Genomic DNA, 113911 nt, shown 5'->3' with positions numbered 1-113911 from the left:
CGTCCCCTGGGCAACTCGGGCGAGGATAACAACATGCTGGCTGAAGCGGCCTTGGGCCTGGGCCTCGCCGGTAGTGCCGGGATTACCGGGAGCCTGGCCTCGAGCCTGGGAATCGATGATTTCCAGCTCGACACCGAAGGTTCGGGCAACAAGACCAACGTGGTGGCCAGCGGCAACCTGACCGAACGCCTCAGCCTGCGTTATGGGGTCGGTGTGTTCGAGCCAGCCAACACCATTGCCTTGCGCTACAAACTGAGCAAGAAGGTCTATCTGGAGGCCGCCAGCGGGCTGGCGAGCTCGCTGGACATCTTCTACAAACGCGACTTCTGATCTGATCGGCGGACAGTGGCGGCTTCGATGAACTCGTTGCCGTCTGCGCCTCGCGCCGGGGCGGGTGTGGGCGGTGTGCGCACAGGCAGGATCAGGTTGGTGTACTCCTCGATCAGCCGGTTGATCGCCTCGGGCGGCTCGCAGGCCTGGAACTGCATGCGGATCTGTACTTCGTCGGGGTCGCGTCCTTCGCCGCGGCGCGCCTGGGCGCCCACGGTGACCTTGAAGTGCGAGCACGAGGTGGCTTCGTTGGCCTGCTGCAGCACGTCCTGTCGGGCTTGAGCGTTCTTCACGTGAACCGACAGGTCGACCTGCATGCGCTCCAGGGCCAGGCCCTTGGTGGACACCAAGGCAATCAACGGGATGCGCAAGGTGTGCGTGTCGTCCATCGCCACTTCGACCATCTTGGCGCGCATCGGCATGCCGGGCTGCTCGGCGTCCACATCGAAGAATTGATCGAAAAGTCTGAGGTACTGCTGGGCAATCAGGGTATTGGTTGCCGCGGCGGCTTCCTGGAGCCCGCGCGTGATGTCGCGCAGGTCGGTGGATGTCATGGGAGTCGGTTGAGCGTGTTCGCAGGGCTGATCCAATCAAGGGCCTCCAGTGCGCAGGCCGCAGGTGCCCCGGAGGGGACCTGCGGCAGGTGTGGGCGAGGTAGGGCATTGCGTCTCAAGACGTTGCAGCGGGTTTCTCAGCGCCGGCCAGAGTGTCTTCGCTGGAGATGCTGTCGGTACTGCGTAGCTCTGAGCTGGCGAGCACGGTAGGTTTGGTTGCGGCATCGGTGAGGAATTCCATCACGCGCATGAGGGCTTCCGGTGGTTGCTGACGGCGCACGGTAGTGTTGAAGGCGTAGCGCGCGCGGGTATCGGTCTTGCGAGTCTGCTCCGACTTGTGGCTTACACTGCCTTTCACATTCAGTTTGAAAGGTCCCCAGCCGAGCGAGGCCTCCATGCTGCCTTCCGCCTCCTTGGAGGATCGGTCCTCGGCCATCTGGTTGATGGTCATCTCGAACTCGATCTTGCCTTCGTCGATGGCAATGTTCGGGTGGGTGATGGCCGCCAGCAGTGGCACCTTCATGCTCTTGGCGACGATGCCTTTGTACTCGCCATCCTCACCGACGATGGTTTCGTCGTAGTCGAACTGGATGGCGACTGCCTTGCCATCCTGGATGCAGACATTCATGAGGAAGTCGGCGTACGACTTGCTCGCGGTGACCTGCGCCTGAACCATGGCCTGCAAGGGGCCGGCAATCATGCGGTCCATGGGTAAAGAGTTGATGACGGAACCGATCAGGCTGTTGTCAATGGACATGGGTGATACTCCTGCGGGGGCGGTGAATGTTCAGGTCCGGTTTTCAGTGGGGGTGGTTGTCCTGGCGCCTGATGTTGCCGATCTGACGCAGGCTCAGTCCGTACTTGTCCGCGAGCAGGCTGCGCGACAGCCCGCTGGCACTTTCTTTCTGAATTTGCAGGTTGCGCAACTGGCGCTGGAAGTGGTCGGCCTTGGGAATCTCCAGGGCAATGCCGGCATAGCGCTTGATCAGTGCGTCCAGCGCGTCGGCTGGCAGCAGATCGGCCAGCCGTGTGCGGTCACGGTGTTTGGGGATGTACTTGGGGCGGCCGCCGTAGGCGCAGGTCAGCCGGTACGCATTTTCAAGGCCGATGCACTCGATCAGCGATTGCAGTGAATGAGGTAGCTGGGCGACATCGATTGCAGTCAGATCTGGCAGTTCCATATTCGATTTCCCTGTGTCTTAGAGGCCAGCACGATGGGTGCCCAGGGATTCTCAGCCACCTCTCCCGATCATTCCTAGGCGCCAAGTGGCCCATGCTCTGTAGTTCCTGTAGAGCGTTTGTTGCAGGCAGAGGAGAGCTCTTGCGTAGGAAGTTGAGCCGTGATTTTGCAGTAGGTCTTGTTCTTCCTCGGTCGACTTTTTAGGTGTGTTCCAAGGGTGTAGGTACCCATTTCAATCGCAGGGGTAGGCTTTGCGCAGGCTTGCCAAGCCCAGGTAGCTTTGAGGGGCGGAAACCGCTGCGGCGGGCAATGCGCGCCAGTCCACGTCCACGCATAGTGCTTCGAGCGCTTGGCTACCGCGATAGCCGATGACTTGCGGGCTGAATACCCGGCGGTAGCGCGCGTGGGTAATGGCGAAGGGTTCCACATGCTGCGCCTGTGCGAGGGTCAATCTGACCATGGCCGGCAGTTCCGAGGGGGGAGGGACGAAGCGCAGCTGGCCTGGCTGGGCCTGCAACAAGCCGTTGCCACGAACCTGTTGCCACAACTGCTGCCATTGGTTGCTGCCGCTGGAGGCTTCGAGGCGTGTGCCGAGCTCGAGCAGTTGTTCGCGGGGCAGGGTGCTGGTATCGATGGCGTGGGCGCAGGTGAGCGGGAGAAACAGCAAGGCGCAAAGCAGGAGGGGTTTTGGCATGGTCGCTCCGGGGCACGAGTCGGGCGTCCATGTTTTCAATCTTGAGCGGCGAAGCTCAGCAGGAAATGCATCGCGTGTGGATCTGGCCATGTATCATGTGGCCGGCTCGTGACGAGCCTCTTTTGTCCCTGATGCTCCAAGGAATTGCCGATGACACACATGCAGCGCTTCAAATATTCGATCCTCATCATCGTGGTGATGATGGGTGTGATGTTCGGCCTGAGCTACCTGCAGAAACAGGGCACGATCAGCGAGCAGACCTTCCAGTACCTGGCCATTGGTATCGCCGTGGTCGTCGTGGTGATCAACGGCATCCTGCGGCGCAAGGTCAAGTCCTGACGCAGGCCAGCCGGCCTTCCTGGCCGGCCGGGTAATCAGCGCAAGGCGTTCTGCTCCAGCACGGCGCGGGCTGCAGGCTGAAGGCTGTAGCACTTGTCATCGCCCAGGCTGATGACGCCCTCGGTGCAGAGTCGCTTGAGCACTTCGCGCACGCTCAGGAATGACAGCGGGATATCCAGTTGCTCCAGCTGCGCATGCACGCCGCGTACGCCGATGCTGCGGCCACTGCGATCGGCCGAATGCAGCGCATCGATGACTTTCAGGCGAATCAGGCTGGTGCGCAGACCGTAGGCGCGCAACAGTTCGCGGATCTGTTCGTTGCCGATCCGTTCCTGCGCGCCAGTGCTGTCTTGCGGCGATGTGCGCTCAGCGATGCGCTGGCGCTGCGGCTGCAGTTGCGGGTTGTACATGTGAATGCTCCTTTTCGTGGACTGTCCCGAAATCATGAGTGCCTAACTATTAGGACGAATGAGCGCGGGAAAACTGCAGTTCTGACTGAAAAAAAACTGCCACGTCCTTTTCAAGACGTTCCCGCGTAGCGCAATACGTAAAATTTTCATCCGGCCGCTCGTCTGATCGGGATGACCTCTCATTCCCCAGGAGTGCCCGTGATCCCACTATCGCGACCCTTATCCTGCCTTGGCCTGGCCATTGTGCTTGCCACCGCTGCTGCCGGCGCGCAGGCGCGGGAAGTTGCCGGCGATGCTTCGGCGCAGATTCGCCGCACCAGCTTCGGTGTGCCGCACATCCTGGCCAGCGATGAGCGCGGCCTGGGCTATGGCATCGGTTACGCCTATGCCCAGGACAACCTGTGCCTGCTGGCTGACGAAGTGCTCACGGTCAATGGTGAGCGATCGAAATATTTCGGTGCCGAAGGCAAGACGGTCGAGCAGCGCGACAACCTCGACAGCGATCTGTTCTTCAGCTGGCTGAACGACAATGCGGCAGTCAACGGATTCCTCCAGGCGCAGTCGGCGCCCATTCGCCATCGCCTGGAGGGCTACGCTGCCGGCTACAACCGAGCGCTTGCCGAACGCAAGGCCCAGGGGCTGCCGGTGGAGTGCGGGGCGGGCGACTGGGTCAGGCCAATCACCAGCCTGGACCTGGTGAAGCTGACCCGCCGACTGCTGGCTGAAGGGGGTATCGGCCAGTTCGCCGAAGCGGTGGTTGCGGCGACGCCGCCGGGGCTGGCCGTGCACAGGCCGAAGGCCGACTACAGCGTGGCCCTGGCACGCCAGCAGGCGTTCGCCAGCGAGCGTGGCAGCAACGCTGTGGCCGTCGGTGCGCAGCGCTCGGCCAATGGGCGTGGCTTGTTGCTCGCCAACCCGCACTTCCCCTGGATCGGCGGCCTGCGGTTCTATCAGATGCAGTTGACCATTCCCGGGCAACTGGATGTGATGGGGGCGGCGCTGCCGGGGTTGCCAGTGATCAATATCGGTTTCAACCGTGATCTGGCCTGGACCCATACCGTCGACACCTCCAAGCACTTCACCCTGTACCGTCTGCAGCTCGATCCGAAGGATCCCACCCGTTACCTGCTGGATGGCCAGTCGCTGCCGCTCCAACAGCAGGCAATCACTGTTGCGGTGAAGGGGGCGGACGGAACGCTCAGCCAGGTGCAGCGCCAGATCCACGTCTCCAGGTTCGGTCCTGTGGTGCAGTGGCCGGGGCGCCTGGACTGGGATGGCAAATATGCCTATAGCCTGCGCGATGCCAATCTCGACAACACGCGAGTGCTTGAGCAGTGGTACGGGATCAATCGCGCCAAGGACATCGATGCTCTCAAGACCTCGGTGGCCAAGCTTCAGGGCATTCCTTGGGTCAACACCCTGGCGGTGGATGCCGGTGGCCGCGCGCTGTACCTGAATCAGTCGGTGGTGCCGTATGTCGACCAGGCCATGCTTGCCCAGTGCAGCGACCCGTCGCTGGCCGGGCCGTTGGTCGTACTGGACGGTTCGCGCAGCGCCTGCCAGTGGAAGGTTGACCCCGACGCTGCGCAACCTGGAATTTTCCCGGCGCGCCTGCAGCCAAGCCTTGAGCGCGCGGACTTCGTGCAGAACTCCAATGACTCGGCCTGGCAGGTCAACCCGGCCCAGCCGCTGACAGGCTTCTCGCCGCTGATCAGCCGTGAAGACCAACCCTTGGGGATGCGTACCCGCTTTGCCTTGCAGCGCCTGCAAGGTCGCGCCAAGCTCGGCGTGGCGGAGCTGCAGCACATGGTGCTGGACGACGAGGTGTATCTGGCCAGCCAATTGCTGCCAGAGCTGCTGGATTGGTGCAAAGGCGCCGAACCCGATCTGCAGGCTGTTTGCGCCAGCCTCAAGGCCTGGAACGGCAAGGCCGGCACCGACAGCGGCATGGGGCTTGTGCATTTTGCCAACATCATGGAAGCGCTGGGCGACCAGCCGCAAATCTGGCGTGTGGCGTTCGATCCGGCCGATCCGCAGTACACGCCGCGTGGTCTTGCAGTAGAGCAAGCAGCAGTGCGCGCGCTGCTGCGTGAGGCGGCGCTGGCTTCGTTGGCGCAGGTGCAGGAAGGCGGCATGGCGCAAGAACAGCAGTGGGGGCAGGTACAGCAAGCGCTGGACGGCACGCCGGTGCCGGGTGGCCCGCAGGAGTTGGGGGTCTACAACGCCATGGTCAGTGTGCCCAATGGGGCAGGGAAGCGTCTGGTGGTCAGCGGTACCAGCTACCTGCAGTTGGTCAGCTTCACCGAGCAGGGGCCTCAGGCCAAGGGGTTGCTGGCGTTTTCACTATCCAGCGAGTCGGCCTCGGTACACGCATTTGACCAGACGCGTGCCTTTGCGGTCGGACAATTGGCGCCCATTCCGTTTACCGAAGCGCAGATCACCTCCGATCCTCAGTATCGCCAGTATGTGGTGAGCGAGCGGGATGAGCAGGCACTGGTCAGCGCGGGGAAATAGTCGAAATCAGTGGCCCTGTGGTGGCACGAGCCACCTCAGGGCCTGCGCGTCAGGAAAATTCGAACGGCGCCAGGTGCATGCCCTGGTCGTCCACCTGCAGCGCCCAGCCTCGGCGATCCCAGTCCCCCAGTACGATGCGCCGAGCCGGCTGGCCCTCGACCACCAGCTTGTGCAGGGCAGGGCGGTGAGTATGGCCATGGATCAGCGTGCGCACACTGTGCTCGCTCATCACCTTGGGCACTTCGTCGGGGGTGACATCGACGATTTCAGTGTTCTTCATCCGCACCTGCGCCTGGCTTTCACTGCGCAGCTTGCGCGCCAGTTTCTGGCGCGTGGATCGCGGCAAGTGACGCAGAATCCAGAGGCTCAGCGGGTTGCGCAGGTAGCGGCGCAGCTTCATGTAGGCCACGTCGCGGGTGCACAGGGTGTCGCCATGCATCAGCAGTACCGGCTCACCACCCAGCTCAACCACGCTAGGGTCGGTCAGCAGGGTGCAGCCAGCGGCCTTGCAGAAGTCCTGGCCGATGAGAAAGTCGCGGTTGCCGTGCATCAGGTAGATCGCCGTGCCGCTGTCGGACAGCGTGCGCAGCGCCTGGCAGATCGATTGCTGGAAGGGCGTCATGGCATCGTCGCCGATCCAGGCATCGAAGAAGTCGCCAAGAATGTACAGCGCCTTGGCGTGTCGCGCCCGCCCATCGAGCAGATCAAGAAACGCCCGGGTAATGTCCGGGCGTTCTTCTTGCAGGTGCAGATCGGAGATCAGCAGGATCACTCAATGATCTCGGCTTTCTCGATGATCACGTCGTCCTTCGGCACGTCCTGGTGGCCAGCCTTGGAACCGGTGGCGACTTTCTCGATGGCATCGACCACTTCACGGCCTTCGGTCACTTCGCCGAACACTGCGTAGCCCCAGCCCTGCACGTTCTTGCTGCTGTGGTTGAGGAAGTCGTTGTCGGAAGCGTTGATGAAGAACTGCGCCGAGGCCGAGTGCGGCTCCATGGTGCGGGCCATGGCGATGCTGTACTTGGTGTTCTTCAGGCCGTTGTCGGCTTCGTTCTGGATCGGCGAACGGGTCGGCTTCTGCTTCATGCCGGCCTCGAAACCACCGCCCTGGATCATGAAGCCCTTGATCACACGGTGGAAGACGGTGCCATCGAAGTGGCCGTCCTTGACGTATTGAACGAAGTTCTCCACGGTTTGCGGGGCTTTTTCGGCGTTCAGTTGCAGAACGATGTCGCCGTGGTTGGTGCTCAGTTTGACTTTGGACATGCTGAAATTCGCTCTTTCAAGGCATTCGGGAATAGGGTGCACAGGTCGCGTACTGTACCTGACGCAGGATCTGGCGGCGGCGACACAAGGCGCGCGGCGGCCATTTTGCCAGCTGGCGACAAAACGCTGCGAGAAATCGCGCCAGTTTGTCGGTGCCCGGCTGTCAGCAGCTTGACTGCTTCGGCTATGATAGGCCCTTTGATTCAATCGGCCTACCCGGACCGGACATCTGCATTCAAGGATTCTATGAGCAAGCCCACCGACAACGCGACCAACGCCGCTGCCAAAGGCGCCCCCGCCGTCCCTGCGAACTTCCTGCGACCCATCGTCCAGGCTGACCTGGACTCGGGCAAGCACAGCAGTATCGTCACCCGCTTCCCGCCGGAACCGAACGGTTATCTGCACATCGGCCACGCCAAGTCGATCTGCGTCAACTTCGGTCTGGCCCAGGAGTTCGGTGGCGCCTGCCACTTGCGTTTCGACGACACCAACCCGGCCAAGGAGGACCAGGAGTACATCGACGCCATCCAGCGTGATGTCAAGTGGCTGGGCTTCGAGTGGACCGGTCCGGTGCGCTTTGCTTCCGACTATTTCGACCAGTTGCACGACTGGGCGGTCGAGCTGATCAAGCGCGGCAAGGCCTACGTCTGCGACCTGACCCCCGAGCAGGCCAAGGAATATCGCGGCACCCTGACCCAGCCCGGCAAGAACAGCCCGTTCCGCGAGCGCAGCGTCGAGGAGAACCTCGACCTGTTCGCGCGCATGAAGGCTGGCGAGTTCAAGGACGGTGAGCGTGTGCTGCGTGCCAAGATCGACATGGCTTCGCCCAACATGAACCTGCGCGACCCCATTCTTTACCGCATCCGCCATGCCCACCACCACCAGACCGGTGACAAGTGGTGCATCTACCCCAACTACGACTTCACCCACGGCCAGTCGGACGCCATCGAGGGCATTACCCACTCGATCTGCACCCTGGAGTTCGAGGGCCATCGTCCACTGTACGACTGGTTCCTCGACAACCTGCCCGTCCCGGCGCATCCGCGCCAATACGAGTTCAGCCGCCTGAACCTGAACTACACCATCACCTCCAAGCGCAAGCTCAAGCAGTTGGTGGACGAGCAGCACGTCGAGGGTTGGGACGATCCGCGCATGTCCACGCTCTCGGGCTACCGCCGTCGTGGCTACACCCCGGCCTCGATCCGCAACTTCTGCGACATGGTCGGCACCAACCGCTCCGATGGCGTGGTCGACATGTCGATGCTCGAGTTCAGCATTCGTGACGACCTCGACCGTACCGCGCCGCGCGCCATGTGCGTACTGCGTCCGCTGAAGGTGGTGATCACCAACTACCCTGAAGGCCAGGTCGAGCAGCTCGAACTGCCGCGCCACCCGAAGGAAGACATGGGCGTGCGCGTCCTGCCGTTCGCCCGTGAGCTGTACATCGACCGCGATGACTTCATGGAAGAGCCGCCCAAGGGATACAAGCGCCTGGAGCCAGCCGGTGAAGTGCGCCTGCGCGGCAGCTATGTAATTCGTGCCGACGAGGCGATCAAGGATGCCGAGGGCAATATCGTCGAGCTGCGCTGCTCGTACGATCCGGACACCCTGGGCAAGAACCCCGAGGGTCGCAAGGTCAAGGGCGTGATCCACTGGGTGCCGGCCGCCGCCAGCATCGAGTGCGAGGTGCGCCTGTACGACCGCCTGTTCCGCTCGCCCAATCCGGAGAAAACCGATGAGGGCGGCAGCTTCCTTGAAAATATCAATCCGCAATCGCTGCAGGTGCTGACGGGTTGTCGTGCCGAACCTTCGCTGGGCCAGGCCCAGCCAGAAGATCGCTTCCAGTTCGAGCGTGAAGGCTACTTCTGCGCCGACCTGAAAGACAGCCAGCCGGGTCGCCCGGTGTTCAACCGCACCGTGACCCTGCGCGATTCGTGGGGCAGCTAAGGAATCCTCGTGCTTAACATCTACAACACCCTGAGCAAGACCAAGGAAGTCTTCAAACCCCTGGATGGCAACAACGTGCGCATGTACGTCTGCGGCATGACCGTGTACGACTACTGCCACCTGGGCCATGGTCGCAGCATGGTGGCGTTCGACCTGATCACCCGTTGGTTGCGCAAGAGTGGCTACGCGCTCACGTACGTGCGCAACATCACCGACATCGACGACAAGATCATCAACCGCGCCAACGAAAACGGCGAGCGCTTCGATGAGCTGACTGCGCGCATGATCGATGCCATGCATGAGGATGAGCGTCGTCTCAACATCCTCAAGCCGGACCTGGAGCCGCGTGCCACCGATCACATCCCCGGCATGCACGCGATGATCCAGACCCTGATCGACAAGGGCTATGCCTACGCGCCGGGCAATGGCGACGTGTACTACCGCGTCGGCAAGTTCGTCGGCTACGGCAAGCTGTCGCGACGCAAGATCGAAGACCTGCGTATCGGCGCGCGGATCGAGGTCGACGAGGCCAAGCAGGATCCGCTGGACTTCGTCCTGTGGAAGGGCGCCAAGCCGGGCGAGCCGAGCTGGGATTCGCCCTGGGGCCCGGGCCGTCCGGGCTGGCACATCGAGTGCTCGGTGATGTCCACCTGCTGCCTGGGCGAGAGCTTCGACATCCACGGTGGTGGCAGCGACCTCGAGTTCCCGCACCACGAGAACGAGATCGCCCAGAGCGAGGCGGCCACCGGCAAGCCTTATGCGGCGGCCTGGATGCACTGCGGCATGATTCGCATCAATGGCGAGAAGATGTCGAAGTCGCTGAACAACTTCTTCACCATTCGCGACGTGCTCGAGAAGTACCACCCGGAGGTGGTGCGTTATCTGCTGGTGGCCAGCCACTACCGCAGCGCCATCAATTACTCCGAAGACAGCTTGCGCGATGCCAAGGGCGCCCTGGAGCGTTTCTATCACGCACTGCGTGGCCTGCCGCGCGTCGCCGCCAAGGGTGGCGAGGCGTTCGTCGAGCGGTTCAGCGTGGCGATGAACGATGACTTCGGCACCCCTGAAGCCTGCGCCGTGCTGTTCGACCTGGTCCGCGAGATCAACCGCCTGCGCGACAGCGACGTTGACGCAGCGGCAGGCCTTGCCGGTCGCCTGCGTGAGCTGGGTGATGTGCTGGGTGTGCTGCAGCTTGATGCCGACGACTTTTTGCGTGCCGGTGCTGAAGGCAAGGTCGATGCTGCCGAGGTCGAGGCCTTGATCCAGGCGCGTTTGCAGGCGCGTACGGACAAGAACTGGGCAGAGTCCGATCGCATTCGCGATCAACTGGCTGCCATGGGTGTGGTGCTTGAAGACAGCAAAGGCACCACCACCTGGCGTCTGGCTGACTGATACGACTCGAGGGCTGCCCAGCAGCCCTGTTGCGGGACAAGTCGGGGCACCGAACCGACTTGTCCCGTGATGCTTTTCAGGCCGTCGAGCAGTGCAGCACCAGCTTCGCTCCACCCAGCTCGCTACTGCCCACTTCCAGTCTGAACCCATGCAGGTCGACGATCGCTGCGACGATCGACAAGCCTAGCCCGAACCCTGGGTGACGATGTCCTTCCTCGCTGCGATAGAAACGCTTGAGCACCGCAGCACGCTCCTGTTCAGGAATCCCCGGTCCGCTGTCCTCGATGGCGATATGCACGCCATCGTCGTCGTGCAGTGCCTGGATCCGTACCTGCCCACCCTCCGGGGTGAACTTGATGCCGTTGCCGACCAGGTTGGCCAAAGCCTCGAACAGCAGTTCGCGGTCGCCGTGCAGCGCGGGCAGCTGCGCAGGCTGCTCCAGTTGCAGGCGAATGCTGCCATCCTCTGCGAGCGGCAGGTAGAAGTCGTGCAACTCCACCAGCAAATTGTGCGGATCAAGCTCGACGAACCCTGCGCGGCGTTGGCGGTCTTCCAGCTCGCTGATGCGCAGCAGGCCGCGGAAACGTGCCATCAGGGTGTCGGTCTCGCTAATGGCTTGATCCAGCGCTTCGGCTTCCGGCGAGTTCGCTCCGCTCTGCTGGCGAATGCGGTAGAGCTGGGCGCGCAGGCGGGTCAGCGGTGTACGCAGGTCGTGGGCAATGTTGTCGCAGACACCCTTGACCTCGTGCATCAGCCGTTCGATGCGGTCGAGCATGGCGTTGACGATCGCGGCCAGCATGTCCAGCTCGTCTCGTCGTGCCGACAGCGGCAAGCGGTGGGTGAGATCGCCGGCCACGATCAGCTCGGCGCTCGCCTGTACGGCGCGGATACGCTTGAGCGGGCGCCTGCGTAGCAGGTACCAGCCGGCGAAACCGGGAATCAGCGTCAGCGAAATGCCCCAGAGCAGCGCGTGCAGAATGATCCGGGTCACCACGAACAGCGAGCCGTTGTCGCGCACCAGCACCAGCCAGCGGCCATCGGGGATGCGGATCGCCACCGCATCGCAGCTGTCGCGCGGCAGGTGCGGATCGTCGGCATCCAGGCAACGCTTGAGTTCGTGAACCTTGCCGTCCAGGCCCAACTCCGACGGAATCGAGCGGATACGACCGCCGATGGGGTTGAGCTGCGGGTCGAACAGGCCGTAGGCGTCGAAGCTGCGTTCCTCGAAGGCCTGGCTGGCGATCAACGCATCGTCCAGCTGCTTGCCGGTCATGTGCGCGAAGAGGTGCTGGCGTTGCAGCATGGAGTGGCGGGTCAGCTTGTTGAGGTAGCTGGTGACCTCGAAGTACAGCACCCCCATGAGGATGCTGCTCCAGGCCACGAACAGGAAGCTGTACAGCGCCAGCAGGCGGCTGGTCGAGGAGCTCCAGCCCTTAGATGGGTTCAGCAATGGCATAACCGGAGCCCCGTACGGTTCGGATCAGCGGTGTCTGGCCGGGTGGGTCGATCTTCTTGCGCAGACGACCGATATGGACGTCGATCAGGTTGGTGCCGGGATCGAAGTGATAACCCCACACTTCCTCGAAGATCATCATGCGAGTGATGACCTGCCCGGAGTGACGCATCAGGTATTCGAGCAGTTTGTATTCGGTTGGCAGCAGGTTCAGGCTGCTCTCGCCGCGTCGGGCCTCATGGCTGATCAAGTCCAGCTCCAGGTCGGCGACCTGGAGGCGGGTCTGGGTCATGGGCACGCTGTTGCGCCGCAGCAGCACCTCGACGCGGGCCGCCATCTCGTCGGAGGCGAAGGGCTTGGTCAGGTAGTCGTCGCCGCCTGCGCGCAGGCCGCGCACGCGCTCGTCGACATCCGACAGGGCGCTGATCATCAGGATGGGCGTGGCGATCTTGAGGCTGCGCAGGGTGGTGACGATGGTCAGTCCGTCGACTTCCGGGAGCATCCGGTCCACGGTGATCAGGTCGTAGCCGCCGGCAATGGCCTTGGCCAGGCCTTCGCGGCCATTGTCTGCCCAGTCGACCTCCAGCCCGTGGCTGGAAAGTTCGGCGACGATTTCCTGGGCGGTGACGGCGTCGTCTTCGATAGTCAGTACGCGGGGCATGCTAATACCTGGGCGGCGATTGGATGGCTGATTGTGCCAAAGAATAGACAAACGGCGATTTAAGAAAAATTCATCTATCAGGGGCATGGTGCCAGTATCGGTGTTTTCACGCGTTTGGCGTTCAGCGCGACTCCGTTGGGGAGCAGGCTCGCCTGCAAAGAAACCGGCCCTGACAGCAATGAAAACGGGGCGTGCCATTGCTGGCACGCCCCGTTTTCATTGCAAGGCGATGCCTCAGGCGACCTTGATGATCCAGCCCGCCGGTGCTTCGACGTCACCGCTCTGGATGCCGGTCAGCTCGTTGTAGAGCTTCTGGGTGACCGGGCCGACCTTTTCCAGGTCGTGGAACACGTGCAGTTTGCCGTTGTACTCGATACCGCCGATCGGGGTGATCACTGCGGCGGTACCGCAAGCGCCCGCTTCGATGAAGCGGTCGAGCTTGCTGATTTCGACGTCGCCTTCGATCACGGTCAGGCCCAGGCGCGATTGCGCCAGTTCCATCAGCGACAGGCGAGTGATACCGGGCAGGACCGAGGCCGATTTCGGCGTGACGAACTCGTTGTTGGCGGTAATGCCGAAGAAGTTGGCCGACCCGACTTCCTCGATCTTGGTGTGAGTCAGCGGATCCAGGTAGATGGCGTCGGCGAAGTTGGCTTTCTTCGCTTCGGAACCCGGTTGCAGGCTGGCGGCATAGTTGCCCCCGACCTTGGCTGCACCAGTGCCCTGCGGGGCGGCGCGGTCGAAGCTGGAGATCTGGAAGTTGTGCGGCTTCATGCCGCCCTTGAAGTACGAGCCAACCGGGATGGCGAACACCGAGAAGATGAACTCCGGCGCGGTGCGCACGCCGATGTTGTCACCGGTGCCGATCACGAACGGACGCAGGTACAGGGCACCCTTGCCATGCGGCGGGACGAACTTCTCGTTGGCCTTGACCACCTGCTTGCACGCCTCGATGAACACATCGGTCGGCACGTGTGGCATCAGCAGGCGGGCGCAGCTGCGCTGCATGCGTGCGGCGTTCTGGTCCGGGCGGAACAGGTTGATCGAGCCGTCCTTGCAGCGGTAGGCCTTCAGGCCCTCGAAGCATTGCTGGCCGTAGTGCAGGGCAGTCGAGCCTTCGCTGATGTGCAGCACGTTGTCGTCGGTCAGGGTGCCTTTGTCCCACTCGCCGTTGCGCCACACGGACAGGTAGCGCTTGTCGGTCTTGATGTAGTCGAAGCCCAGCTTGTCCCAGTTGATCTCGTTGCTCATGACACCCTCTATTGTCTTGCAGAGGCCCGATCGCTCGGGCTGCTTTTAAATGCGCACCTCGCCACGATAATACATCCGCAGAGGATGGGGAACGGCCAGTCATGAATTGCCCTGGACGCTTCGTCGTTCAGCCCAGGTCGAGGCATCCATCAAGGTGCAGGCATTCAAGGAATACGCTGTCGTGGGAGGCGACCAGCAGGGCGCCAGAGAACTGCTCCAGCATGGTTTCCAGTGCCTGCAGCGAAGGCAGGTCCAAGTGGTTGGTGGGTTCGTCGAGCAGCAACAGGTCCACCGGCTGTTCGCGGTACAGCACTGCTGCCATCGCACCCTTGATGCGCTCCCCGCCACTGAGCAGTGTGCTGGGCAGCTCGATTCGGGCGGCGTCCAGGCCCAGTTGGGCAAGACGGGTTCGCATCTGTGCCTGTGAAAGGGCGGCGTTGCCCTGGCGCAGGTGCTCGAGCAGCGACAGCCCAGGCGTCAACTGACTGCAATGCTGGTCGAGCAGGACAACGTCGCCGCTGATTTGCAGGGTGCCTGCTGTGGCCTGTAGCTCTCCGGCCAGCAGCCTCAATAACGTGGACTTTCCGCTGCCATTGGCCCCAAGTAGTCCCAGACGCTCACCAAGTGACAGGCTCAGGCTCAGTGGGGTGGCTGTGCCCCGTGGCAGGCACAGCGCTTCGAATCGCAGTACTCCGCGCCCTCGATGACGTGCGGGTGTCGGCGCGTGCAGGGTGATCGCCGTGTGCCGTTCGACCTGTCGCGCAGCCTCCCGGACCTGTTCGTGCAGCGCTTGATGTGTAGCCTTCTGGTCGCGCCGTTGCTTGCCGGCGCTCACCTGGCTACGTTGCTGCTGGCGATCAATGAGGATCTTCGCCTGGTTGGCATGCTTGGCTTGATGCTCCACTTGCGCCTGATGCCGTACGAGATTCTCGTGCTGGCGTTGCAGTTCGCGGGCCTGGCGTTGCTGCTTCTGTTTGGCACGCGCAAGCGCCTGCTCGGCCCGGGCGTGGGCGTGCATTTTCTGCTCGGCGTAGAACGCGTAGTTGCCGCCGAATGCCTGCAGCCCGAGCGATGAAAGCTCCACGATACGTTCCATGGAGGCCAGTAGTGTGCGGTCATGGCTGATCACCAGCAGGCCTTTGTCCCAGGCTTGGATCATTTCCAGGAGATTGGCGCGAGCGCAGCGGTCCAGGTGGTTGCTGGGCTCGTCAAGGATCAGGAAGTCGGCATCACTGGCCCACGCACCGAGCAGTGCGATGCCCATCGCCTGGCCGCCGCTGAGCGTGTCGGGTGCTTGCTGCAGGTCGACGCTGGCAAAGCCCTGTCGGTCGAGCAATGCCCGAAAGCGTTCGCGAACATCCCAGCGATCCGCGACCAGGTCGAAGTCGTTGGGGGCGGTGCTGCCTGCCTCAATGCGTTCGAGGGCGTGGACTATCGGGGCGATCTGGGCCAACTCGGCAACCGTCGCGCTGCGGTGGATGCTTTGCTGGTCCAGATGGTGGACGCGGCCGATGCGTCGACAGCGCCCTGAAGTGGGCGCGTGCAGGCCGGCAAGGATATGCCCCAGCAGGCTCTTGCCCACGCCATTGCGTCCGACCAACCCGGTACGCCGCTGGTCGAAGGATTCATTGAGTTCGGAAAACAGCAGCCTGCCATCGGGCAAGGCCAGGGAAACGCTCTCGAGCGTCAGGATCGACGTATTCGTCATGGGTAACTCCACGCATGCCACAACATCCCCACCTGTAAGCAGGGGCTGAAGACTGGCCGTCGAAGGGGACGGCGGCATTAGTGGCGCATTGGACGAACACCTCGTGAGTGAGTAGCGGTGCCAAGGGTAATGGTCAGGAGAGCCCAGGTAAAGGGCTCCACCCGGATCGCCGCTCTGCGTGCTGTTCAGTGGTCCCCTATCTGCTGACAAAACCGCAATAAATTGCCGAACGGATCACGGATCTGCATTTGCAGCCCCCAGTCCACCCGCTCGGCTTCGGGGCGTGAATAACCGTACTTTTTGGCCTGCAGTTCGCTTTCGAGCGCCTTCAGATCTTCGACCCGGGCAAACACGGTAGAGCCTGGCGTGGCGTCGCCATAGTGCTCGGACAGGTGCAGGATCAGCCCGTCGCGGTGAATCTGCGCATACAGCGGCAGGTCCGGGGCGAAGCGGTGTTCCCAGTCGAGGCTGAAGCCCAGGAAGTCGAGGTAGAACTCCTTGGCCTTGTCGACCGAGAAGATGCGCAGCACGGGAATGGCGGGGGCGAATTGCATGGAGGCATCCTTACCGGGTGAGAGGTCGCCACTCTAGCGCATCGCGGTGGGCCATGGCGATTGGCTCACAGCCCCACGCTGGCGCGCACCATGGCATATGCCTGGCGCACCAGCGGGTTGACCGTGTTGGCCCGCACCCACAGGTGGTAGGTGACGTCCGGCAGTGGCGGCAGGCCGTCGCTCTGGCCGAGCACGCGCATGTCCGGGCCGACCATCTCCTGGCTGCGCGCGGTGATGCCCAATCCTGCGCGGACTGCAGCCTTGATGCCGATCAGGTTGGACGCCAGGTAGGCCTGGCGCCACGGGATGCCGGCCTGTTCCAGGGCGTCCAGGGCCAGTCGGCGGTACAGGCTGGGTTCGTCCACCAGCACCAACGGTAGCGGTTCGCCGGGGATGTGCTGGTATTGCGCTGCACAGATCCACCACACCGGCGAGGTGCGCAAGGCGAAACCCTCCACGCCGGGGGCGGTGACGGTGGAAATGACCATGTCGACCTTGCCACGCTGCAGGTCGTCCATCAGGAACGGGCTGCGGCCGACGTTTATCTCCAGGCGCAGGTTCGGCGCCGAACGGGCGATATGGCCGAGCAGAGGTGGCAGGATGGTGTCGGCGATGTCATGCGGCGAACCGATCCGCAGCACGCCGCTCAGTCCGTCCTGACGCAGGCCGGCGAGGGCTTCGTCGTTGAGCGCGAGCATCTGCCGGGCATGGCGCAACAACTGGCGGCCGGCATCGGTGAGGGCTTTGTGTCGGCCCTGCTTGCGCAGCAGCGCCACGCCCACCTGCTGTTCCAGCCGTTGCATGTGCTGGGTGACCGAGGCCTGGGTGCGGGCCAGGTGGCGACCGGCTTCGGCGAAGCTTGTGTGATCGACGATGGCGACGAAGGTGCGTAGCAGATCGAGGTCCAGGGCGGGTGCGGTCATGGGCGGGCCTGCGGTTGGAGTGGGGGAGGCGGATCGCCCGTTTTTATATTACTGTCAGTCAATAAACGATAAAGAATCATTATGTTTTGTTGTCCTGAATTTGCAACGCCTTGATGCAAAACCCTTCGTTTACGCTGCTTATGCCAAATCAAGCTCCTACTCATTCGATCCAAGTTATAACGATAGTCAATATTTGCATTTCCCCTGATCCCACCAAGTTTCTAGGATGCGCCCTCATTGGCCGGGTGTTCCGGCTGCCGGGATGAGGAGCCCCACCATGTCGCTGTCTACCGTTGCCCGTCGCGGCCTGTTTGCCGCGTTGCTCGCCACCACCGGCCTTGCCGCCAGCGGCATTGCCCAGGCCGATGCCACGCTGGACAAGATCCAGCAGCGCCACAAGCTGGCGGTGGGGGTGGTGCTTTCCGGCGGTCCCTTCGGTGCCATCGACCCGAACACCCGCGAGCCGATCGGTTTCAGCGTCGATCTGGCCCGCGACCTGGCGCGCCAGTTGGGTGTCGAGGTCGACCTGGTCGCGGTACAGCCGGCCAACCGCGTGCAGTTTTTGCAGCAAGGCAAGGTCGATCTGCTGATTGCCAACATGGAATGGACACCTGAGCGCGACAAGCTGCTGGGCCATGTGCCCACACCGTTCTACCGGGTTGGCGGCACCGCCGCGCTGGCCAAGGACAGCCCGGTCAAGAGCTGGGCCGACCTCAAGGGCCAGCCGGTGTGCACCTCCCAGGGCAGCAGCTACACCCAGGCACTGATCGACCTGGGCGCCGACCTCAAGGCCTTCAAGACCTCCGCCGAATCCCTGCTGGCCCTGCGCGGTAACAACTGCGTGGCCGCCGTGCATGACGCCACGCTGATCAATCCGCTGTTGGCCAAGGGGGGAGAGTGGAGCGGCTATCGTGCCCTGACCCCGGAGCTGAACCCGGCGCCCTCGGTGATCTGGACCCGCCTGGGCGAAACCGACACCCAGCAGCGCCTGGACCCCTTCGTCAAGCAATGGCACCGCAGTGGCTGGCTGATCGAACGTGAGCAGGCCAACCACATCACCCCGGCCTCGCCGGCGCTGGTGGAGTTGCGTGCCAAGCTGCAGGGCGAAGGCGCCTGATGAGCGACAGCCTGCACTGGCTGGTGGGGCAGCTTGCCCATCTCGGCCTGAACTATGCGTTCCTGCTCGACGCCTACGCCAGCGGCAAGCTGCTCGACGGTGCGCTGACCACGCTCGGTCTGTGCGTGTTCAGCATCCTCGGCAGCTTGCTGGTGGGTGTGCTGCTGGCTGCTGCGGTCACGTCCGGGCAGCGCTGGCTGGCTTGGCCGGCGCGGGCCTTCATCGAGGTGACGCGTAACACGCCGACCCTGGTGCAGCTGTACTGCGCCTTCCTGGTGTTGAACATGCTGATCAACCAGAGCCTGGGCAGTGCCAACCCCATGACCCCCTTCGCCTGGGTGGTGCTGGTGATCTCCCTGCACAAGGGCGCCTTTCATGCCGAAGCCCTGCGCGCAGGGATCGAGGCGGTGCCGGCAGTGACCCTCGAAGCGGCCAGCTCGCTGGCCTTCAGCCGTCGCCAGCAACTGCTGCAGGTGCAGTTGCCACTGGCCGTGCGCTTCGCCTTGCCGGCGCTGGTCAACAATCTGATCGACCTGGTGAAGATGACCGCCGTAGCCTCGGCCATCGCCGTCAACGACATCACCTATGCGTCGATCATGATCTGGACCCAGGGCGACAACGTCATCGAATTGATGCTGCTGATCCTGGCCTTTTTCGGACTGCTCAGCTTTGCAGTCAACTGTATCGGCCGCGCCCTGGAAGCGCGCCTGAGGATGCCCGGTTATGGCCATTGAGCATTTCGCCACGCTCTGGCAGTGGTCGCCCACCCTGGGCGCGGGCCTGTTGCAGAACATCCAGATCAGCGTCGGAGCCATCGCCCTGGGTACGCTGCTGGGCCTGTTGGTGGGGATTCTGCTGCTGTCGCCGCTGCGCCCCCTGCGCGGCGTGGCGCGGTTGTGGGTGCAGGTGTTTCGCAATGCGCCCTGGTTGGTGCTGATCTACTTTACCTCCTATGTCTTCCCGTTCGATGTGCAGATTGCCGGTACCTGGGTGGCCTTTCCCGACTGGCTCAAAGTCACTGTGGGCCTTGCACTGCCAGCCAGCGCCAACGTTGCCGAGATCTTCCGCGGCGCGGTCGCTTCGATTCCGGCCACTCAGTGGGAGGCTGCGCGTTCGCTGGCCTTCAGCCGTGGTCAGATTTTCTCCTCGATCATTCTGCCGCAGTGCCTGCGGCGCATGTTGCCGCCGTGGATGAACCTGTACGCGGTGGTGACCATGGGCACCGCACTGGCTTCGCTGGTGGGCGTGCACGACCTGATCGACAGCGCGCAGATCGCTGCCAACACCGTCAACCGCAGCGGTTTCACGGTGCTGGTGTATTTCAGTGTGCTGGCGCTGTTCTTCGTCTACTGCTACCCGATTGCCCGCCTGACCCAACGCCTGGAGCGTCGCTATGCCTTCTGAACCTTTGATCCAGCTTCGCGATGTGCACCTGGCCTTTGGCGACAATCCGGTGCTGCGCGGTATCGACCTGGACGTGCAGGCCGGGCAGGCGGTGTCGATCATCGGCCCGTCCGGCTCAGGCAAATCGACCATCCTGCGTTGCATGACCGGGCTGTTGCGCCCGCAGCGCGGCAGCATCCGCATAGGCGATACCGCGGTGGAGCAACTGCAGGGCGAAGCCGGGCTGATCGCCCTGCGCAAGCAGGTCGGTTTCGTCTTCCAGCAGTACAACCTGTTTCCCCACCTGAGTGTGCTCGACAACCTGCTGATCGCCCCGACCAAGGTGCTCGGTCGCCCGCGTCAGGAGGTACGTGACGAGGCCCTGGCACTGCTCGACAAGGTTCGCCTGGGCCACAAGGCCACGGCATTTCCCGGTGAACTCTCCGGCGGTCAGCAGCAGCGCGTGGCGATTGCCCGTGCCCTGGCCATGCGGCCCAAGCTGATCCTGTTCGATGAGGTGACCTCGGCGCTCGACCCTGAGATGGTCGGCGAGGTGCTGGCGGTGATCCGCGAGCTGACCGAGGAGGGCATGACCTGCGTGCTGGTCACCCACGAGATGCGCTTTGCCGAAGAGATCAGCGACCAGGTGTACTTCACCGAGCATGGCCGCATCGTCGAGCACGGCAGCGCCGAGCAGGTGTTTCGTGCCCCGACCCATGCGCGCACCCAGGCCTTCCTCCAGCACGCGCTGGGCGAGGGCAGTCAGCGCCCGAGCCGCCCGGCGCCCGATGTATTGACCAACCTGGGGCGTTACAGCCTCAGCGTGTGATTTCAGCCTCCAGCCAAGAGAGACCGACCATGTCCCGTGATTCCGTGATCCAGCCGTTCCTTGCGCAAGTGCGCGCCATCCATGCGCGCGGCGTCGACCGTGCAGCCCTGCAGCAGATCGTCAATCTCCTCGAGGGCCTGGCCGAGCGCCGCGAATTGTTCAACTTCGAGCGTTTTCCGGCCCCGGATGCCGCGACCGGCGAAACCCAGTTTCGCTATCGCCTGAACGACGACGGCGAGTCGCCGACCCTGTACGTCAATTCGCTGTTGCCGGGCAAGGCGACCCTGCCGCACAACCATGAGACCTGGGCGATCATCGTCGCCGTCGAGGGCCAGGAGCTCAACCGCGTGTACCGCCGCGAAGACGACGGCAGCGATCCGGCCCGTGCCACCCTGGCGCTGGAGCGCGAGATCGTGGTGCAGCCGGGAACCTCGGTGGCCTTCCTGGGCGAGGATCTGCATGGCATCCGCGTCGAGGGCGACAGCCCGACGCTGCACTTCCACCTCTATGGCCGCCCGCTGGAGTCTCTGGAGCACCGCTACGGCGTCAAGGATGACGGCAGCGTGGTGAACTACAACAAATCACAGATGGCGCCTTCGATCGAGGCTTACGGGCTTTGAGATCGGTGTCGCGCTTTTCGCGGGCAAGCCCGCTCCTGCATCCTGAATGCCCAGTAGGGCACCTGTAGGAGCGGGCTTGCCCGCGAAAAGCGCGACACGATCTGCCAGCCCTGCACCCCACCAACGACCACGGACTGCGTCCCATGATCCCCAGCATCACCCCCGAGCTCCTGCACACCTGGCTGTTCGACGGCCAGGAAATCGCCCTGTTCGACCTGCGCGAGCACGGTCAATACGGCGAGGCCCACCTGTTCTACGCCGTCAATCTGCCCTACAGCCGCCTTGAGCTCGAAGCGCAGCGCCTGGCGCCCAATCCCGCGGTACGCGTGGTGGTCTACGACGAGGACGGCGGTGCGTTGGCCCAACGCGGGGCCCAGCGTCTGCTAGCGTTGGGCTACACCTGCGTGCAGTGCCTGGAGGGCGGCAGCCTGGGCTGGCAGCGCGCCGGTTTCGAGCTGTTCGCCGGTGTGCACTTGCCCTCGAAGGCTTTCGGCGAGCTGGTCGAGCATGCCTGCCACACCCCGCGCATCAGTGCCCAGGAGCTGGCCGAGTGGCAGCGCCAAGGCAAGCCGTTGGTGCTGCTCGATGGTCGCCCGCTGGAGGAGTTCGCCAAGATGAGCATCCCCGGCGCCACCTGCTGTCCGAATGGCGAGCTGGGCTATCGCCTGGAAGACCTGGTGAGCGACCCGCACACCCCCGTGGTGATCAATTGCGCCGGCCGCACCCGCAGCATCATCGGTGCGCAGACGCTGATCAACCTGGGCATAGACAACCCGGTCTATGCCTTGGAGAACGGCACCCAAGGCTGGTACCTGGTGGACCTGCCGCTGGATCACGGCAGCCAGCGCGGGTATCCCGAACACAGCGGCGCCGCACTGGCCAGACAGCGTGCGCGAGCGCGGCAGCTGGCCCAGCAGGCGGGGGTTGCCTGGGTGGACGCACAGCAGGTCCGGCAGTGGACCGCCGACGCCGGGCGCAGCCTGTTTCTCTGCGACGTGCGCACCCCTGAAGAATTCGCCGCCGGCAGCCTGCCGGGCGCACAGCATTGCCCAGGCGGCCAGCTGATCCAGGGCACCGACCTGTATATCGGTGTGCGCAAGGCCCGCGTGGTGCTGTTCGACACCGATGGCGTACGTGCGCCGGTGGTCGCCAGTTGGCTGCGCCAGATGGGCCACGAGGCCCATGTGCTCGAAGGCGGCCTGGACAGCGGCCTGGCTCTGGACGTCGCTGCGCCATTGCCGGTGACCCTCGCCGAAGCCCGCGCCGATGAGCTTGCAGAGGCGTTGCTGATCGACCTGCGCTCCAGCACCGCCTACCGCAAGCGCCACCTGCAAGGCGCCCGGTGGTCGATCCGTCCGCAGTTGGCGCAGCAGGTGGGCGGGGCAGGGCAGCGCCTGGTGTTCATCGCCGATGATCCGCGCGTGGCACAGTTGGCGCTTGCCGAGCTGACACCTGCCCAGCAACAGGCCGCGCGGCTGTTCCCCTGGGCATCGCTGGACGACTGGCCGCAGGTGGAGAACGACCTGTCGTTGCCGGATGCGGCCTGTATCGATTTCCTGTTCTTCGTCCATGACCGGCACAGCGGCAACAAGGACGCGGCGCGCCAGTACCTGGCCTGGGAAACCGGCCTGATTGCCCAGATGAACGAGGCCGAAACCCGCAGCTTCAGCCCGTTGACCTCTATCGACCCGGTGGCCACGCGCCTGGTGCACGGCGGGCGAGGCGAGCAGGGCGTGGGTGCCCATGGCGTCAATCCGCCGGTCAGTCGCCTGAGCACGGTGTTGTTCGACAGCGTCGCCGACATGCGCCAGGCCCGCAGCCGTCGCGACGAGGAGCGTGTGCTGAGCTATGGTGCCCGTGGCAACCCCACGGCCTTTGCCCTGGAAGACCTGGTCAGCGAGCTGGAAGGGGGGTATCGCACCCGGCTGTTTGCCACCGGCCTGCAGGCAATCGCCCAGACGTTCCTGGCCTACTTGCGTCCGGGAGATCATCTGCTGATCAGCGATGGTGTCTACGATCCGGTGCGGCGCCTGGCGCGTGAGCTGCTCGAACCCTTCGGTGTGCAGGTGCAGTACTTCGCCGCCAACGGTCGTGACCTGGAGCAGGCGCTGCGCGCCGAAACACGCATGGTCTACAGCGAAAGCCCCAGCTCGTTGCTCTACGAGCTCAACGACCTGCCGGCCATGGCTGCCCTGTGCAAGGCCCGCGGCGTGCTGCTGGCTGTCGATAACACCTGGGGCTCGGGCTACCTGCACCGGCCGCTGACCTTGGGCGCCGACATTTCGGTCATGGCCTTGACCAAGTACCTGGGCGGACACAGCGACGTGATGATGGGCAGTGTCTGCACCACCCGCGAAGCCTTTGCCGCGCTCTCGCGCATGAGCGACAACTGCGGCTGCACCGTAAGCCCCGACGATGCCTGGCTGGTGTTGCGTGGTGCGCGCAGTCTGGCCAGCCGCATGGCCGTGCACGAGCGTCAGGGGTTGGACATCGCGCGCTGGTTGCAACAGCGCGAGGAAGTGGCGCAGGTGTTCCATCCAGCCTTGCCGGAGCACCCTGGGCACGCCTTGTGGCAGCGCGATTTCAGCGGTAGCAATGGCTTGCTCAGTTTTACCCTGGCGAACCCATCGCTGGCGAGCGCCGAGTCCTTTGTCAATGGCCTGCGCCTGTTCGGGATCGGTGCATCCTGGGGCGGCTACGAAAGCCTGGTGACCTTGGCCGGGACACGCGAGCGCCAGTTTGCGCCGACCCTGGGCGGGCCCCTGGTGCGCCTGCATGTGGGGCTGGAGGACGTGCGTTCGTTGCAACGCGATCTGGACCAGGCCCTGCGCCAGGTGTATTGAGTCAGAGCGTCGGCGGTCCCTCACGCCGACGCTGCGCCCACAGGCATGCCGCAGCACACAACCCGCCGCCGCAGGCGGCGGTGACCATCAGCGCGATGAACATGCTGCCGGGCATGCCTGTTCCCAGCAGGTAGCCGCACAGTACCGGGCTCAGTGCGCCGCCGACTGCCGCCAGGTTCTGGAATCCGTAGTAACTGCCCTTGAGGTGTTCAGGGGCAATGCTGTCGATGAACAGGAATTCGCTGGGCAGCAGGATCATCTCGCCCAGGGTGAAGACGAACATTGCCAGGCACCAGCTGATCAGGTTGTCGGCATACAGGAACCCCGCCAGCCCGCCGATGAACAGCACCGCACCGATGCTCATCCAGCGCCCCAGGTTGTCACGGCTGAGCAAACGGCCGAACTGGAATTGCAGGACGATCACCACCAGGGCGTTGCAGGCCAGCAGCGCCGAGAGGGTGGTCATGGCTTGCGCGGGTGGGTATTTCACCAGCAGGTACTGCGACAGGTAGATGGTGAAGCGGCCGTGCACCAGTGCGTTGAGCAAGCTGCCCGCGGTAAACAGCAACAGGATGCGGTCGGTGCGCACAGCCGCCAGTACCGCCATGAAGCGGGTTGGCGGCTGCGCGGACGGGGCGCTGCTCGCCGTGCTCGCGGGAACCGCGCTCATCACCCACAGGCTCAGCAGTGCCACCGCACTGGCGGTCCAGAAGGGCGCCAGCGGGTGCAGCCCGACCAGCACCACGCCGAGCATCGGGCCGGTCGCATAGCCGATATTGGTAAGGGTGTAGCGCAATGAGAAGGCCTTGGCGCGCTGCTCGACGGCCAGGTACTCGCCGAGCATGGCCTTGGAACCGATGACGAACAGCGCCGAGGCCGATTCGGTCAGCACCAGGGTCAGCACGGCCTGCCAGGCGTCCTGGGCGAAGGTCAGCAGGAGGAAACCGATCGCGGTCGAAAGCATCGCCAGGCCCAGCAGGCGACGCTTGTCGAAGCGGTCGATCACGTAGCCGCCGTAGAGGCCGAACACCGTGCCCGACAGTGCGGCGACACTGATCAGCAAGCCGACGTCATGCTGGGCCATGCCCAGTTGTGTCGTGAGGAACAAGGCCAACAGGGGGCTGGTGAGCGAGCGGCTGATCACCAGGGTCAGCGAGCTCAGCATCAGGCGGCGGATGACGGGGGAGTAGGTGGCCACAGTCCATTCTCGGGCATTGGGAAATGTCGGTATGGGCCTTTTCGCGGTTTCACCCGCGAAAAGTACGCCGCAATTTCAACCGGTCGAATCACTTCCCGCCGTTGATCGTGATCGGGTTCAGCACGCCATCGGCTGCGCCCCATTTCTCCAGGATCTTGCGGTAGCTGCCATCGTCGACCATCGCCTGCAGTTCGCTGCGAATCGCAGCCGACAGCGCAGCGTTATCCTTGGCCACGCCCAGCCCGGTGAGCTGGGTGGTCAGCGGCGTGCCAAGGCTCTTGAAGGTACCTTTCTCCAGGTCCTGGATATACGGCAGCGTTTCGCTGCCTTGCACGGCGGCATCAAGGCGCCCTTGGCGCAGTTGCGCACGCGCGTCGGCACTGCCTTCGGAGCCGAGCACGATCACTGCCGGCTTGCCGTTGGCCTCGCAGTTGGCCTTGCTCCAGGTCGCGACATCGTTGGGCCAGGTGGTGCGGCGGCTGGTGCCGACTTTCTTGCCGCACAGGTCGGTCATCTCGTTGATCTCGCCGCGGCTTTGCAGGGTGTAGAACTGTGGGCCGCTGGTGAAGTAGTCGACGAAGGTCACCACTTGCTGGCGTTCCTTGGTGTCGGTCATGCCCGAAAGGATGATGTCGACGCGCTTGGTGACCAGGGCGCTGATCATCTGCTCGAAGGCGGTCTCCTGCCACTTGATCTTCACCCCCACGCGTTCGGCCAGGGCGTTGCCCAGGTCGACATCGACGCCGGTCAGCTGGTTGGTGGCCGGGTCCTTGAAATCCATCGGTGGGTAGTTGGGGACGATTGCGGCGACGATTTCGCCCTTGGCCTTGATCGAGGCCGGAAGTTCCGTGGCGGCCTGGGCGTTGAAGGCCAGGGCGGTCAGTACGCTGCACGCAAGAAGGGTTTTTTTCATGCCTAGGGTTCTCTTTATGGTTGTGGGCGGCAGTCAGGTACGAACCGCGGAAATGAAGTTCTGGGTCCGCGGGTTCTGGGGGGCCAGGAGCACCTCTTCGGGGCTTCCTGCTTCTACGATCTGTCCGGCGTCCATGAATACCACTCGATTGGACACCTCGCGGGCAAAGCCCAGCTCATGGGTGACCACGACCATGGTCATGCCGGACTTGGCCAGGTCACGCATCACCGACAGCACCTCGCCGACCAGCTCGGGGTCCAGCGCGGAGGTGGGTTCGTCGAACAGCATCAGTTTCGGACGCATGGCCAGGGCGCGGGCGATGGCCACACGCTGTTGCTGGCCACCGGAAAGCTGGATCGGGTAATGGTCGCGCTTGTCGCTCAGGCCGACCCGGGCCAGCAGTTCGAGGGCATCCTCGGTGGCTTCCTTGGGCGAGCGGCGTAGCACCTGGCAGGGGCCTTCGATGATGTTCTGCAGCACCGTCAGGTGCGGGAACAGGTTGAAGCGCTGGAACACCATGCCGGTGGCCAGGCGCTGGCGGGCGATCTGCGACTCGGTCAGTTCGTGCAGCTTGTTGCCGGCCATGCGGTAGCCGACCAGCTCGCCGTCAACCCACAGGCCGCCGCCATCGACTTTTTCCAGCTGGTTGATGCAGCGCAGGAAGGTGCTCTTGCCGGAGCCCGAAGGGCCGATCACGCAGAGCACTTCGCCTTGCTCGATTTCCAGGTTGATATCGTTCAGCGCGTGGTAGTCGCCGTAGTATTTCTGCAGGCCGACGGCCTTGACGATGCTTCTCATGGGCATGTTCTCTCTATGGCCGATCAGGAGCGCTTGCCAGCGCCCTTGGCGAAGTGACGTTCCAGGCGGCTCTGGCCGAACGACAGCAGGGTGACCACTGCCAGGTACCAGATGCCGGCGACGATCAGCAGCTCCATCACTCGGGCGTTGGCGTAGTAGATGTTCTGCGCGTTGTGCAGCAGCTCCGAATACTGGATGACGCTGGCCAGGCTGGTCATCTTGACCATGCCGATGAACTCGTTGCCCACCGGCGGGATGATGATGCGCATGGCCTGGGGCAGGATGATCCGGCGCAGCGCCTGCAGGCGCGGCATGCCGATCGACTTGGCCGCTTCGTACTGGCCAGTGTCCACCGACAGCAAACCGGCACGCACCACTTCGGCGGTATAGGCGCCCTGGTTGATGCTCAGGCCCAGCAGCGCGGCAACGAAGGGGGTCATCAGCGTCACGGTGTCGAACTGGAACAGGCCAGGAATGCCGATGGTGGGGAAGATCAGCGCCAGGTTGAACCACAGCAACAGTTGCAGGATCAGCGGCGTACCCCGGAACAGCCAGGTGTAGGCCAGCGCCACGTACTGTAGGATCGGGTTCTGCGACATGCGCATCACCGCCGTGATGACGCCGAAGACAATGCCCAGGGCCATGGCGATCACCGACATGACGATGGTATTGCCCAAGCCCCAGAGGATCGCCTCGGAGGTCAGGAACTGGCCGACGAAGGCCCATTCGATCTTGCCATTGGCAAAGGCATTGGCCAGCCCCAGCAACAGCACGACGATCAGCGTGGCGAAGAACATGCGCCCGTAATAACGGCGCGGGACATGCTCGTAGCGGCTGATGTCGAACTCGTTTTCCTGTTGCCTGCGCTCATCGGCGAGGCGTTTGGCGTGTATCTGACTCATGGTGTGGCTCCGCAGTCGGCGCAGGGCGCCTGGGCGTGTCGATCGGTGGCGGGCAGCAGGTCCTTGCGAAACCGCAGCCCACAGGTCTTCAGGTGCGCGGCCCTTGATAATGGGCAGCCCAGGCCTGCTGTGCTTCAAGGGCGACTTTCAGGCGCGCGATCTGCTCGCGCACGCGTTGTGGGGCGGTACCTCCGTGGCCGCTGCGCATGGCGATGGCAGCTTCCAGGGTGAGGCTCTCGCGCACCTCGGGTGTCAGGCGCGGGTCGATGTCGGCGAGCATCGCCGGGCTCGCCTGCCACAGCTCCATGTCCTGGGCTTCACACGCGCGCACCAAAGCCCCGGTGATCTCGTGAGCTTCCTTGAACGGTACGCCGCGCATGGCCAGCCAGTCGGCGACCTCGGTGGCCAGGGTGAAGCCCAGCGGCGCCTGGCGGCGCAGTTCGTCCACGCGCACCTGCATGGTCCGCACCATGCCGGCCATGGCCGGGAGCACCAGGCCCAGCGTGTCGAGCGTGTCCATCACCTCGCTCTTGTCCTCGGCCAGGTCGCGGTTGTACGACAGCGGCAGGGCCTTGAGGGTGGACAGCAGGCCGGTCAGGTTGCCGATCAGGCGCCCCGCCTTGCCGCGAGTGAGCTCGGCGATGTCCGGGTTCTTCTTCTGCGGCATGATCGAACTGCCGGTGGCATAGGCATCGTCCAGCTCGACCCAGCGGAACTGGCGCGACGACCACAGGCAGAATTCCTCGGACAGGCGCGACAGGTTGATGCCGAGCATGCTGGCGATGAACAGGAACTCGGCGACATGGTCGCGGCTGGCCACGGCGTCGATGGAGTTCTCGCACGGGCCGCTGTAGCCCATCTCCAGCGCCGACTGCTGTGGCTGGCGGGCGATGGCCGAGCCCGCCATGGCCGCGGCGCCCAAGGGCGACAGGGCCGTGCGTGCATCCCAGTCGACCAGGCGTTGCACGTCACGCAGCATTGCTTGCGCATGGGCCAGCAACTGATGGGCGAAGCTGATCGGCTGCGCCTGTTGCAGGTGGGTGAAGCCTGGGCACAGTGTGTCGACGTGCTGTTCGGCCTGGCTCACCAGGGCGTCCTGCAGCGCCAGCACCTGTTCGGCGAGCTTGCGTGCGTGATCGCGCAGGAACAGGCGCAGGTCGTTGGCCGCCTGGTCATTGCGCGAGCGCCCGGCGCGCAGCTTGCCGCCCAGCGCACCAAGACGCTCGGTCAGCACGCGCTCGAGGAAGGTGTGCACGTCCTCGTCGTCCTCGATCGGCTGCACGCGGCCGGCACGAAAGTCGGCGTCGAGGGTGTCGATGGCGGCCAGCATGCGCGTGGTCTCGTCGCTGTCCAGCAGGCCTGCGCGCTGCAGCTCACGGGCATGGGCACGGGAGCCTGCGAGGTCGTACGGTGCCATCTGGAAATAGCGTTGCGGCGAGCGCGACAGGGCGGCGAGGGCGGCTGCAGGGCCTGAGGCGAAGCGGGCGCCCCAGAGGCGATCGGTGGGCTGAGTCATTGTTGTCGTTCCTCGAAGGAGAATCTTCTGTCAGCAGGTTCGGGCCGTCATGAGGTCTGCGAAGGCAGGTTTCACATAGCTTGGGGCAGGGTATAAAAATGAATTAAATCAATCGCTTGCGACTGAAATAGGGATTACGGTGAGTCTTGCAATATGCCGTTGCATAAGGTCATGATGGCGAGGCCGGCTGATTTCTTGTTGTGCTATCCAGCCTGTTGAAAGCCGAGCGCGAGGTAAATACTTACAATGGAAACCTCACTTTCCACTGCGGGAAACCTGCCGGAAAAAACCCGCATTCGTGCGCCACTGGCCTTGAGTGGCCAGGATTTCAAACTGCTCAAGGTGTTCAAGGCAGTGGTCGAGGCAGGAGGCTTCAGCGCGGCGCAGAACGAATTGAACGTGGGCCTGGCAGCCATCAGCAAGCAGATTTCCGATCTGGAAATCCGTATCGGCATGCGGTTGTGCAGCCGCGGGCGCGAAGGTTTCAGCCTGACCGAAGAAGGGCAGGTGGTGTACCAGGCCTCGATCGAGCTGTTCAACTCGGTCGACAACTTTCGCGACCGCATCAGCAGTGCCCAGAACGAGCTGATCGGCGAACTGGGCGTAGGCGCCATCGACAACACCCTGTCCGATCGCGGCTCGCCGCTGATCGCTGCGATCCGGCAAATTTCCAGCGATCACCCGAAGGTGCGTGTCCGCCTGAACGTGGCACAGCTGGACGAGGTGGAGCGCGGCGTCATCGAAGGTCGGTTCATCGCCGGCATTGTCCCGCTGTACCAGCGCCGGGAAGAGTTCGACTACTTCGAGATGTACCAGGAAGCCTCGGCGTTGTATTGCGGCGAAGGCCATCCATTGTTCGCCCGAAGCGATGCGCACATCCCCCTCGACAGCCTGCGCGAACACAACTTCGTGCACCATCGCTATGCCATGCACACGGCCAAATGGCAGTTTTTCGAACAGGAGAACAACCAGACGTCGGCCACCCAGGTCGAGGCGGTGGCCATGCTGCTGCTCACGGGCAACTTCATCGGTTTTCTGCCCTGTCACTTTGCGCAATCGCTGGTCAGCCAGGGCCGCTTGCGTGCGATCCATCCAGAGATGGTGCGTTTTCATACACCGTTCTGCCTGATCCTGCGGCACAACACCCCACGCAGCCCACTGGTGAAAACCTTCGCCCAGGCCATGGGGGTGGACCTGCGTTTGCCCGGCACTTGAGACATAGCTACCACGTACGCGTCTGCACTCGCTGGCTTCATGCGCGTTTTCAATGCGATGGAGCAGTATCATGTCGACCCGACCCCTTCCCGATGAAACGATCGATACACTGATCGCCAGCCGTCTGCCCGATTGGTTGAGCGCAGCCAAGCCCGAACAACTGGATGGACTGCACCGGGCATTGCGCGCCCAGCAACGTACGCAGCATGCGGTGCGCGCCCTGCTTGGGCAGATCCAGCCGCTGGACGAATTCGCCGCGCCCTTGCTCAGCGAAGCGTTGGACAAACGGGTGCAACCCTCGTTGGATGTGCGTCGCAGCATGCTGCGGCGCGAAGTCCAGATCCGCTTCCCGTCAGGCGTCGGCTGGGTCCCGGATGGCATCGTCACTCGCAGTTTCGAAAACAGTCTGCTGGCCTCGGCACTGCATAATTTCGATCGTGCCGAAACATCGAAGGTCGCCTGGCAGGCAGCGTCGGCAGTGGTCGATGCGCAAGGCAACAGGCTTGCCCTACAGCCCCGGGCCTTTGCGGGCCTGTGTCGCTCCCTGGATCTGGGGGGGCTTTACCAGCAGCATCTCAAGGGCGTGCTGTTTGGCAACGATGCCGTACGCCGAAACAATGAAGCCTTGCTCGAGCGGGGCTGGCGAGAGGGGCTGGAGGCTGCAGCATGGCTGGCGCGGCTCAAGGGCGATATCGACGAGCACATGCTGGCGGAGCTGCAAAAGGTCTGCGCTGCGACGCCCCAGTCAGCCACGTTGACGGCACTGGACATGCGCCTGCTTGGCCGCAAGATCCAGGGGGTGGTGGTGTTCCAGATGCCCGCAAAAGAGGGCGCAGATGCTCAGCTTGCGCAGTTGATTGCCTGGATACCGGACGATCCGCAGGGCGTACTGAGTGTCCACCGCTCCTGGTCCGAGCTGTTCAAAGCGTTGGGCAAGCGTTTTCGTAAGGCTGATTACTGGTCGTTCTTCCAGCGCTTCGTCAGCGTAAAGGACCGCGTGCATTTTGCTCAGGTGCTGAAACGGTTGCTGGCCGAAGGCGGCCCGCAGGATACCATCGAGCTGGATGGTCGGTGGCAGTCTGTCGGCGGCGCGCTGTTCGCCCACCTGCGCCAGGTGCAGGTCGATACCCTGCTGGACGATGCAAAGGTGCTGGCCGTGCCGACCAGCCTGGTCGACAGCGCTGAGCGTGATCGTCGCCTGCACTGGCTCAAGGGCCTGGGTCTCGACATTCTGGGCATTGCCAGCTTCTTCGTTCCAGAACTTGGCTTGCCACTGCTGGCGATCACCGCTGAGCAGCTGACCGAAGAAGTGTATGAGGGCTACCGTGACTGGGAGCTCGGTGATCGCGAGGCTGCGCTTGGCCATCTGGTGGCCGTGGCGCAGAACGTTGCGATGCTCGGCCTCACGGTCGGCGCCAGCAAGGTGCTTGAGCGCGTCGCGCAGGTCGACGAGTTGGCACCCATACAGTGTGCCGATGGTGAACTGCGCCTGGCGCGTGCCGATCTTCCGGGTTATGCCACGCAAGAGTTGGCGCTGGCGCCCGGTGAGCGTGCGATCCACGACGGACACGCGTATCAAGGGGTCGAGGAGATGACCTACCGGTTGGGCGACGACCCGGATGTCGCCGCAGTGGCGCATCCGAACCGGCCCGAAGCGCCGACCATCGCGCTTGAGGACAACGGCGCCGGTGGCGTGCGTCATGCCCTGGAGTCTGCCCGACAATGGCAGGGGGAAGGCATGCTGATACGCCGCCTGGGCAGAGGGTTGCGTCAGGTGAGTGACGATATGGCCGGCCCGCTGCTGCGCAGCATTGGCATGGACGAAGCGCAGCTACGGCGCCTGCACCTTGAAAATGCACCTGCGCCAGCGCGCCTGTACGATGCGGCGCAGCGTTATCAGCTGCACGCCAGCTTCCCCAAATTGCGTGGCGCCGCCTTCGAAGCTCACGTCCAGGAGCAGCAGGCTACACCCGTCCCGTCAGCGCAGCCCTTGCACCGTGATTTTCCCTCCCTCACGACGCGTGCCGGGCAGGAGCTGCTCGACCAGGCCAATGCTGACCAGCTCCAGCAACTGCTGGAGCAAGGGCGGGTGCCACTGGGGTTGGCCGAGCGTGCGCGATGGCAGTTGCGTGACGCCCGTCTTGATCGGGCCTGTGCAGGTTTCGAGCAGGCCGCCGCGGTGGTTCAGGATACCGAACAACTGGCGTTGGGACTGTTGCAGGCCTGGTCGCCCTGGGACAGCTCTGTACGTATCGAGGTGCGTGACGGACAGTTCGACGGCCAGGTGCTGGCACAGGTAGGCGATTCGCTTGCCAGCCAGACGCGTCGAATGATCAAGACCGCGAAAGGCTATCTGGCAGTCGATGCGCAAGGGACGCCCATGCCGGGTGCCTACGCCACGGACGATCTGTTCCAGGCCCTGCTGTGGCATCTGGATGCCCCGCAACGCCTGCAGTTGGGCGAGGCGGGCAGTTCTGCCCGGCACCTGGCCAGTGCCCTGGCCGAGCGCGCCTTTGCCCAGCGCGAGCAAGCGGCCCGCCTCATTGGCATGGCGCCCATCGGTACAGGGCTGCGCCCTCCACAACGTTTGGGCGACGGACGCATCGGTTACCCGTTGAGCGGCCGGCCCGAAGGGTCACGTCTTGCGCTGCTGCGGGGCTACCAGCAAGTCTTTCCGACCCTGTCGGACGTCGAGGTGGAAGCCTACCTGGAGACTGTGCGTCAACGCGGCGATGGCCTGTGGGATCACCTGCGCAACCTGCAACAGCTAATGACTCGCCTCAACCAAAGCCTGGGCACCTGGCGTCGCGAGGCAACCCGGGTGCCCATGCTCGAGCGGCGTCGCCTGGTAGCCCGGCGCATCCGCCATTGCTGGCGGCGCAAGCGTGCCGAGCAGGATGGCCAATACCGGCTGATCATCGACAGCGAACGGCTCGACAGCCTGCCCATACTCCCCGAGGGCGTGATGTTCGAGCATGTCACCCAACTGACGTTGCGCCGCTTGAACCTGCAGGCAATCGGCGCAGATTTTCTCTCGCGCTTTGCCAACCTGCGCAGCCTCGATCTGCGTGACAACCTGATCGACAGTATTCCTGACGGGCTGCAGGTGCTGACGCAGCTCACCGAACTGCGCCTGGCCGGCAACCAGATCGTCATCGACGAAGCCGGCATGGCCAGGCTGAGCGTGTTGACGCAGCTGCGTACCCTGGACCTTGCTCACAATCCCATCGGTCGACTGCCGCCGCTTGGCCCCCTGGAGAACCTGCAGCGTCTGTCATTGCGTGGTACTGGTCTGGCCGAGCTGCCTGTCGAGGTGTACATGCATCCGCAGCTCGAGGATATCGACCTGCGCGACAACAATATCAACGACATGAGCCCGTCCCTTGCCCGTTCGCGTCGTCGCCTGGCAGGCCTGAGCCTGCATGACAATCCGTTGCCGGAAGCCACGCAGGCCGCACTGCGTACCACGATGGGAGAGGATGCTGCGGTGGCCTTGCCCCTGCGCCGACATGTCCCGGGAGGGCAGGAGTCGCTCGAACTCTGGCTGGCAGGCTCCACCGATGTGGAGAGAACGGTGCGAGAGCGCCAATGGACTGGACTGGTGCATGAACCGGGCAGCAGTGACCTGATGCGCTTTCTTCATGATCTTGGCCGTTCCCGTGACTACGCACTGCAGGGATTGGACCTGCGGCGCAGGGTCTGGCAGGTGATCGACGCCTGCGTACAGAACAGCGAGGTTCGCGAGGCGATCTTCCAGCAGGCTGCCGGGCCACGAACCTGCTCGGACCAGATGCTGCTGATTCTCAGCCTGCTGGAAGTCCGCGCCCTGGTCGCCACACGCACTGCCGGGCTGGCCCCCGCTGCGGTCGGCCCCGCATTGACGCAATTGGGCCGCGAGCTGTATCGGCTGGACGAGGTCGACAGAATCGCCGCCCAGCACATTCAACAGACGCGTGCCACCAACCCCTATGGTTTGCTCGATGAGGTAGAGGTGCATCTCGCATACCGGGCCGGGCTGGTCAGGCCGCTCGGGCTGCCGGCCCAGTCACGCTACATGTACCACCGGATGTTCTCGGATGTAGGGGACACGCAACTGCGTGCGGCGAGCACGGCGATCCTGCAGGCGGAAACGGATGCCCGCATTGCCGCATCGTTGGTACAGCGCAGCTTCTGGCAGGACTATCTGCGCAACACGCAGCCCGAGGCATTCGAAACGCTCAACCAGCCCTACCATGATCGCCTCGAAACACTGATGGCCGAGGTCGAGTCCGCGCCAGAGCAGAGTGTGCTGGAAAATATCGAGGCGTTGGCCGAGGAGCGCAGTGCTGCCGAGCACGAGTTGGTCCTGGCGTTCACCCTGAGCATGCTGGACGCGCATCCGTGGGTTAAAGGCTAAAGGTTCAATGCGCCATGAGCTGCTCGAGCAGGCGCTGTTTAAGGATCTGAAGGGCGGGATGGGTGCGCTCGCGTGGATGTGCCAGGTCGATAGGCAGGTCTTCGCGAATGCGCCCCGGGTGGGCATCCATCACGATCACTCGGTCACCCAGGTACAGCGCTTCTTCGATGTCATGGGTGACCATCACCACGGTGCAGCGTTCGCGCTCGCGGATGCGCTGCAGCTCCTGCTGCAGGCGTACCCGGGTCAAGGCATCGAGCGCGCCCAGGGGTTCGTCGAGCAGCAGCACCTTGGGCTTGTTCACCAACGCCCGGGCAATCGCCGCACGCTGGGCCATGCCGCCAGACAACTGGTGTGGATAGGCGTGTTCGAAGCCGCGCAGGCCAACCAGCTCGATATGCTCGGCGACCAGGCGCTGCTTTTCCTCGGCAGGCAGCGCGTGGTTCTTCAGGGCCAGGGCGATGTTTTGCTGCAGGGTCATCCAGGGGAACAGGCGGTGGTCCTGGAACACGATGCCGCGCTCAAGGCCCGGGCCGCGTACCGGTTGGCCGTCGAGCACGATCGTGCCCTGGTGATCGGTGTCCAGGCCGACGATCAGCCGCAGCAGGGTCGATTTGCCGCAGCCGCTGGCACCGAGGATGCTGATGAACTCGCCGGGACGAATGTCCAGGTCGATGTCCTGCAGCACCGGCAGGGTCTGGCCCTTGAGCCGATAGGCCTTGCTCAGGCGGCGGATCTGCAGGGCGCCGGCCTGCACGGCAGGCGGGTGGGGATGGGCGATGGCATTCATGGTCGCGGCCTTCAATCAGTGGTGCGCCAGCGCAGCAGGCGCCGGCAGAAACGGGTGCACAGCCAGGTCATCAGGTAGCCGCACAGGCCGATGCACAGTACACAGACGATGATCACTTCCATCCGTGCGCCGGCTTCGGCGTTCATCATCAGGTTGCCAAGGCCGGCGCCAGAGGCGAGGAACAGCTCGCTGCCAACGGCCGTGACCCAGGCGAAGGCCAGGGCCTGCAGCACGCCGGTGGCGATGCTCGGCAAGGCACCGGGCAGCAGGATCAGGCGCAGTTGCTGCCAGCGATCGAGCATCAGCACCTGACCGACCTCACGCTGGCGGATGTCGACCTGGCGCAGGCCTTCGTAGGTGTTGAGCACCATCGGATAGAACGCCGCCACACTCACGATCAGCAACTTGGCCGGCTCGCCATTGCCGAACCACAGGGCGATCAGCGGAATCCAGCCGAGCATCGGGACCTGGCGCAGGGCGTGGAACAGCGGTGCGGTCAGGCGGTTGGCCAGCGGCGACAAGGCCATCAGTGCGCCGAGGGCGATGCCGGCCAGCATGCCCAGGGCGAGGCCGCTGCTGGTGCGCGCCAGGCTCGCCAGCAGGTTGACCGGCAGCTCGCCGTTGCCAAGCAGCTCGAGCAGTGCCGAGCCGACCTTGGACAAGGACACGAAGGCATAGGCGCCGGCTGCATCCTGGCGCGAGGCATACTCCCAGGCCGCGAGCAGCAGCAGCGGCAGCAACAGGCCACGCAAGTGTCGGACAGTCATCATTCACTCCTCAACTGCGCTGCCAGGCGGACAGGTGCCGCTCCACACGTCGCAGCGAACAGTCCAGGGTGAAACCGATCACCCCGGTGATCACCACGCCGACCATCACCACATCGATGCGCAACATCTGGCGCCCCATTTCGATCATCTGCCCCAGGCCGCTGTCGGCGGCGAGCAGTTCGCAGGCCACCAGCACCACCCATGCGCGGGTCAGCGCCACCCGTACGCCGGTGACGATGGCCGGTACGGCGGCGGGCAGGGCGATGCGTGCGACCAGGGTCGGCCAACCCAGGCGATAGACCGCCGCCACCTCGAAATGGCTGCGCGGGATGGCACGGATACCGTCGCCGGTGGCCAGGGCCACGGGGAAGAACGCGGTCTTGGCGACGATGACGATCTTGAAGGTCTCGTCGATACCGAACAGCAACACGAACATCGGGATCAAGGCGATGCTGGGGACCTGGCGCAGGGTATGGAACAGCGGTGCGCAATAGGCCTCGACGGTTTTCGACAGGGCCATGGCCGTACCCAGGGCCAGGCCCGACAGAGCGCCGAAGGCAAAGCCAAGCCCCAGCCGCGAGAGGCTGCCGGCCAGGTGCTCCTGCAGCTCGCCGGTGACCAGCAGCTCCTGGAAGCTGCGCCAGACCTCCAGCGGCGATACCAGCAGGTTGGCCGGAAACAGCCCGGCAGCGGCCACAGAAGCCCACAACGCGAGCAGGGCCAGGGGCGAGATCAACCAGGAGAGAGGAACGAGCAGGGCGCGCATGGAAGGCCTTGAGTGATCGGTGATACGGGGATATCGCAAGACCTGTGCCAGTGTGCCGAGCCCCGTGTTTTCGGGGCTCGGCCATGGGCGCTGATGATGGCGCAGCAGTACGCTGCTGCTGGGGCAGCAGTCGATCAGCAGCGGGGCGCGCGCCGATTCAGAAGTCGTAACTCAGGCTGGTGTAGTAGAACGCCCCCTGTGCGCCCTCGGGGCTGGTGATCGAATACTTCGGCACACCGTACAGCTGCGCGCCTTCGAGCTTGTCCGGGTGGCTGTCGAACAGATTGATCGCACCGACCGACAGGGTCAGCCCCAGGTCAAGGCGGTACGACACGTCCAGGTCGGTCACCCACTGCGGGCTGAACGTCTGGTCCAGCGTCGGGTTGCTGGCGTTCAGGCTCTTCCATTCACCATAGCGACGCTGGGCCAGGGTGATGCTCCAGCCGTCGTACAGCCAGTTGGCGCTCAGGGTCAGCTTGTCCTTGGGCGTGCCGTCTTCGATCAGGCCCTGGGTGTTGCGACCGATGATCTGGTTGCCGGGAATGCCGCCGACACTGTCCAGGCCGGTGATGCGGGTGTTATTGCGCGCATAGCCACCGTTGAGGTTGACCCGGCCCCAGGCACCCAGGTCCAGGTCGTAGTGCCCGGCCAGCTCGATGCCATCGGTGCGGGTGTCGGCGATGTTGCTGTAGAACGCAGCGCTCTGGATATTGGCGTAGGGCGTACCGGCGAAGATCGGCGAGACCACCGAGGCCGGCAACTGGTCCGACAGGGTGATGCGGTTGTCGATGTCGATGCGGTAGGCATCGAGGGTCAGCGAGGCGTTGGGCAGCGGGCGCCAGACCAGCCCCACGGAGAAGTTGGTCGACTCCTCGGGCTTGAGCGCCTTGCCCCCGAGCAGCTGTGCCTCGGGGCTGTCGGCACGCAGGGTGCGTTGCTGCACCTCGACCCAGTTGCCGCTGCCAGGCGGCTGTTCGACGACTTGTACGCTGAACGACGACAGCCCGCTCTGCACCAGGGACGGTGCTCGATAACCGGTGCTGGCGCTGGCCCGCGCGGCGATCTGCGGCGTGAAATCATAGCGTAACGACAGCTTGCCGTTGGTGGTGTCACCGAAGTCCGAATAATGCTCGCTGCGCACGGCCAGTCCGGCCTGGAATTTCTCGGTGATCTGCCCTTCGAGGTCGAAGTAGGCGCCGATCACCCGACGATCCAGCGAAGCGGCATCGACCTGGGTGATCCCCGAGTAGTAGCCCGGCAGGCGGCGGCCGGTGATCGGGTCGAGGGTGTTGAACAGCGGGCCGTTGGACCAGCCGGCGGCGTCGCCTGCAGTGAGCTCGTAGTTCTCCTTGCGCCAGGCCAGGCCTGCAGAGACCGTCAGCGGCTTGAACAGCAGGTCCGTTGCGAAATCGCGGGTCCAGTCCAGGGTCAGGTTGGTCTGGTCGGCTTCACGTCGGCCGGTATAGATGGTCGACGGGCTGGCCGCGCCCCAGCTGGGGTTGATGGCGTCGCGGTCGGTGGAGTCGAGGCGGTTGTTGCCGTAGTTCAAGGCCAGGTCGAAGTTGCCCAGGGTGGCGTCTTCGAAGCGCAGGCCACCGGTGGCCGCGTAGTCCTCCAGGCCGTAGCGAGTGATCGGCAGGCGACCATCGGGGTAGCGGGCCAGGGCTGTGCTGCCGTAGTTGTTGCGCAGGGTGGTGGGCGGGTCGAAGAAGCCCTCGGCATCGGTGTTCTTGTGCGCGTAGCTGGCAAAACCGTAGGCCGTCAACCCGGCGCCGAGGCCGGTCTCGGCGTTGGCCGTGAAATTATACTGATCGGACACATTGCCTGAGCCCCAACGCCAGTTACGGTAGCGGTTGTTCTGCTCGCGCGGGGTGTTGATGCTGGTGTCGCCGGGGTAGAAGATCCGGTTGTCATCGCGGGTGTCGCTGGCCGGGTCCTGGCTGCCGGCATCGAAGGCCAGGGTGAGGAAACCATCGTTGGGCAGGGCAAAGCCTTTCCAGCCGCTGAGCTTGCGCTGCAGGCCGTCGCCCTTGTCGTAACCGCCGAAGCGATAGCCGATGTTGCCGCCGTCGTCGCGTTCCTTGAGCACGATGTTGATCACCCCGGCGATGGCGTCCGAGCCGTACTGGGCGGCGGCGCCATCGCGCAGGATCTCGACCCGCTCGATAGCGCTCAGCGGGATCAGGCTCAGGTCCACGGCGGCGGCGCCACGGCCATTGACCAGGCCCTGGCGGGTGACGTTGGCGCTGGTATGGCGGCGTTTGCCGTTGACCAGCACCAGCACCTGGTCGGAGGCCAGCCCGCGCAGCGAGGCGCCTTGGGCGATGGAGCCGGCGAAGGCACCCTGTGGCGATTGCGGGAAGCTGAACGACGGCGACAACGCGGTCAGCGCGCCAGACAGGTCGCTGGCGCCGGTCTCGCGCAGTTTCTCGCCGCTGAGCACGTCGACCGGGGCGGCGCTTTGCAGGGCGGTCACATCGCTTCTATGGGTGCCGACCACGACCACGGTGTCGAGTCGGTCGTTGGGTTCGGCAGCGAAAGCGGGCACGGCGAGGCCGGCGATGGCCACGGCGATGGCGCGTGCCAAGGGGGTGTGGTGGGGCATCTGGGGTTCCTGCTGGAAGGTGTGTTGAGTGGGCCGGCCCTGTCCCGGAGCAGGCCTGCCCCCACAACGACCGTTGCGTCCTTGTGGGAGCGGGCTTGCCCCGCGATAGGGCCTGACAGGGCGACTCAGAACCGGCTGGTGACACTCAAGCCAACGGTGCGCGGATCGCCGTAGGTGATCACGTACTGCCCGGCGGTGCCGTTGGGCCGGCCGTGCACCTGGTAGCGGCGGTCGGTGAGGTTGTTGACGAAGCCGGTGACGCTGAGCTTGTCGTCGGCGCTGAACCAGCTCAGGCGCGCGTTGGCCAGGGTGTAGTGGGGCTGGCTGAGGGTTTCGTCGGCGCCGCTGCTCTGGCGGTCGGCCAGGAAATATTCCTTGTCGCGAAAGCTCACGTCGCCACCGGCCACCACACGCCCCGGCACATCCAGGGGCAGGGTGTAGTCGGCGCCCAGCGAGACCACGTTGCGTGGCGAACGCACGAAGCTGTTGCCGCTGTAGTCGGCGGTCACCGCGCCGGTGGAGGGGTTGACGTTCTTGAAGTCGGTGTACTCGGTGTCCAGGAACGACAGCGCTGCGCGCAGGTGCAGGCGTTCGGTGGGCTGGCCCTCGATCTCCAGCTCCGCACCCTTGACCTTGCCCTTGGCGCCGTTGGTCAAAGCGGTGGTCAGCACGCCGTTGTTGACCGTCAGCAGGTTCACCTGGATATCCGAGTAGTCGTAGTAAAAGACGTTGGCGTTGACCGTCAGGCGCCGGTCGAACCACTCGGATTTCAGGCCCAGCTCGTATGCGTCGAGCTCCTCCGGATCCACCGTGGTCAACTGCGCCAGGCTCGTCGACAGCCCAGTGTTGAAGCCACCAGAACGGAAGCCATGGGCATAGCGGAAGAACACCCGCAGGTTGTCGTTGATGCGGTACTCGGGCGTGAGGTCGTAGGTCCAGGCTTCCCAGGTCTTGTCCTGCTGGCGATTGCCATTGCTGCCAGCGCCGGCGATGGGGATCAGCGGGCCATTGGCGGTGGCGCGAGTCAGTTGCACCAGGTCCAGGTCGATATCCTTTTTCTCCTGGGTCCAGCGCAGGCCGCCGGTCAGGCTGAAGGCATCGGTGAAGTCATAGGTGACGTTGCCGAACAGCGCATAGCTGTCGGTGCGGTGGTCGAAGTCCTGGTTGCGATAGGCGGTGCTGCCGACCTGGTTGGAACCGGTGCCGTTGGGCGTCGGGCCAGGCGTGACGATACGCTGGGCCGAGCTGTCGAGGTTCTCGTGGAAATAATGCGCGCCGGCCAGCCAGTGCAGGGGACGGTCCTGCGGCGAGGCCAGGCGCAGCTCCTGCGACCACTGGCGATAGGCGTTGTCGGTGATCGAGGCGCCGTTGACTTCATAGGGGGTGTAGTCGGCGTCGGTGGTGGAGCGGTTGCGGATGTAGTCGTAGGCGCTGATCGAGGTCAGGGTGTAGTCGCCCAGGTACCAGTTGAAGGTCAGCGAGGCGCCATCGTGGTCGAGGCGATAGTCCTCGTTGACGTTGAGAGAAATGTCGCGGCCATTGGGGCGCTGGTAGCCGACATTGTAGTAACGGCCCACTGGCAGCGAGCCGTTGCTGCCATCGCCCTTGAACTGGCGACTGTGCAGCTTCAGCAGGGCATCCAGATCGGGGTTGAGCTGGGCGAGGAACTGCAGGCGTATGGCCTTCTTGTTCACATCGCCATAGGTATTGCCATCGAAGTCGTTCTTCTGGAAGCCGTCGCGCTCCTCGGAATACAGCGACACCCGGCCGGCGAGCTTTTCATCCACCAGGGTGCCGCCCAGTGCACCGTTGAGGATGCGTTCGTTCTTGCTGCCGAAACCGACGGTGCCGTAGCCGTCGGTGTCGAAGGTCGGCTTCTTGGAAATGACGTTCACGGCGCCGGCCGTGGTGTTCTTGCCGTACAGCGTGCCCTGTGGCCCGCGCAGGATCTCGATGCGTTCCAGGTCGAACAGCGGCCCGCCGCCAGCAATGGGCGCGTTGAGGTAGACGTCGTCGGCATAGATGCCCACCGGGTAGACCGTCGCCGCACCGGTGTCGCCGGTGCCCAGGCCACGGATGTACCAGCGTGGGCGGCCGTCGCCATCCGGGTTCTTGGCCGAGGCGTTGGGCACGAAGGTGGTGATGTCGCCCATCGAGCGAACGCCGTCGGCGGTGAGCTGGGTGCCCTTGATCGCCGAGACCGCGACGGGCACTTCCTGCAGCGTCTGTTCGCGGTGCTGGGCAGTGACGGTGACGGTTTCGAGGGCAGGTTCGGTTTTCTTTTCTTCGCTGGTTTCGGTGGCGGCGTAGGCCTGGTTGCCGGCACCGGCCAGCAGCAGGGCCAGGCCTATCTGGCGGGCCAGAGGATTGAGCTGGTGCATGTGGTTCTCCCCGTGTTTCAAGTGTTGTTGGGGAGGGGTAGAGCAGGGACTGTGCCAGTATCTGTAAGCAATTGTTTTATATTGATTTTCTTTGATTCAAAGAACGCTTTTCGGCGCGGTTGCGGGCGGGGCAGCAAGGGGCTGTTTGCGGAGTGCTGCTGGGGCAGCAATGGGGCGGGGAGATGTTGCTTGGGCAGCAGGTTGGCGTGGTCCTTGTAGGAGCAACTGTCTTGTTCAAAATCTAAAGGTCAGCCCAATCCCCTGTGGGAGCGGCGGTTCGCCGCTGCGACTTGTCCCGCGAACACGGGCGTAGCCCGTGCCAGGCAGCGCGGTGTCTTTTTCGCGGGCAAGCCCGCTCCCACAGAGATTGGGCTGGCTTTTAGATTCTGAGCAAGACAGGCACAGCCCCCAGTGCTGAGGGCCGTTACGCCCTATGTGGACCTACGCTCAGACCGCCAGCCGCGACGTCGAGCCGATGACCTTCTCCAGCACACTGAAATCGATCCACTCGCGCACGTCGAAGCGCTGCGGGATGAACCCCCAGCGGTGGAGGAATTCGGTGAAGTCCTGCAGCGCCTCAATCGAGCGATTGTCCAGGGTGGTGCGCAATCGCCGGTGGGCATCCTCGCCATAGGCGGCTGCCACCCAGTACTCGCTGGTGTTCAGCTCACGGGCCAGAAAACGCCGGGTCTCCTCGGGGTTGGCCCAGGCCCATTGCTCGGTGCGCAGCACGGTATCGACCAAGGTCACGCTGGCGTCGAAATGCTCGTGCAGCAAGTGCGTATCGACCGTCAGGGTCCGCGCCGTGCCGTTGTTGCTGCGAATCAGCGGATCGGGATGGCTGCCAGTATCGACCACCACGCGCAGGCCGAACTCGTGGGCCAGGCTGACCGCGTGCGCACCCTTGAGGAAGATTGCGTCGATATCGCCGCGCAGCAGGCCGATCAGTTCGTTGTTGCGCCGACTGAAGCGGCTGGTGCCCAGGCTGACGGCGGAGCCGTGCAGGTGGTGTTTGGGGTCGTCGCTGTAGGTGCCGCCGTAGGGATAGTCGACCAGCTCGACATCGGCCACCGACAGGCCTTCGAGCTTGAGTGCGTTTTCCAGGCCGCGCAGGGCCTGGGCGCGGGTGAAGTCGATCTGCACGTTGGCCCATTTCGGCAGGCCGAAGCGGCGATTCTTCAGGTCGCGGATCGTGCGCACACTGCTTTCTTCAGTGGTGAGAATCAGCTGGACCTCGTCAATCCACGACAGCCCCAGCACCCGGGTCTGGACGCCGCTTGCATAGGCCCAGATCGCCGGGATGCTACCGCCGTGGCGCACCGAGTTCTGCAGGTGATGGTCGTAGTGGGCTTCGCGCACCTCCCGTTCGCTGGACTCGCGCAGTGATTGGATATTGGTGCCGAACGGTTGAAACGCCTGGGCCAGGCGTCCGGACTGCACGGCGATGCCGAGCCCGGTGGGCACCGGGCTGTGGGTGTACCAGAGGGTTTCCAGTGGCTTGCTCATAGGGCGACGGAGGTCCTTTCCATGGCAGGGGTGTTGGTCAGCAACGCGTCCAGTGGGCCGCGGTCGATCCAGTCGCTGACCGTGAAACTGGCGGGGATGAAGCGCCAGCGCTTGAGGAAGTGGACGAAGTCCTGCAAAGCGGCGAGGGCCTGCTCGTCCAGGGCTGTACGCAGGCGCAGGTGGGCATCGTTGCCGTAGGCGACGCTGACCCAGTACTCGCTGCTGTTGGTTTCGCGGGCCAGGTAGCGGCGGGTTTCGTCAGGGTGTCGCTGGGCCCAGTCTTCGGCGCGCAACACGGCGGCGAGGATCGTGCGGGCGACCTGCGGATGCTGGGCGAGCAGGTGGCTGTCCACCGCCAGGGTGCGCGGGGTGCCGTTGTTGCTGCGCACCAGCGGGTCGGGATGGGCACCGGTGTCGATCACCGTGTGCAGGCCAAAGGCATGGGCCAACTGCACGGCGCTGGCACCCTTGAGGAAGATCGCGTCGACCTCGCCACGCAGCAGCCCGGCCAACTCCAGATTGCGTCCGGCCGTCTGGGTGGTGGAGACCGGCGTGCCGGCCACGTTACGCACCGGGCGGTCGCTGAAGGTGCCGTCGTAGCGGTAGTTGACCAACTGCACATCCCCCACCTGCAGGCCCTCGAGGCGCAAGGCGTTTTCCAGCCCGCGCAGGGCCTGGGCGCGGGTGAAGTCGATCTGTGCCGCGGCCCAGTCGGGCAGGCCGAAGCGCCGCCCGGCAAGGTCCTTGACCGTGCGGATGCCACTGCCCGGAAGGCTCAGGATCAACTGCGCCTCGTCTGCCCACGACAGGCCGATCACGCGGGTTTCGCGGCCTTGGGCGCGGGCCCAGATCGCCGGGATGCTGCCGCCATGGCGCACCGAGTTGCGCAGGCTGTGGTCGAAGTGCGATTCGCGCACGGCCTGGTCGTCGGCTTCGCGCAGCGACTGGACCTGGGTGCCGAGGGCAGACAGGTCGGCCTGCAGCCAGCCTTGCTGGACGGCGATGCCAAGCCCGGTGGGAACCGGACAGCGGGTGTACCAGAGGGTGTCGAGGGGGTGGCTCATGGTGGGGTCTCTGCAAGGATTCAGGCGCGGGCCTTGAAAGGGGTGGCGGCCGGTTGCTGCACCAGCGGCAGCACTTCCTGGCCGATGCGCAGCGCCTCTTCAAGGTGCGGGTTGGCGGCCAGGATGAAGGTGGAGAAACCGGCATCGCGGTATTCGGCCAGGCGTTCTGCAATGTTCTGGTGGCTGCCGACCAGGCCTACGGTCGGGCCGGGCTTGGCCTTGGCGAAACCGGCCCAGAGGTTGCGGGCCAGGATCAACTCGTCGAAGCCTTCCAGGTGCTGGTGATAAGCGGCCTGGCGTGCGCCGCCGACAGAATCGGAGCCGGTGATGAAGCGTTTCGCCGTGCTGCTGGCGTTGCCCTCCAGGCGCTCGAACTGCTGGCGCAGCTCGCGCCAGGCCTGGTCTTCGGTCTCGCGGGCGAACAGGTCGACACGCAGGCCGAAGCGCACACTGCGCCCTTGCTTGTCGGCCAGTTCGCGAACCCGCTCAAGGTGCGGTTTGAGCTTGTCGATCGGCTCCGCCCAGTTCAGGTACACGTCGGCGTGACGCGCGGCGACCTCCAGTGCCGCGTCGGAGAACCCGGAGAAATACACCCCCGGCTTGCGCTCATGCTGCAGGCCCGGCGGCAGGCTGCCGTGCTCCAGGCGGTAGATGTCACCCTGGTAGGAGAAGCTGTCGTTGGACCACAGGCCCTGGATCACGTCGAGGAATTCGCCAGTGCGCTTGTAGCGCAGGTCGTGCTCGAGGAAGTCGCCATTGGCGCGCTGGCTGGCGGGATTGGCGCCGGTGATGATGTTCCAGTCCAGCCGCCCACCGCTGAGGTTCTGCAGGATCGCAGCCTGTTGCGCAGCGTAGGCGGGCAGGGTCCAGGTGGCCTGGAAGGCGATCAGGAAACGAATGCGTCGGGTCTCGCGCGCCAATGCCGCCGCCGCGATCCACGGCTCCGGCCCCGTGGGCAGCAGCGCCCCTTCAAAACCGGCCAGTTCGGCGGCCTTTGCCACCTGGGCGATATAGTCGATGTAGCTGAAACCGTCGGCCTCGCCACTGGGCAGGCGCCCAGGCGCGATGTTGCCGGGGCGGTGCCGGGGGGCGCCACGGTTGTGGCGGTCGGTGGACAACTGCGGGCCGTCGGTGCCCAGCGGCAGGCGCCAGAAGAATTCGGTGGACATGGGGGCTCCTGTGAGCAATGAGCGAATGGATGCAAGGGTGCAACGGCTGTGCCATTGCCGCGGCGCACCCCGTGGGGCGCGGGCTCGGGCCATGCGAGGAGAGCGGGGTGCGTCTGTGGCAACACCCCGCCAGCAATGGTTGCTGGGGGAGCAGCAGGGCGCTGCGGTGCGCCGTTGCCATCCCCCGAGGGTCCTGCACGTGCGACTTCAGGGTTGCGAGGTTGTTTCGAGCGCTGCGGCGCTGCGCATGTAGGCGTCATGCAGCGCTGTATAAGCGCCATCCAGGGCCAGCAACTGCCCGTGCGATCCCTGCTCCACAACCCGTCCATGGCGCACCACGGCAATCCGGTCGGCATCGCGGATGGTTGCGAGGCGGTGGGCGATGACGATCGCCGTGCGCCCTTCGCACAGGCGTCGTAGCGCCCGCTGGATGCGCCGCTCGGTATGTACATCCACCGCCGAAGTGGCTTCGTCCAGCACCAGTACTGCTGGGTCCGCCAGGTAGGCCCGCACCAGGCACACCAGTTGGCGCTGGCCATGGCTCAGGTGCGAGCCCAGTGCGCCGACTTCGGTGTGGTATTGCTGCGCCAGGCGCTCCAGCACCTCGTCAGCGCCCAGCTCGCGCGCCGCAGCAATCAGCTGGGCGTCATCAGCCTGCGGTGCGGCCAGGCGCAGGTTATCGAGAATGCTGCCGCTGAACAGTACGTTGTCCTGCAGCACCACCCCGACATTGCGCCGCAGCTCGTGCTGCGACAGGTGGCGCAGGTCGATGCCGTCCAGCTTCACCGCGCCAGCGTGCACGTCGTAGAAGCGCGTCAGCAATTGCACCAGGGTGCTCTTGCCATGCCCGGAGGGGCCGACGATGGCCAGCACCTGGCCTGCGGGCACATGCAGGTCCAGGCGGTCGATCACCGGCCTTGTGGCCTGGGGGTGATAGGCGAATTCGACCTGCTCGAAATCCACTTGCCCACACGCCCGGCCCAGCGGCCGAGGGCGGTCGGGGTCGAGCAGTTGCGGGCGAGTGTCGAGCAGCAGAAAGATTCGCTGGGCCGAGGCGGAGCCTGTGGCGTAGCGTTCGAACAGGTCCGATAGCTCCTGCAGCGGGCCGAGGAACAGGAACACATAGAACAGGCTCTCGGCCACCTGGCCGACGCTGACCGTGCCTTGCGCCAGGCCATGGGCGCCGACCAGCAACAGCACGGCCATGCCGGCGGTGCTGAGCAGCGCGGTGAAGGGGGCGAACCAGCCCGCGCGCAAACTCCCGCGGATCAGCGCCTGGTTGAAGTCCTCCAGCAGGCGCCGGTAACGCTGTGCATTGGCCGTTTCCTGGCCGCACTGCTGGATCAGCCGCACGCCGTTGACGCTCTCGACCAGGTGCGCTGTGAAGCGGCTGCGCTGCTCGGCAACCTTTGCCCAGTTGCGCTGGGAGATGCGCTTGAAGCGCCAGGTCGCCAGCACCAGCAGCGGCACCGTACCTGCCAGGCTGAAGAAGAAGCTTGGCTCGATGCGCCACAGCATCACCGAGGCCAGGCCGCAGCGCAGCAGGGCGCCGAGCAGCTCCGGCGGACCTTGTACCAGCAACGGTTCCAGGGCATCCACGTCACGGTCGGCGCGAGAGATGATGCGCCCGGCGCGGGTCTGGTCGAAGTAGCTCACCGACAGTGCCTGGACATGGCTGAACACCTTCACCCGCAGATCGTTCAGCACGCGGATCGCCGCGGAGCCTGCGATGAACTGCGACACCCCCGCGAGCAGGAAACGCACCAGCCAGCTGGCCGCCAGGGCCAGGCCCAGCCACAGCACCAGGCGTTCGTCCAGCAGCCAGTGGTCGCCGTCGTGGATCAGCCCACGGTCGAGCAGCTCGCGCACGAACCAGGGCCGCAAAAACACGGTGAACACCAGCAGCAGCTCGATACCGATCACGGTCAGGATCGCGCTGCGGATCGGCTGCATCAGCGGCAGCAGGCGGTGCAGCATGCCGCGGTCCAGGGCCTGGCGGGCGAGGGTCTGTTCGATCTCGAGGTCGCTCGGGGTCTTGCGTGGCTCAGTCATACTCGATCCCCAGCAGGTCGCGGTAATGGGCGTTGTGCGCGCTGAGTTCGGCGTGGCTGCCGCTGGCGGCGATACGGCCGTTGTCCAGCACCAGCACGCGGTTGGCGAGCAGCAGGGTGGAGAGGCGGCTGGTGATCAGCAGCAGGGTGGGGGCGTGGCCCTGATCGCCGCGCAGGCGGCGGATGTTGTCCAGTACCCGGCGCTCGGCGTGGGCATCGAGGGCGCTGGTGGCGTCGTCCAGGCAGAGGATGTCCGGGGTGCCGAGCAGCGAGCGGGCCAGGCACAGGCGCTGGCGCTGGCCGCCGGAGAGCGTGACACCACGGTCGCCCAGCGGTGTATCCAGGCCATGGGGCAGACGCTCCAGGATGTCCTCTGCCGCAGCCAGTCGCAGTCCCTCGCGCAGTTGCTGGTCGCTGGCGTGGGGGGCTGCCAGTCGCAGGTTGGCCGCCAGGCTGTCGGAGAACAGGAAGCTTTCCTGGGGCAGCACCTGCACGCGACGACGCAGTTCTGCCAGGTCCAACCCACGCACATCCTGCCAGCCGTGGTGCTCGGAGCCGATCAGCACGGCACCGCCCTGAACATCGGCCAGGCGTGGCAACAGGCTGGCCAGCAGGCTTTTGCCGGTGCCGGTGGCGCCCACCAGCGCGACCACTTCGCCGGGCTGCAGGGTGAGCGAGCAGTCGTGCAGGATGTCACGTCCGCCGTTCGGCGCGCCGACCCGTACCTTCTCGAACTTCAGGCCCAACGGCCCTCGGGGCAAGGCCTGAGGGCCGCTGCCGATCGCTGGCGGTTCGTCGAGCAGTTGCCAGATGCGCTCGGCGCTGGCACGGGCGTCGGCGAAGGTCTGCATGACCCGGCCGATGCCCTCGATGCGAAATACCAAGGTCGTGGCCAGCAGCAGCGAGGTCACCAGCTCGCCGATTCCCAGTCGCCCGTTCGCCACCAGGTGAGCGCCATGGACCAACACCCAGGCGTGCCCCAGCGCCACCACCGCCTGCGGCAGGGGAATGCGCGAGGCGGCGTAGGCGAGGGCGGCACGAGCATGCCCGGAGAACACTGCCACCTGCGCGGCAAAGCGTTCGATGCGTGTCTGTTCCAGGCCGAAGGCCTTGATCACCCGCACGCCGCCGATGCCTTCGGCGAGGTCCTGGCTGACCTGGTCATAGGCGGCACCTACGGCGCGGTCGAGGGTGACCAGGCGCTCGGTCTGTACCACGAACAACCACAGGCCGACACCGGTCAGCAGCAGCGGTACCAGGCCCAGCAGCGGGTCGTACCAGGCCAGCAGGCCGACCACCGCCAGCACCACCAGGGGTGTTTCGACGATCTGCCGCCAGAAGGTGATCAGCGCATCGCGGACCTTGTCGGCATCGCGGGTGGTACGGGTCACCAGTTCGCCCATGCCGTGCTGCCAGTGGTAGCCCAGGTGCAGGGCCTGTACCTGTTCGAGGATACGTTCGCGCAGGCGCGTGAGCAGCGCCTGGCTGAGCACCAGCGACAGTACGGCAGCCGCGTACTGCAGCAGGCCACGGCCGAGGGCGATGGCCAGCAACAGCCACAGCCAGTACCAGGCGACACTGGCGTCGAGACTGCCGTCGGCCTGGCGAACCACGGCGTGACCGGCGCTGACGTCGTTGACGGCATGGCCGATCAGCCATTGCTGCCATACCAGGCCGAGGTTGCCGGCGATGTAGAGCGAGGCGACCAGAAGAAAGCGCCAGGGCATCTCGCGGTAGATGGCCAGGGCGCGCAGCAGAGGGTGGGGCATACAGATGTCCGAAGGGAGTGGATGTGCCGGCCACGGCACGGGCTTGCCCCGCGACGTGGCCGCTGCGGATTCAGCGGCGCGTCGCGCCCTGGGCCTCCTTGGCATTGAGAATGGCGGTGTACTCGCCGGGATCCGCGCCATTGAGGTAGTAATTGCCGACGTTGTGCAGGCGCCAGCGGATCGGATCGTGAGTGGTGTGCACCCGCGCGTTGCGCCAGAAGCGATCGAGGTTCCACTTGCTCAGGCTGGCGCTGGCACCCAGCAACGAGAACAGGTCGCTGGCGATTTTCAGCGAGGCGCTGTCGGCGTGGGCGCGGGCGGTGGCCACCGAGAGGATCAGTTCGTCCTGCAACGCCTTGTTCTCCGGGTCGCGCTCGTGTTCGTCGAACACCCGTGCGGCATCGCGCAGCACCGACTCTGCCCCGCGCAGGGCCACGGCGTATTCGCCAATCTGGCGGATCACATGGGGCTCGTCACTGGCCCGTTCGACGCCGCTTTCAACCCAGGCCCGGGCATGCTCGCGCAGGTAGGCGGTGGCCGCCTGCAGGGCGCCGGCGGCGATGCCGGTGTCGATGGCCGCGTGGAGGATCTGCGGGAAGGTCAGGCCGGTGCGCTTCATCGGCCCGTTACGGCGCGAGAGATAGCGCTCGTCGAGGACGATGTCTTCGAAGTTGACGGTGCCGCTGACCGAGTTCTGCTGACCGAAGGCGTCCCAATCGTCGATCAGTGTCAGGCCTGGCGTATCGCGCTGCAGCAGCACGCCGACGCCGCCATCGTCGCTGGCGGCGGTCAGTGAGATCCATTCGGCCAGGTAGGCGCCGGTGGAGTAGAACTTGCTGCCGTTGAGCACCAGCTTGCCGTCCGCGCGGCGCTCGACGCGGGTCTTGAGGGCGAACTTGTTTTTGCCGCCGACCTCGGCCAGGGCATTGCCCAGGCGCTTTCCAGCCAGCAGGTCGGCGACCAGGCGATCGCGTACTTCATCCGGATAGCCGCTGACGACGCCGCGCAGCATGACGTTGTGAATCTGCAGCAATTGGCCCACGCCACCGTCGGCGACCGAGATCAGGCGCACGGTTTCGACAAGGGTGGCGACGGAGGCACCGAGCCCGCCGAGTGCCGCAGGCACGCCGATGGCGGTGAGGCCGCTGCTGGACAGCAGCTCAGCCTGGCGGCGAGGGAGTTGGCCGTTGTTGCGTGGGTCGGCAGCGATGGCGGCGATTTCCTCGGCGACCTGGCGGGCGACTTCGATGGCCTCGGTTTCGCTGGTGAGGCGGCGATGGGTGGGCGTTGTCATGGGATTTCCTCGATGGGGGTCTGGGGGCCGCTGCGCAGCCCATCGCGGGACAAGCCCGCTCCCACAGGAACCCCGGCGTCATTGGAAGCGGCGCCGTACCTGTGGGAGCGGGCTTGTCCCGCGATGGCTCACACAGCGGCCCCACGCTCTGCCAGACCTAGAGCAACTTCTTTGCCATACCGCCGAAACCCTTGCGGCACAAGGCTTACAGCGCTACTCACAACGTCGATTGCTGCCCCAGCAACACCCCTATCCCGGCCACTGCTGATCTGGCAGCAGCCACCCCGCAATCCTGCCCGCCAACCAGCACCCGTCCCCCCGAAGCCCTGGCGTGGGCCCCGTGATTCGGGGCCTGCAGCCGTTGGCACGGGCGCTGCAATAGCGCTGTCACGACCCTCAAGGAGCGACCCCATGACCCTCGCCACTGCCCCTGTACTGCCAGCCGCCGACACGCGTCTGGAGCGCATCTGGTTCACGCGCTGCCCCGTCCCGACCGCTTCGGGTATCGCCTACAAGCTCGGCTGGCTAAACGAAGAATTCGCCGCCGACGGCCTGCCGGTGGAAACCCTGCAGGAGGCCCGTCAGCTCGGCCAGCATCACTATGATCACCAACTCCCCGGGCTGTTTCGCGAAGGCGGCAACCTGCCGGCGCTGGCGGCCCGTGCTGCCGGTGCACCGAGCCGGCTGATCGGCCTGACCTGGATCGAGGAATGGCAGACCATCCTGGTACGCCCCGACTCGGGCATTCGCAGCGCCGCCGACCTGCGCGGCAAGCGCCTGGCACTGCCGGCCTGGGGCGACAACCGCCCCGGCAGCATCGCTCGGGCCATGAGCCTGCACGGCTACAAGGGGGCCCTGGCCTCGGCCGGCCTGAGCCTGGACGACGTGCACCTCAAAGAGGTGGCGCTGCTCGACCAGACTCGGGCCGAAACACCGCAACTGGGCCTGCAGCGCCTGTGGTCGGGCCTTGATTACCTGGTCCGCGGCGAGGTGGATGCGGTGTACGTCAAGGGCGCAGCCGCCGCCGATGCCGCGCGGCGCCTGGGCCTGGTGGTCGGTGTCGACCTCGACGCACTGCCTGATCCGCGCCACCGCATCAACAACGGCACGCCAAGGCCGATCACCGTGCACCAGAGCCTGCTCGACGATCACTTCGATCTGGTGGTGCGCTTTCTCGCCCAGACCCTGCGTGCCGCCCAATGGGCTGCAGGCAACCGCGATGCGCTCAACGCCATTCTCGAGGAGGAAACCCGCGCCGGCAGCCAGGGCGTGGCCGAGGCGTACCGCGGCGATTTCCACACCACCCTGGCGCCGGACCTCTCGACGCAACGCCTGGACTACCTGGACGTGCAGAAGACCTTTCTCAACCTGCATGGCTTCCTCGAACGCGACTTCGACCTCGCCGACTGGGTCGACCATCGCCCCCTGCAAGCTGCCCATGAATTGCTGGCCCAGCGCCGCGCCTGATACCGGAGACCTGAGATGACCGTACTGATCAACGAGCAAATCGACCTGGACACCTTCGTCGACCAAGTGGTGGCCGAGGCCGAAGCGGCCTTCACCGTGTTCCGTGAAACCCACACCATCACCGCCAATGGCACCGTCGGCTTTATCGAGCGGGTGCCTGGCCAGGAGCTGCTGGTATCGGTGAACTATGGCGGGCCGTGGAAGCGCCACCAGCCGCTGCAGGCCAGTGTCAGCGACTTCGCCGGCAATGTGGTGCGCGGCAAGGCCAAGGGCGGGCTGGGCCGCTACACCAAGCTGTTCCAGACCCACGCCGATGTCAGCACCGTGTCCCATGTGCACAGCCCCTACCTCGGCGCCTGGGCCCAGACCCACCGCACCTTGCCGTTCCACTACGTGCCGGTGCAGCGCTACCAGTTGGCCCGCGAGCTGCCGGTCTACATCGACCGGCGCCAGGCCGAGGTGGACTTCATCCTCGACAAGATCGCCGAGAACCCCTTCAACCTGGCGATCCTGGAGGCCAACGGCGGCGCTACGGTATGGGGCAAGCAGGGCCTGCGCGCCACCGCCGAGTTCATCCTGCTGCTGGAGGAGGGCGCGCAGATCCAGTTGCTGGCCGACGCGCTCGGTGGCTCGCGCCCCTATGGGCCAGGGGTGCTGACCCAGCAGTGGAAGATGAGCGGTCTGTACGAGCGCGCCACCGAGCTGGGCCTGGTGCCGGGCATCGACCGTCGCAACTGAGTCGTTCACTTTCTCGCAAGGAGCACGCCCATGGCGGTCAAGATCCTCTGGTACCTCACCACCCCCGACGGCCCCTATCCCTGGGAGCCCCAGGGGCGCTGGAACACCGATTTCCAGCACCTCAAGCAACTGGCCGTGGCGGCCGACCGCCTTGGCTACTATGGCGCGCTGCTGGGCTCGAGCCCGAACGAAAGCCTGGCGGTGTCGGCCGCGCTGATCGATGCCACCGAGCGCTTGCGTTTCCTCGTGGCCCAGCACCCCGGCGAGCTGTCGCCTGCGGTGCTGGCCAAGTGGGCGCTGACCTTCGACCAGTTCTCCAATGGCCGACTGCTGTTCAATGTGGTCAACGGCAACGATGCGGGCCTGGCGACCTTGGGCGTGCATTACCCGCACGATGAGCGCTACGACTTCAGCCTGGAGTACTGGCGCGCGTTCCAGGGTTTCTATGCAGGCGAAACGGCAGGCTACCAAGGGCGTTACGTCCAGCTCTCGCCGCGCTCGCCGGCAGCGGCCAGCCACCCGCTGGGCGGCTGGCATCCACCCAAGCAGAAACCGGGCATCCCGCTGTGGGGCGCTGGCACCTCGGCGCCGGGGGTGGCCCATTCGGTGCAATTGCTCGACGTCTACCTGAGTTTTGCCGATACCCCGCAACGATTGGGGGACAAGTTCCGACGCGTCGCCGCCGAAGCGGCGAAGATCGGCCGCGAACTCACTTATGGCACGCGCCTGCAAGTGATCGTACGCGAAACCGAGGAAGAGGCCTGGGCCCACGCCGAACGCTTGCTGCAACGCACGTCGCTGGCCACCGCGCGGGCCTCCATCGAGCGCCAGCTACCGCCGGGGCAGACCCTGGAAAGCTTCGTCAGTGACGACCCACGCATCCAGCGCAACCTCGACAGCATTCGTGCCGGGCGCCTGCCGAGCGCGCGGGAGCTGGAGATTCATCCCAACGTCTGGCTCGGCCCGAGTCTGTTCGGCTTCAACATTCTTGGCCCAGCGGCCGGCACGTACCTGGTGGGCAGCGCCGAGCAGGTCGCCGAGCGTATCCGCGAGTACGAGGCGCACGGCACATCGGCCTTCATCCTTTCCGGCTTCCCGCTGATCGATGAAGCGCAGCGGGTCGCCGACCTGCTGTTCCCGTTGCTGGACCTGGACCACGGCTTCGAAGTGCCGCGCCTGGGCGCCGCACGCCAGGCGGCGGTGGCGCAACCGGCATGAGGATTGAGCGATGACTGAGTTTTCCCGCCGGGTCTTTCTCGGCAACAGCCTGGCGGTCGGTGGTGGCCTGTTGCTTGGCGGCAGCCTGCTCGGCGGTTGCGATGCCGGACAGCCAGCGGCTGTCGGTGGTGCACTGCCGGGGACACCGGTACGCGGCGGTCGCCTGCGGGTCGGGATCATCGACGGTGACCAGGCAGGCAACCTCGACGCCCACAAGCCGGTGGGCGGCGGGATCATTCGCGGCTGGGCGCTCTATGCCAAGTTCTGGGAATGGAACCCCGATGTCAGCACGCGCCTGGCCCTGGCCGAGTTCGCCGAGCCCAACCGCGATGCCAGTGCCTGGACCATCCGCCTGAAGCCGGGGCTGGAGTTCCACCACGGCAAGAGCATCACCGCCGACGACATGCTGTTCTCGATCCTGCGCCTGACCGATCCGAAGCTGGCCTCGCCCTATGCCGGGCTGGTCGGTGCCATCGACCGCGATGCCCTGCGCAAGGTCGACGAGCGCACCCTTGAAATCCGTTTCAAGGGCGGCCAGAGCTTCTACCCGCTGGATGAAACCCTGATCAGCTTTGGCGGCATCGTGCCCACCGACTATCACCCGGTCACCAATCCGGTGGGCGCCGGGCCCTATCGGCTCAAGAGCTTCATCCCCGGGCAACGCTCGCTCTACACCCGCTTCGAGAACTACTACAAGCCCGAGCGCCCCTACACCGATGAACTGGAGATCATCGAATTCAAGGACCAGGTCTCGCGCGCCGCCGCGCTGCGCGCCGGGCAGATCGACGTCGCCAGTGGCGTGCAGGCCGAACACAGCGCATTGCTCAAGGCCGACCCGCGCCTGCGCCTGTATGTGTCGCCCACCACCTCGTTCAGTGGCTTCAACCTCAACCTGGCCAAGGCGCCGTTGCAGGATGTGCGCGTGCGCCAGGCTCTGCGCTTGCTCGCCGATCGTCAGGAACTGGTGGCCCGTGGGCTCAACGGCTTCGGTCGGGTGGCCAACGATCTGTATGCGCCGCACGATCCTACCTACAACCATGACCTGCCCCAGCGCCCGTACGATCTGGATCAGGCCCGCGCACTGCTGCGCCAGGCCGGCCACAGCGACCTGCGCCTTGAGCTGACCACGCCTGCAGGCTCTGGGGTGAATGCCGCCTTGGTGTTCGCGCAGCAGGCGCAGAAGGCGGGGGTTCAGGTCAAGGTCACCCAGGTCGATGGCTCGGTGTTCAATGGGCCGCAGCGCGAGCACTGGCAACTGTCGCCAGGCTCGACGCCAGCGCGCGGTTTTCTGGCCTCGGCGCTGCACAACGATGCGCCGCAGGCGATCTACAACCGCAGCAACTTCCACGATCCGCGCTTCAGCGAACTGTTCGGGCAGGCCTTGGCCCAGCCCGACCTTGCCCGACGCAGGGCTTTGGTCCACGAGGCCCAGGCGATCCAGCACGCGCGCGGTGGCCTGTTGATCTGGGGCTTCAGTGATGTGCTCGATGCCGCCAGCGCACAGGTCGGCGGGCTCACTCCGGAGCAGACCACCTTCGCCTCCTGGCGCTTCGACGAGTTGTGGTTGAACCATGCCTGATCCTCATCACTGCACACCGCGCACGCCGGCCTGGCTGTCGTGGTTCATCGGCCGCCTGGGCTACGGCCTGCTCACCGCCTGGGTCATCAGCCTGGTGGTGTTCATTGCCACCCAGGCGTTGCCCTCGGACCCGGCGCGGGTGATCCTCGGCCCGGACGCGCCACTGGAAAGCATCCTCACCCTGCAACGGCAACTGGGGCTGGACCAGCCGATCCTGGTGCAGTACCTGCGCTGGCTCGGCGCCGCGCTAGGTGGCGACCTGGGCATTTCGCTGGATTCCCAGGTGCCGGTGGCCGACCTGTTGTTCGGCCGCCTCGGCCACACCCTGGCGCTGTTGGCCGGTGTGCTCGCGCTGGTGGTGCCGCTGGCGCTGCTACTGGGCGTGGCCCTGGCGCTGCGGCGCGACAGCCGCCTGGACCGCTTCGGCCTGTCGGCGCTGATCCTGTTCAAGGCCACGCCCGGGTTTCTCCTGGCCATCGGCCTGGTGCTGCTGTTCTCCATGCCCGGCATGGGCTGGCTGCCGGCAGTGTCGATCCTCGATCCGCAGCAGCCACTGTGGGCGCAACTGCAGTACCTCGTGCTGCCGGTGATTGCCCTGGGGCTTTCGGCCTTGCCCTACCTGACACGCATGGTGCGCGCCGCGATGATCGAAGCGCTGGAGTCGGACTATGTGATCGCTGCGCGCCTGCGCGGCATTCCCGAGCGGCGCATCGTCTGGCGGCATACCTTGCCCAACGCGCTGACCCCAGCGATCCAGGGCGTGGCCCTGACCCTGCGCACCTTGGTTGGCGGTGCGCTGCTGGCCGAGGTGATCTTCAGCTATCCCGGTATCGGCACGGCACTCAATGCGGCGATCCAGATGCGCGACCTGCCGATGATCCAGGGCATCGTCCTGGTCATCACCTTGGCGGTGGTGCTGATCAACCTGCTCGCGGACCTCCTCACCGTGCTGCTGACCCCCAAGCTGCGCACCGCGCGCCGGGTGCGGATGATCCGGCGCAACCGCCGGGGCATCCTGCCCTGGTGGCGCCGCTCGCGCAGCGTACCTGCCCAGGAGGCGAACCATGATTGATACCCCTTGGCATGCCGATCGGCAGATCCGCCGTGGTGCCCTCATCACTTTGCTGGTAGCCGGATTGGCGCTGCTGGGCCCCTGGCTCGCACCGCATGCACCGACGGCCATGGTCGGTCCGGTGTACGGCCCACCGGCGGCCGGTGCGCCGCTGGGCCATGATTTCCTGGGGCATGACTTGCTCTCGCGGCTACTCAGCGGTGGGCTGTCGGTCCTGTGGATGTCAGTGGCGGCTGCGACCCTCGCGCTGCTGGCCGGTGGCAGCCTGGGCCTGTTGGCGGGTTTTTCGCGGCGACGCCTGGACCAGGCGATCAGTTGGGCGGCGGATGTTTCGCTGGCATTTCCCGACCTGATCCTGGTGCTGCTGATCGTGTCGATGCTGGGGCGTGCGCCTTGGCTGATCGTGCTCACCGTGGCCATCGCCTTCACCCCTGGGGTGATCCGCCTGGCGCGCGGCAGCGCGGTGGCGGTGGCCGGGCAGGAGTTCGTCGAGGCGGCGCAGATGATGGGCTATTCGCGCTGGCGCATTCTGTTCAGGGAGATCCTGCCGAACATTCTCACGCCGCTGCTGGTGCATTTCGGCAACATGCTGACCTGGGCCGTGGGCATGCTCTCGGGCCTGGGTTTCCTCGGATACGGGGTGGCACCGCCGGCCGCCGACTGGGGCCTGATGATCAACGAGAACCAGGCCGGCCTGCTGGTGCAGCCCTGGGCCGTGCTGGCCCCGGCGTTGCTGATCGGCGTGTTCGCCTATGGCACCAATATCCTGGCCGAAGGCATTGGTCGCGCCAGTGCGCGGATCGGGGAGAAACAACCATGAATGCGGTCGTGCAGAGCGTCGCCGAAGTGCTGCGGGTCAGCGACCTGCGGGTGGAACTGGCCGGCCGGGTGGAGGTGCTGTCGGGCGTGTCGTTCAGTCTGGCGGCAGGGGAGATCGTCGGGCTGGTCGGCGAATCCGGTTCGGGCAAGACCACCCTGGCGACGGCCTTGCTGCGTCATGCCCGCCAGGGCGCGCGGATCGTTGCCGGGCGTGTCGAGGTCGCCGGTCACTCGCTGCTGGAGCTCGAAGGCGAGGCATTGCGCCTGGCTCGTGGGGGGCTGGTCGGCTATGTTGCCCAGGACCCGGCCACGGCCTTGAACCCGGCGCTGCGCATCGGTGCGCTGCTACGCGAAACCGTGCTGGCCCATCAGCCGCGCCTGGCCCGCGAGGCCCTGCAACAGCGCATCGCCACGACGCTCGAGGAGGTCGGGCTGCCGTCTGACGCCGGATTCCTGCGCCGTTTCCCGCATCAGTTGTCCGGCGGGCAGCAACAACGGGTGATGCTGGCCCTGGCGTTCGTCCTGCGGCCGCGCTTGATCGTGCTCGACGAGCCGACCACGGCGCTGGACGTCACTACCCAGGCCCATGTGCTCGGCACCCTCAAAGACCTGTGCCGCAGTCACGGCGTGGCGGCGCTGTACGTCACCCATGACCTGGCCGTGGTGCGCGACCTGGTGGACCGGGTGATGGTCATGTATGCCGGGCGCCTGGTCGAGATCGCCGCGCGCGAGGCGTTGTTCGCCGCGCCAGCCCATCCCTATACGCGTGCGTTGCTCGGGGCGATCCCGGATGTTGCCCGGCGTCAGCCGCTGCAAGCCATCGGCGGTCATGCCCCGGCACCCGGACAGAGGCCCGAGGGTTGTGCCTTCGCGCCCCGTTGTGCGCGGCGGCAGGCGCAATGCATGTTGCTGGAGCCCGCGCTGGTGCGCCTGGGCCGCGAGCAGCAGGTGGCCTGCCTGGTGCCGCATCAGGAGCCGCTGGCATTGATCGATACCGTACCGGATGAGGGGCACGTCGAAGCGCTCGCCCAGGCACCGCTGCTCGAGGTACAGGGTCTGGACGTGGCCTACGACCGCCAGGTGCTGTTCGACGTTGCGCTGCAGGTGGGGCAGGGCGAGTGCCTGGCGTTGGTCGGTGAGTCCGGCTCGGGCAAGACCAGCCTGGCACGGGCCATTGCCGGGCTTGGCGAGAACGTGCAGGGGCACCTGCGCTACGCCGGACAGCCGCTGCCCTTTGCCGCCCGCCAGCGTGATGCCGGGTTGCGCCATCAGATCCAGTACATCTTCCAGAACCCCTACCGGGCGTTGAATCCTAGGCAGACGGTGTTGCAGACCCTGAGCGCGCCGTTGGCGCATTTTTTCGGTATTCGCGGCGACGAGGCCAGGCGTCGGGTCGAAGCGGTGCTCGAGCGGGTATCGCTGCCGGCACGGGTGGCCGGCCTGTATCCGCACAGCCTCTCGGGCGGCGAGCGCCAGCGCGTGGCGATTGCCCGGGCGCTGGTGTGCGAACCTCGGCTGCTGGTGTGCGACGAGATCACTTCGGCACTGGATGTGTCGGTACAGGCGTCGATCCTGGCGCTGCTGCGGCGTTTGCAGGGCGAGGGGCTGACCGTGCTGTTCGTCACCCACGACCTTGGGGTGGTGCGTGCGATTGCCGACCGGGTGCTGGTGTTGAATCGGGGCAGGGTGGTGGAGCAGGGCGCAGTGGACGCGGTGTTCGAGCGACCTCAGCAGGGGTACACCCAGACATTGCTCGCACATTCGCCGCGCTTGCACCCGTGACCTGCCGCGGTACCGGCGCACCTCTGTCGCAGCGGACTTCAGGAAAAAATCATCAAGCGCGGAATTATTTAGTGTCCATTTGTATCTGACCCCATAGGGCCCGTTGCCACTATTGCTTTGGCAGCGTGGCCGAAAACTGTTCGCCCGCCCGATCTGCCCCGGGGACAGCGGATTGTCAAGACAGGTCAGCTACAGAGTAAGCACTTATGAAATCACGCAAGAGAGTCAAGCCGATCGGCTTGAAAGACATCACCATCGTTGACGACGCCAAGATGCGCAAGGCGATCACTGCCGCAGCGCTCGGCAACGCCATGGAGTGGTTCGACTTCGGCGTCTACGGCTTCGTCGCCTATGCGTTGGGCAAGGTGTTCTTCCCCAACGCCTCGCCCAGCGTGCAGATGATCGCGGCCCTGGCAACCTTCTCGGTCCCTTTCCTGATCCGTCCGCTGGGGGGGCTGTTCTTCGGTGCCCTGGGTGACCGCTATGGCCGCCAGAAAGTCCTGGCGGCGACCATCGTCATCATGTCGCTGAGCACCTTCGCCATCGGGCTGATACCGTCCTATGCCTCGATCGGCATCTGGGCGCCGATCCTGCTGTTGCTGGCCAAGATGGCCCAGGGCTTCTCGGTCGGCGGCGAATACACCGGTGCCTCGATCTTCGTCGCTGAATACGCCCCTGACCGCAAGCGCGGCTTCCTCGGCAGTTGGCTGGACTTCGGCTCGATCGCAGGCTTCGTGCTCGGTGCCGGCATGGTGGTGATGATCTCGGCCATCGTCGGCGAGGAGCAATTCCTCGACTGGGGTTGGCGCCTGCCGTTCCTCGTCGCGTTGCCGCTGGGCATCATCGGCCTTTACCTGCGCCACGCTCTGGAGGAGACGCCAGCCTTCCAGCAGCATGTCGACAAGCTCGAGCAGGGTGATCGCGAAGGCCTGGCCTCGGGGCCGAAGGTGTCGTTCAAGGAGGTCGCCACAAAGCACTGGCGCAGCCTGCTGACCTGCATTGGTGTGGTGATCGCGACCAACGTCACCTACTACATGCTGCTCACCTACATGCCCAGCTACCTGTCGCACAACCTGCACTACAGCGAAGACCACGGCGTGCTGATCATCATCGCGATCATGGTCGGCATGCTGTTCGTGCAGCCGGTGATCGGCTTCCTCAGCGACAAGGTCGGGCGTCGCCCGTTCATCGTGGTGGGCAGCGTCGGCCTGTTCGTCCTGGCGATCCCGGCGTTCATGCTGATCAACAGCGGCAGCCTCGGGGTGATCTTTGCCGGGCTGCTGATCCTGGCGGTGCTGCTGAACTTCTTCATCGGTGTGATGGCCTCGACCTTGCCAGCGATGTTCCCCACTCACATCCGCTACAGCGCCCTGGCCAGCGCCTTCAACATCTCGGTGCTGATCGCCGGCCTCACCCCGACCATCGCCGCCTGGTTGGTGGAAAGCACCGACAACCTGTACATGCCGGCCTACTACCTGATGGTCATCGCCGTGATCGGCCTGCTCACCGGGCTGACCATGAAAGAGACCGCCAACAAGCCCCTGCGCGGAGCGGCCCCTGCGGCCTCGGACCTTGAAGAAGCCAAGGAACTGCTGCAGGAGCACCACGACACCATCGAGCAGAAGATCGAGGACATCGACGAGCAGATCGCCGAGCTCGAGGCCAAGCGCAAGGTGCTGGTGCAGCAGCATCCGCGGATCGAATGAGGCCCCGCGCGAAGCGGTACGCGCGTGGACTGATTAAGGTGATACGAAAGCGTTTCATGCGATGATGGCCAGCCGCCTCTAGCCAGACACCTCGGGCGCAGGGCGGCTGCCTTCGACCAACCATGGATGATCATCGTGTTCAAACCGCTACTCCCTCTCGCCCTGAGCGCCCTGTTCCTGGGCGGCTGTGCCGGCCACGCGCCGAGCAAGGACAAGGTTTCCCTGCGCACCGACAAGAGTGCGATCGTCGGTATCTGGGCGATGATGCCGCTCAAGAGTGGCATCGCCAACGTCGCCGAATACAAGGCCGACGGCAAGGTGCTACTGCACCCGTTCAACTGCGCCGAGCCCAAGACCCAGGCCGTCGAGATTTCCGACTACAAGGTGGCGGAGGACGGCAGTTCGATCCACGTTCAGTCCGAGGCGCGCGCGTTCGATCTGAAGGTATTGGGTTTTGCCCCGACGGTCATGATGTTGAGCATGCCGGTCGCCGATGCCCAGCTCACCTTCCTCTACCGCAAGGTCGACCAGGTAGCGCCGCTATGTGACCTGTACGTCGATGCCAAGGGTGAGGCGGCACGGCGAACCCCGTTCCAGGCAAGTGACTTCGCCCCGGCGCCGGCAGTGCCAGCAGGCCATGCGGGGCTCGAACGCTATATCGGCAAGTGGGCGAGCAAGGCCGGCGCGGTGCAGATCGAGGTCGTCCGTGACGCCAGTGGCGTCTACCTCTATCACCGCCCGGACGAGAACTGGCGCTACCTGTACAACAACGTGCGCTGGACGGGCGATGCCCTGGCCTTCAACAGCTACGCCTACACCGAGAAGCCGGCGCTGTTCCGCCATCCCTACCACAAGACCAATACGCCCATGACCCTGGAACCGCTGGAAAACGGCCAGGCGCGCCTGACCTACCTGATCGACGGCAAGCGCTTCGACAGCCTGCTGCACAGGACCAAGGACTGAGCCGAGCCCAGCAGAGACGGGCTTGCGTCATGGCGGCTCGTCTCTACAGCGATATGGAATCTGAATTAATTTGCATATTAGGTTATTCCTAAAATCAATTTAATTTATCTATCGCGACTCGGTACAGTCAGTGCTCCAACGCACGTACCTTCCCGAGGAGCCCCATGCCGATCAGTTCCCGCCTACTTTTGATTGCTGCCAGCCTGCTGCTGGCAACCCAGGCCTTTGCCGCCGAGCGCCTCACCCTGCGCGTCGGTGACCAGAAGGGCAACATGCGCGCCCAGCTCGAGGCTGCCGATGCACTGCGCGACCTGCCCTATGACATCCACTGGGCCGAGTTTCCGGCCGCCGCGCCACTTGCCGAGGCGCTCAACGCAGGCGCCATCGACGCGGGCATCATCGGTGATGCACCGCTGCTGTTCGTGCTTGCCTCCGGGGCGCCGGTCAAGGCCATTGCGGTGGACAAGTCCGACCCCTACGGCACCGCGGTGCTGGTGCGCCCGGAGTCGCCCCTGCGCAGTGGCGCCGACCTCAAGGGCAAGCGCATCGCCACCGGCCGCGGGTCGATCGGCCACCACATCGCGCTCAAGGCTCTGGAGCAGGCCGGCCTGAGTGAGAAGGACGTGGAGTTTCGCTTTCTAGGGCCGGTGGATGCCAAGATCGCCCTGGCCAACGGCTCGGTGGACGCCTGGGCGACCTGGGAGCCTTACACTGCGCTGGCCGAGACCAGCGGGCAGGGCAGGGTGCTGGTGAACGGTCGCGGCCTGTCCAGCGGCAACAGCTTCCTGGCGGTCACCGACCAGGCGCTGCAAGACCCTGCGCGACACGCGGCCTTGCAGGACTATCTCAAGCGCCTGGCTGGCGCACAGGTGTGGGCCAACCAGCACCTGGACAGCTATTCCAAGTCCCTCGCGGCGATCATCGGTTTTCCCGAAGAGGCCGCGCGGTTGCAGTTCGAGCGTCGCAAGCTGCACTGGCAAGGCATCGATGAGCACACCGTGACCCAACAGCAGGAGACCGCCGACTTCTACCATGCCCATGGCCTGATGACGCAACGGCTGGACGTTACCCCAACCTTCGCCAAGGGTTTCAGCGTGCCTGCCGACTGAGGCACGCGGTCAGTTTCACACCCCGCGGGTCAGCCCGCCATCGACCTTGATGTTCTGCCCGGTGATGTAGGCCGCACCTTCGCTGGCCAGGAAGGCGATGGTCGCGGCGATTTCCTCGCTCTTGCCGTAGCGCTTGAGCGGCACGCTGTCGCGGCGTTGCTCGGTGGCCGGCAGGCTGTCGATCCAGCCGGGAAGAACGTTGTTGATCCGCACGTTATCCTTGGCGTAGGTGTCGGCGAAGATCTTGCTGAAGGCTGCAAGGCCGGCACGGAACACGGCCGAGGTCGGGAACAGGTCGCTGGGCTCGAACGCCCAGGCGGTGGAGATGTTGATGATCACGCCACCTTGCTGTTTCTGCATGGTCGGGGTGACCAGGCGGGTCGGGCGGATGACATTGAGCAGATAGGTGTCCATGCCCTTGTGCCAGTCGTCGTCGCTGATCTCCAGGATCGGCGCACGCGGGCCGTGGCCTGCGCTGTTGACCAGCACATCGATGCGCCCCCATTTCTCCAGCACGGTGTCGACCAGGCGTTGCAGGTCGTCGTTGGACTGGTTGCTGCCGGTCACGCCGATGCCGCCCAGTTCGCGGGCCAGGGCCTCGCCCTTGCCCGATGAAGACAGGATTGCCACCTTGAACCCGTCTGCGGCCAGGCGCCGCGCCGCCGCTGCACCCATGCCGCTACCGCCGGCGGTGATGATCGCTACTTTTTCTACTGACATGTGACCTCCAATGCAATGCTTGGCTGATGTGAGGGGGTCAGCCTAGCAACGGTACACCGCTGGCAGGGAGGCAGCAGGGGTTTGTCAATTCAGTAGAAAATCTATTGCCTCAGAGGGCTTCCACCTGCTCCAGCAGCCAGCCGCGAACCACGTCCAGCGCGGTCGGTGTGCTGCCCTTGCGGGGCCAGACCAGGTAGAAGTGCTTGTCCATCTCCAGCGCCTGCTCGAATACCTGCACCAGCCGCCCCGCCTGCAGGTCTTCCTGCACGAACAGTTCGCTGGACAGCGCCAGCCCTTGCCCGGCCACGGCGGCCTCGATGGCCAGCGAGGTCTGGTTGAAGCGTACGTTCTTCGGCATCGGTTGGGTCGGCTGGCCGAACAGCTGGGTGATGAACTCGGGCCAGAAATTATGCGCATCGTGCAGCAGCAGGAAATGCTGCAACTGCTCGAGGCTGTGCGGTTTACCCCACTGCGCCAGCAGTGCGGGGCTGGCCACCGCGACCACCCGCTGCCTGAGCAGCAGTTCGGTGTTGAGCCCTGCGCCGAAGGGCGGATGGCCGTAGCGCACGGCAAGGTCCACGCCATCGGCCTGGAAGCGCGACAGGCGATCGGTGGCCAGCACCCGCAGGTCGATCTCGCCATGGGCCTCGGTGAACGAACTCAGCCGTGGGATCAGCCATTTCGAGGCGAAGGTCGGGGTGACGCTGACGGTGAGGTGGCGGTTGTCCGGGCGCAATGCCGCAGTGGCTTCGCCGATCAGGGCCAAGGCGTTGCGGATACTGTGGCTGTAGCCCAGGCCCGCATCGGTCAGGCGCAGGCCGCGTGGCAAGCGCTCGAACAGCCTGATGCCCAGGCTCGCCTCCAGCCCCCGTACCTGCTGGGCCACGGCCGCCTGGGTGACACCCAGCTCCTCGGCCGCCAGGCGGAAATTCAGGTGACGCGAGACAACCTCGAACACGCGCAGGGCATTGAGTGGGGGGAGGGCGGTCGGGCCTTCGGTCATGATCGTGCCTGCTGGTGGAGATCGCTGGAGGATAACAGTTTGCGCCGCCGGCTCTGTTGCAGGGTCGGTGTAACCGGTACCCTCGACGCCCCATCGTTTTCAGGACCATGCCCATGTCTCGAGGTGCCGTGATCGCAGCCGGGCTGCTGCTGTTCGCCAGTGTTCGGGTGTTCGCTGAGCCGCCCGCCGTGATGCAGCGCTACGCTTGCAGCGCTTGCCACCAATTGGATGCGCGGGCCGTGGGCCCGTCCTGGCGAGAGATTGCTGCGCGTTATCGCGACGGCAGCAAGGACGCCGGGCAGTTGGTGCAAAGCATCCGACAGGGCAGCCGGGGGCAATGGGGAGTGGTGCCGATGCCGCCACAGGCGCAAGCCCGCGAGGAAGATTTGCAGGCCATTACCCATTGGATTCTCGAACAGCATTGAAAGCTGGGTTCACTATCCTGAAATTCGCAATGGATCATCCTGATCTGTCCTGCTTATCGCGACGGACCTGAACGCATAACCTGTGCCTCACCGACACCCGGCGAGGCCGTCAGCCCATGCAGCAAGTCCCTGTCTCACGTGCCCTCGCGGCACGCCTGCTCCGCCACTTCCCGGGCCAGTGCGAGAAACGCGGTCATGCCTGCCGAGGGATTGCGCCGCCCGGCGTAGTACAGGCACAACCCCGGCAGTGGTGGCGTCCAGTCGTCCAGCACGCGCACCAGGCGCCCGGCGGCGATGTCCTCGCGCACGTCCTGTTCCATGAAGTAGCCAAGGCCCACGCCGGCCATGACGGCAGTACGTGCCAGGCTGGCCTCATCCAGGGTGATGGGGCCCTGCACGTCGATCTGCTGTGCGCTGTTGCCATTGGCGAAGCGCCAGCGAAACAGCGCGCCATCCGGCAGGCGCACGCGGATGCAACTGTGGCGCTGCAGGTCGGCCGGCAGCCGTGGCGTGCCCCGCGCGGCCAGGTAGGCGGCGGAGGCGACCACGGCATAGCGCTGCGGCCGGCCGAGGGAAAGGCTGATCATGTCGCTGGGCACCAGGTCGGCGACTCGCACGCCCAGGTCGAAACCATCGGCGACGATGTCCACCAGGCGCCCCTCGGTGACCAGGTCCACCTGCATCTGCGGATAGCGCCGCAAGAACTCCAGTACCAGTGGCCCGATGATCTCGCGTGCGGCGAACGCCGCAGCGTTGATGCGCAGCATGCCACTGGGCTGATCGCGCTGGGCGCGCACCACTTCCAGGGCGCCTTGCACCTCGCCCAGCGCCGGGGCGACGTGCTCGACGAACAGGCGCCCGGCATCGGTCAGCGACACGCTGCGCGTCGTGCGGTTGAACAGGCGCACGCCAAGGTTCGCCTCGAGCTTGCCGATGGCGTTGCTCAGGGCAGTGGTGGACATCCCCAGGTCGATGGCCGCCGCGCGAAAACTGGCGCGCCGGGCGATGGCGAGGACGGCATCGAGGTCGTTGAGGCTGACGCGCTCCATGGTTCGGCTCGTTCGGACAAAAACGCGATTCTATCCGCAACCCAGGTTGCTACCACCGGAGAATATCCATGAGTCATCCATCAGAAACCCTGCGCGGCAAGCGCGTACTGGTCACCGCTGGCACCAAGGGCCTGGGCAAGGCCACGGTCGAGCTGTTCCTCGAGCTGGGCGCCCGTGTGCTGACCTGCGCGCGCACAGCGCCCGTCGATGCCCCTCAGGCGTCGTTCGTCAAAGCCGATCTGACCACCCTCGAGGGGTGCGAGCAGTTGGCAGGCGAGGTCGAGCGGCAGCTGGGCGGTGTCGATGTCATCGTTCATGTGCTGGGCGGTTCCAGCGCACCGGCCGGGGGCTTTGCCGCCTTGGGCGAGGCGCATTGGCAACAGGAGCTGGACCTCAACCTGCTGCCCGCCGTGCGTCTGGATCGGGTCTTGCTGCCCGGCATGCTGGCGCAGGGCGGCGGGGTGATCGTTCACGTCACCTCGATCCAGCACCAACTGCCGCTGCCGGAAGCCACCACCGCCTACGCGGCGGCCAAGGCGGCGCTGTCGACCTACAGCAAGAGCCTGTCCAAGGAAGTCGCACCCAAGGGCGTACGCGTGGTGCGGGTCGCGCCCGGCTGGATCGAGACCGAGGCCTCGGTAGCCCTGGCCGAGCGCCTGGCCAGCGAGGCGGGCACCGACTACGAGGGCGGCAAGCGCATCATCATGCAGGCCTTGGGCGGCATCCCCCTGGGGCGGCCCGCCAGCCCGAAGGAGGTGGCCAACGTCATCGGCTTCGTGGCCTCGCCAGCAGCTGCGGCGGTGACCGGCACCGAGTTCGTGGTGGATGGCGGGACCATTCCTACCGCCTGAACCGCGTTACGAGGCGGTCCACACGGCCAGTTCGTAGCCGTCCGGGTCGATGAAGTGGAAGCGCCGGCCGCCAGGGAAGGCGAAGGTGGCGCGGCTGATGCGCGCGCCTGCTGCTTCTGCACGTCGCTGGGTGGCTTCAAGGTCGTCGGCGTAGAGGATGACCAGCGGGCCACCGGGTCGTACCGCTTCGCCAGTGGTGAAGCCGCCGCTCAGGCGGCCGTCGGAGAACTCGGTATAGGTGGGGCCGTAGTCGGTGAAGGTCCAACCGAACACTGCGCCGTAGAACGCCTTGCTGCGGCCGATGTCGGTGACGTTGAACTCGATGTTGTCGATCTGTCGATCCTGTCCGCGAATACCCATGTGGCCTCCTTGCGTGATGGAGCACGCAGTCTAGCGCATCAGCGCAAGCGCAGGGGCTTGATCACGGTCTCCCCCATCGTATCGCCGGCCCTGCACCGGCCCCGGTGCTGTTCGCCAAGGTGTTGCCGCGCCAGGGCCTGTTCGGGAAGGGCGTGGCGACCCGGCCCTGGCGCAGCGAACAGAGTCAGAAGATGCGGTCGCTGGCGGCGTACTGGCGGACTACCTGGTTCAGGGCCTGGTGCACCACCTGCGCGTCCTGGCTGGCCAGGGCGCGGTCGAGCTGGCCCATGTAGTCGAGCAACTGGCGCTGGTTGCGTCGGGCGAATTCCAGCTCCAGCGCCTGGTCTTCGTAGAGCAGCACGTAGCTGCGGCAGAAGCCGGCGATCAGGAACGCGGCGCAGGCCTGGAACGGTTCGTCGCGAATGATCGCCTCGCAGTGCGCCTTGGCCTGCTTGAACGAGTCGGTGCCCGGCAGGGCAATGGCGAACTGGTTGACCATCAGGGAAAAGTTCATTGCAAAGTCACCTCGGTAAAACGCTTGTCGATAATCGGGCTCAACGGTCGAACGCCAGGCGTTGGCCACGCACAGTGTCGTCGACCCGCACGCCATCCCAGACGCGCCTTCCGTTGACGAAGGTGGCCGCGATGCTCGTGCTGAAGGTGGTGCCGTCGAACGGCGTCCAGCCACACTTGGAAAGCACCTGCGCGTGGCTGACCCGGTGCGGGCGCTGCGGGTCTACCAGCACCAGGTCTGCCGCATAGCCTTCACGCAGGAAGCCACGCTGGCTGACCTGGAACAGCTCGGCCGGGGCATGGCTGACCACTTCGACCAGCCGCTCCAGGCTCAGCTCGCCGGCAAACACACGCTCCAGCGCGCTCTGCAGGGCGAACTGCACCAAGGGAATGCCCGACGGCGCCTGGGTGTAGGGCTGCTGTTTTTCCTCGAGCAGGTGGGGTGCATGGTCGGTGGCCAGCACATCCAGACGGCCCTCGGCCAGGGCGCGGACGATGGCGCTGCGATCGCTGGCCTGCTTGATCGCGGGGTTGCACTTGATCAGCATGCCCAGCCGCGCGTAGTCCTCGGCGCTGAAATGCAGGAAGTGCACGCAGGTTTCGGCGGTGATGCGCTTGCCCGCAAGCGGGCCCGGCGCGAAGAGCACCAGCTCCTCGGCCGTGGAGATGTGCAGCACATGCAGGCGCGCATCGTGCTTGCGCGCCAGTTCGATGGCCAGGCGCGTGGAGGCGATGCACGCTTCGCGCGAGCGGATCAGCGGATGCTCGCTGGCCGGGATGTCATCGCCATGGCGGGCCTTGGCCCGGGCCAGTTCGGCATCGATCATCGGCGTATCTTCGCAGTGGGTGATGATCGGCACCGGCGCGCAGCGGAAGATCTCGTCGAGTACCTGCGGATCGTCCACCAGCATGTTGCCGGTAGAGGCGCCCATGAACACCTTGAGCCCCGGCGTGCTGGCCGGATCAATCTGGCGGATGGCGTCGAGGTTGTCGTTGCTGGCGCCCATGTAGAACGCGTAGTTGACGGCGCTGGAGCCTGCGGCGAGGGCGTACTTGGCTTCCAGGGTCGGGCGATCGAGCGCCGCCGGGCGCGTGTTGGGTATCTCCATGAAGCTGGTGATGCCACCGGCGGCGCAGGCGCGCGACTCGCTGGCGATATCGGCCTTGTGGGTGAGGCCCGGCTCGCGGAAGTGCACCTGGTCGTCGATCATGCCGGGCAGCAACCACAGGCCGCTGGCGTCGATGACCTGTTCGTCGGCCCGCGCCGCAAGGCCGGATTCGATACGCTCGATGCGTCCGTCGCGCACGCGCAGGTCGGCAGCCCAGCGGCGGCCTTCATTGACCAGGGTGGCATCGCGGATCAGCCAGTTGTCTGGGGAGTTCATGCGCTCAGCTCCAGGATCGAGTGGTACAGCACTTCGGTGGCGGCCAGGAAATCGTCCAGCGCCATCGCCTCGTGCGGATTGTGCGAACCATGCTGGTTGCGAATGAACAGCATGGCGCTGGGGATGCCGGCGTTGGCGAACACGGCTGCGTCATGCCCGGCACCGCTGGGGGTGAGTACGCCTTGCCAGCCCAGGGCGCGGGTGTGGCGCTGCAGGGTGTCGATCCATGGGCCGTGCATGGCCGCCGGTTGGGTATCGATGCGCTTGTCGAACTCGAAGCGAACCTGGCGCGCCTGTTCGATGCGCCCGGCCTCTTCCAGGACCAGGGTGTGGAAGGCGTCCAGCGTGGCTTGATGCAGGCTGCGCATCTCCAGGCTGAAGGCGACTTCGCCAGGGATGCGCGAGACAGCGTGGTGCGCCGCGTTGGTGCCCAGGGTGCCGACCGTCACCACCAGGTCCTGGCCGGCATCGACCCATTCGCTCCAGCGCGCGTCGATCCGTGCGATCAGCTCGCTGACGGCGAACACCGAGTCGTGGCGGTCTTCACGGGCCACGGCGCCGGAGTGGCCGTCTTCGCCCAGGCAGCGCACGCGGTTATGCCGCAGATTGCCGCGAATCCCCGGCACCACCCCCAGCGCCTGGCCCATGCGCTCCAGCGATTCGGCCTGTTCGATGTGCACTTCGAGGTAGCCGGCGAACTGCTCAGGCTCGATCAACCATTGCTGGCGGGCGATGGCGTCGAGGTCGGCACCGAGCGCACGCAGGGCATCGCCCAGGGGGCGCTGGTTGAAGCGGTTGACGAGCTTCAGGTCTTGCTCGGCCAGTCCGCCGACCACCGCCCGCGAGCCGATGTACGACTTGCCGTACCAGGCGCTTTCTTCACCCCGCAGCCCGAGCACCCGCAGCGGCAGCGCGCTGCGCACGCCATCGCGCGCCTGGCGGCACAGGCACAGCAGGCCGGCGATGACCCCGGCCAGCCCGTCGAAGTTGCCGCCTTGGGGCACTGAATCCAGGTGCGAGCCGACCCACAGTGCCGGTTGGCCGTTGTCGTCACGGCGCTGGAAGATCACGTTCCCGGCGCGGTCGTGGCTGACGTCGAGGCCGTGGGTCAGGGCGAAGTCGCTCAGGCAGGCGATCGCTTCGCTCTCACCGCGGCCGTAGCTCTCGCGGGTGACGCCTTCGTGCGGGTCACGCGACAGCTGTTCTATGTCTGCGAACAGCTTGCCCGCCTGCTGTTTCCACAAAGTGTTCATGGCAGGGCTCCGAACGGCGCGGCCGGTGAATCGTCGAGGCTGCCGATCAACGTGCGCAGGGCCGCAATGCCCTTGCGACGGCAATAGGCGTCGAGCTCGTCGACCAGGGCGTTCATGGTCTTGGGATGGATGAAGGTTGCGGTACCCACCTGCACGGCGCTGGCGCCGGCATAGATGAATTCCAGCGCATCGTCGGCAGTGGCGATGCCGCCGCATCCGATCACCGGGATCTCCAACGCCTGGGCGCACTGATAGGTGAGGCGGACCATCAGCGGACGGATGGTCGCGCCGGAAATCCCGCCCATGAAGTTGCCCAGGCGAGCACGGCCGCGTTCGATGTCGATGGACAGCCCCAGCAGGGTATTGCCGACCACCACGGCGTTGGCGCCGGCTTCTTGCGCGGCGAGGGCGACATTGACGATCTCGCCGCTGTTGGGCGTGAGCTTGACCCACAGGGGCAGTGACGTGGACTGGCGCATCAGCTCGACGACCTGGCGCGTGCTGTCGGCCTGCATACCGAACGACTGGCCGTGGGCTTCGATGTTGGGGCAGGAGATGTTGGCCTCGATGCCGGCTACGCCAGGCACGTCGCTGAGCTGCGCGGCCAGTTCGGCGAAGCCCTGGGCGGTCGGTGCCGAGACGCTGACGATCAGCGGCGAATCGAACTCGCGGTAGAAGGGCACCACCTTGTCGATGAAGGCCTGGGCGCCTTTGCTGGGAATGCCGATGGCGTTCATCATGCCATCGGCCAGTTCGCACACCCGCGGCATCGGATTGCCGGTGCGCTGTTCGCGGGTAATGGTCTTGGTCACCATTGCCCCGAGCTGGTTGAAGTCCAGCAGGTGGGCCAGTTCTTCGGCGAAGGTGCCGGAGGCCGGCATCACCGGATTCTTCAGGCGCAGCCCGCCGACGTTCACGCTGAGATCGGTCATGCCACCACCTCCGCCAGGTCGAACACCGGGCCTTCCAGGCACACCCGCTTGCCGACCTTCAGGCCGTCCACTTCGAACACGTCCACGCAGCACTGGCACATGCCCAGGCCGCAGACCATCTGTTGCTCCAGTGCCACCTGGCCCTGCAAGCCCAACTCTGCGCACAGGCGCTTGAGCAGGCGCGTCAGCCGCCGCGAGCCGCAGGTGAACATTGCGTTGCTGCCTTCGCGGGCAATGATCCGCCGCAGCCGCGCTTCTAGCTGGTCAGGCGCACTGCTGCCGTCTTCATCGAGCACCACCTCGACCTGGGCGCCGAGCGAGGCGAAGCGCTCGCGCGACAGCAGGCTTTTTTCACTGCGTGCACTGAGTACGGCCGTCAGCGTGATCCCCAGGGCGTGGGCTGCCTCGGCGAGTGGGGCAAGGGTGGCAAGGCCGACGCCGCGGGCGACGATGATCATGTGCTGCCAGGTCGGATCGAGGGCAAAACCGTTGCCCAAGGGGCCGAGGATCTCGACGGTCTGTTGCGGGGTCAGGGTTTCCAGGCCGAAGGTGCCCTTGCCCGTGACCTTGTACAGGAACTCCACCCGGCCGCTCAGCGGGTCGGCCTTGTAGGTGCTCATGGGGCGCCGGAAGAACGGCTTGTGTTCACCATCGCTGGGGCACAGCAGGTTGAAGAACTGCCCCGGCAGGGAATGGCAGGCGGCGCCGTCTGCCTGCAGCACCAGGCGCTTGTATTCGTCGTTGACCCATTCGTTGGACAGCACGCGCGCCAGGGTATCGTCGGGCGGTGTCACGGGGGTTGCCTGGCAGCAGGCGGAGATCGCATTCATGGGGTGGCCTCGCATTTGTCTAAATTTTTATACAGCATGGTCAACAGGAAATGCCGCCTCGATCACGAGGCGGCGGATTCGCTTTCAATCGGTCTATCGTGGATTCAATCTACTGCGGAAAACCGTGTTCGTCTAATTTTTGATACTGGTCTAAGCCAAGCTTCCGATGACTGGCAGCCGGTCAGCCTTGGGCCATTTGCGCCTGGCGGTTTGCCGCGCCCTGGCAGGGCGGCAGCAGCCACAGGGTGGCGCCCATGGCCAGGACGTACAACGAGGCGAGCAGCATGATCGCCGCGCTGAACGAGTAGCTGTAGGCGATCGCCCCCACCACCAGCGGACCGAAGCCACCCGCCGCACGCCCGACGTTGAACAACACGTTCTGCGCGGTGGCACGGATCTGCGCCGGGTAGAGGTCGGAAATCAGCGCGCCATACCCGCCGATCATGCCGTTGACGAAGATACCCATGACGGCGCCGGCGAACAGCATCACCGTCGGGTCGCTGAGGTTGGCGTAGGTCACCACCATCAGTGCCGCGCCGGTCTGGTACAGCAGGAAGATGCGTTTGCGGCCGAAGCGGTCGGCGAGCTGGCCGAACAGCCAGATGCCGAACGCCATGCCCAGCACCGTCACTGCGGTCCAGGTGCCCGAGGCGGTCAGCGAGAACCCGAACTTGCTGGACAGGTAGCTGGGCATCCAGATCATCAGGCCGTAGTAGCCGAAGTTCTGTACCGAGGTCAGCACCATCACGCCAGCGCTGGCCTTGCTGGTGGTGCGGTCCTTGAACAGGTCGGTGAAGCGGCGGCGGAACGACACCGGGTTGGCCGCAGCCCTGACGAACTCTTCCGGCTCGCCCATGGTGTGGCGAATCACGAACGACAGCAGCGCCGGCACCAGCCCGACCAGGAACATCCCGCGCCAGCCGATGTGCGGCAGCAACAGCGGCGTGAGCAGCGCAGCCGCGAGCACACCTGCCTGCCAGCCCATGCCGACATAGGACGAGGCGCGATTACGTCGATTGGCCGGCCAGGTCTCGGCGATCAGCGCCATGCCGATACCGAACTCGCCGCCCAGGCCGAAGCCGGCGAGGGTTCGATACAGCAGCAGGTCCCAATAGCCTTGGGCGATGGCGCACAGGCCGGTGAACAACGAGAAGGTGAGGATGCAGACGCTGAGCATGCGCACGCGTCCATAGCGGTCGCTCAGCTGTCCGAAGATCAGGCCTCCGGCCACTGCACCGAGCAGGGTCCAGGTCACCAGCGAGCCGGCCTGGGAAGTGGTCAGGGCCAGGCCCAGGGTGATTGCCGGGAGCATGAAACCCAGAATCAGCAGGTCGAAACCGTCCATTGCATAGCCTGTCACGCTGGCGATCAGGGCCTTGCGGGGTGAGGCGTCGTGGCGGGTGTCGGGAGGGCTGTTCAGCGGAGCCATCGGTGTATTCCTCTTGTTCTTGTTTAACTTTTTAGACGGGTGACAGGCAATCTGCCGACGGTTCCGCTGTCGATTGGCGCTCCAGTTGCGCGATCAGCATACTGCGGCGGCAATGGCTTGTCTAAATATTTGGACGGCGCAGGCAGAAAATAATTGTTGGCCGGATTACAGGTGCCATTCCAGGTTGAACGACAGCGCGTCGACGTCGATGCCATCACCTCGACGGTTACCGAACTTGTTGCGCCAGTACTCGTAACCCGGACCGATCCACAGCACGTTCTTGCCCAGGCCACTCATCTGCCCGACATCGAGCATCAGCGAGGTGCGCATCAGTTGTTCGTCGGCGGTCGGATTGTTGCGGTAGTCGTCGCCTTTCTTGCCGTTGAGGCTGTAGAAACCCTGGAATTTCAGAGGCACCGGGCCAAGCGCGAAGGGCACGCCCCAGGTCACGTTCAGTTGGTAGAACGGATCGAACAGCAGCCGCGAGTGGTTGCCGGGCAGGTCGCAGACATCGAGGCCGCAATGGTTCCATTCACGGGCGTAGAACAGGCTGACATCGACGAAACCCACCGGCACCGCGAGCTTGAGTGTCGGCCCCGCCAGCAGCATGCGCTTGCGCGACTGGAAGGCATTATCCTTGGTGTTCCAGTCGAACCCCAAGGTCATCGCCACATCCTTGATCGGGCCGAATGCGAGCGGGGCGTCGAAGATGCGCCCGTGCTGCAACTGGTTGCGGTAGGTCAGGTAGACCTCGGTGGCGCCGCTGCTGCTGTCCTTGCGCGGGTCGTTGTGATCGGACTTGAACACGTCGAGGTTGATGAACTGCTGGCCTAGCGTATAGCTGCTCACATGGGTGAACTGGGCAATATGCTTGGCCACGTCCTTATGCTTGCCGGGATCGGAAAAATGGCTGCTGTAGCGGTAACCGACGAAGGTGTCACTGAAAGCCGGCGGCGGGGCGGCCAGGCTCAGCGTGGGTATCAGACAGGCAAGCGCGGGAAGGGTGTCATGGATTCGCATCGTGGGAGCTTCCGTTTCTTGTTGTTGTGAAAGGGGAGGCAGTCGCAAGACGGGCAGGGGTGAGCGTTGGATAGACATGAGACGGCGTTTTTTGTATTTTTTAGACGATCAACCTTGTCCGTCTAAATATTGATACATTCGGCGTCGAGGATCGTCAAGCCCATCGAGCGTGCGCGCTCACCCGACAACGGAGTCCCCGTGAGCCAGATCGATTACCAAGCCATCGGCGAACGCCTCAGAGCCTTCCGCATCGGCCGCCAGCTCAACGCCGACCAGGTCGCCGACAAGCTCGGGATCTCCCGCGCTGCGGTGTATCGCCTGGAGCTGGGCAAGATCGTCAAGCTCGAGACGCTCGAACGCCTCGCCGAAATGCTGCGGGTATCGATGTCCAGCCTGCTCGGTTCCGACACCGAGTATTTCGACAATGCCTTGGGCTATTTCGAACGTATGCGCCAGCTGGAAGCACGTTCGACGCGGATCGTTTCCTACTTCGACCCGTTCTCCTACCTGCTGACCACGCCCGAGTACTCCGGACTGTTCAAGACCATGCTCGACGAGGCACGTCCGGTGGAGGCGGATCAGGCGCAGACCGCCATGGAGGCGCAGATCCTCGGCATTCTCGACGAGCGTAAGTCGACCTTCTTCCGCCAGCAGTTCCAGGTGCAGTCGATCGTCAGCCTGCGCCAGATCGAGCGCTACCTGCACATCGGCCTGGTAGGGCGCCTGGACCTGCCGCCGAGCGTGCGCATGGAGCGTGCGCTGCTGGCCCGTCGCGAGATCGAGAACTTGATCCGGGTCATCGATGCCGACAGCGGCCGCCTGAGCATCTGCCTGATCGACGAAACCCTGCCCAGCTCGACCTTCCAGATCTTCGAGCAACCGCACACCCGCTATGTCGCGGTGAGCCCCTACCGCCTCGGCGAGCTCCCCAACTTGCATGTGGGGATCGCCAGCGTTACCTCGTCGAGCGAGGCGGTCGAGATGTACAAGGGCATGACCGAGGGGCTGCTCAAGCGTGCCAGCACGGGCGAGCAGGCCAAGCAACAATTGCAGGCGTTGTTGGCCAAGCTCTGAGCCCAGGGCCTGCAACGATCGCCCACGGGCGATATACTCCGCCGCCTCATGTCGTCCCCCGGAGAACCCCATGCGGCAGGCTTTGCTTATCGTCGATGTCCAGTCCACCTTCAGCCCTCCTGAGTGGCTGATCGACGGAATCCGCGCGTTGGCCGCGAAACTCCCCGCCATCGCCTCGGTCGAGTTGCACGACGAGCAGGTCACGCCGTTTCAGCAGCAGCTTGGCTGGCATCCGGCGCGCGAGGACGAGAGCCTGGTCGAGGCGGACGAAGTGTTCGTCAAGCACGGCTACGGGCAGACCGCCGAGGCCATCGACTACCTCAAGCGACTGGGCGTGGAGCGCGTGCTGGTCTGCGGCCTGCAGACCGAAACCTGCGTACTGGCCGCCGGCTTTGCGCTGTTCGATGCCGGACTGAACCCGACCTTGATCACTGACCTGACGGTGGGCTCTTCACTGGACCGCTCGGGCAAGTTGGGTATCGAGCTGTGGACCCATCACTTTCGCCAGGTGACCACGGTGGCGCAGGTGGTCGAGGGGCTGCAAGGCTGAAGGGGCTGCACGTCAGCCCCTTGCACCTACACCACCGCGATCAGGTCAATCTCCACCGCGGCATTCTTCGGCAACTGATACACCCCCACCGAGGTGCGGGTATGCTTGCCGGCGTCGCCCAGCACTTCATGCAGGATCGCCGAGGCGCCGTTGGCCACTTCGCTCTGCTGGGTGAAGTCTGCCGCCGACTGCACGAATACATTGATCCGCGCGATACCCTTGACCGCATCCAGCGAGCCCAGGCTTTCGCTCAGCAGCTTCAGGCAGCGCAGGGTGCTGATCTTGGCGGCAGTCTGCGCCTCGGCGAGGCTGACGTCCTCGCCCACCCGCCCCGGGAGCACCACGGTGTCGTTGACCCGCGGGATTTGCCCACTGATGTACACCTGGTCGCCCAGGTGCAGCACCGGCACGTAGTCGCCGCCGATCTTCAGCGGGCCATCGAACGAATAACCCAGCGCCTGTAGAGCGGCTTCATAGCGGTCGTGTCTGGACATCGGTAGTGCTCCCTGTGTGCTCGAGGCGATGGCCAAGCCTAATCAAACGCCCGCGTGCCGACCAGTGGCTCAACCCTCCCAGCGCTTGAAAATCACGCTGGCATTGACGCCGCCGAAACCGAAGCCATTGGACAGCGCGTATTCGGTATCCAGGGGCCGCGGCTGGCCTGCGGCAATGTCCAGCCCGGCGGCTGCGGGGTCAGGCTCGACCAGGTTGAGCGTGGCTGGCGCCTGTTGGTCGCGCAGGGCAAGCACGGTGAAGATCGCCTCGATTCCGCCGGCGGCGCCCAGCAAGTGGCCGGTGGCAGACTTGGTCGCGCTGATCACCGGTGAGGGCACGTCGGCGAACACCGCCTTGATCGCTGCCAGCTCACCCTTGTCGCCCACCGGTGTCGAGGTGGCATGGGCATTGAGATGGCCGACCTGTTCTGCACGGATACCGGCCTGGCGCAGGGCCAGGGTCATGGCGCGTCGCGCGCCGTCGCCATCTTCCGGCCCCGAGGTGATGTGATAGGCGTCGGCGCTGGTGCCGTAGCCCACCAGCTCGGCCAGCGGCGTGGCGCCGCGTGCCAGTGCATGCTGCAGTTCTTCGATCACCAGCAAACCGGCGCCTTCGCCCATGACGAAGCCGTCGCGGCGGGTGTCGAACGGGCGCGAGGCCTGTTCCGGGTGCTCCTTGAAATCGCTCGACAAGGCCCGCGCGGCGGCAAAGCCGGCCAGGCTGACACGATGAATGGCCGCCTCTGCGCCCCCGCACAGCGCCACGTCCGCTTCACCGGCCAGGATCATTCGCGCGGCGTCGCCAATCGCCTGCACCCCGGCAGCGCACGCGGTGACCGGTGTACCCAGTGGGCCCTTGAGCCCGTGGGCGATCGACACCTGGCCGGCAGCCAGGTTGCCTAGGAAGGAGGGAATGGTGAAGGGTGACAACTTGCGTGGGCCTTTGCTGTCGGTGGTGCGCACGGCCTCGGCGATGGCCGGGAAGCCGCCCACACCGGTACCGATGATGGTTGCCGTGCGTTCCTGCTGTTCGACGCTTTGCGGCTGCCAGCCGGCCTGCGCCAGTGCCTCCTGTGCGGCGCCCAGGGCGAACAGGATGAAACGATCGACCTTGCGCTGCTCCTTGGCTGGCAGTACACGATCCGGATCGAAGCCGGCCTCGCTGTCCTGCTGCAGGTCCGGCACCTGGCCGCCGATGCGCACCGCCAGGTCGCCGATCAGCGATTCCGGCAACTGCGCAATACCCGAGCGCCCCGCCAGCAGGCGTTCCCAGACCCGCTCAACGCCACACCCCAGCGGTGTGACCGCTCCCATTCCGGTAACGACGATACGTTTGCTCATGAAGGTCTAACTCCCATGGAGGTTTGCTACTATTCAGCTCAAGAGACGTTACTATCATTATAGAAGTAACATCCAGCCCGAATATTTCACAGACCCGTGGTGAGCCTGCCCGATGCAACGCAAGACGCTTGTGGATTCCGAATGCCCTATCGCCCTGAGCCTTGAACACGTGGGGGAGTGGTGGAGCCTGTTGATCATGCGCGATGCCTTGCAGGGCCTGAGCCGCTTCGACGATTTCGCCAAGAGCCTGGAGATCGCTCCGAGCATGTTGACCCGCAGGCTCAATGCGCTGGTGGAGGCTGGCCTGCTCGAACGTCATGCCTACAGCACCCGGCCCTTGCGCCACGAATACCGGCCCAGTGCTCGGGGGCGCGACCTGCAGGGCGTGCTCTATGCGCTGATCGCCTGGGGCAATCGGCATTTTGCGCCTGAGGCCATCAGTGTGCAGGTGGTGGAAAAGGGCACGGGCAAGGCCTTGCAGCCGATGATGGTGGACGTGGAGTCCGGGCGCGTGGTGCCCTGGTCAGCGTGCGAGCTGGTGCAGGGCCCTGGCGCCAGCGAGGGGATGCGGGCGCGGCTGCAGCGCAGTCGCGAGGGCTGATCAGCCGCGCAGGGCAGGTGCCTGGCGCAGGCCGTCGCCGGCCACTTCCACCTGGTCGGCACGCAGGATCGCAGCGCGCTGGTGTTCGTATTCCTGTTGCGACAGGCCTCGCCGTTGCAGCGCCTCGAGCTGCAACTGGCGCGTTTCCTCGGCTGTGTAGGGGCGTTGTTCGGGATGGCTGGCACAGCCGGCAAGTGCGGCGATACCAAGGGCGGCCAGGGCAGCGAGCAGCAGGCGGGCGGTGGCGTTCATCGGCGGGTTTCCTGGTTCGAGGATTCGTCTGGCGAGTCGTTGAACACAGGTTATCGAGCACGGCCGTCGGGCAGAAATCGTCGTGCTCGATAGTCACTATCGATGAACGCGCCCGGCTCAGATCACCCGCGCACTGTGCAGGGCTTCCAGCGCCTGGCCGCGCAGACGAGCCAGGCGTTCGTCCTGGCGTTCGCGCGGGTAGCCAAGGCCGACCCTCAGTTCGCGGCAGACAGTGCCCGGCCGGTTGCCGATCACCAGCACGCGGTCGCTCAGGTACAGCGCCTCGTCCACGTCATGGGTGACCACCAGCAAGGCGATGCGGTGGCGGCGTGCGAGGTCCAGCAACAGGTCCTGCAGCTTGAAGCGGGTAAAGGCATCCACGGCGCTGAACGGCTCGTCGAGCAACAGCAGTTGTGGTTGGCCGTACAGCCCGCGGGCAATGGCCACGCGCTGGGCCATGCCGCCGGACAGCGCCTTGGGCAGCGCATCGGCGAAGCCGCCCAGGCCCACCTCGTCGATCAGGCCGTTGACCCGGGCACGGTCGTAGCGCCGGTCCTCACTGAAGCCGATATTGTCGGCCACGCTCAACCAGGGCATCAGGCGCGGCTCCTGGAACACGAAACCGACCTGTTCCGGTCGTTGCTGCAGATGGCCAACGAAGTCGCGGTCCAGTTGCGCCACCAGGCGCAGCAGGGTGCTTTTGCCGCAGCCACTGGGGCCCAGCAGGCTGACGATCTCGCCGGGTTGCAGTTGCAGCTCGACCGCCCCCAGTACCGCAGTGGCACCGAATGCCTTGTGCTCGACGCGCAGGTCGAGCAAGGGTGCAGGTGTCGGTGCGGCAACGCGCAAGGGTTGGTTCATGGATTCAGGCTCCTCGGTCCGTGCCGTCGAAGGTGTCGCGCCAGTTCAGCCAGCGCTGTTCCAGCCCGGCCAACAGGCCATCGCTGAGTTTGCCGAGCAGGGCCAGGACAATGATCGCCGCGAGCACCAGGTCCGGTCGTGAAGTCTCCCGGCCGTCGCTGAGCAGGTAACCCAGGCCGCGAGTGGCGGCGATCAGCTCGGCGGCGACGAGAAACATCCAGCTCAGGCTCAGGGCGCTGCGCAGACCGGTGAATACGCCGGGTATCGCAGCCGGCAGCAGGATGCGCCGGGCCAGGCGCAATGGGCCGAAGCCATACATGCGCCCGACCTCGACCAGCTTGCGGTCGATGTTGCGGATCGCGGCCACGCCGTTCAGGTACACCGGGAAGAACGCGCCGATGGCGATCAGTGTCACCTTGGAGGTCTCGCCGATGCCCAGCCACAGCAGCAACAGCGGCACCCAGGCCAGGCTCGGGATCGCCCTCAGGCTGGCGAAAGTCGGTTCCAGCCACGCCTCGGCTTCACGGCTCAGGCCCACCCAGGCGGCGAACAGCAGCCCCAGGGCGGCGCCGATGGCAAAGCCGGCCAACACCCGCGACAGGCTGGCACCGATGTGTTTCCACAGCGCGCCGTCGGCCAGTTGCACCAGGGTCTGCGCCACTTCGCTGGGGGCGGGCATCTGGTAGGAGGCGATCCAGCCCAGGCGCACGACGGCCTCCAGCAGCAGGATGATCGCCAGAGGCAGCGCCAGGCCCTTGAGCCGACGTGGCCAGGGCGAGGTGGACGTGGCGGGCGCCGGCGCGCTCACGCTGCGGGAGTGCGTGGAGAGGCTCATCGCTCGATGCTGGCCTTGCCGAAGGACGGGTCGATCAACTGGTCGATCACGGTGTCGACGTCGGCGCCACGCTTGACCAGTTCCTCGGACACCAGGATCGGCGCCGCGGCCTTGGAGGCTGCCACTCCCTGCTCGGTCAGTTGCGGCGCCGAGAGGTCGGTACGCGACAGCTGCAGCTTGGCCACATCCAGCGGGAGCTTGGATTCATCGGCCAGCAGGCGGGCGAACTCATCCGGGTGTGCGACTGCCCAGTGGCGGGCCTGCTCGTAGGCCTTGATCACCGTGGCGATGGTTTGTGGATGCTGCTTGGCGAAGGTCTCGGTGACACTGATCACGCCATAGCTGTTGAAGTCCTTGTTGCGGTACAGCAGGCGTGAGCCGGCTTGCAGTTCGCTGGCAGCCATGTGCGGATCGAGGCCGGCCCAGGCATCGACATCGCCTTTCTCCAGTGCGGTGCGGCCATCGGGGTGCTGCAGGTGCAAGAGCTCGACGTCATCCTTCTTCAGCCCGGCCTTTTCCAGTGCGCGCAGGGTGAACAGGTACGGGTCGGTGCCCTTGGTGGCGGCGATCTTCTTGCCCTTGAGGTCGTCGAGCGTCTTCAGTGGCGAGTCCTTGGCCACCACCAGTGCGGTCCATTCGGCACGGCTGTAGACGTACACCGACTTGATCGGGCTGCCGTTGGCCCGGGCCAGTACCGCCGAGAGGCTGGCCGAGGAGCCGAAGTCGGCACCGCCGCTGTTGAGGTATTCCAGCGAGCGGTTGCTGCCTTGGCTGAACACCCAGGTGACCTTGGATTCGGGCAGGGCTTTTTCCAACCATCCGAAATGCTTGAGCACCAGGCTTACGGGGGAGTAGTAGGCGTAGTCCAGGCGGACTTCCTTGGGCGCGGTTTCGGCGTGGGCGGCGGGGTTGAAGGCCAGGGCAACGAGACCGGCGATAGACAGCGACTTCAGGGCACTGGGCAGGGCTTGGGCAAACAGACGCATGGGACGATCCAGTCGAGAAGAGGGATCAGGAGCGGTTGCAGGCAGCGTGCCATCTCGCCAGGCCCTGGTTTTGCGCAGGTGGGCGCGTAAACCGGGGCTGACAGCTGTGCTGAGTCGGGCAAAGTGTTGCCCTGCTGTTGCAGGGTGAACAGTTGAAGGGGCAGCAGGTCAGCGCTGCGCGCCGGCAGGCCGGATGGCCACGGAGACAGCGAAGGCGCTGATCGGCCATGTTGAGCCTATGGCCTTGGCGGCCGAAGTCTTTGCCCGCGCCACGTCTGCCGAGGTCCAAGTGCCGGGAGGCACGGCGCGTGGGGACTACGCGATCAATCTGGGGTTGGGGTATCACTCGTAATGTCGTGGGCGCGCCAATACCACAGCGGTTCGTCGCTAACATGCACATGCTTGTGCTTGGCGGCGTCGAACGGCGTGTCCAGTGTTGCCAGTGCCACGGAAACCCAATCACTGAACGCGCCTTGTGAGCGCGACCAGAACAGTGTCGATCCGCATCGGCCACAGAACTCACGCAGTACCGAGGCCGATGAAGCATAGGCGCTGATGTCCGTGGCTCCGCTCGATATCCGCAAGGCCTCCCGCGGCACACTGCCGTAGGAGGCGAACATCGCCCCGTGCGCCTTGCGGCATTGACCGCAATGGCAGTGGCTCACGGCCTTGGGACGTACCAGCAGTTCATAGGTGATCGCTGAACACAGGCAGCTTCCCTTGTACACATCGGCCATACCCGCATCCACCATCCTTGAAAAGTCCTTTGCTTGACGGCATGCGGCCGTTATCAGGCCATTGTGTCATTTCTCGTCCAGCCGTGGCGGCGATGGCGTTCAATCGACGTTCTGCAAGTAACAGGGGTATTCGCGTTTTTGCCGCCGAGCCTGCTCCAGGTCAATCCGTACAACCTGCAACAAGGCGTGGTCGTCAGCCTTGGCGGCGACGGTGAGGGGCTGGCCAGAGGGGGAGTACGCCATGCCGTGGCCGCCAAAGCGCTGACCCTGTGCAGCCTGCCCGGTGCGGTTGGCGCTGATCACGTAGGCGCCGGAAACGACGGCCGCCATCGCGGCGGCGCAATCCCAGTAGCGATAGTCGGTGCCGGAGGCGCGGGGGACGGCGATCAGGTCGGCGCCGTCGCGTCCGTAGTGGCGGGCGCGTTCGTTGAACATCAACTCGGTACACAGCAGCACACCGAGCTTGAGCTTGCCCACCTTGATCACGTCGAACCCTGGCTCGACGGTGGTGAACCAGGTCTGCTCATGAAAGCCCGGCTCCTCGGGAAAGAAGTGTTTCTGGTGGACGAAGCGGTAGCCTTTGTCATCCAGCACGAAGGCTTCGTTGACCAGGCGCCCGTCCGCGAGCAGCGGCCTGCTCGACAGCACGGCAGGTACGTCGAGCCTGGCCAGGGCGTCGAGGGCGGATTCATGCAGGGCCACACTGTGCTGCGCAGCCTGAGCGTCGAAGGTGGCGTGCTCGGCCAGCCAGGGGCCGAAGGGCATTTCGTTGGTGATCAGCAGATCGGCCTCGGCGGCACGAACCTGCTCGGCGATCTGTTGCCACTGCGGGCTGTCAGGGGTCAGGCCTTCTGGCCATTGGGCGTAGGCCACGGTGATCAGGGACATCTGCAAACCTCGAGGGGCTGGGCGGGTGCGGCCAGTCTAGGCAACGAGCAGAAGAAGCACTTGCAGATTCTTGCGCTTGAGTCAGTGTCTCAACCCGCTTGCGACCGACGCCGCTTGACCCGGTACATCTCGCCGTCAGCATGGCTGAGCAGGGCATCGGCATCGCGCCCGTCGGCGGGGTAGCAGGCGACGCCGATGCTGCAGGTCGGCATGGCGAGGCCGCCGAAGTCGGCATCCAGCGGCTCGACCATGACGGCCAGGATCTGTGTGACCTTGTCGAATACGGCACTGTGCGACGGCAGGTCGGTGAGCAGGATGGCGAACTCGTCGCCGCCCACCCGCGCTACCGTGGCATGCGCGCCGGCACAGCGCTCCAGGCGCTGAGCCACCAGGCGCAGCACGCGGTCGCCGGCACTGTGGCCGTGGGTGTCGTTGATTTCCTTGAAGTCGTCGATGTCGACGAATAGCAGCGCCAGGGTATCGCCGTGCTGCTGCGCCGCCTTCAACGCAGCGTCCAGGCGGCTGTTGAACAGGGTGCGATTGGCCAGCCGGGTCAGCGGGTCGTGGTGGGCGAGAAAGCGCAGCTCTTCTTCGGCCTCGGTGAGGGCGGTGACGTTGCGCGCCACGCCGATGCGTGCGCCGACCTCTTCTGACCAGAACGCCGCCCAGAGGATATGGACGACACCGCCATCCTTGCGGATGTAGCGGTTGCGAAAATCGAAATGCGCTTGGCCGGACATGACCCGGACGATCGAGGCCCGGGTGGCGGGCAGGTCGTCGGGGTGCATGTAATGCGTGATCGGTGTGCCGATGAGCTCCTCGGCGCGGTAGCCCAGCAGCGCCTCACAGGCATCGCTGACGAACACGATCTGGTCGTCCTGGTCGACCACGAAGACGGTGTCGAGCATCAGGTGAATCAACTTGGGATAGAGCGCTTGCAGGTCGACGGGCATGGTGCGGGTGTCCGGGTCGTAAGGCTCGATCAGGGCCAGATCGCAGAAGGGCCGACGAGTCATCCTGCGCGCGCCCGGCACCCGGGCGGTACCGGCCGATCGTTCGCGGCCACAGCACAGCCTACAGGGTCTGACCGTTATGGCCAGCAGGGCGTTGAAAAATAGGGGCAGGTGCAGCCGAACGGGTTCGGTGATGGCATGATGCGCCGACGAATGGCATCTTGCAGCTGCCATTGCTGGCAGCTGACGGTTTCTGGTCCAGACTGTGTTAAGCCTGTCGCTGTTCATGTCGCCTGTCGGTCAGTCATCGCTTTTTCCCTGCTGTTCTATTCAGACGAGGGCCACCAATGATCGAGCGCCGTTCCTGTCGGGCCTTGCTGCTGTCGCTGACCTTCGCGGTATTGCCGCAGGTGGCGCTGGCGGTCGATGACTGCACGCGCCTGACCGCCACCGGCAACCCCGAGTATCCACCGTACCTGTGGCGTGACCCGCAGGACCCGCAGCACCTCGTCGGGGCCAATGCCGATCTGCTCAAGTACATGGCAGGTGAGCTGGGGCTGGATGTGGAAGTGAAGTATTCCGGGCCCTGGGGACGCGCCCAGGAAGAAGTGCGTACCGGGCGGGTCGATATTCTGGCGGGCTACTTCCTGACCCGCGCGCGGCAGAACGAGGTGAACTTCATCGAGCCGCCGTTCCTGCACACCCCAAGCGTGGTATGGGTGCGCAGCGACAGCGCTTTCGCCTATAAAGGCTGGGACGATCTGCGCGGGCTCAAGGGTGGGGTACTGGTCAACAACAGCCATGGCGAGCAGTTCGACGAGTTCGCCCGGACCAACCTCAACCTGGAGGCAGTGCCCGGCGCCAGGCAGGCGTTCGAGAAGCTGCTGCATAAGCGTAGCGACTATGTGATCTTCGAGCAGTTTCCAGGCATGGCCCTGGCGCGCGTGCTGAAGGTCGACGAGCAGGTGCAGGTGCTCGAGCCTCCGGTGTCCAGCGAGGGGCTGTACCTGGCGATGTCCCACGACTCGCCGTGCAACCGGCCGCAGTTGCGCGAGCAACTGGCCGCGAAGATGAGGGAGATCGTGTCCAGCGATCTGCCGCAGCGCCTGGTTGCACGAAACCTGGCGCTTTGGCGCCAGCAGCAGGAGAACGTGGCGGCGCCTTGATCAGGGCGGTGTGGCTGCGGCAAGACTTCCCAGCGAAAAACCCGGATAATGGCGCCCATTTCGTTTTACGCGCTGGTGTGCCCGCATGGAAATCAAGGTCAATTTTCTCGACAATCTCCGACTTGAAGCCAAGTTCGACGACTTCACGGTGATCGCCGATCAGCCCATTCGCTACAAGGGCGATGGCTCGGCGCCTGGTCCGTTCGACTACTTCCTGGCCTCCTCGGCGCTGTGCGCGGCGTACTTCGTCAAGCTCTACTGCCAGACCCGCGACATCCCCACCGAAAACATTCGCCTGTCGCAGAACAACATCGTCGACCCGGAAAACCGCTACAACCAGATCTTCAAGATCCAGGTCGAGCTGCCCGAGGATATCAGCGAGAAGGACCGCCAGGGCATCCTGCGCTCCATCGACCGTTGCACCGTGAAGAAAGTGGTGCAGACCGGCCCCGAGTTCATCATCGAAGAGGTCGACAACCTCGACGCCGATGCCCAGGCACTGCTGATGCCGGTGTCCGACACCACCACCTACATTCCCGGCAAGGACCTGCCGCTGGAGCAGACCATCGCCAACATGTCGGCGATCCTGGCCGATCTGGGGATGAAGATCGAGATCGCCTCCTGGCGCAACATCGTGCCCAACGTCTGGTCGCTGCACGTGCGCGACGCGCAGTCGCCGATGTGCTTCACCAACGGCAAGGGCGCCACCAAGGAAGCTGCGCTGGCCTCGGCACTGGGCGAGTTCATCGAGCGCCTGAACTGCAACTTCTTCTATAACGATCAGTATTGGGGCGAGGACATCGCCAACGCACCGTTCGTGCACTACCCGAACGAGCAGTGGTTCATGCCTGGCCCGAAGGACGCGCTGCCGCAGGAGATCCTCGACGAGTACTGCCTGGAGATCTTCAACCCCGATGGCGAACTGCGCGGCTCGCACCTGTACGACACCAACTCGGGCAACAAGGCCCGGGGCATCTGCTCGCTGCCGTTCGTGCGCCAGTCCGACGGGCAGACGGTGTATTTCCCGTCCAACCTGATCGAAAACCTCTACCTGAGCAACGGCATGAGCGCCGGCAACACCCTGGCCGAAGCCCAGGTGCAGTGCCTGTCGGAAATTTTCGAGCGGGCGGTCAAGCGCGAAATCCTCGAAGGCGAACTGTGCCTGCCGGACGTGCCGCAGGACGTGCTGGCCAAGTACCCGGGCATCGTCGCCGGTATCCAGGGGCTGGAGGAGCAGGGCTTCCCGGTGCTGGTCAAGGATGCCTCGCTGGGCGGCGAGTTCCCGGTAATGTGCGTGACCCTGATGAACCCGCGCACCGGCGGGGTGTTCGCCTCGTTCGGCGCGCATCCAAGCTTTGAAGTTGCGCTGGAGCGCAGCCTCACCGAATTGCTCCAGGGTCGCAGCTTCGAGGGTCTTAACGATCTGCCGCAACCGACTTTCGAAAGCCACGCATTGACCGAGCCGAACAACTTCGTCGAGCATTTCATCGACTCCAGCGGCGTAGTGTCGTGGCGCTTCTTCAGTGCCAAGGCCGACTTCGAGTTCGTCGAGTGGGACTTCTCGGGCAAGGGCGAAGACTCCAACGAGCAGGAGGCGCAGACGCTGTTCGGCATTCTGGAAGGGCTGGGCAAGGAGGCGTACATGGCGGTGTACGACGACCTCGGTGCCACCGCTTGCCGCATCCTGGTGCCGGGCTATTCGGAAATCTATCCGGTCGAGGACCTGATCTGGGACAACACCAACCGCGCGCTGGGCTTCCGTGCCGACATCCTCAACCTGCACAACCTCGACAGCCGCTCGCTGAAGTTGTTGTACAAGCGCCTGGAACAGGTCGAGGTGGACGAATACACCACCATCACCACGCTGATCGGCGTCGAGTTCGACGACAACACGGTGTGGGGCCAGCTGACCATCCTCGAGCTCAAACTGCTGATCCAACTGGCGCTGCAGCGTTTCGAGGAGGCCAAGGAACTGGTGGAGATGTTCCTGCAGTTCAACGACAACACCGTCGAGCGCGGGCTGTTCTACCAGGCGCTGAACGTGGTGCTGGAAGTGGTGCTGGACGACGAGCTGGAGATGGACGACTACGTCTCCAACTTCCGGCGCATGTTCGGCAATGAGCGCATGGACGCGGCACTCGGCTCGGTGGACGGCAGCGTGCGCTTCTACGGGCTGACCCCAACCAGCCTGAAGCTTGAAGGTCTGGACCGCCACCTGCGTCTGGTCGAGAGCTACAAGAAGCTGCATGCGGCGCGAGCCCGGGCGGCGGGCTGAGGCCCGCTTAGCCAAAGAGAGGGTACATAGCGACCCTCTCGTCTATTTTTTTGTACCAATCCCCTCAGCCATGTGTCCATTTGGCTGAACTTGGCGTCAGATTTGCCTGTCCATCATGTAACAAAACTGTCATATATCCGTGACAAGTGTGACGAGCTAATCCGATGCCGCTGACAACCCCTCCCGCCAAACACAGAGCGACGATCATCTGCTTCGACAAAGGAAGGGTCTTGCTCGTGCGCAAGAAAGGCGGCAAATGGAACTTCCCGGGCGGCGTCATCGAGCGAGGCGAACAGCCGCATGAGGCGGCAGCCCGAGAGTTGCATGAGGAAACCGGTCTGAGCGACCACGGTTTGCTGCATCTGTGCACCTTGGAAGTGGCCGGGGTTCTCCATTACATCTTCACCACCCACCTGCACCCCGGCGATCGCCCATGTGCGCGCAGAGAAATTGCCGCGTGTACATGGATCGAGCGCCGTGGGCTGGCGCGTGCGCCGCTCAATCCAGCGGCCGAGGCGTTGCTCGCCTGCCAGATTCCGGCGCTGTCGGCCTGGGCAGCCTGATACCGAAGGCCGCTTGGCTTGGCGATGGCAGCCGAGTCTTGTGACGGGGCCCGCATTACTGCATCTTCACCGTTCATTTCTGTTGGAGGTATCCCATGGACTGGAATGACCTGCGCGTCTTCCTGGCGATTGCCCGCAGCGGTTCGCTCGGGGCGGCCGCCAAGCAGTTGGGCGTCAGTCATCCAACCGTAGGTCGGCGCCTGCAGGTGCTCGAGCAGAGCAACGGTCATGCTTTTTTCCGTCGCACCAGCGAGGGGCTGGTACTCACTGCGGCCGGGGAGAGCATCCTTGAGCTGGCCGAAGACATGGAACGCAGCGCCTTGGCCATCGAACGGCGTATCGCCGGAACAGGCGAACAGCCCGAGGGCTTGCTGCGCATCGCCTGTGCAGACTGGTTCGCAGGATTCGTGCTGGCGCCTGTGCTGCATGAGTTGCACCGCCGCTACCCGATGATCGTGGCCGAGGTGATCCCCAGCCATCGATTGTTCGACCTGGCGCGCCGGGATGCCGAAATCGCTTTTCGCATCGTCCCATTCACCGAGCCGGACATCGTTCAGCGTCGGCTCATGACCCTGCACTATGGGCTGTACCAGGCCGAGCACCAAGCCTTCGATCCCGGCGAGGGCGGTGAGGCGCTCGGTCTTGTCACCATGAATACGGCCCAATCCCACTACCCTGACGTCCACTGGTTGCAGTCGCACTTCCCCAAGGCGCGGACTGTGTTCACCAGCAGTAGCCGCAGTGTGCAGGCGCGGCTATGTGCATCAGGGCTAGGGGTTGCAGTGCTGCCGCGAGCGATCGGCGACCAGTCGCCGTTGCTGCGCCGGCTGGATATCGGCGAGCCGCCACCAGACCGTGAGATCTGGATGGGCTATCACCAAGACATGCGCCAGATGGACCGGCTGCGGGCATTGGCCGATCTGGTGGTAGAGAGGCTTGGCGATGCTCCATGAGCGCAGGCACCGCTACCGGGCAGCTGCGGGGCGGCGCGCCAGAGTAAAACTCAAGCCTGCGCCCAACACCAGGCAAGCGGCCATGCACAGCAGCGCAATGGTGAAGGCATGACTGATAGCGGTCGGGTCGGTGCCAGCGCCCAGCACCCCATAGAATATGCCGCCGATCACCGCCACGCTGAGCGCCGTGCTCACTTGCAAGGTCGAACTGGTGACACCGGCCATCATCCCGGACAACGCTGGGGCGACACGCCCTGTGATCATGCGCATCAGGGTCGGCATCGCCAATCCCTGGCCGAAGCCGATGACGAATAGCACGACGGCAAAGATCGCGGGCTGCGGGCCAGGGTTGCCCGGTGTGAGGGTAATGAGACCTGCGAGTGCGACCAGGCCTGCAACCATCAATGCCAGGCCAACGGCGTTGGTGTAGAGGCCCAGCACGCGTGTGCACAACGGTGCGGTCAACGGCCCGATGAGAAAACCCGCGCCGAAGGGCAGGAAGACCAGGCCTGCATGCAGCGCGCTTACATGCAATGCACCTTGCAGGTAGATCGAGAAAAGCAGGAAGAAGGCACCGATCGTGTAGAACGACAGGGCGACCAGCAATGCCCGGCGCAGCCCCGGCACGCGCAGCGCGGCCGGATCCAGCAAGGGCGCTCCCCCCGCGCTGGCCAGGCGGGCCTGGTGGCGCCAGAAGGTCCAGCCAAGCAATGGACAGGCGATCAGCGACAGCCACGCCCACAGCGGCCAGCCGGCCTCACGACCTTCGATCAACGGCACGATCAGCGTGGCAAGTGTGAGCATCGACAGCGCCATGCCGCCGAGATCGAGCCTGCGCGCATGGCTGGCGCGAGTCTCCTTGATCAAGGGAATGCCGAAGAGGATGACCAGCAGCGCGACCGGCAGATTGATGAGAAAGATCATCCGCCAGCCAAGCCCGAACAGATCGAGCGAAATCAGGATACCGCCCAGTGCCTGTCCGATCACGCTGGCCAGACCGAACACCGCACCATACAGGCTCAGCGCCAGGGGCTTTTCCGCCTCGGGGAAGATCGCCTGTACCGAGGCCAATGCCTGTGGCGCCATCACTGCCGCGGTGATGCCTTGCAGCGCACGGCCAGTGATCAGCATCCAGGGCGTGGCAGCGAACCCGCAGAGCAACGAGGCGGCGGTGAAGCCGACAAGGCCGATGAAGAACATGCGTCCGCGGCCATGCAGGTCGCCCAGCCGGCCACCGGTGATCAGCGTTACCGCATAAAGCGCGGCATAGGCGGAAATGACCAGTTGCTCGGCCGATGCCGAAGCATTCAGGTCGCTGCGTATCGATGGCAGCGCCACATTGACGATGAAGAAGTCCAGCGGTGGGAGGAATGCCCCGACAAGCAGGACCACGAACATCGCCCAGCGGCGTTGGTCGGGGCCGGCTGCCCTGTCGTCAGGTGCCAGCGTGAGTGAGTGGTCAATATCAGGTGGGTTTTTCATACGAGGCCCTCGTAAAAGATGGGGCCATGCTAGGAAGCGCTTGCAGATGGGGTCAACGCTTTACCCCCTTACAAAAATGAACGTTGAAACTGCAGGAATGACAGTCCCGTCAATGCCTTGCGACTCGCACAATGGCTCGGACAACCGGCTGTGAACGCCGGCTCCCCAGACCTGCAGGAGATCGTTGCAATGAACCTTGAGACTTTGGAAAAACGCCTGGACCGCATCGAAAGCCGCCTGGCGATCGAGTCGCTGATCTGGACCTACGCCCAGGCCTATGACCGCGTGGATGAGGCTCTGCTGGAAAGCATCTGGCATGTCGATGCAACCCTGGACTTGCCGGCATTCGGGCACGGAACCGGGCGCGAGGGCATTCTGGCCATGGCTCGGGAATCGTGGCGGAAAATGCCGCACATGCATCACTGGATGGCCAACCCGCTGATCGAGCTTGATGGCGAAAGCGCCACCGCGGTCTCACAGGCCGACTGCCTGTTCCATGACATCGAACAAGGCCCTGTGCAGGCCGCTGGTTTGTACCATGACCGCTTCGAGCGACGCGATGGAGAATGGCGTTTTACCGCGCGCCGCTTCGAGCTGATGTTCCTGGTGCCACTGCAAAACTGGCAACCCATTGCCGGTTCGCAGGCGTTCGCCCGCTCATGAAATCAATAGCCTTGCCCGGATGTGGCAACTAGCTCGAACCCGTGTAGGAGCAACTGTCTTGTTCAAAATCTAAAGGCCAGCCCAGGAACCCGCGCTGCTTCTGTAGGAGCGTCCTTGTGCCGCGATCGGGCGCGAAGCGGCCGCAAGCCAGGCAACCGAAATCTTCCTGATAGGTCTGAGGGCCTGGTTTCACGGCCGCTTCGCGCCCGATCGCGGCACAAGGCCGCTCTCACAGGGGATTGGGCTGGTCTTTAAATTTTGAGCAAGACAGTTGCTTCTACAGGTGCGATGGGCACCTGTAGAAGCGGTTCAGGGTGTCCGTCGGAGCAGCAAGACAGCGCCCGCCAGCTTGCGAAAACACCTTCACTCCTTCACCACCGCCAGCCCCGCCTCCTGGGGTGTTTCGGCCTCCAGCTTCAACCGGTCGGCCTTGCTGATGTACTTGGGCTTGTTGCTCTTGGGCGCCAGCTTGGCGTTGGCTTTCTTGGCGTGAGCCTTCAACAGCTGTTTGATCTTTTTCTGACGATTCATGTTTTTCGCGCCCCTTGAGCGCATCCACTGGCAAAACGCGGCGAGCTTAGCGCTGCCGGTCCTGATGGACAAGGCTATCGATGTGCCGCCAGCGAGAAGGGTGCATCGCCCTCGTGCGGCCGGCCGTGAATGATCTGCCGGGTGATCATCTCGCCGCTGGCGCAGGCAAGGGTGAAGCCCAGCGCGCCATGGCCAACGTTGAGCCACAGGTTGTCCAGCCCCGGCGCCCGGTCGATGATCGGCTTGCCCAGCGCAGTGGCAGGACGCAGGCCCGCCCATGCCTGGGCCTGGCGCAGGTCCAGGGCGGGGAACAGTTCCGACACCTGCGCCTTCAAAAGGTCGATGCGCCGCTTCGGCGCCTCGGCCGAGCGCACGCCCATGTCCACCATCGCGGCGATCCGCAGGGTGCTGCCCAGCGGTGCGTAGACGATCTTGCGACTGGCGTCGGTGACGCTGAGCCTGGGCAGCGCGTTGGCATCGGCAGGCTGCACGCTGAGGCTGTAACCGCGCAGCGCATAGAGCGGCAGGCTGATCCCCAGCGATTTGAGCAAGCCAACACTGGCGATACCTGAGGCGATGATGAAGGCGTCAGCCTCAAGGGTTTCGTTGCCCAGCTTCAGCGCAGTAATCCGCTTGCCCACCTTGGTGAAACCGCTCACGGCCTGGCCCAGCTTGAAGCGCACATTCGCCAGGCCATCCAGATGACGTTTGAGCCCCTCGCAGAACAACCGGCAGTCTGCGGTGGCTTCGCCGGGGGTGAAGATGCCGCCGGCAAGTTGCCCGACCACCCCAGACAGCGTGGGCTCAAGGTCGCTGCATTGGCTGGGCGTCAGCAGGCGTTGCTGCGACCCGGCCTGTTGCTGAAGTTCGGCCAGCCTGACTGCGGCGCCCAGCGAAGCTTGGCTGCGATGGATGATCAGCTTGCCGGTCTGGCGGAGGTTGAAATCGATCGGTGTCTGTTGCAGCAACTGCTCCAGCAACGCCTGGCTGCGTTGGGACAGCCTGAGCATCTCGCGTACCGTGCGCTCGACCCGGCTTGCCCGGCATGCCCGCAGGAAGGCCAGGCACCAGCGCCATTGCTGCAAATCCAGGCGCGGCCGCAGGCGCAGTGGCGAGCCGCTGCCGAGCAACCACCTGGGCAGGTTGGCGAACACCGACGGGTCGGCCAGGGGCGCCACGTAGTTGTAGCTCAGTTGCCCGCCATTGGCGAAGCTGGTCTCCAGGGCGATGTCCTCGTTGCGTTCGACCAGCGTGACCTGAAGCCCTTCGCGCGCCAGGTACAGCGCACTCGAAAGGCCAATGACCCCACCCCCCACGACCACCACATGCATGTGCCTTCTCCTGAAATCGTGCCACTGCGCTCAGTATCCAGCCTTGCCGTTCACGTCCGCCAAGGCCTATAACTGCAGCTTCCATAACCTTGGGCTATGACCATGCGTATCCGTCACATCGAAGTGTTCCAGGCAATCCTGCGAACCGGTTCCCTGACGCGCGCAGCACAGGCGCTCAACATCACCCAGCCTGCGGCCAGCAAGCTGCTGGCCCATGCAGAGGCGAGCCTGGGTTTCGTCTTGTTCGAGCGGGTCAAGGGGCGTCTGCAGCTCACCCGCGAGGCCGAAATCCTGATCCCGGCCATCGACAAGGTGTTCCGCGACCTGGACGATGTGCGGCGGCTGTCGCGCAGCCTCAGGCATCAGTCCAGGGGCGCGCTGCGCATCGGCTGCATTCCGTCACTGGGCTTGAAGGTGCTGCCTCACGCCCTGGCTGCAAGCCAGCGCGCCAATCCCGAGCTGTCCCTGGACCTGATCACCGCCCACAGCGAACAACTGGCGCAGGCGCTGCTGGCGCGCGAGATTTCGATTGCCTTCACCTTCAATGGCCAGCCGCGACCCGGCTTGAAGGTCATTGCCTTGCACGAAGTCGAGCTGGTCTGCCATGACGGCACGCAAGACCAGGGGCCGGTGTCACTGGATGCCATCGACCCTGCGCGGATCATTGGCCTGCCGGCCTCGGACCCCCTCGGTGAGCTGGTCCGGCCATGGCTTGGCGGCGTGGACAGCCGCACCCAGGTCCAGACCTACTATGTGGCTTGTGCCCTGGCCCAGGCTGGGGCAGGTATCGCCTTGATCGATGAATTCACCGCCGACGCCTTGCTCCCGCCAGGGCAGCGCGCGCGACGGATCACGCCACGGCTGCCCGTGGTGCTGACAGCGGTGGTGCATGAGAATGCGGCGTTGTCGAAGCTTGAGAAAGACTTCATGGCCTCGGTCAGGCTCATGGCTGCCGGGGCAGCCATAACCTGAACTCATGCTTTGCTGCGTTTGCCTGCCTGGCGAACCAGGCGATCAGCGCGTTGGGCCAAGTTTTTTCTCGAAGTACACCCGGTTGAAGCCGTCTTCGCTGCGCCGTGCGACCTCGACATAGCCAAGCCTGGGGTAGAGGCCGAGGTTGTCGGTCATTCGCTCGTTGGTATAGAGCTGCACTGCATTCAGCCCGAGTTGGCGCGCGCGGCTTTCGCACAGGTTGATCAGCGCCTTGCCGATACCACGTCCGGCGGCACTGGGCAGCACGGCCACGTTTTCCAGCAGCATGTGGTTGTCGTGGGGGTAGAACACGATGAAGCCCTGCAGGCTGGCCTGCTCGTCCAGGGCCACGTGGACCCAGCCAGTTGCGATCTGGCTGGCGTAGTCGGCCAGCATGGGGGCGGGCTTGCGGCCTATCAAAGGGATGTAGCGGGCATAAGCCTGTTCGGCGCAGGCCTGGATGGCGGATTGGTCGGCGGGGGTGGCGGGGCGGATCATCGTGCGCTCTCCTGGAGGCGGATGCGGGCTGAACCCGCGGGCGCGATCAGGCGCCCGCAGGCTTGCAACCTAGTGAAGATCCTTGAGCAAGGCAACCAGGCTGTGCATTTGCTCCACAGCTTCGGTTGCCGCCTTGGCCGGTGGCAGGCTTTCGCTGCGACGGATGGTGAAATAGCCGTCGTCTTGTGACGTTTTGCGAATACCGCGGCGTGCCCGTTCGGCGTTGGCGATTTCGATCAGTGGCTCACGGTACTGCACGTGCACGGAGTTGAGGTAGATGTAGGAGTTGATACGGAAGTGGTCGCCTTCCTGGCGGATCAGCAGCGCCGCCGCAAACAGTGTGCCCAGATCCGGGTCAAGGAAGCGTTCGAACTCTTCCAGGCTGAAGTAGGTGATGACCCGGCGAGGATCGGTGGTGAGATCGTCGAAAGCTTCGTTCAATGCTCTGTGGAACCGAGCGAACTTGCGTTCTTTCAGGCACCTGTCCCACACCTGCGACCGACGCGCATAGAGCTGGAACAAGCGCACATTGGCCTTTGCATCATTGCCCGTCGGCCCGTTGACCAGGGCTGCCAGGTCCTTGGCGCGCGAACTCGGCGCATTGGGGGTAAGGATCTTGTGCAGGGCGTCGAGTGCCTCCTGATGCTTGCTTGCCACCGTGGTGACCAGCTTGCCCAGGCCGTCGCCTTCGGCGATCTCTTCTTCTTCCTGGATGGCCTTGCGAAACTGCGCCAGGGTGGATTTCACATGAGGCGCGGTCCACTCCAGTTGTTCGATCTGGGTGAGGAATTCGGTCAGCCAGGTGTAGCCGACCGGAATCCACTGGTCGTGCTCCGGGTCGTTCTCGTGGCCGTCGAGGAAGATATGGATGCCGCGGTAGTTCGGGTAGAGATTGTTCAGGGCTTCGTAGTAGGTCTTGGTCTGGTCTTCCCCCTCGTGATGACCAAACTTGTTCTCGATGGCGATGTAAATCTTGGCCGCGGGGTCCAGCGCGAGCACGTCGATATAGCGCTTCTGGTTGCGCAGTCCCAGTTCGGCCTCCGTCATCACCATGAGCGAGGAGAAGGCCAGGGTCTGTACGTTCGAGGCGGCCAGGAAGCGGCGGTCATTGAGGCTCAGGTTTTCGACATGGCTGGATTGTCCTGCCCGGGTCAGCAGCGACTTGATCGCCTGGTCACCCAGCCCGTGGCCCTGGGTCGGATCGATCAGCCAGGCGAGGAAGCGCGAGACGTTCACTTCCTTGGGGAAACAGATCTGAAGAGCGTCGCTGTGGGTGGAAAGCGCGAGCATCCGTTGCACATCCGAGTCGGCGTAAAGAGCGTCGACCAGAGATTCCAAAGTCATACGAGTCCTGCAAGTCAGGTGGAGAAGATCGGTTCTGGGGTGGTAGGGCCATTCACATGGCAGGCTTGTGCAGCGTCGGGCGGACCGATCGTTGGACAAGCGCTAAAGGCATTGTGCCATCAGCGCTTGTAGTGTTGCTATGGAGTCACTCCAAGGGTTACTGCTTACGAATACCAACGATGTTCGCAGCCCCTCCTTCCATACGGAAATCGAAGCCGACCTTGTCACCGACCTTCAGCCCTTCGAGCTGCTCGGCGCTGGCCTTGAAGCCCATGGTCATCGCCGGCCACTGCAGTGCAGCCACAGGCCCATGGGCCAGCGTCACCTTGCCGTGCTCGGTGTCGATCGCCTTGACCGTGCCTTCGGCATGCGCGCTTGGCGCTGCCTTGCTGGCCGACATGTCCATGCCCTCCATCGTCATGCCTTCCATGCTTTGCTGCGCTTGCGCGCCGGCGGCAAAGGCGACCATCAATACAGCGCCGAGGTACAGATTTTTCATTGGGTTTCTCCTGGTTGGGGGGTATCGGGTACTGCAAGATCGCGACGCCTGATCAGCCAGTACGCCGCGGGAATCACGAACAACGAGAGCAGGGGGGCGGTCAGCATGCCGCCGACCATGGGTACGGCGATGCGGCTCATCACTTCGCTGCCGGTGCCGCTACTCCAGAGAATCGGCAACAGCCCGGCGACGATCACTGCCACGGTCATTGCCTTGGGCCGGATACGTTGCACGGCGCCCTGGCGAATCGCCTCGCGCAATGCCGCTTCGGAGCGCTCGCCCGTGGCCTGGCGCTCGGTCCAGGCGCTGTTCAGGTAGATCAGCATGATTACCCCGAACTCCGCCGCGACCCCGGCCAGGGCAATGAAGCCGACCCCGGTGGCCACTGACAGGTTGAAGCCCATCAGGTACAGCAGCCACACCCCGCCTGTCAGGGCGAAGGGCAGGGTGCCCATGATCAGAAGCGCCTCGCCGAGACGGCCGAAGGTCAGGTAGAGCAGGACGAAGATGATCGCCAGGGTCGCCGGTACCACCCAGGCCAGGCGCGCATTGGCGCGTTCCAGATACTCGAACTGGCCGGAGTAGCTCAGGCTCATGCCGGGGTCGAGCTTCACCTCGCGGTCCACGGCCTGGCGCAGGTCGGCGACCACCGACGACAGGTCGCGCCCACGCACGTCGATGTACACCCACCCGGAGGGGCGGGCGTTCTCGCTCTTGAGCATGGGCGGGCCTTCGGCAATGCGGACCTGGGCCACGCTGGCAAGGGTGATCTGGCCGCCCAGGGCGGTGTAGATCGGCAACTCGCGCAGTGCCTGGACCGAGTCGCGCCACTCGCGCGGGTAGCGCAGGCTGATCGGGTAGCGCGCCAGGCCCTCGACCGTTTCACCCACCGTTTCGCCACCGATGGCGCCGGCGACGATGGCCTGCACGTCGGCGATGTTCAGGCCATAGCGCGCCGCCGCCTGGCGATCGATGTCGAGGTCGATGTAGCGCCCGCCGGTGAGACGCTCGGCCAACGCCGAGGTGACGCCCGCTACGCCCTTGGCTGCGCGCTCGACCGCCTGGGTGGCGCGGTCGATCTGGGCCAGGTCGCTGCCGGCCACCTTGACCCCGATCGGGCTCTTGATACCGGTGGCGAGCATGTCGATACGGTTGCGGATCGGCGGAATCCAGATGTTGGTGAGCCCCGGCACACGCACGGTGCGGTCGAGTTCCTCGACCAGTTTTTCGCTGGTCATGCCTGGGCGCCACTGATCCTTGGGCTTGAGTCGCACGAGGGTTTCGAACATCTCAAGCGGCGCTGGATCGGTGGCCGACTCGGCGCGCCCAGCCTTGCCGAACACACTGGCCACCTCGGGTACGGTGCGGATCAGGCGGTCGGTACGTTGCAACAGCTCCGCGGCTTTTTGCGCCGACAGACCGGGCAGGGCGGACGGCATGTACAACAGGTCGCCCTCATCCAGCGGTGGCAGGAACTCGCCGCCCAGGTGGCTCAGCGGCCACAGGCTGCTGAGCAGCACCAGCAGTGCCCCGGCCAGGGTCAGCAACGGCTTGCGCAGCACCTGCTCCAAGGCTGGGCGATAGAGGCGGATCAGCCCGCGATTGAGCGGGTTGCGCGCCTCGGCCGGCAGAGGGCCGCGGATCCAGTAACCCATCAGTACCGGCACCAAAGTGACCGCCAGCCCGGCAGCGGCGGCCATGGCGTAGGTCTTGGTGAACGCCAGCGGTGCGAACAGCCGCCCCTCCTGGGCCTGCAGGGTGAACACCGGGACGAACGACAGGGTGATGATCATCAGGCTGAAGAACAGCGCGGGTCCAACTTCCTGCGCCGCCTCGGTCATCACCTTCCAATGCTGCTCACCGCGCAGCACCTGCCCGGGATGTCTTGCATGCCAGGCCTCGACATGCTTGTGCGCGTTCTCGATCATCACCACGGCCCCGTCCACCATCGCGCCGATGGCGATGGCGATACCACCCAGCGACATGATGTTGGCGTTGATGCCCTGGTGACGCATGACGATCAGTGCGATCAGCACCCCCACCGGCAGCGACACGATCGCCACCAGCGAGGAGCGCAAGTGCCAGAGAAACGCGGCGCAGACCAGCGCGACGACGATGAACTCCTCGAGCAGCTTGTGGCTGAGGTTGTCCACTGCACGGTCGATCAGTTGGCTGCGGTCATAGGTGGTGACCAGCTCCACGCCGGCCGGCAGGCTTTTCTTGAGCACCTCGAGCTTGTCCTTGACGCGCCCGATGGCCTCGCGGGCATTCTTGCCGCTGCGCAGGATCACCACGCCACCCACGGCCTCGCCCTGGCCGTCCAGCTCGCCGATACCGCGGCGTTCCTGCGGGCCAAGCTGGACCCTGGCCACATCGCCCAGGGTCACCGGTGCACCATTGGCCGCCAGGCGCAGAGGGATGGCGCGAAAGTCATCGAGCGTCTTCAGGTAGCCCGAGGCGCGCACCATGAACTCCGCCTCGGCCTGTTCCAGCACGCCGCCACCGGTCTCCTGGTTGGCCTTGCCGATCGCCTGCGCCACCTCGTCCTGGGTGATACCCAGGCTTGCCATGCGCAGCGGATCGAGCACCACCTGGTACTGCTTGACCATGCCACCGATGCTCGCGACCTCGGCCACATCGGGCAGGGTCTTGAGCTCGAAGCGCAGGAACCAGTCCTGCAGGCTGCGCAACTGTGCAAGATCGTGCCCACCGCTGCGGTCGACCAGGGCGTACTGGTAGATCCAGCCCACCCCCGTGGCATCCGGGCCAAGCACAGGCCTGGCCGTGGCCGGCAGGCGCGACTGCACCTGGCTCAGGTACTCCAGCACCCGCGAGCGTGCCCAGTACAGGTCGGTGCCGTCCTCGAACAGCACGTAGACGAAGCTGTCGCCGAACGCGGAGAAACCGCGCACGGTCTTGGCCCCCGGCACCGAAAGCATGGTGGTGGTCAGTGGGTAGGTGACCTGGTTCTCGACGATCTGCGGGGCCTGCCCGGGGTAGGAGGTGCGGATGATCACCTGCACGTCCGACAGGTCCGGCAAGGCATCGATCGGCAGGCTGCGCAGGGAAAACACGCCCCAGGCTGCCAGGAACAGCGTGGCCAGCAACACGAGGATGCGGTTGCCGACCGACCAGCGAATCAGTTTCGCGATCATGGCCGAGCCTCCTGCGCGGCAGGCATCGAATCCGGCGCGGTGGTAGCCTCGATGCCCTTGAGGCTGGCCTCGGAGTCGATCAGGAACTGCCCCGATGCGACGACCTGCTGGCCTGCCTGCAACCCCTGCAGCACGGCGACCTGGCCGCCGCTCTCCTGGCCCAGCAGCACCTCGACCGGGCGGAAGCGGCCCTGGTCCTCGGCGAGCATCACCAGGTCGCGCTTGCCGGTCCGGATGACGGCCTCGGCCGGCAGCGTCAGGCCCTCATCGTCTGGCGCTTCCGGGCTCAGGGTTACCTGTGCCGTCATGCCGGGCCGCAGTCGTCCCTCGCGGTTGGGCAGCTCGATGCGCAGGCGCAAGGTGCGGCTTTGCGGATCGGCATCGGCCAGCAGGGCGGTCAGTGTGCCGCTCACCGTCTCGCCGGGATACGCCGGCAAGCGTGCCTGCACCGCCTGGCCCTCGCGCAGACCCTGGGTCTGGGCTTCGGGTACCGCGGCTTCGAGCCATACCTGGGCGATACCGTTGATCCGCGCCAGTGTTGCGCCCGGCGTCAGGGTCATGCCCGGTCGCAGGTCCAGGCTCTGCAGCGAACCCGCGCTGGGCGCCACCAGGGTCACCCACTGCTGTACCTTGCCGCTGCGCGCGACTCGCTCGATCAGTTCGGCAGGCATGCCGGCCAACAGCAACCGCTGGCGCGCAGCAGCCTGCAACCCCGCATCGCCGGTACGGCGCAGTGCGAGAAACTCCTCCTGCAACCCGGCCCACTCCGGTGCCAGGACATCGGCCAGCGGCGCGCCTTTGGCGACCACATCGCCGGTGGCGCGCCCGTAAGTGCGCTCGACGAAACCCGCGGTACGTGCCTGCAATACGCTGAAGTCGCGTTCGTCGAAGGCCAGCACGCCGCTGACCTGCAGCGTGCGTCGCAGCGGGCTGCGCGTCACGGTCGCCAGACGTACCCCCAGATTCTGCTGAACGCCCGGGGTGATCTGCACCGCCGGTTGCCCCTGACCGCCATCACCCTCGGCATACTTGGCCACCAACTGCATGTCCATGAAGGGTGACTTGCCCGGTGCCGGGAAATGCTGCTGCGGGTACATCGGGTCATACCAGTACAGCGCCTTCTGTTCTGCGAGTGCCGCCGCCGTGGTCGGGCCGCCTTTGCGGGCGAGCCCGTAGCCGACGCTGGCGCCGACCGCCAGCGCGAGCACCGCGATCAAGCCGATGGATGTGTGTTTCATGCCTGCACCTCGCCATAGATGAAGTGCAGCCGTGCGGCGGTCGCCGCCAACTGCCCTTGCCAATCGATATCCTGCAATTGCGCCTCGACCCGCTGACGGCGGGCTGCGAGCAGATCGCCCAACGCCGACTTTCCGGCCCGGTAATCGGCCAGGGCCAGGCGCACCCGTTCTTCGGCCAGGGGTAGCAACGTCTCGCGACTGCGCGTGACGGCCCGTTGCAGGCGCTGGTACTCGGCCAGGTCCGTTTCCAGTTGCGCGGTGTGCTCGCGCAGCGCGGCTTGCTGCTCATCCTCGAGCTGACGCACTTGGGCCTGGCGAGCGGCGATGGTCGGGTCCTGGCGCGAGCCGGTGAACAGCGGCAACTGGAAGCTGACTTGCAGGCTGACCATGTTGCTGAATGCCGGGCCGCGTCGTTGGTAGTCCAGCTCCCAGCCCCAGTCGGATTTCTTCTCGGCTTGTGCCTGGTGCACCTGCGCCTGGGCTTCGCGGGTCATCGCGCCATAGGCGGCCAGTTCCGGGTGCACATGCAGGGCGTGCAGGTATGCCGGGGCATCCACTGCCCATTGCGGGAAGCTGCGCGCCAGGGCCTCGCCGTCCTGGCCGATCCAGCGTTTGAGCGCCGCACGCGCCTGGGAGGCCTGGCTGAGCAACTGGTCTTTCTGCTCATCCAGTTGCGCGGCTTCCTGCCCAGGTGCCAGGGCATCGGCCGCGGCGCCGCTACCACCGGCCAGGCGCGCCCGCACGGCGGCGTCCAGCAGACGGTTCTCGTGGTAGAACGCCTCGAACTGCTGCAGCTTGCGTTGCACGGTATAGGCCGCGATCCACGCCTGGGCCGTGGCTGCGCGTACTTTCAGGCGCTCCACCAAGGCTTCGGCATCGGCCCGTTCGACGGTCGCCTGGGCGGTCTCGACCCGCGCCTTGCGCTTGTCGCGGTTGGGCACTTCCTGGGCCAGGCCGACCACTTGCATGGTCATGAAGTCGCGGTTCGTGCTCCAGCGGTCGCTGCCTTCCACCGGCAGGTTCTGCAGCCCGAGGTTCAGGCGTGGATCGGGCAATTCACCGGCTGGCAGCACCGCATTGCGTGCCGCAGTGACCTGCTCCTGGCGCGCCTGCAGGGAAGGGGCGTTGCGTTCGGCCAGTCGCAGGGCATCGTCCAGGGACAATGCAGCGGCCTGCGCCGACAGTGCCGGCAGCAGGATCAGCAGGGCGGCCGCAAGCGTCCACCCGGCTTGGAAACGTAGGGGAGTCATGGACATGATTCCTTGAAAACACTCGCGCACAGGCGCATGCCATTGCCTGGCCGCAAGGGCAGGGCAATGGAGTGAGGGTCAGCAAGGGATCAGGCGCGCGGAGGACGCCAGCGATCAGGCGGTGCGCGCGACAGCAGACTGTGGGCGTAGCTGTCGGAGGGGCGTGGGGTGGCGAAGGTCAGGGCAGGTGTCGCGAGGCTGACCTGCAAGGTGGTGGCGGTCTTGCACTCTTGGCCGGCCTTGCAGGCCTTGGAGGCGTGCTGCGAAGAGGATTTGCCGCTGTCCTGGTCCTGGCAGCAGTCATGGTCCATCCCCGCCATCATGCTCATGCCCATGGCCTGCATGGGGCAGGGTTCGGCAGGCGACTCGATGCCCGCCATCCCGGAGAGGGGAAGCGAGAGCATCAAAAGCAGGATGATCAGGCGGCGCAGGGTGTCGGACATGGCGCGAGTCTAGCGGGAATTGCGTTAGGGGAACATTAACAAAATGTGTCTACGCCAGGCTGGCTGCTTGCTTCGAAATCAAAAGCCAGCCCAATCCCTGTGGGAGCGGGCTTGCCCGCGAAAAGGGCACTGCGGTGAATGGCACGGGCTACGCCCGTGTTCGCGGGCAAGCCCGCTCCCACAGGGATTGGGCTGGCCTTTGATGCCGGGCGGTTGAGTGAACGGCGCCGAACCCTGATCCCGGTACCTGCCGCAATGCTCCGACCAGGGCATCTGCCTGTCCGAGCGCGATCTCAAGGCTGCGCATGCTGGCACTCATCAACTGGCGCACCTCGACATCGGCACAGGTATCGTGGGCGTGGTACGCATCGGTATAGGCGTGAAGCATGAAGTGGCAGGCGTTGGATAGCACTTCCTCGATGGGGACCAGACCTTCGAGAATGGCGATAGAGAGGGATTTGCCGGCGGGAACCGCGAATTTGCGGAGAAGATTTTCGGGTGGGTCGGGGACGATTTTTTTCATGTGATTTCCTGAATGCAGTGAGTGCTGCACCATCCGTTTCCACACGAAAGGGTGGCAGCTATACGCGGGGTGGAAACCCGAGAGCATTCAGGAAAGCTCGGTAGGCACAGGGCCTCCCGCGCATAGCTGCCATAACGACACAACGCTGAATACTCTTCGGGTTTCCACACCCGGTCGCTGAACACCAGCGACCGGAGAGCCTATGGGCCAGGCTTCCCCGGGACAATCAGACGGGAGTCGACAGGTTGCGTAGGGTATTTCCCTGTGACCATTGCTCTCTGTCAGACGCGGAGTAGTCCGCTGTAGGAATCAGCCCTTTATTGCGGCGCTTACGACAAGTCCAGGCTGTGCTGCTTCGAACAGCGTGACATCGGGGTAGGGGCATCGATGATTGCGTGATACGTATCGCGGTACGTTATCTGGCTCGTGGGAGCGCTGGTGTGCGGCTGCGACTTGCCCGCGAAGCAGACACCGCGGTGTACTTTTCGCGGGCGAGCCCGCTCCCACAAGGTGGCAGCTGTTCACGGGGTGGAAAGCCGGGTACACGGAAAACCCCGGTAGGTCCGAAGACCTCCCGCGCACAGCTGCCATAAAGGGCTGCCGCTTTCCATGTATCCGGGTTTCCACACCCGGTCGCTGAACACCAGCGACCGGGGAAGCCTATTGGCCAGGCTTCCCCGGGACAATCAGACGGGAGTCGACAGGTTACGTAGGGTATTTCCCTGCGGTCATGACTCTCTGTCGGACGCGGAGTAGTCCGCTGTAGGAATCAGCCCTTTATCGCGGCGCTTACGGCAAGTCCAGGCTGTGCTCAGCGGCCGCGCCCCAGCGCATCCGGATTGGCCACGTTCATCGGAGCACCCTCGAAAAACGCCAGCACATTGTCGAACGCATCACCGAAGTACAGCTCGTAACCCGCCTTCTCCACATACCCCAGGTGCGGCGTGCACAGCACGCGCGGGTGCTGGAGCAAGGGGTGGGCAGGGTCGAGCAGCGGTTCGCTCTCGTACACATCCAGGGCAGCAAAGCCCGGGCGTCCATTGTTCAGTGCCTCGAGCAGGGCGCCCGGGGCGATCAGCTCGGCGCGGCTGACGTTCACCAGCAAGGCATCGGGCTTCATGCGTGCCAGGTCATCGCCGGTCACGAGGTGGCGAGTGCTGTCGGACAGGCGCAGGTTGAGGCTGACAATGTCGGCTTCGGCGAAGAACGCCTCGCGCGAAGCTGCAGCCCGGTGGCCATCGGCCTGGGCAGTCGCGCGGCTGCTCTCGCTGCCCCATACCAGCACCGGCATGTCGAAGGCCTGGGCGTAGCGCGCCAGGCGTTGGCCGATCTTGCCGTATCCCCAGATCCCCAAGGTCTGCCCCGCCAGGGCCTGCCCCAGGTTGACCTGCCAGCGCCCTTGCCTGAAGGCATCGATGGCCGGCTCTAACTGACGGCGGGCGTTGAGGATCAGCGCCCAGGCCAACTCAGCCGGCGCTACCGGCGAGCCGCGGCCTTCGGTCACGACAACGCCGCGTGCGGTGCAGGCAGCCAGGTCCAGGTGGCTGGATACCTTGCCGGTCTGGCTGATCAGCTTGAGCTTGGGCAACCGGTCGAGCAGCGCCGCGTCGATGCGCGTGCGTTCGCGGGTGAGCACGAGCGCGTCGGCATCGGCGAAGCGCTCGACGAGCTGGTCCTCGGTGGCCGGTTGCAGTTGGTGGAGCACAGTGACCTTGTGGTTGCCCAGGCGGGCGAAGCAGTCGAGCGTGCTGATCACATTCTGGTAGTCGTCGGGGATGACAATGTGCATGTGCGGCGGTCCGAGCGGGTCTGGGGGAGGTTCAGACGATAGCCGAATTCGCCAGCGGTGCACGAGCCCTCTTCAGGTATCGCCACCGCGCGATAGCGCCTGGAGTACGGCCATCGCCTGTGCAGCGTCGTCACTGGCGACAAAGATATGGTCGTGATAATAGGCGGCGATCACGTTGCAACTGATGCCCGCTTCCCCAAGTGCGCTGGCGAAGGCCGCAGTGAGGCCGACGGCATCGAGCGCGGAGTGAATGGTCAGGGTGATCCAGGCCGCGACGAAGCTGTACTCCAGGCCCAGCGCATCGGCGCGTGAACGTTCGAGGATCGCGGTCAGACCTTCCTGCTCGCGGAAGCTGCCGAGCACTTCGCTGCCCTGCAAAGCTGCGCTGTCGGCCACGGTGCAGAACACGTATTCGCCGGGGTTGAGTTTGGGGCTCATGCCGCGCAGCAGCGCGGTGATGGATTTTTCGCCTGACATGGGGGAGCTCTCCGTCTGAAAAGTTCGCCAGTGTGCCTGGCCGATACTGATCAGTAGAGCGAATGTTGCTGATAGCCGATTAGCCTGGCTTATGTAAACAACGATGGACGCGGGGTTGCGGCCCGTGGAAGATTGATTCCCCTTTCGCGCCAGACTGTCCCCCGCAAAGCGAGTCAAGCAATGGATCTGAAATTCAGTCATGTCGATGTACTGGTGAGCGACCTCGAGGCCGCGTGTGCGTATTACGCACGGATACTCGGTGCGCGGATCTCGAAAACCCAGGTCTGGGAGCGCGGCGGCCTGCATGTGCACTACGCCGTCGTGCTGATGGGGGCGGAGCGTTTCATGCTGGTCCAGCCGCTGGCAGGCAATCTCAAGACGCTGCTCGAGACCCAGGGCGAGGGCACCATCTACCGCCATTGCTATTCGACTCCGGACATCGAGGTGGTGTACGACCAACTGATGGCGCAAGGTGTTCAGCCCGAGGACGAAAATGGCAACCCGCTGGCCCGGAATGACCTGCAAGCGCCGGGAGGCGGGCGGATCATCTGGCTACCCAAGCAGTTCGGACATTTTTCGATCGAGATCCTCGAGGCCGAGGGGCTGGAGCGCTTTATCGAAGAGGTGTTTGCCTGAGGCACTATCGAACTCGGTCGCTGACCGCAAGATCAGTGGGCTAGGCGATGCGTCTCGTAACCTTGGCGGTGTCGAGCGATAATCCACACACTTGTCCCAACGACTGTCCTCCCATGAGAAACGACACCCGCCTGTCCCGCATGCTGCACGTTCTGATCCATATGGCGCGGTACGAACATCCTGCAACGTCCGAAACCCTTGCGCAGATGCTTGGCACCAACCCGGTGGTGGTGCGACGCACCATGGGGCTTCTGAAAAAGCAGGGTTATGTGCAGTCCGAAAAGGGCCACCGCGGCGGTTGGACATTGGCCCGCCCGCTGGAACAGATCAGCCTGCGGGATATCCACCAAGCACTGGGGGCTTCGACGTTGTTCGCCATTGGCCTGGCGACCGATCATCCGCAATGCCTGGTCGAGCAGGCAGTGAACGCCGCGCTGACCGACGCCTTCGATGCAGCCCAGGCGCTGCTGCTCGAGCGCCTGGGGAGCGTGACCCTGGCGCAGTTGGCTGAAGATTTCGAACGGCGTTACCAGGGCTGTGTGCCCTTGGGCGAGGCGTGATTTGCCGGTATCGATCGATACCGGCACCGGTCACCAAAGCACGATATCGTAGGTCAGGTAGAGCCGATTGCTATCGCGGCCACGGGCGAAATCCGAGCGGTACACGTAGTTGCGCAGCTTGGCGCCCAGCCCCTTGAACGGTCCGGATTGCACAACGTAGGCCAGTTCCGCGTCGCGTTCCCATTCGCGCAACCCGTCTTCGCCTGAACGGTGGTTGTCGCCACTCAGGTAGCGGGTCATGAAGGTCAATCCCGGCACCCCTGCGGCAGCGAAGTTGTAGGCATAGCTGGCCATCCAGGTCTTCTCGTCTTCCTCGATGAACTTTCCGATACCGACGTTGCTGAACGAATACACGGTCGCGCCGCTGATGTGGGGCAGGCCGGCGTCGCCGCGCAGCACCTGGTAGCCGGTGCCGAAGGCATGGCCACTGTGGCTGTAGGTCAGTTGCCCGCTGAGCATGTGGTTGTCGATGCGTCCGGCCTGGGCAGCGCCATTGTCGCGACTCCTGAAATAGCGCAGGTCGCTGGCAAGTGTGCCACCGGCCAGCGGTAGGTCATGCTGGATGCCGGCGAAGTCCTGGCGATAGAAGTCGCTCAACTCACCGTGGAAATAACTCAGGCGCAGTTGCTTGCTGACCGCGTAGTCGGCGCCGCCGTAGCTGAAATCGCCGGATTCACGACCGCTGTAGCCGTCCACAAACAGCCCGGTGCTGTTCGATGAGTCGCGCTGCTTGAAGCGATCCAGATGCCCGAACGTGAGGGTGAGGTTGTCGAGGTCGTTGCTGACCAGTTGGCTGCCCTGGTAGGTCTGCGGCAGCAGGCGGGCGTCGTTGTAGACCAGTACGGGTGTCTTGGGCAGCAGTGTGCCGTGCTTGACGACTGTCTTGCCCAGGCGTGCCTTGGCAGTGACGCCGGCGCTGGCGAATTCTTCGGCGGCGTGGCCGTCGTCGTGTACCGGCAGCAAGCCGGTGCCACTGCGTCCGGGGCCTGAGTCCAGGCGCACGCCAAGCAGGCCCGACGCGTCGATGCCAAGCCCCAGGACACCCGGGGTATAGCCGGATTGATAATCGAGCAGAAAGCCTTGCGCCCATTCCACTCGCTCGCTTTTGGCGTTGGCGGCGGCGCGGCTGCTCATGCCCTGTTCGTCACGGAAATTCTCGTTGAAGTAGACGTTGCGCAGTTGCAGCTTCAGTGTGCTGTCGTCGATGAAACCGGCAGCGTCGACAACAGGCATGCAACCGCAGAGCAGGGCACAGCCGGCCCCTCGCAGAACGATTCGAGACATGATCGGTACTCTAATGTGGGACGCGCAGAAGGCGGGCGCCAGTGGGCGCCGCGCAGCGGTTCAGACGAAGAACGACAGGGCGCCGGTGAGTAGCGCCAGTGCGGTAATCACCAGTGAGGTCAGCACCGCCCATTTCACCGTGGCCTTCTGGAAGTCGCCGATGTCGCGGTCGACCATGCCCACCAGCAGCAGGGTCGAAGCCACCAATGGGCTCATCAGGTGCACCGGTTGGCCGAGTACCGAGGCCCGGGCGATCTCCACCGGATCGATGCCGTAGGCTGCCGCAGCGTTGGCCAGGATCGGCACCACACCGAAGTAGTAGGCATCGTTGGAGAGCACGAAGGTCAGCGGCATGCTGGTCAGCGCCACCACCAGCGGGAACCAGTGGCTCCAGGCCTCCGGGATCCAGTCCACCAGCGTCTGGGCCAGCGCATCGACCATCTTGGTGCCGGAGAAGATACCGGCGAAGATGCCCGCTGCGAACACCAGCAGCACCACGGTCATGGCGTTGCCGGAGTGAGCGAGGATGCGTGCTTTCTGCACCTCGAGCTGCGGGTAGTTGATCATCAGTGCGGCGACGAAGCCAATCATGAACAGGATCGCGGCGTGCATCAGGCCCATGACCAGGGCGCTCATCACGATGATGACCAGCACCAGGTTGACGTAGGCCAGGCGTGGGCGCTTGTGCGGGTTATCGCCGAGGATCTCCTTGATGTAGCAGTTGCCGCCCCCGGACTCCAGCGCCACGTTGCCGATGCGCCGGCGTTCGGCACGACCGAGCAGGAACGCGGTGAATACCACCCAGGCGGCACCTCCGATCACCGTCGGCAGCATCGGGATGAAGTATTCGGTCGCATCCAGGCCAAGTGCGGCGATGGCGCGGGTCGCCGGGCCGCCCCAGGGGCTCATGCCGCTCATGATGCTCAGCGACAGCATGGAAATGGTGGCGAGGATCATCGGGTTCATGCCGATGCGCTTGTACAGCGGCAGCATCGCCGCGCAGGTGATCATGTAGGTGGTGGTGCCGTCGCCGTCGAGGGCCACCAGCAACGACAGCAGCGCGGTGCCGATGGCGATCTTGATCGGGTCACCATTGACCCGCTTGAGGATCTTGCGAATCAGCGGGTCGAACAGGCCGGCATCGATCATCAGGCCGAAGAACAGGATGGCGAACAGTAACAGGGCGGCCGATGGTGCGACCATTTTCAGGCCGTCGAGCATCATCTTGCCCAGGTCCGGGGCGAAGCCGCCGATGATCGCGAAGACGATCGGCACCACGGTGAGTGCGACGATCGGTGACAGGCGTTTGCTCATGATCAGGTAGGTGAAGGTCACCACCATGACCAGGCCAAGGAGTGCAAGCATGGGTCGTTTCTCTTGTTTTTATTGTCGTCATGGTCGCCTGGCGCGCAGGCGTCCGCCAGCCCCCGCCCGAGGCGGGGGATCAAGTGAGGTGAATGTCAGTGAGTACGATGGGGTGGGTTTGCAGCCTGAGTAGGCTGCCAGGCCTGCTCGGCCGGGGTGTCGGCTTTGCCGCTGGCCAGTGTGCGCATGAGCGTTTCACGGTCGCAGGCGTTCTCCGACAATGAAATGACCACGGTGGCCACCGCGTTGCTCGCCAGGCTGGTGAGGGCTCGCGCCTCGGACATGAAGCGGTCGATACCGATCAGCAGTGCAAGGCCGGCCAGCGGGATGTCGTGGATGACCGTGAGGGTCGAAGCCAAGGCGACGAAACCGCTGCCGGTAACGCCTGCAGCCCCCTTGGACGACAGCAGCATGATCGCCAGCATGGTCAGGATCTGGCCGAGGCTCAGGTCGATGTTGCAGGCCTGGGCGATGAACACCGCGGCCAGCGACAGGTAGATCGCGGTGCCGTCGAGGTTGAACGAATAGCCGGTCGGTAGCACCAGGCCCACCACGCCTTTCTTGCAGCCCAGGGCCTGGAGCTTTTCCAGCATGCGTGGCAGCACCGGCTCCGTGGACGATGTCCCCAACACCACCAGGAACTCTTCGCGCAGGTAGCGCAGCAGCTTCCACAGGCTGAAGCCATGCGCCCGGCAGATGCCGCCCAGCACCACCATGACGAAGAAGGCGCAGGCGATGTACAAGGTGCCGATCAGCTTGGCCAAGGCACCGAGCGAGGTGATGCCGTACTGGCCGACGGTGAAGGCCAGTGCGCCGAAGGCACCGATCGGGGCGAAGCGCATCAGGTAGCCGAAGATGCGGAACACCATCTGCGACGCGGACTCCAGCACCTCCAGCACTGGCCTTGCGGATTCGCCCATGGCTGAAAGGGCGAAACCGCAGAGCACGGCGATGAACAGCACCGGCAGCACTTCGCCTTTGTCGAAGGCACCGATGAAGGTCTCGGGGATGATATGCATGAAGAAGTCCACCACGCCCAGTTTGGCGGCGGAGGTGGTGTATTGGCTCAGGCCCGCAGTACTGAGGGTTGCTGGGTCGATGTTCATGCCCACGCCTGGACGGAACAGGTACACGGCGACCAGGCCGATGATCAGGCTGACCACGGTCAACACCAGGAACAGTAACAATGTCTTGCTCATCAACCGACCTAGCGAACGGCGGTCGGTCATACCGGCGATGCCGGTGACGATGGTGCAGAACACCACGGGCGCGATCATCATCTTGATCAGCTTGATGAAGGCATCGCCCAGCGGCTTGAGCGCAACGGCCTGTTGCCCCCAGAAGTGACCGACCACCACGCCTAGCAGGACGGCGCAGAGAATCTGAAAGTACAGCGATTTCATGAGTTTCATAAGGCATCACCCATTATTGAAGTTGTGCGGATGCGCTGGATGGAGCTGGATCGGGCTTAGCCCGCGAGTCGCCGCGTGGACGGTGCGTAGACGAACCCCGAGAACAATCGGCGTGCGGTGCGTACCACCGAGGCTTGCAGTGTCTGGCCATCGGCACCGGAGCGCGACAGGGCGATGTCGATGGCCCCGCTTGGATGCTCCAGACGGACCTCACGCAGGGTCAGGGCCTGTTCGCCGAGCAGGTCGCCGATCACTGTGCCGGGGCTGACACAGGCAGTGGCCAGTCCGATCGCACCGGTGATCGCCAGCGCCCGGTGGCAGCTGTGCGGCATGAAGTAGCGAACCTGCAGAGTGCCATCGAAGCGTGGTGCGGATACCACGACCGGCTTCGGGATCACCATGTTGCTTACATCTCCCAGGCCCATGGCCCGGCCGGCCTTCAGCCGCAGGGCTTCGAGGCGTTTGAGCAGCTTTGCATCGGCGTCCAGTTGAGCCGGGCTCTCGCTGCCCTCAAGCCCCAGGTGACGGGCGTCGACGATCATCATCGGCATGGCCATGTCGATACAGGTGACCGGTACGCCATCGATTACCTGCTGGGACTGGCCAGTGGGGAACAGGCTGCCGGTCTTGCTGCCGACGGCATCGAGGAATGTCAGGTGCACAGGGGCCGCAGTCCCAGGAACGCCGTCGATGGCGGTACGGCCCTCGTAGCGCACGATCCCGCCAGGCGTCTGTACCAGAGAGTTGACGAATGTGCCGGTATTGAGGTTGCGGATGCGGACCAGCGTCTGGCCGTCGTTGCCCTTGACCAGCCCTTGTTCGATGGCGAAGGGGCCGACCGCGCAAAGCATGTTGCCGCAGTTGGGCGCAGTATCGACACGGCGCTCGGCAACCATCACCTGCACGAACAGATAATCGACATCGGCATCGGGGTGCAGTGAGGGGCTGATGATCGCAACCTTGCTGGTCTGCGGGCTGCCGCCGCCAATGCCGTCGATTTCCAGTTCATGGCCCGAGCCCATCAGGGCGATCAGCATCTCGTCGCGCTCGACGATATTGGACGGCAAGTCCCAGGCATGGAAGAAGGGGCCCTTGGAGGTCCCGCCGCGCATCAGCACACAAGGAATTCGTTGCATGAAGTCTAGCTCTTGTTGATCAATGGACATCATTGATGTGTATGGGACAAGAGTGACAGGGGTGGATAAATCAATCCAATGCAAATATCGTCGCTATTATTGCGCTATACACATAAATTGTCGGCCAGTGTCTGAAAGAGAATCAGCATGGAATATGAACTTCAAGACATACGATCTTTCGTGAAAATCGCCGAACTGGGCAGTTTCCACGAGGCAGCAGAGGTTTTGCACTTGTCGCAGCCAGCCTTGAGCCGCCGCATCAAGAAGCTTGAGGACGGCCTTGGGACACCCCTGCTCGAACGCACCACGCGGCGCGTCGGACTGACCAGTGTCGGGCGTGACTTTCTACCCAAGGCCCGGCGCCTGCTGGACGATTTCGAGGATTCGATCCTGAGCATTCGCGAGCTGGCCGAGCGTCAGACCGGACAGGTGACTTTGGCCTGCATCCCTACCGCAGCGTTCTACTTCCTGCCCTCGGTCATTCGCCTCTACAACGAACAGTACCCGAAGATTCGCATTCGCCTGCTCGACCTCAGTGCCAACGACGGGCTCGAGGCGGTGCTGCGTGGCGAGGCCGATTTCGGGATCAACATGATGAGCGGGCAGCACCCGGACATCGAGTTCGTTCCACTGGTGCAGGAGCAGTTCGTGCTGGCCTGTCGGCGCGACCATGTGCTGGCCGGGCGCGTGTCGGTGAGCTGGACGGAACTGGCCGAGCACCGGCTGATCGGGGTAGGGCGACTCAGCGGCAACCGCATGCTGCTCGACCACGCGCTGTCGGGATTGGGGCTGCGGCCAAAGTGGTTCTACGAGGTACAGCATCTGTCGACCTCGCTGGGCATGGTCGAGGCCGGGTTGGGGGTGTCGGCGATGCCGAGCCTGGCGATGCCGGCGGCCGATCACCCGACCCTGGTCAGCGTGCCGCTGATCGAGCCCGAGGTGACCCGCACGTTGGGCCTTGTGTATCGCCGCGGCGCTTCATTGTCGCCAGCGGCGGAGAAATTCGTCTCGATCCTGCTGGAACAATGGCCGAACGTGTGAGCCGCCCTGTAGACAGGGCGGGCTGCTGCGCCTCGGTCAGCGAATCGCCACGGGGTTGATGTTCACCTGGGTCGAGCCTTTGTAGAGCGGCTGGCCAAGCACGAACATGAACTCGAAGGCCTTGTCCTTGACCAGCGCTCGAGTGTCGATAAGCTCGAGGTTGTAGATCCCGCGCTTGGCCAGCATGAACTGGTTGACCGGGAACTCTTCGCCCGTGGGGTTTGGATACACCTCCGAGGCCCAGGTATCACCGCCGAAGGCGACGATGCCCTGGTCGGCCAGCCATTGTGCAGCCGGCAGGTCGATGCCGGGCTCGGTGGCGAGAAACTGCGCGTTATCCTTGCCGATCAATTCCAGCCAGCCGGTGTTGAACAGCACCACATCGCCTTTGCGCAGGGTGATGTGCTGCTTTTTCAGCACGGCCTGTATGTCGGCGACGGTAAACGCGGTGCCGCCGGG

104 protein-coding genes (1 of these 104 cut by a window edge) are annotated in these 113911 nt (G+C 64.7%); 37 read left to right on the top strand and 67 right to left on the bottom strand.

Going from position 1 to position 113911, the window contains the following annotated elements; all coding sequences use genetic code 11:
• On the top strand, positions 1-330 hold the end of the coding sequence (locus APH44_RS04640) for a translocation/assembly module TamB domain-containing protein (RefSeq protein WP_156343723.1). It extends 3342 nt beyond the left edge of the window; 330 of the gene's 3672 nt are visible here — the last part of the coding sequence; the start codon falls outside the window, past its left edge; its stop codon occupies positions 328-330.
• Here the strand turns inward: APH44_RS04640 and APH44_RS04635 are convergent.
• The 4 genes from APH44_RS04635 to APH44_RS04620 all read right to left on the bottom strand — a co-directional run bounded on the left by APH44_RS04635 (position 312) and on the right by APH44_RS04620 (position 2758).
• On the bottom strand, positions 312-884 hold the full coding sequence (locus APH44_RS04635) for a DUF2589 domain-containing protein (RefSeq protein WP_054891527.1): 573 nt from the start codon (positions 882-884) through the stop codon (positions 312-314). The two genes, APH44_RS04640 and APH44_RS04635, sit on opposite strands and share 19 nt — an antisense overlap.
• A gap of 115 nt (positions 885-999) precedes the next feature.
• A complete protein-coding gene (locus APH44_RS04630; protein WP_054891526.1) occupies positions 1000-1641 on the bottom strand; it encodes a DUF2589 domain-containing protein in 642 nt (213 codons plus the stop codon).
• Between the two features lie 43 nt (positions 1642-1684).
• Complete coding sequence (locus tag APH44_RS04625; RefSeq protein WP_054891525.1) at positions 1685-2065, bottom strand: Mor transcription activator family protein; 381 nt, start codon at positions 2063-2065, stop codon at positions 1685-1687.
• A 231-nt stretch (positions 2066-2296) separates the two neighbouring features.
• Positions 2297-2758 (bottom strand): hypothetical protein, encoded by a 462-nt coding sequence (locus APH44_RS04620; RefSeq protein WP_054891524.1) that lies wholly within the window; start codon positions 2756-2758, stop codon positions 2297-2299.
• A 150-nt stretch (positions 2759-2908) separates the two neighbouring features.
• Between APH44_RS04620 and APH44_RS04615 the strand changes: the two genes are divergently transcribed.
• A complete protein-coding gene (locus APH44_RS04615) occupies positions 2909-3097 on the top strand; it encodes a hypothetical protein (RefSeq protein ID WP_054891523.1) in 189 nt (62 codons plus the stop codon).
• 35 nt (positions 3098-3132) lie between these two features.
• Here the strand turns inward: APH44_RS04615 and APH44_RS04610 are convergent, their stop codons facing one another.
• Positions 3133-3507, bottom strand: coding sequence for a hypothetical protein (locus tag APH44_RS04610; protein ID WP_054891522.1), 375 nt, complete (start codon positions 3505-3507; stop codon positions 3133-3135).
• Between the two features lie 198 nt (positions 3508-3705).
• Between APH44_RS04610 and APH44_RS04605 the strand changes: the two genes are divergently transcribed.
• A complete protein-coding gene (locus APH44_RS04605) occupies positions 3706-6021 on the top strand; it encodes an acylase (RefSeq protein WP_054891521.1) in 2316 nt (771 codons plus the stop codon).
• Between the two features lie 49 nt (positions 6022-6070).
• Here the strand turns inward: APH44_RS04605 and APH44_RS04600 are convergent, their stop codons facing one another.
• Together APH44_RS04600 and APH44_RS04595 are read right to left on the bottom strand one after the other, a co-directional pair.
• Positions 6071-6793: a UDP-2,3-diacylglucosamine diphosphatase gene (locus tag APH44_RS04600; RefSeq protein WP_054891520.1), complete on the bottom strand. Its 723-nt coding sequence runs from the start codon at positions 6791-6793 to the stop codon at positions 6071-6073.
• On the bottom strand, positions 6790-7290 hold the full coding sequence (locus APH44_RS04595) for a peptidylprolyl isomerase (RefSeq protein WP_054891519.1): 501 nt from the start codon (positions 7288-7290) through the stop codon (positions 6790-6792). Before APH44_RS04595 ends, APH44_RS04600 begins: the two co-directional genes overlap by 4 nt.
• Before the next feature lie 246 nt (positions 7291-7536).
• Here APH44_RS04595 and APH44_RS04590 point away from each other — a divergent pair, with 246 nt between their 5' ends.
• Together APH44_RS04590 and cysS are read left to right on the top strand one after the other, a co-directional pair.
• Positions 7537-9237, top strand: a complete 1701-nt coding sequence (locus APH44_RS04590) for a glutamine--tRNA ligase/YqeY domain fusion protein (RefSeq protein WP_054891518.1) — start codon at positions 7537-7539, stop codon at positions 9235-9237.
• Between the two features lie 9 nt (positions 9238-9246).
• Positions 9247-10629, top strand: a complete 1383-nt coding sequence (cysS, locus tag APH44_RS04585) for a cysteine--tRNA ligase (RefSeq protein ID WP_054891517.1) — start codon at positions 9247-9249, stop codon at positions 10627-10629.
• A gap of 76 nt (positions 10630-10705) precedes the next feature.
• On the opposite strand, the gene APH44_RS04580 is transcribed toward cysS, so the two are convergent.
• The 6 genes from APH44_RS04580 to APH44_RS04555 all read right to left on the bottom strand — a co-directional run bounded on the left by APH44_RS04580 (position 10706) and on the right by APH44_RS04555 (position 17179).
• Complete coding sequence (locus APH44_RS04580) at positions 10706-12085, bottom strand: HAMP domain-containing sensor histidine kinase (RefSeq protein WP_054891516.1); 1380 nt, start codon at positions 12083-12085, stop codon at positions 10706-10708.
• The gene (locus tag APH44_RS04575) at positions 12063-12743 is read right to left on the bottom strand and encodes a response regulator transcription factor (RefSeq protein ID WP_054891589.1); all 681 of its coding nucleotides are present in this window, start codon (positions 12741-12743) and stop codon (positions 12063-12065) included. The genes APH44_RS04580 and APH44_RS04575 overlap by 23 nt, the downstream gene beginning before the upstream one ends.
• A gap of 234 nt (positions 12744-12977) precedes the next feature.
• A complete protein-coding gene (locus APH44_RS04570; protein WP_054891515.1) occupies positions 12978-13994 on the bottom strand; it encodes a branched-chain amino acid aminotransferase in 1017 nt (338 codons plus the stop codon).
• Between the two features lie 127 nt (positions 13995-14121).
• Positions 14122-15702 (bottom strand): ATP-binding cassette domain-containing protein, encoded by a 1581-nt coding sequence (locus APH44_RS04565; protein ID WP_054891514.1) that lies wholly within the window; start codon positions 15700-15702, stop codon positions 14122-14124.
• Between the two features lie 185 nt (positions 15703-15887).
• Complete coding sequence (locus APH44_RS04560; RefSeq protein WP_054891513.1) at positions 15888-16256, bottom strand: glyoxalase superfamily protein; 369 nt, start codon at positions 16254-16256, stop codon at positions 15888-15890.
• A gap of 65 nt (positions 16257-16321) precedes the next feature.
• On the bottom strand, positions 16322-17179 hold the full coding sequence (locus tag APH44_RS04555) for a LysR substrate-binding domain-containing protein (RefSeq protein WP_054891512.1): 858 nt from the start codon (positions 17177-17179) through the stop codon (positions 16322-16324).
• Between the two features lie 277 nt (positions 17180-17456).
• Between APH44_RS04555 and APH44_RS04550 the strand changes: the two genes are divergently transcribed.
• From APH44_RS04550 to metC, 6 genes are all read left to right on the top strand, one after another.
• Positions 17457-18296 carry a transporter substrate-binding domain-containing protein gene (locus APH44_RS04550; RefSeq protein ID WP_054891511.1) on the top strand — a complete coding sequence of 280 codons (840 nt, stop codon included), beginning with the start codon at positions 17457-17459 and terminating at the stop codon, positions 18294-18296.
• Complete coding sequence (locus APH44_RS04545) at positions 18296-19030, top strand: amino acid ABC transporter permease (protein WP_054891510.1); 735 nt, start codon at positions 18296-18298, stop codon at positions 19028-19030. The genes APH44_RS04550 and APH44_RS04545 overlap by 1 nt, the downstream gene beginning before the upstream one ends.
• Positions 19020-19700 (top strand): amino acid ABC transporter permease, encoded by a 681-nt coding sequence (locus APH44_RS04540; protein ID WP_054891509.1) that lies wholly within the window; start codon positions 19020-19022, stop codon positions 19698-19700. The genes APH44_RS04545 and APH44_RS04540 overlap by 11 nt, the downstream gene beginning before the upstream one ends.
• Positions 19690-20508, top strand: a complete 819-nt coding sequence (locus APH44_RS04535) for an amino acid ABC transporter ATP-binding protein (protein ID WP_054891508.1) — start codon at positions 19690-19692, stop codon at positions 20506-20508. The genes APH44_RS04540 and APH44_RS04535 overlap by 11 nt, the downstream gene beginning before the upstream one ends.
• A gap of 29 nt (positions 20509-20537) precedes the next feature.
• Entirely contained in the window at positions 20538-21128 is a 591-nt protein-coding gene (locus APH44_RS04530) for a cysteine dioxygenase family protein (protein ID WP_054891507.1), read from the top strand.
• A gap of 143 nt (positions 21129-21271) precedes the next feature.
• Positions 21272-23971 carry a cystathionine beta-lyase gene (gene metC / locus APH44_RS04525; RefSeq protein WP_054891506.1) on the top strand — a complete coding sequence of 900 codons (2700 nt, stop codon included), beginning with the start codon at positions 21272-21274 and terminating at the stop codon, positions 23969-23971.
• Between the two features lies 1 nt (position 23972).
• On the opposite strand, the gene APH44_RS04520 is transcribed toward metC, so the two are convergent.
• The 5 genes from APH44_RS04520 to argH form a co-directional block, all read right to left on the bottom strand.
• A complete protein-coding gene (locus APH44_RS04520; protein ID WP_054891505.1) occupies positions 23973-25169 on the bottom strand; it encodes an MFS transporter in 1197 nt (398 codons plus the stop codon).
• A gap of 88 nt (positions 25170-25257) precedes the next feature.
• A complete protein-coding gene (locus APH44_RS04515) occupies positions 25258-26082 on the bottom strand; it encodes an ABC transporter substrate-binding protein (RefSeq protein ID WP_054891504.1) in 825 nt (274 codons plus the stop codon).
• A 33-nt stretch (positions 26083-26115) separates the two neighbouring features.
• The gene (locus tag APH44_RS04510; RefSeq protein WP_054891503.1) at positions 26116-26880 is read right to left on the bottom strand and encodes an amino acid ABC transporter ATP-binding protein; all 765 of its coding nucleotides are present in this window, start codon (positions 26878-26880) and stop codon (positions 26116-26118) included.
• Between the two features lie 23 nt (positions 26881-26903).
• Positions 26904-27782, bottom strand: a complete 879-nt coding sequence (locus APH44_RS04505) for an amino acid ABC transporter permease (RefSeq protein WP_054891502.1) — start codon at positions 27780-27782, stop codon at positions 26904-26906.
• A gap of 88 nt (positions 27783-27870) precedes the next feature.
• Complete coding sequence (gene argH, locus APH44_RS04500; protein WP_054891501.1) at positions 27871-29298, bottom strand: argininosuccinate lyase; 1428 nt, start codon at positions 29296-29298, stop codon at positions 27871-27873.
• 246 nt (positions 29299-29544) lie between these two features.
• Here argH and APH44_RS04495 point away from each other — a divergent pair, with 246 nt between their 5' ends.
• Both APH44_RS04495 and APH44_RS04490 read left to right on the top strand, forming a co-directional pair.
• Positions 29545-30513 carry a LysR family transcriptional regulator gene (locus tag APH44_RS04495; protein WP_054891500.1) on the top strand — a complete coding sequence of 323 codons (969 nt, stop codon included), beginning with the start codon at positions 29545-29547 and terminating at the stop codon, positions 30511-30513.
• A 70-nt stretch (positions 30514-30583) separates the two neighbouring features.
• Positions 30584-34909 carry an NEL-type E3 ubiquitin ligase domain-containing protein gene (locus APH44_RS04490; RefSeq protein ID WP_054891499.1) on the top strand — a complete coding sequence of 1442 codons (4326 nt, stop codon included), beginning with the start codon at positions 30584-30586 and terminating at the stop codon, positions 34907-34909.
• A 4-nt stretch (positions 34910-34913) separates the two neighbouring features.
• On the opposite strand, the gene APH44_RS04485 is transcribed toward APH44_RS04490, so the two are convergent.
• The 11 genes from APH44_RS04485 to APH44_RS04435 form a co-directional block, all read right to left on the bottom strand.
• Positions 34914-35699, bottom strand: a complete 786-nt coding sequence (locus APH44_RS04485) for an ABC transporter ATP-binding protein (RefSeq protein WP_054891498.1) — start codon at positions 35697-35699, stop codon at positions 34914-34916.
• An 11-nt stretch (positions 35700-35710) separates the two neighbouring features.
• Positions 35711-36466: an ABC transporter permease gene (locus tag APH44_RS04480; protein WP_156343722.1), complete on the bottom strand. Its 756-nt coding sequence runs from the start codon at positions 36464-36466 to the stop codon at positions 35711-35713.
• Between the two features lie 10 nt (positions 36467-36476).
• Positions 36477-37232, bottom strand: a complete 756-nt coding sequence (locus tag APH44_RS04475) for an ABC transporter permease (protein WP_054891496.1) — start codon at positions 37230-37232, stop codon at positions 36477-36479.
• 157 nt (positions 37233-37389) lie between these two features.
• Entirely contained in the window at positions 37390-39837 is a 2448-nt protein-coding gene (locus tag APH44_RS04470) for a TonB-dependent siderophore receptor (RefSeq protein WP_054891495.1), read from the bottom strand.
• Between the two features lie 125 nt (positions 39838-39962).
• Positions 39963-42218, bottom strand: coding sequence for a TonB-dependent receptor (locus APH44_RS04465; protein WP_054891494.1), 2256 nt, complete (start codon positions 42216-42218; stop codon positions 39963-39965).
• 447 nt (positions 42219-42665) lie between these two features.
• Positions 42666-43724 carry an ABC transporter substrate-binding protein gene (locus tag APH44_RS04460; RefSeq protein WP_054891493.1) on the bottom strand — a complete coding sequence of 353 codons (1059 nt, stop codon included), beginning with the start codon at positions 43722-43724 and terminating at the stop codon, positions 42666-42668.
• Positions 43721-44788, bottom strand: a complete 1068-nt coding sequence (locus tag APH44_RS04455) for an ABC transporter substrate-binding protein (RefSeq protein ID WP_054891492.1) — start codon at positions 44786-44788, stop codon at positions 43721-43723. The genes APH44_RS04460 and APH44_RS04455 overlap by 4 nt, the downstream gene beginning before the upstream one ends.
• A gap of 20 nt (positions 44789-44808) precedes the next feature.
• Entirely contained in the window at positions 44809-45957 is a 1149-nt protein-coding gene (locus APH44_RS04450; protein ID WP_054891491.1) for an LLM class flavin-dependent oxidoreductase, read from the bottom strand.
• A gap of 207 nt (positions 45958-46164) precedes the next feature.
• On the bottom strand, positions 46165-48009 hold the full coding sequence (locus APH44_RS04445) for an ABC transporter ATP-binding protein (protein ID WP_054891490.1): 1845 nt from the start codon (positions 48007-48009) through the stop codon (positions 46165-46167).
• Positions 48002-49777, bottom strand: coding sequence for an ABC transporter ATP-binding protein (locus APH44_RS04440; protein ID WP_054891489.1), 1776 nt, complete (start codon positions 49775-49777; stop codon positions 48002-48004). The genes APH44_RS04445 and APH44_RS04440 overlap by 8 nt, the downstream gene beginning before the upstream one ends.
• 70 nt (positions 49778-49847) lie before the next feature.
• The gene (locus APH44_RS04435; RefSeq protein WP_054891488.1) at positions 49848-51071 is read right to left on the bottom strand and encodes an acyl-CoA dehydrogenase family protein; all 1224 of its coding nucleotides are present in this window, start codon (positions 51069-51071) and stop codon (positions 49848-49850) included.
• 411 nt (positions 51072-51482) lie between these two features.
• Between APH44_RS04435 and APH44_RS04430 the strand changes: the two genes are divergently transcribed.
• From APH44_RS04430 to APH44_RS04385, 10 genes are all read left to right on the top strand, one after another.
• Positions 51483-52538 (top strand): ABC transporter substrate-binding protein, encoded by a 1056-nt coding sequence (locus APH44_RS04430; protein WP_054891487.1) that lies wholly within the window; start codon positions 51483-51485, stop codon positions 52536-52538.
• A 15-nt stretch (positions 52539-52553) separates the two neighbouring features.
• The gene (locus APH44_RS04425; protein ID WP_054891486.1) at positions 52554-53276 is read left to right on the top strand and encodes a class II aldolase/adducin family protein; all 723 of its coding nucleotides are present in this window, start codon (positions 52554-52556) and stop codon (positions 53274-53276) included.
• Positions 53277-53306: 30 nt separating this feature from the next.
• Complete coding sequence (locus tag APH44_RS04420; protein WP_054891485.1) at positions 53307-54494, top strand: LLM class flavin-dependent oxidoreductase; 1188 nt, start codon at positions 53307-53309, stop codon at positions 54492-54494.
• Positions 54495-54504: 10 nt separating this feature from the next.
• The gene (locus APH44_RS04415) at positions 54505-56073 is read left to right on the top strand and encodes an ABC transporter substrate-binding protein (protein WP_054891484.1); all 1569 of its coding nucleotides are present in this window, start codon (positions 54505-54507) and stop codon (positions 56071-56073) included.
• Positions 56066-57145, top strand: coding sequence for an ABC transporter permease (locus APH44_RS04410; protein WP_054891483.1), 1080 nt, complete (start codon positions 56066-56068; stop codon positions 57143-57145). Before APH44_RS04415 ends, APH44_RS04410 begins: the two co-directional genes overlap by 8 nt.
• Positions 57138-57965, top strand: coding sequence for an ABC transporter permease (locus APH44_RS04405; RefSeq protein ID WP_054891482.1), 828 nt, complete (start codon positions 57138-57140; stop codon positions 57963-57965). The genes APH44_RS04410 and APH44_RS04405 overlap by 8 nt, the downstream gene beginning before the upstream one ends.
• Entirely contained in the window at positions 57962-59746 is a 1785-nt protein-coding gene (locus tag APH44_RS04400; protein WP_054891481.1) for an ABC transporter ATP-binding protein, read from the top strand. The genes APH44_RS04405 and APH44_RS04400 overlap by 4 nt, the downstream gene beginning before the upstream one ends.
• A 206-nt stretch (positions 59747-59952) precedes the next feature.
• Positions 59953-61452, top strand: coding sequence for a glycine betaine/L-proline transporter ProP (proP, locus tag APH44_RS04395; RefSeq protein ID WP_054891480.1), 1500 nt, complete (start codon positions 59953-59955; stop codon positions 61450-61452).
• 126 nt (positions 61453-61578) lie between these two features.
• Positions 61579-62415 (top strand): hypothetical protein, encoded by an 837-nt coding sequence (locus APH44_RS04390; protein WP_054891479.1) that lies wholly within the window; start codon positions 61579-61581, stop codon positions 62413-62415.
• 164 nt (positions 62416-62579) lie between these two features.
• A complete protein-coding gene (locus APH44_RS04385; RefSeq protein WP_054891478.1) occupies positions 62580-63524 on the top strand; it encodes an ABC transporter substrate-binding protein in 945 nt (314 codons plus the stop codon).
• A 15-nt stretch (positions 63525-63539) separates the two neighbouring features.
• On the opposite strand, the gene APH44_RS04380 is transcribed toward APH44_RS04385, so the two are convergent.
• Both APH44_RS04380 and APH44_RS04375 read right to left on the bottom strand, forming a co-directional pair.
• Complete coding sequence (locus APH44_RS04380; protein WP_054891477.1) at positions 63540-64244, bottom strand: SDR family oxidoreductase; 705 nt, start codon at positions 64242-64244, stop codon at positions 63540-63542.
• Between the two features lie 109 nt (positions 64245-64353).
• Positions 64354-65247 (bottom strand): LysR substrate-binding domain-containing protein, encoded by an 894-nt coding sequence (locus APH44_RS04375; RefSeq protein ID WP_054891476.1) that lies wholly within the window; start codon positions 65245-65247, stop codon positions 64354-64356.
• Between the two features lie 113 nt (positions 65248-65360).
• Between APH44_RS04375 and APH44_RS04370 the strand changes: the two genes are divergently transcribed.
• Positions 65361-65672, top strand: coding sequence for a c-type cytochrome (locus APH44_RS04370; protein ID WP_156343721.1), 312 nt, complete (start codon positions 65361-65363; stop codon positions 65670-65672).
• A gap of 134 nt (positions 65673-65806) precedes the next feature.
• Here the strand turns inward: APH44_RS04370 and APH44_RS04365 are convergent, their stop codons facing one another.
• Positions 65807-66721 carry a LysR family transcriptional regulator gene (locus APH44_RS04365; protein WP_054891475.1) on the bottom strand — a complete coding sequence of 305 codons (915 nt, stop codon included), beginning with the start codon at positions 66719-66721 and terminating at the stop codon, positions 65807-65809.
• A 68-nt stretch (positions 66722-66789) separates the two neighbouring features.
• On the opposite strand from APH44_RS04365, the gene APH44_RS04360 reads away from it, so the two are divergent.
• The gene (locus APH44_RS04360) at positions 66790-67572 is read left to right on the top strand and encodes an SDR family oxidoreductase (RefSeq protein ID WP_054891474.1); all 783 of its coding nucleotides are present in this window, start codon (positions 66790-66792) and stop codon (positions 67570-67572) included.
• Positions 67573-67578: 6 nt separating this feature from the next.
• On the opposite strand, the gene APH44_RS04355 is transcribed toward APH44_RS04360, so the two are convergent.
• The 8 genes from APH44_RS04355 to APH44_RS04320 form a co-directional block, all read right to left on the bottom strand.
• Complete coding sequence (locus APH44_RS04355; RefSeq protein ID WP_054891473.1) at positions 67579-67932, bottom strand: VOC family protein; 354 nt, start codon at positions 67930-67932, stop codon at positions 67579-67581.
• 184 nt (positions 67933-68116) lie between these two features.
• On the bottom strand, positions 68117-68446 hold the full coding sequence (locus tag APH44_RS04350) for a hypothetical protein (RefSeq protein WP_054891472.1): 330 nt from the start codon (positions 68444-68446) through the stop codon (positions 68117-68119).
• A gap of 40 nt (positions 68447-68486) precedes the next feature.
• Positions 68487-69830, bottom strand: coding sequence for a dihydroorotase (locus APH44_RS04345; RefSeq protein WP_054891471.1), 1344 nt, complete (start codon positions 69828-69830; stop codon positions 68487-68489).
• Positions 69827-71083, bottom strand: a complete 1257-nt coding sequence (locus tag APH44_RS04340; protein ID WP_054891470.1) for a Zn-dependent hydrolase — start codon at positions 71081-71083, stop codon at positions 69827-69829. Before APH44_RS04340 ends, APH44_RS04345 begins: the two co-directional genes overlap by 4 nt.
• Positions 71080-72015 (bottom strand): dihydroorotate dehydrogenase, encoded by a 936-nt coding sequence (locus APH44_RS04335; protein WP_054891469.1) that lies wholly within the window; start codon positions 72013-72015, stop codon positions 71080-71082. Before APH44_RS04335 ends, APH44_RS04340 begins: the two co-directional genes overlap by 4 nt.
• Entirely contained in the window at positions 72012-72845 is an 834-nt protein-coding gene (locus APH44_RS04330) for a dihydroorotate dehydrogenase electron transfer subunit (protein WP_054891468.1), read from the bottom strand. Before APH44_RS04330 ends, APH44_RS04335 begins: the two co-directional genes overlap by 4 nt.
• Positions 72846-73026: 181 nt before the next feature.
• Positions 73027-74274, bottom strand: a complete 1248-nt coding sequence (locus APH44_RS04325) for an MFS transporter (RefSeq protein ID WP_156343720.1) — start codon at positions 74272-74274, stop codon at positions 73027-73029.
• 165 nt (positions 74275-74439) lie between these two features.
• The gene (locus tag APH44_RS04320) at positions 74440-75294 is read right to left on the bottom strand and encodes a hypothetical protein (protein WP_054891467.1); all 855 of its coding nucleotides are present in this window, start codon (positions 75292-75294) and stop codon (positions 74440-74442) included.
• Positions 75295-75492: 198 nt separating this feature from the next.
• Between APH44_RS04320 and APH44_RS04315 the strand changes: the two genes are divergently transcribed.
• Both APH44_RS04315 and APH44_RS04310 read left to right on the top strand, forming a co-directional pair.
• Positions 75493-76368, top strand: a complete 876-nt coding sequence (locus APH44_RS04315; RefSeq protein ID WP_054891466.1) for a helix-turn-helix domain-containing protein — start codon at positions 75493-75495, stop codon at positions 76366-76368.
• A gap of 70 nt (positions 76369-76438) precedes the next feature.
• The gene (locus APH44_RS04310) at positions 76439-76918 is read left to right on the top strand and encodes an isochorismatase family protein (protein WP_054891465.1); all 480 of its coding nucleotides are present in this window, start codon (positions 76439-76441) and stop codon (positions 76916-76918) included.
• Positions 76919-76944: 26 nt separating this feature from the next.
• Here APH44_RS04310 and APH44_RS04305 read toward each other — a convergent pair whose 3' ends face one another.
• Both APH44_RS04305 and fabF read right to left on the bottom strand, forming a co-directional pair.
• Positions 76945-77412 (bottom strand): RidA family protein, encoded by a 468-nt coding sequence (locus APH44_RS04305; protein ID WP_054891464.1) that lies wholly within the window; start codon positions 77410-77412, stop codon positions 76945-76947.
• Between the two features lie 69 nt (positions 77413-77481).
• Entirely contained in the window at positions 77482-78753 is a 1272-nt protein-coding gene (gene fabF, locus APH44_RS04300; protein WP_054891463.1) for a beta-ketoacyl-ACP synthase II, read from the bottom strand.
• A gap of 112 nt (positions 78754-78865) precedes the next feature.
• Between fabF and APH44_RS04295 the strand changes: the two genes are divergently transcribed.
• A complete protein-coding gene (locus tag APH44_RS04295; RefSeq protein WP_054891462.1) occupies positions 78866-79354 on the top strand; it encodes a helix-turn-helix domain-containing protein in 489 nt (162 codons plus the stop codon).
• Here the strand turns inward: APH44_RS04295 and APH44_RS04290 are convergent, their stop codons facing one another.
• From APH44_RS04290 to APH44_RS04265, 7 genes are all read right to left on the bottom strand, one after another.
• Entirely contained in the window at positions 79355-79606 is a 252-nt protein-coding gene (locus APH44_RS04290; protein ID WP_054891461.1) for a hypothetical protein, read from the bottom strand.
• Positions 79607-79723: 117 nt separating this feature from the next.
• Positions 79724-80467 carry an ABC transporter ATP-binding protein gene (locus APH44_RS04285; RefSeq protein ID WP_054891460.1) on the bottom strand — a complete coding sequence of 248 codons (744 nt, stop codon included), beginning with the start codon at positions 80465-80467 and terminating at the stop codon, positions 79724-79726.
• A 4-nt stretch (positions 80468-80471) separates the two neighbouring features.
• Positions 80472-81302, bottom strand: a complete 831-nt coding sequence (locus APH44_RS04280; protein WP_054891459.1) for an ABC transporter permease — start codon at positions 81300-81302, stop codon at positions 80472-80474.
• Positions 81299-82288 (bottom strand): aliphatic sulfonate ABC transporter substrate-binding protein, encoded by a 990-nt coding sequence (locus APH44_RS04275; protein ID WP_054891458.1) that lies wholly within the window; start codon positions 82286-82288, stop codon positions 81299-81301. The genes APH44_RS04280 and APH44_RS04275 overlap by 4 nt, the downstream gene beginning before the upstream one ends.
• 323 nt (positions 82289-82611) lie before the next feature.
• On the bottom strand, positions 82612-83025 hold the full coding sequence (locus APH44_RS28925; protein ID WP_054925533.1) for a GFA family protein: 414 nt from the start codon (positions 83023-83025) through the stop codon (positions 82612-82614).
• A gap of 99 nt (positions 83026-83124) precedes the next feature.
• A complete protein-coding gene (locus APH44_RS04270) occupies positions 83125-83913 on the bottom strand; it encodes a carbon-nitrogen hydrolase family protein (protein WP_054891457.1) in 789 nt (262 codons plus the stop codon).
• 89 nt (positions 83914-84002) lie between these two features.
• Complete coding sequence (locus tag APH44_RS04265) at positions 84003-84866, bottom strand: sensor domain-containing diguanylate cyclase (RefSeq protein ID WP_054891586.1); 864 nt, start codon at positions 84864-84866, stop codon at positions 84003-84005.
• Between the two features lie 347 nt (positions 84867-85213).
• Here APH44_RS04265 and APH44_RS04260 point away from each other — a divergent pair, with 347 nt between their 5' ends.
• The 4 genes from APH44_RS04260 (at position 85214) to APH44_RS04245 (ending at position 89823) form a co-directional block, all read left to right on the top strand.
• On the top strand, positions 85214-86032 hold the full coding sequence (locus APH44_RS04260; RefSeq protein ID WP_054891456.1) for an ABC transporter substrate-binding protein: 819 nt from the start codon (positions 85214-85216) through the stop codon (positions 86030-86032).
• Between the two features lie 85 nt (positions 86033-86117).
• Positions 86118-88307, top strand: coding sequence for an OsmC domain/YcaO domain-containing protein (locus APH44_RS04255; RefSeq protein ID WP_054891455.1), 2190 nt, complete (start codon positions 86118-86120; stop codon positions 88305-88307).
• A gap of 164 nt (positions 88308-88471) precedes the next feature.
• The gene (locus APH44_RS04250; RefSeq protein WP_054891454.1) at positions 88472-88870 is read left to right on the top strand and encodes an NUDIX domain-containing protein; all 399 of its coding nucleotides are present in this window, start codon (positions 88472-88474) and stop codon (positions 88868-88870) included.
• Positions 88871-88965: 95 nt separating this feature from the next.
• On the top strand, positions 88966-89823 hold the full coding sequence (locus APH44_RS04245; RefSeq protein ID WP_054891453.1) for a LysR family transcriptional regulator: 858 nt from the start codon (positions 88966-88968) through the stop codon (positions 89821-89823).
• 12 nt (positions 89824-89835) lie between these two features.
• On the opposite strand, the gene APH44_RS04240 is transcribed toward APH44_RS04245, so the two are convergent.
• Complete coding sequence (locus APH44_RS04240; RefSeq protein ID WP_218187336.1) at positions 89836-91305, bottom strand: MFS transporter; 1470 nt, start codon at positions 91303-91305, stop codon at positions 89836-89838.
• A 189-nt stretch (positions 91306-91494) separates the two neighbouring features.
• Here APH44_RS04240 and APH44_RS04235 point away from each other — a divergent pair, with 189 nt between their 5' ends.
• Positions 91495-91968 (top strand): nuclear transport factor 2 family protein, encoded by a 474-nt coding sequence (locus APH44_RS04235; protein WP_054891452.1) that lies wholly within the window; start codon positions 91495-91497, stop codon positions 91966-91968.
• Positions 91969-92331: 363 nt separating this feature from the next.
• Here the strand turns inward: APH44_RS04235 and APH44_RS28920 are convergent, their stop codons facing one another.
• The gene (locus APH44_RS28920; RefSeq protein WP_065862662.1) at positions 92332-92499 is read right to left on the bottom strand and encodes a DUF2986 domain-containing protein; all 168 of its coding nucleotides are present in this window, start codon (positions 92497-92499) and stop codon (positions 92332-92334) included.
• A 74-nt stretch (positions 92500-92573) separates the two neighbouring features.
• Positions 92574-93830 carry a D-amino acid dehydrogenase gene (locus tag APH44_RS04230; RefSeq protein ID WP_054891451.1) on the bottom strand — a complete coding sequence of 419 codons (1257 nt, stop codon included), beginning with the start codon at positions 93828-93830 and terminating at the stop codon, positions 92574-92576.
• 102 nt (positions 93831-93932) lie between these two features.
• Here APH44_RS04230 and APH44_RS04225 point away from each other — a divergent pair, with 102 nt between their 5' ends.
• Entirely contained in the window at positions 93933-94802 is an 870-nt protein-coding gene (locus APH44_RS04225) for a LysR family transcriptional regulator (protein ID WP_054891584.1), read from the top strand.
• Positions 94803-94844: 42 nt separating this feature from the next.
• Here the strand turns inward: APH44_RS04225 and APH44_RS04220 are convergent, their stop codons facing one another.
• The 10 genes from APH44_RS04220 to APH44_RS04175 all read right to left on the bottom strand — a co-directional run bounded on the left by APH44_RS04220 (position 94845) and on the right by APH44_RS04175 (position 106018).
• A complete protein-coding gene (locus APH44_RS04220) occupies positions 94845-95300 on the bottom strand; it encodes a GNAT family N-acetyltransferase (RefSeq protein WP_054891450.1) in 456 nt (151 codons plus the stop codon).
• 69 nt (positions 95301-95369) lie between these two features.
• On the bottom strand, positions 95370-96644 hold the full coding sequence (locus APH44_RS04215) for a PD-(D/E)XK nuclease family protein (protein WP_054891449.1): 1275 nt from the start codon (positions 96642-96644) through the stop codon (positions 95370-95372).
• Positions 96645-96801: 157 nt separating this feature from the next.
• Positions 96802-97143 (bottom strand): copper-binding protein, encoded by a 342-nt coding sequence (locus APH44_RS04210; protein ID WP_054891448.1) that lies wholly within the window; start codon positions 97141-97143, stop codon positions 96802-96804.
• Positions 97140-100298, bottom strand: a complete 3159-nt coding sequence (locus APH44_RS04205; RefSeq protein ID WP_054891447.1) for an efflux RND transporter permease subunit — start codon at positions 100296-100298, stop codon at positions 97140-97142. The genes APH44_RS04210 and APH44_RS04205 overlap by 4 nt, the downstream gene beginning before the upstream one ends.
• Positions 100295-101536 (bottom strand): efflux RND transporter periplasmic adaptor subunit, encoded by a 1242-nt coding sequence (locus APH44_RS04200; protein ID WP_256216390.1) that lies wholly within the window; start codon positions 101534-101536, stop codon positions 100295-100297. The genes APH44_RS04205 and APH44_RS04200 overlap by 4 nt, the downstream gene beginning before the upstream one ends.
• On the bottom strand, positions 101533-102786 hold the full coding sequence (locus APH44_RS04195) for a TolC family protein (RefSeq protein ID WP_054891446.1): 1254 nt from the start codon (positions 102784-102786) through the stop codon (positions 101533-101535). The genes APH44_RS04200 and APH44_RS04195 overlap by 4 nt, the downstream gene beginning before the upstream one ends.
• Positions 102787-102875: 89 nt before the next feature.
• The gene (locus APH44_RS04190) at positions 102876-103229 is read right to left on the bottom strand and encodes a hypothetical protein (RefSeq protein WP_054891445.1); all 354 of its coding nucleotides are present in this window, start codon (positions 103227-103229) and stop codon (positions 102876-102878) included.
• A 148-nt stretch (positions 103230-103377) separates the two neighbouring features.
• Positions 103378-103752, bottom strand: a complete 375-nt coding sequence (locus tag APH44_RS04185) for a hypothetical protein (RefSeq protein ID WP_054891444.1) — start codon at positions 103750-103752, stop codon at positions 103378-103380.
• A gap of 811 nt (positions 103753-104563) precedes the next feature.
• Positions 104564-105541, bottom strand: a complete 978-nt coding sequence (locus APH44_RS04180) for a D-2-hydroxyacid dehydrogenase family protein (RefSeq protein WP_054891443.1) — start codon at positions 105539-105541, stop codon at positions 104564-104566.
• A gap of 72 nt (positions 105542-105613) precedes the next feature.
• Entirely contained in the window at positions 105614-106018 is a 405-nt protein-coding gene (locus APH44_RS04175; protein WP_054891442.1) for an ACT domain-containing protein, read from the bottom strand.
• A gap of 180 nt (positions 106019-106198) precedes the next feature.
• Between APH44_RS04175 and APH44_RS04170 the strand changes: the two genes are divergently transcribed.
• Positions 106199-106654: a VOC family protein gene (locus tag APH44_RS04170; protein ID WP_054891441.1), complete on the top strand. Its 456-nt coding sequence runs from the start codon at positions 106199-106201 to the stop codon at positions 106652-106654.
• 113 nt (positions 106655-106767) lie between these two features.
• The gene (locus APH44_RS04165; protein ID WP_054891440.1) at positions 106768-107214 is read left to right on the top strand and encodes an Rrf2 family transcriptional regulator; all 447 of its coding nucleotides are present in this window, start codon (positions 106768-106770) and stop codon (positions 107212-107214) included.
• 30 nt (positions 107215-107244) lie between these two features.
• Here the strand turns inward: APH44_RS04165 and APH44_RS04160 are convergent, their stop codons facing one another.
• The 4 genes from APH44_RS04160 to APH44_RS04145 form a co-directional block, all read right to left on the bottom strand.
• The gene (locus APH44_RS04160) at positions 107245-108498 is read right to left on the bottom strand and encodes an OprD family porin (RefSeq protein ID WP_054891439.1); all 1254 of its coding nucleotides are present in this window, start codon (positions 108496-108498) and stop codon (positions 107245-107247) included.
• A 60-nt stretch (positions 108499-108558) separates the two neighbouring features.
• On the bottom strand, positions 108559-109863 hold the full coding sequence (locus APH44_RS04155; protein WP_054891438.1) for a CitMHS family transporter: 1305 nt from the start codon (positions 109861-109863) through the stop codon (positions 108559-108561).
• Positions 109864-109958: 95 nt separating this feature from the next.
• On the bottom strand, positions 109959-111275 hold the full coding sequence (gene dctA / locus APH44_RS04150) for a C4-dicarboxylate transporter DctA (protein ID WP_054891437.1): 1317 nt from the start codon (positions 111273-111275) through the stop codon (positions 109959-109961).
• Between the two features lie 56 nt (positions 111276-111331).
• Positions 111332-112411 carry a 4-oxalomesaconate tautomerase gene (locus APH44_RS04145; protein ID WP_082430640.1) on the bottom strand — a complete coding sequence of 360 codons (1080 nt, stop codon included), beginning with the start codon at positions 112409-112411 and terminating at the stop codon, positions 111332-111334.
• 147 nt (positions 112412-112558) lie between these two features.
• Here APH44_RS04145 and APH44_RS04140 point away from each other — a divergent pair, with 147 nt between their 5' ends.
• Positions 112559-113452: a LysR family transcriptional regulator gene (locus APH44_RS04140; protein WP_054891435.1), complete on the top strand. Its 894-nt coding sequence runs from the start codon at positions 112559-112561 to the stop codon at positions 113450-113452.
• Between the two features lie 36 nt (positions 113453-113488).
• Here the strand turns inward: APH44_RS04140 and APH44_RS04135 are convergent.
• Positions 113489-113911, bottom strand: a 423-nt coding sequence (locus tag APH44_RS04135) for a cyclase family protein (RefSeq protein ID WP_177342469.1), incomplete at its 5' end; no start/stop codon positions are given.

Source organism: Pseudomonas sp. NBRC 111143, assembly GCF_001320965.1.
Classification (GTDB): Bacteria; Pseudomonadota; Gammaproteobacteria; order Pseudomonadales; family Pseudomonadaceae; genus Aquipseudomonas; species Aquipseudomonas machongensis.
This window is presented reverse-complemented; position numbering and strand designations above follow the sequence as displayed.

Bases quoted from the DNA above. Each gene is read 5' to 3' on its own strand.
- APH44_RS04265 (WP_054891586.1), bottom strand. From the start codon at position 84,866: ATGCCCGTCGACCTGCAAGCGCTCTATCCCAAGTTGATTCACCTGATG.
- APH44_RS04615 (WP_054891523.1), top strand. From the start codon at position 2,909: ATGACACACATGCAGCGCTTCAAATATTCGATCCTCATCATCGTGGTG.
- APH44_RS04485 (WP_054891498.1), bottom strand. From the start codon at position 35,699: ATGAATGCCATCGCCCATCCCCACCCGCCTGCCGTGCAGGCCGGCGCC.
- APH44_RS04275 (WP_054891458.1), bottom strand. From the start codon at position 82,288: ATGCGTCTGTTTGCCCAAGCCCTGCCCAGTGCCCTGAAGTCGCTGTCT.
- APH44_RS04425 (WP_054891486.1), top strand. From the start codon at position 52,554: ATGACCGTACTGATCAACGAGCAAATCGACCTGGACACCTTCGTCGAC.
- APH44_RS04295 (WP_054891462.1), top strand. From the start codon at position 78,866: ATGCAACGCAAGACGCTTGTGGATTCCGAATGCCCTATCGCCCTGAGC.
- APH44_RS04400 (WP_054891481.1), top strand. From the start codon at position 57,962: ATGAATGCGGTCGTGCAGAGCGTCGCCGAAGTGCTGCGGGTCAGCGAC.
- APH44_RS04440 (WP_054891489.1), bottom strand. From the start codon at position 49,777: ATGCCCCACCCTCTGCTGCGCGCCCTGGCCATCTACCGCGAGATGCCC.
- APH44_RS04610 (WP_054891522.1), bottom strand. From the start codon at position 3,507: ATGTACAACCCGCAACTGCAGCCGCAGCGCCAGCGCATCGCTGAGCGC.
- APH44_RS04270 (WP_054891457.1), bottom strand. From the start codon at position 83,913: ATGTCCCTGATCACCGTGGCCTACGCCCAATGGCCAGAAGGCCTGACC.
- APH44_RS04310 (WP_054891465.1), top strand. From the start codon at position 76,439: ATGCGGCAGGCTTTGCTTATCGTCGATGTCCAGTCCACCTTCAGCCCT.
- APH44_RS04225 (WP_054891584.1), top strand. From the start codon at position 93,933: ATGCGTATCCGTCACATCGAAGTGTTCCAGGCAATCCTGCGAACCGGT.
- APH44_RS04245 (WP_054891453.1), top strand. From the start codon at position 88,966: ATGGACTGGAATGACCTGCGCGTCTTCCTGGCGATTGCCCGCAGCGGT.
- APH44_RS04435 (WP_054891488.1), bottom strand. From the start codon at position 51,071: ATGACAACGCCCACCCATCGCCGCCTCACCAGCGAAACCGAGGCCATC.
- APH44_RS04530 (WP_054891507.1), top strand. From the start codon at position 20,538: ATGTCCCGTGATTCCGTGATCCAGCCGTTCCTTGCGCAAGTGCGCGCC.
- dctA (WP_054891437.1), bottom strand. From the start codon at position 111,275: ATGAAACTCATGAAATCGCTGTACTTTCAGATTCTCTGCGCCGTCCTG.
- APH44_RS04220 (WP_054891450.1), bottom strand. From the start codon at position 95,300: ATGATCCGCCCCGCCACCCCCGCCGACCAATCCGCCATCCAGGCCTGC.
- APH44_RS04190 (WP_054891445.1), bottom strand. From the start codon at position 103,229: ATGTCCGACACCCTGCGCCGCCTGATCATCCTGCTTTTGATGCTCTCG.
- APH44_RS04430 (WP_054891487.1), top strand. From the start codon at position 51,483: ATGACCCTCGCCACTGCCCCTGTACTGCCAGCCGCCGACACGCGTCTG.
- APH44_RS04595 (WP_054891519.1), bottom strand. From the start codon at position 7,290: ATGTCCAAAGTCAAACTGAGCACCAACCACGGCGACATCGTTCTGCAA.
- APH44_RS04335 (WP_054891469.1), bottom strand. From the start codon at position 72,015: ATGACCGATCTCAGCGTGAACGTCGGCGGGCTGCGCCTGAAGAATCCG.
- argH (WP_054891501.1), bottom strand. From the start codon at position 29,298: ATGACTCAGCCCACCGATCGCCTCTGGGGCGCCCGCTTCGCCTCAGGC.
- fabF (WP_054891463.1), bottom strand. From the start codon at position 78,753: ATGAGCAAACGTATCGTCGTTACCGGAATGGGAGCGGTCACACCGCTG.
- APH44_RS04155 (WP_054891438.1), bottom strand. From the start codon at position 109,863: ATGCTTGCACTCCTTGGCCTGGTCATGGTGGTGACCTTCACCTACCTG.
- APH44_RS28925 (WP_054925533.1), bottom strand. From the start codon at position 83,025: ATGGCCGATGTGTACAAGGGAAGCTGCCTGTGTTCAGCGATCACCTAT.
- APH44_RS04625 (WP_054891525.1), bottom strand. From the start codon at position 2,065: ATGGAACTGCCAGATCTGACTGCAATCGATGTCGCCCAGCTACCTCAT.
- APH44_RS04635 (WP_054891527.1), bottom strand. From the start codon at position 884: ATGACATCCACCGACCTGCGCGACATCACGCGCGGGCTCCAGGAAGCC.
- APH44_RS04630 (WP_054891526.1), bottom strand. From the start codon at position 1,641: ATGTCCATTGACAACAGCCTGATCGGTTCCGTCATCAACTCTTTACCC.
- APH44_RS04460 (WP_054891493.1), bottom strand. From the start codon at position 43,724: ATGAGCAAGCCACTGGAAACCCTCTGGTACACCCACAGCCCGGTGCCC.
- APH44_RS04365 (WP_054891475.1), bottom strand. From the start codon at position 66,721: ATGGAGCGCGTCAGCCTCAACGACCTCGATGCCGTCCTCGCCATCGCC.
- APH44_RS04455 (WP_054891492.1), bottom strand. From the start codon at position 44,788: ATGAGCCACCCCCTCGACACCCTCTGGTACACCCGCTGTCCGGTTCCC.
- APH44_RS04420 (WP_054891485.1), top strand. From the start codon at position 53,307: ATGGCGGTCAAGATCCTCTGGTACCTCACCACCCCCGACGGCCCCTAT.
- APH44_RS04560 (WP_054891513.1), bottom strand. From the start codon at position 16,256: ATGCAATTCGCCCCCGCCATTCCCGTGCTGCGCATCTTCTCGGTCGAC.
- APH44_RS04230 (WP_054891451.1), bottom strand. From the start codon at position 93,830: ATGCATGTGGTGGTCGTGGGGGGTGGGGTCATTGGCCTTTCGAGTGCG.
- APH44_RS04620 (WP_054891524.1), bottom strand. From the start codon at position 2,758: ATGCCAAAACCCCTCCTGCTTTGCGCCTTGCTGTTTCTCCCGCTCACC.
- APH44_RS04545 (WP_054891510.1), top strand. From the start codon at position 18,296: ATGAGCGACAGCCTGCACTGGCTGGTGGGGCAGCTTGCCCATCTCGGC.
- APH44_RS04405 (WP_054891482.1), top strand. From the start codon at position 57,138: ATGATTGATACCCCTTGGCATGCCGATCGGCAGATCCGCCGTGGTGCC.
- APH44_RS04205 (WP_054891447.1), bottom strand. From the start codon at position 100,298: ATGATCGCGAAACTGATTCGCTGGTCGGTCGGCAACCGCATCCTCGTG.
- APH44_RS04160 (WP_054891439.1), bottom strand. From the start codon at position 108,498: ATGTCTCGAATCGTTCTGCGAGGGGCCGGCTGTGCCCTGCTCTGCGGT.
- APH44_RS04180 (WP_054891443.1), bottom strand. From the start codon at position 105,541: ATGCACATTGTCATCCCCGACGACTACCAGAATGTGATCAGCACGCTC.
- APH44_RS04470 (WP_054891495.1), bottom strand. From the start codon at position 39,837: ATGCCCCACCACACCCCCTTGGCACGCGCCATCGCCGTGGCCATCGCC.
- APH44_RS04235 (WP_054891452.1), top strand. From the start codon at position 91,495: ATGAACCTTGAGACTTTGGAAAAACGCCTGGACCGCATCGAAAGCCGC.
- APH44_RS04415 (WP_054891484.1), top strand. From the start codon at position 54,505: ATGACTGAGTTTTCCCGCCGGGTCTTTCTCGGCAACAGCCTGGCGGTC.
- APH44_RS04260 (WP_054891456.1), top strand. From the start codon at position 85,214: ATGATCGAGCGCCGTTCCTGTCGGGCCTTGCTGCTGTCGCTGACCTTC.
- APH44_RS04540 (WP_054891509.1), top strand. From the start codon at position 19,020: ATGGCCATTGAGCATTTCGCCACGCTCTGGCAGTGGTCGCCCACCCTG.
- APH44_RS04240 (WP_218187336.1), bottom strand. From the start codon at position 91,305: ATGAAAAACCCACCTGATATTGACCACTCACTCACGCTGGCACCTGAC.
- APH44_RS04325 (WP_156343720.1), bottom strand. From the start codon at position 74,274: ATGGCTCCGCTGAACAGCCCTCCCGACACCCGCCACGACGCCTCACCC.
- APH44_RS04495 (WP_054891500.1), top strand. From the start codon at position 29,545: ATGGAAACCTCACTTTCCACTGCGGGAAACCTGCCGGAAAAAACCCGC.
- APH44_RS04575 (WP_054891589.1), bottom strand. From the start codon at position 12,743: ATGCCCCGCGTACTGACTATCGAAGACGACGCCGTCACCGCCCAGGAA.
- APH44_RS04215 (WP_054891449.1), bottom strand. From the start codon at position 96,644: ATGACTTTGGAATCTCTGGTCGACGCTCTTTACGCCGACTCGGATGTG.
- APH44_RS04570 (WP_054891515.1), bottom strand. From the start codon at position 13,994: ATGAGCAACGAGATCAACTGGGACAAGCTGGGCTTCGACTACATCAAG.
- APH44_RS04140 (WP_054891435.1), top strand. From the start codon at position 112,559: ATGGAATATGAACTTCAAGACATACGATCTTTCGTGAAAATCGCCGAA.
- APH44_RS04505 (WP_054891502.1), bottom strand. From the start codon at position 27,782: ATGAGTCAGATACACGCCAAACGCCTCGCCGATGAGCGCAGGCAACAG.
- APH44_RS04175 (WP_054891442.1), bottom strand. From the start codon at position 106,018: ATGTCAGGCGAAAAATCCATCACCGCGCTGCTGCGCGGCATGAGCCCC.
- APH44_RS04390 (WP_054891479.1), top strand. From the start codon at position 61,579: ATGATCATCGTGTTCAAACCGCTACTCCCTCTCGCCCTGAGCGCCCTG.
- APH44_RS04165 (WP_054891440.1), top strand. From the start codon at position 106,768: ATGAGAAACGACACCCGCCTGTCCCGCATGCTGCACGTTCTGATCCAT.
- APH44_RS04340 (WP_054891470.1), bottom strand. From the start codon at position 71,083: ATGAACACTTTGTGGAAACAGCAGGCGGGCAAGCTGTTCGCAGACATA.
- APH44_RS04465 (WP_054891494.1), bottom strand. From the start codon at position 42,218: ATGCACCAGCTCAATCCTCTGGCCCGCCAGATAGGCCTGGCCCTGCTG.
- APH44_RS04250 (WP_054891454.1), top strand. From the start codon at position 88,472: ATGCCGCTGACAACCCCTCCCGCCAAACACAGAGCGACGATCATCTGC.
- APH44_RS04200 (WP_256216390.1), bottom strand. From the start codon at position 101,536: ATGAAACACACATCCATCGGCTTGATCGCGGTGCTCGCGCTGGCGGTC.
- APH44_RS04170 (WP_054891441.1), top strand. From the start codon at position 106,199: ATGGATCTGAAATTCAGTCATGTCGATGTACTGGTGAGCGACCTCGAG.
- APH44_RS04285 (WP_054891460.1), bottom strand. From the start codon at position 80,467: ATGAACCAACCCTTGCGCGTTGCCGCACCGACACCTGCACCCTTGCTC.
- APH44_RS04380 (WP_054891477.1), bottom strand. From the start codon at position 64,244: ATGTCAGTAGAAAAAGTAGCGATCATCACCGCCGGCGGTAGCGGCATG.
- APH44_RS04305 (WP_054891464.1), bottom strand. From the start codon at position 77,412: ATGTCCAGACACGACCGCTATGAAGCCGCTCTACAGGCGCTGGGTTAT.
- APH44_RS04410 (WP_054891483.1), top strand. From the start codon at position 56,066: ATGCCTGATCCTCATCACTGCACACCGCGCACGCCGGCCTGGCTGTCG.
- APH44_RS04320 (WP_054891467.1), bottom strand. From the start codon at position 75,294: ATGCGAATCCATGACACCCTTCCCGCGCTTGCCTGTCTGATACCCACG.
- APH44_RS04450 (WP_054891491.1), bottom strand. From the start codon at position 45,957: ATGTCCACCGAATTCTTCTGGCGCCTGCCGCTGGGCACCGACGGCCCG.
- APH44_RS04350 (WP_054891472.1), bottom strand. From the start codon at position 68,446: ATGAACTTTTCCCTGATGGTCAACCAGTTCGCCATTGCCCTGCCGGGC.
- APH44_RS28920 (WP_065862662.1), bottom strand. From the start codon at position 92,499: ATGAATCGTCAGAAAAAGATCAAACAGCTGTTGAAGGCTCACGCCAAG.
- APH44_RS04330 (WP_054891468.1), bottom strand. From the start codon at position 72,845: ATGAATGCGATCTCCGCCTGCTGCCAGGCAACCCCCGTGACACCGCCC.
- APH44_RS04445 (WP_054891490.1), bottom strand. From the start codon at position 48,009: ATGACTGAGCCACGCAAGACCCCGAGCGACCTCGAGATCGAACAGACC.
- APH44_RS04145 (WP_082430640.1), bottom strand. From the start codon at position 112,411: ATGCAACGAATTCCTTGTGTGCTGATGCGCGGCGGGACCTCCAAGGGC.
- APH44_RS04475 (WP_054891496.1), bottom strand. From the start codon at position 37,232: ATGCGCGCCCTGCTCGTTCCTCTCTCCTGGTTGATCTCGCCCCTGGCC.
- APH44_RS04370 (WP_156343721.1), top strand. From the start codon at position 65,361: ATGTCTCGAGGTGCCGTGATCGCAGCCGGGCTGCTGCTGTTCGCCAGT.
- APH44_RS04360 (WP_054891474.1), top strand. From the start codon at position 66,790: ATGAGTCATCCATCAGAAACCCTGCGCGGCAAGCGCGTACTGGTCACC.
- APH44_RS04185 (WP_054891444.1), bottom strand. From the start codon at position 103,752: ATGAAAAAAATCGTCCCCGACCCACCCGAAAATCTTCTCCGCAAATTC.
- APH44_RS04515 (WP_054891504.1), bottom strand. From the start codon at position 26,082: ATGAAAAAAACCCTTCTTGCGTGCAGCGTACTGACCGCCCTGGCCTTC.
- APH44_RS04210 (WP_054891448.1), bottom strand. From the start codon at position 97,143: ATGAAAAATCTGTACCTCGGCGCTGTATTGATGGTCGCCTTTGCCGCC.
- APH44_RS04195 (WP_054891446.1), bottom strand. From the start codon at position 102,786: ATGACTCCCCTACGTTTCCAAGCCGGGTGGACGCTTGCGGCCGCCCTG.
- APH44_RS04490 (WP_054891499.1), top strand. From the start codon at position 30,584: ATGTCGACCCGACCCCTTCCCGATGAAACGATCGATACACTGATCGCC.
- APH44_RS04480 (WP_156343722.1), bottom strand. From the start codon at position 36,466: ATGACTGTCCGACACTTGCGTGGCCTGTTGCTGCCGCTGCTGCTGCTC.
- APH44_RS04565 (WP_054891514.1), bottom strand. From the start codon at position 15,702: ATGACGAATACGTCGATCCTGACGCTCGAGAGCGTTTCCCTGGCCTTG.
- APH44_RS04550 (WP_054891511.1), top strand. From the start codon at position 17,457: ATGTCGCTGTCTACCGTTGCCCGTCGCGGCCTGTTTGCCGCGTTGCTC.
- proP (WP_054891480.1), top strand. From the start codon at position 59,953: ATGAAATCACGCAAGAGAGTCAAGCCGATCGGCTTGAAAGACATCACC.
- APH44_RS04375 (WP_054891476.1), bottom strand. From the start codon at position 65,247: ATGACCGAAGGCCCGACCGCCCTCCCCCCACTCAATGCCCTGCGCGTG.
- APH44_RS04510 (WP_054891503.1), bottom strand. From the start codon at position 26,880: ATGAGAAGCATCGTCAAGGCCGTCGGCCTGCAGAAATACTACGGCGAC.
- APH44_RS04555 (WP_054891512.1), bottom strand. From the start codon at position 17,179: ATGACCGCACCCGCCCTGGACCTCGATCTGCTACGCACCTTCGTCGCC.
- APH44_RS04280 (WP_054891459.1), bottom strand. From the start codon at position 81,302: ATGAGCCTCTCCACGCACTCCCGCAGCGTGAGCGCGCCGGCGCCCGCC.
- APH44_RS04355 (WP_054891473.1), bottom strand. From the start codon at position 67,932: ATGGGTATTCGCGGACAGGATCGACAGATCGACAACATCGAGTTCAAC.
- APH44_RS04255 (WP_054891455.1), top strand. From the start codon at position 86,118: ATGGAAATCAAGGTCAATTTTCTCGACAATCTCCGACTTGAAGCCAAG.
- APH44_RS04590 (WP_054891518.1), top strand. From the start codon at position 7,537: ATGAGCAAGCCCACCGACAACGCGACCAACGCCGCTGCCAAAGGCGCC.
- metC (WP_054891506.1), top strand. From the start codon at position 21,272: ATGATCCCCAGCATCACCCCCGAGCTCCTGCACACCTGGCTGTTCGAC.
- APH44_RS04385 (WP_054891478.1), top strand. From the start codon at position 62,580: ATGCCGATCAGTTCCCGCCTACTTTTGATTGCTGCCAGCCTGCTGCTG.
- APH44_RS04290 (WP_054891461.1), bottom strand. From the start codon at position 79,606: ATGAACGCCACCGCCCGCCTGCTGCTCGCTGCCCTGGCCGCCCTTGGT.
- APH44_RS04535 (WP_054891508.1), top strand. From the start codon at position 19,690: ATGCCTTCTGAACCTTTGATCCAGCTTCGCGATGTGCACCTGGCCTTT.
- APH44_RS04345 (WP_054891471.1), bottom strand. From the start codon at position 69,830: ATGAACTCCCCAGACAACTGGCTGATCCGCGATGCCACCCTGGTCAAT.
- APH44_RS04580 (WP_054891516.1), bottom strand. From the start codon at position 12,085: ATGCCATTGCTGAACCCATCTAAGGGCTGGAGCTCCTCGACCAGCCGC.